The 115,343-nt window shown below is 40.8% G+C and carries 96 protein-coding genes, 2 tRNA genes and 5 pseudogenes (2 of these 103 cut by a window edge); 51 read left to right on the top strand and 52 right to left on the bottom strand.

The genetic code is table 11. The features are described from left to right. The 5 genes and pseudogenes from eboE to HUN01_RS25655 all read left to right on the top strand — a co-directional run. A protein-coding gene (eboE, locus tag HUN01_RS25675; RefSeq protein WP_181928541.1) for a metabolite traffic protein EboE crosses the window boundary here: on the top strand, positions 1-297 show its 3' end. It extends 930 nt beyond the left edge of the window; only the last 297 of its 1,227 coding nucleotides appear in the window; the start codon falls outside the window, past its left edge; the stop codon is at positions 295-297. Positions 298-312: 15 nt separating this feature from the next. Continuing rightward, positions 313-1,686, top strand: coding sequence for an alkaline phosphatase family protein (locus HUN01_RS25670; protein ID WP_181928540.1), 1,374 nt, complete (start codon positions 313-315; stop codon positions 1,684-1,686). A 166-nt stretch (positions 1,687-1,852) separates the two neighbouring features. Continuing rightward, positions 1,853-3,009: pseudogene (locus HUN01_RS25665) on the top strand (transposase). Between the two features lie 348 nt (positions 3,010-3,357). Further along, on the top strand, positions 3,358-4,851 hold the full coding sequence (locus HUN01_RS25660) for a catalase (protein WP_181928539.1): 1,494 nt from the start codon (positions 3,358-3,360) through the stop codon (positions 4,849-4,851). 504 nt (positions 4,852-5,355) lie between these two features. Further along, positions 5,356-5,577 (top strand): hypothetical protein, encoded by a 222-nt coding sequence (locus HUN01_RS25655; protein WP_181928538.1) that lies wholly within the window; start codon positions 5,356-5,358, stop codon positions 5,575-5,577. Between the two features lie 216 nt (positions 5,578-5,793). Here the strand turns inward: HUN01_RS25655 and HUN01_RS25650 are convergent, their stop codons facing one another. From HUN01_RS25650 to HUN01_RS25635, 4 genes are all read right to left on the bottom strand, one after another. Beyond that, positions 5,794-7,338, bottom strand: a complete 1,545-nt coding sequence (locus HUN01_RS25650) for a tetratricopeptide repeat protein (protein ID WP_181928537.1) — start codon at positions 7,336-7,338, stop codon at positions 5,794-5,796. Next, positions 7,332-8,771: a caspase family protein gene (locus HUN01_RS25645; RefSeq protein WP_238845631.1), complete on the bottom strand. Its 1,440-nt coding sequence runs from the start codon at positions 8,769-8,771 to the stop codon at positions 7,332-7,334. Before HUN01_RS25645 ends, HUN01_RS25650 begins: the two co-directional genes overlap by 7 nt. A gap of 302 nt (positions 8,772-9,073) precedes the next feature. Further along, positions 9,074-10,249, bottom strand: coding sequence for an RBBP9/YdeN family alpha/beta hydrolase (locus HUN01_RS25640; RefSeq protein ID WP_181928535.1), 1,176 nt, complete (start codon positions 10,247-10,249; stop codon positions 9,074-9,076). A gap of 218 nt (positions 10,250-10,467) precedes the next feature. Then, positions 10,468-10,896, bottom strand: a complete 429-nt coding sequence (locus HUN01_RS25635; protein ID WP_181928534.1) for a hypothetical protein — start codon at positions 10,894-10,896, stop codon at positions 10,468-10,470. Between the two features lie 688 nt (positions 10,897-11,584). On the opposite strand from HUN01_RS25635, the gene psbQ reads away from it, so the two are divergent. The 4 genes from psbQ to hemJ all read left to right on the top strand — a co-directional run bounded on the left by psbQ (position 11,585) and on the right by hemJ (position 15,004). Next, a complete protein-coding gene (psbQ, locus tag HUN01_RS25630; RefSeq protein ID WP_181928533.1) occupies positions 11,585-12,040 on the top strand; it encodes a photosystem II protein PsbQ in 456 nt (151 codons plus the stop codon). 94 nt (positions 12,041-12,134) lie between these two features. After that, entirely contained in the window at positions 12,135-13,253 is a 1,119-nt protein-coding gene (locus HUN01_RS25625) for an NAD(P)/FAD-dependent oxidoreductase (RefSeq protein WP_181928532.1), read from the top strand. A 59-nt stretch (positions 13,254-13,312) separates the two neighbouring features. Then, positions 13,313-14,164 carry an alpha/beta fold hydrolase gene (locus tag HUN01_RS25620; RefSeq protein ID WP_181928531.1) on the top strand — a complete coding sequence of 284 codons (852 nt, stop codon included), beginning with the start codon at positions 13,313-13,315 and terminating at the stop codon, positions 14,162-14,164. Positions 14,165-14,419: 255 nt separating this feature from the next. Further along, positions 14,420-15,004 (top strand): protoporphyrinogen oxidase HemJ, encoded by a 585-nt coding sequence (gene hemJ, locus HUN01_RS25615; protein ID WP_181928530.1) that lies wholly within the window; start codon positions 14,420-14,422, stop codon positions 15,002-15,004. A gap of 189 nt (positions 15,005-15,193) precedes the next feature. Here hemJ and HUN01_RS25610 read toward each other — a convergent pair whose 3' ends face one another. Next, the gene (locus HUN01_RS25610; protein WP_181928529.1) at positions 15,194-16,102 is read right to left on the bottom strand and encodes a peptidoglycan-binding protein; all 909 of its coding nucleotides are present in this window, start codon (positions 16,100-16,102) and stop codon (positions 15,194-15,196) included. Positions 16,103-16,297: 195 nt separating this feature from the next. On the opposite strand from HUN01_RS25610, the gene HUN01_RS25605 reads away from it, so the two are divergent. Together HUN01_RS25605 and HUN01_RS25600 are read left to right on the top strand one after the other, a co-directional pair. Continuing rightward, positions 16,298-17,131, top strand: coding sequence for a sulfite exporter TauE/SafE family protein (locus HUN01_RS25605; RefSeq protein WP_181928528.1), 834 nt, complete (start codon positions 16,298-16,300; stop codon positions 17,129-17,131). A gap of 1 nt (position 17,132) precedes the next feature. Continuing rightward, positions 17,133-17,687: a DUF1634 domain-containing protein gene (locus HUN01_RS25600; protein WP_181928527.1), complete on the top strand. Its 555-nt coding sequence runs from the start codon at positions 17,133-17,135 to the stop codon at positions 17,685-17,687. Between the two features lie 90 nt (positions 17,688-17,777). Here the strand turns inward: HUN01_RS25600 and HUN01_RS25595 are convergent, their stop codons facing one another. Continuing rightward, complete coding sequence (locus tag HUN01_RS25595) at positions 17,778-18,050, bottom strand: hypothetical protein (protein WP_238845629.1); 273 nt, start codon at positions 18,048-18,050, stop codon at positions 17,778-17,780. Between the two features lie 479 nt (positions 18,051-18,529). Between HUN01_RS25595 and HUN01_RS25590 the strand changes: the two genes are divergently transcribed. Then, the gene (locus HUN01_RS25590) at positions 18,530-18,991 is read left to right on the top strand and encodes a DUF7980 family protein (protein ID WP_181928526.1); all 462 of its coding nucleotides are present in this window, start codon (positions 18,530-18,532) and stop codon (positions 18,989-18,991) included. A 34-nt stretch (positions 18,992-19,025) separates the two neighbouring features. Further along, positions 19,026-19,238 (top strand): hypothetical protein, encoded by a 213-nt coding sequence (locus tag HUN01_RS25585; RefSeq protein WP_181928525.1) that lies wholly within the window; start codon positions 19,026-19,028, stop codon positions 19,236-19,238. Positions 19,239-19,312: 74 nt separating this feature from the next. Here the strand turns inward: HUN01_RS25585 and HUN01_RS25580 are convergent, their stop codons facing one another. The 4 genes from HUN01_RS25580 to folK form a co-directional block, all read right to left on the bottom strand. After that, entirely contained in the window at positions 19,313-20,116 is an 804-nt protein-coding gene (locus HUN01_RS25580; RefSeq protein WP_181928524.1) for a prohibitin family protein, read from the bottom strand. 330 nt (positions 20,117-20,446) lie between these two features. After that, positions 20,447-21,292, bottom strand: coding sequence for an ADP-ribosylglycohydrolase family protein (locus HUN01_RS25575; RefSeq protein WP_181928523.1), 846 nt, complete (start codon positions 21,290-21,292; stop codon positions 20,447-20,449). Between the two features lie 7 nt (positions 21,293-21,299). Further along, positions 21,300-21,848 (bottom strand): NUDIX hydrolase, encoded by a 549-nt coding sequence (locus tag HUN01_RS25570; protein ID WP_181928522.1) that lies wholly within the window; start codon positions 21,846-21,848, stop codon positions 21,300-21,302. Between the two features lie 68 nt (positions 21,849-21,916). Next, positions 21,917-22,432, bottom strand: coding sequence for a 2-amino-4-hydroxy-6-hydroxymethyldihydropteridine diphosphokinase (gene folK / locus HUN01_RS25565; protein ID WP_181928521.1), 516 nt, complete (start codon positions 22,430-22,432; stop codon positions 21,917-21,919). Positions 22,433-22,702: 270 nt separating this feature from the next. On the opposite strand from folK, the gene HUN01_RS25560 reads away from it, so the two are divergent. Next, positions 22,703-25,087 carry a transglycosylase domain-containing protein gene (locus tag HUN01_RS25560; protein WP_181928520.1) on the top strand — a complete coding sequence of 795 codons (2,385 nt, stop codon included), beginning with the start codon at positions 22,703-22,705 and terminating at the stop codon, positions 25,085-25,087. Positions 25,088-25,344: 257 nt separating this feature from the next. Further along, complete coding sequence (gene psb35 / locus HUN01_RS25555; RefSeq protein WP_181928519.1) at positions 25,345-25,572, top strand: photosystem II assembly protein Psb35; 228 nt, start codon at positions 25,345-25,347, stop codon at positions 25,570-25,572. A gap of 76 nt (positions 25,573-25,648) precedes the next feature. On the opposite strand, the gene HUN01_RS25550 is transcribed toward psb35, so the two are convergent. The 11 genes and pseudogenes from HUN01_RS25550 to HUN01_RS25500 form a co-directional block, all read right to left on the bottom strand. Next, positions 25,649-26,071: a tellurite resistance TerB family protein gene (locus HUN01_RS25550; protein ID WP_181928518.1), complete on the bottom strand. Its 423-nt coding sequence runs from the start codon at positions 26,069-26,071 to the stop codon at positions 25,649-25,651. 57 nt (positions 26,072-26,128) lie between these two features. Then, positions 26,129-27,547: a 16S rRNA (cytosine(967)-C(5))-methyltransferase gene (locus HUN01_RS25545; protein WP_181928517.1), complete on the bottom strand. Its 1,419-nt coding sequence runs from the start codon at positions 27,545-27,547 to the stop codon at positions 26,129-26,131. Between the two features lie 79 nt (positions 27,548-27,626). Next, the gene (locus HUN01_RS25540; protein ID WP_181932819.1) at positions 27,627-29,081 is read right to left on the bottom strand and encodes a glycoside hydrolase 100 family protein; all 1,455 of its coding nucleotides are present in this window, start codon (positions 29,079-29,081) and stop codon (positions 27,627-27,629) included. 556 nt (positions 29,082-29,637) lie between these two features. After that, positions 29,638-29,796: a hypothetical protein gene (locus HUN01_RS35665; RefSeq protein ID WP_420832743.1), complete on the bottom strand. Its 159-nt coding sequence runs from the start codon at positions 29,794-29,796 to the stop codon at positions 29,638-29,640. Between the two features lie 269 nt (positions 29,797-30,065). Beyond that, a complete protein-coding gene (locus HUN01_RS25525) occupies positions 30,066-31,229 on the bottom strand; it encodes an NADH:flavin oxidoreductase/NADH oxidase family protein (protein WP_181928516.1) in 1,164 nt (387 codons plus the stop codon). Between the two features lie 224 nt (positions 31,230-31,453). Continuing rightward, positions 31,454-32,308 (bottom strand): annotated as a pseudogene (locus HUN01_RS25520) (hypothetical protein); the annotation flags it as partial. Continuing rightward, positions 32,292-32,840 (bottom strand): PspA/IM30 family protein, encoded by a 549-nt coding sequence (locus HUN01_RS25515; protein ID WP_238845627.1) that lies wholly within the window; start codon positions 32,838-32,840, stop codon positions 32,292-32,294. The pseudogene HUN01_RS25520 and the gene HUN01_RS25515, both read right to left, overlap by 17 nt. 84 nt (positions 32,841-32,924) lie before the next feature. After that, a complete protein-coding gene (locus HUN01_RS35655; protein WP_238845625.1) occupies positions 32,925-33,125 on the bottom strand; it encodes a hypothetical protein in 201 nt (66 codons plus the stop codon). A gap of 205 nt (positions 33,126-33,330) precedes the next feature. Continuing rightward, positions 33,331-33,729 (bottom strand): type II toxin-antitoxin system VapC family toxin, encoded by a 399-nt coding sequence (locus tag HUN01_RS25510; RefSeq protein ID WP_181928514.1) that lies wholly within the window; start codon positions 33,727-33,729, stop codon positions 33,331-33,333. A 6-nt stretch (positions 33,730-33,735) separates the two neighbouring features. Then, positions 33,736-33,969 carry a hypothetical protein gene (locus tag HUN01_RS25505; RefSeq protein WP_181928513.1) on the bottom strand — a complete coding sequence of 78 codons (234 nt, stop codon included), beginning with the start codon at positions 33,967-33,969 and terminating at the stop codon, positions 33,736-33,738. 97 nt (positions 33,970-34,066) lie between these two features. Further along, positions 34,067-34,330, bottom strand: a complete 264-nt coding sequence (locus HUN01_RS25500) for a type II toxin-antitoxin system HicB family antitoxin (RefSeq protein WP_238845617.1) — start codon at positions 34,328-34,330, stop codon at positions 34,067-34,069. Positions 34,331-34,549: 219 nt separating this feature from the next. Here HUN01_RS25500 and HUN01_RS25495 point away from each other — a divergent pair, with 219 nt between their 5' ends. Continuing rightward, complete coding sequence (locus tag HUN01_RS25495) at positions 34,550-36,235, top strand: SulP family inorganic anion transporter (protein ID WP_181928512.1); 1,686 nt, start codon at positions 34,550-34,552, stop codon at positions 36,233-36,235. A 236-nt stretch (positions 36,236-36,471) separates the two neighbouring features. Here HUN01_RS25495 and HUN01_RS25490 read toward each other — a convergent pair whose 3' ends face one another. Both HUN01_RS25490 and HUN01_RS25485 read right to left on the bottom strand, forming a co-directional pair. Continuing rightward, positions 36,472-37,131, bottom strand: coding sequence for a pentapeptide repeat-containing protein (locus HUN01_RS25490; RefSeq protein WP_181932816.1), 660 nt, complete (start codon positions 37,129-37,131; stop codon positions 36,472-36,474). 268 nt (positions 37,132-37,399) lie between these two features. Continuing rightward, positions 37,400-38,071, bottom strand: a complete 672-nt coding sequence (locus tag HUN01_RS25485; RefSeq protein WP_181928511.1) for a cadmium resistance transporter — start codon at positions 38,069-38,071, stop codon at positions 37,400-37,402. A 577-nt stretch (positions 38,072-38,648) separates the two neighbouring features. Here HUN01_RS25485 and HUN01_RS25480 point away from each other — a divergent pair. From HUN01_RS25480 to HUN01_RS25470, 3 genes are all read left to right on the top strand, one after another. Beyond that, positions 38,649-39,089: a Crp/Fnr family transcriptional regulator gene (locus HUN01_RS25480; RefSeq protein ID WP_069074674.1), complete on the top strand. Its 441-nt coding sequence runs from the start codon at positions 38,649-38,651 to the stop codon at positions 39,087-39,089. Positions 39,090-39,514: 425 nt separating this feature from the next. Next, the gene (locus tag HUN01_RS25475; RefSeq protein WP_181928510.1) at positions 39,515-41,608 is read left to right on the top strand and encodes a hydantoinase/oxoprolinase family protein; all 2,094 of its coding nucleotides are present in this window, start codon (positions 39,515-39,517) and stop codon (positions 41,606-41,608) included. A 94-nt stretch (positions 41,609-41,702) separates the two neighbouring features. Next, on the top strand, positions 41,703-43,268 hold the full coding sequence (locus HUN01_RS25470) for a hydantoinase B/oxoprolinase family protein (RefSeq protein WP_181928509.1): 1,566 nt from the start codon (positions 41,703-41,705) through the stop codon (positions 43,266-43,268). A 13-nt stretch (positions 43,269-43,281) separates the two neighbouring features. Here the strand turns inward: HUN01_RS25470 and HUN01_RS25465 are convergent, their stop codons facing one another. From HUN01_RS25465 to HUN01_RS25455, 3 genes are all read right to left on the bottom strand, one after another. Beyond that, complete coding sequence (locus HUN01_RS25465; protein ID WP_181928508.1) at positions 43,282-44,391, bottom strand: 2OG-Fe(II) oxygenase; 1,110 nt, start codon at positions 44,389-44,391, stop codon at positions 43,282-43,284. 193 nt (positions 44,392-44,584) lie between these two features. Next, a complete protein-coding gene (locus HUN01_RS25460; protein WP_181928507.1) occupies positions 44,585-45,406 on the bottom strand; it encodes an alpha/beta fold hydrolase in 822 nt (273 codons plus the stop codon). Positions 45,407-45,461: 55 nt separating this feature from the next. After that, positions 45,462-45,854, bottom strand: a complete 393-nt coding sequence (locus tag HUN01_RS25455) for a carboxymuconolactone decarboxylase family protein (protein WP_181928506.1) — start codon at positions 45,852-45,854, stop codon at positions 45,462-45,464. Between the two features lie 178 nt (positions 45,855-46,032). Here HUN01_RS25455 and HUN01_RS25450 point away from each other — a divergent pair, with 178 nt between their 5' ends. Next, on the top strand, positions 46,033-46,452 hold the full coding sequence (locus HUN01_RS25450; protein WP_181928505.1) for a (2Fe-2S) ferredoxin domain-containing protein: 420 nt from the start codon (positions 46,033-46,035) through the stop codon (positions 46,450-46,452). Positions 46,453-46,633: 181 nt separating this feature from the next. Here HUN01_RS25450 and HUN01_RS25445 read toward each other — a convergent pair whose 3' ends face one another. The 3 genes from HUN01_RS25445 to HUN01_RS25435 form a co-directional block, all read right to left on the bottom strand. Continuing rightward, the gene (locus tag HUN01_RS25445) at positions 46,634-47,296 is read right to left on the bottom strand and encodes a nuclear transport factor 2 family protein (protein ID WP_069072088.1); all 663 of its coding nucleotides are present in this window, start codon (positions 47,294-47,296) and stop codon (positions 46,634-46,636) included. A 427-nt stretch (positions 47,297-47,723) separates the two neighbouring features. Beyond that, positions 47,724-53,183, bottom strand: coding sequence for a trifunctional serine/threonine-protein kinase/ATP-binding protein/sensor histidine kinase (locus tag HUN01_RS25440; protein WP_181928504.1), 5,460 nt, complete (start codon positions 53,181-53,183; stop codon positions 47,724-47,726). 175 nt (positions 53,184-53,358) lie between these two features. Continuing rightward, entirely contained in the window at positions 53,359-53,895 is a 537-nt protein-coding gene (locus HUN01_RS25435) for a nucleotidyltransferase family protein (RefSeq protein WP_181928503.1), read from the bottom strand. Between the two features lie 194 nt (positions 53,896-54,089). Between HUN01_RS25435 and HUN01_RS25430 the strand changes: the two genes are divergently transcribed. Together HUN01_RS25430 and cobO are read left to right on the top strand one after the other, a co-directional pair. After that, positions 54,090-55,358 (top strand): plasmid pRiA4b ORF-3 family protein, encoded by a 1,269-nt coding sequence (locus HUN01_RS25430; RefSeq protein ID WP_181928502.1) that lies wholly within the window; start codon positions 54,090-54,092, stop codon positions 55,356-55,358. A 412-nt stretch (positions 55,359-55,770) separates the two neighbouring features. Continuing rightward, the gene (gene cobO / locus HUN01_RS25425; RefSeq protein WP_181928501.1) at positions 55,771-56,448 is read left to right on the top strand and encodes a cob(I)yrinic acid a,c-diamide adenosyltransferase; all 678 of its coding nucleotides are present in this window, start codon (positions 55,771-55,773) and stop codon (positions 56,446-56,448) included. A 158-nt stretch (positions 56,449-56,606) separates the two neighbouring features. Here cobO and HUN01_RS25420 read toward each other — a convergent pair whose 3' ends face one another. After that, positions 56,607-57,437, bottom strand: coding sequence for a peptidoglycan-binding domain-containing protein (locus tag HUN01_RS25420; RefSeq protein ID WP_181928500.1), 831 nt, complete (start codon positions 57,435-57,437; stop codon positions 56,607-56,609). A 198-nt stretch (positions 57,438-57,635) separates the two neighbouring features. Further along, positions 57,636-58,400: a hypothetical protein gene (locus HUN01_RS25415; RefSeq protein WP_181928499.1), complete on the bottom strand. Its 765-nt coding sequence runs from the start codon at positions 58,398-58,400 to the stop codon at positions 57,636-57,638. A 460-nt stretch (positions 58,401-58,860) separates the two neighbouring features. Between HUN01_RS25415 and HUN01_RS25410 the strand changes: the two genes are divergently transcribed. Beyond that, the gene (locus HUN01_RS25410; protein ID WP_181928498.1) at positions 58,861-60,273 is read left to right on the top strand and encodes an NB-ARC domain-containing protein; all 1,413 of its coding nucleotides are present in this window, start codon (positions 58,861-58,863) and stop codon (positions 60,271-60,273) included. A 435-nt stretch (positions 60,274-60,708) separates the two neighbouring features. Continuing rightward, on the top strand, positions 60,709-66,852 hold the full coding sequence (locus HUN01_RS35650; RefSeq protein ID WP_238845608.1) for a trifunctional serine/threonine-protein kinase/ATP-binding protein/sensor histidine kinase: 6,144 nt from the start codon (positions 60,709-60,711) through the stop codon (positions 66,850-66,852). 21 nt (positions 66,853-66,873) lie between these two features. Here the strand turns inward: HUN01_RS35650 and HUN01_RS25385 are convergent, their stop codons facing one another. Together HUN01_RS25385 and HUN01_RS36330 are read right to left on the bottom strand one after the other, a co-directional pair. Further along, on the bottom strand, positions 66,874-67,416 hold the full coding sequence (locus tag HUN01_RS25385) for a 2'-5' RNA ligase family protein (protein WP_181928497.1): 543 nt from the start codon (positions 67,414-67,416) through the stop codon (positions 66,874-66,876). Between the two features lie 303 nt (positions 67,417-67,719). Further along, a complete protein-coding gene (locus HUN01_RS36330; protein WP_275944577.1) occupies positions 67,720-70,596 on the bottom strand; it encodes a choice-of-anchor D domain-containing protein in 2,877 nt (958 codons plus the stop codon). A 1,200-nt stretch (positions 70,597-71,796) separates the two neighbouring features. On the opposite strand from HUN01_RS36330, the gene thiD reads away from it, so the two are divergent. From thiD to HUN01_RS25365, 3 genes are all read left to right on the top strand, one after another. Further along, positions 71,797-72,675, top strand: coding sequence for a bifunctional hydroxymethylpyrimidine kinase/phosphomethylpyrimidine kinase (gene thiD, locus HUN01_RS25375; RefSeq protein ID WP_181928496.1), 879 nt, complete (start codon positions 71,797-71,799; stop codon positions 72,673-72,675). Positions 72,676-72,852: 177 nt separating this feature from the next. Then, positions 72,853-73,461, top strand: coding sequence for a hypothetical protein (locus HUN01_RS25370; protein WP_181928495.1), 609 nt, complete (start codon positions 72,853-72,855; stop codon positions 73,459-73,461). Positions 73,462-73,945: 484 nt separating this feature from the next. Next, the gene (locus HUN01_RS25365; protein WP_012410794.1) at positions 73,946-74,284 is read left to right on the top strand and encodes a P-II family nitrogen regulator; all 339 of its coding nucleotides are present in this window, start codon (positions 73,946-73,948) and stop codon (positions 74,282-74,284) included. A gap of 125 nt (positions 74,285-74,409) precedes the next feature. On the opposite strand, the gene rdgB is transcribed toward HUN01_RS25365, so the two are convergent. Both rdgB and HUN01_RS25355 read right to left on the bottom strand, forming a co-directional pair. After that, positions 74,410-74,988 (bottom strand): RdgB/HAM1 family non-canonical purine NTP pyrophosphatase, encoded by a 579-nt coding sequence (rdgB, locus tag HUN01_RS25360; RefSeq protein WP_181928494.1) that lies wholly within the window; start codon positions 74,986-74,988, stop codon positions 74,410-74,412. A gap of 239 nt (positions 74,989-75,227) precedes the next feature. Then, positions 75,228-76,664, bottom strand: coding sequence for a phosphoglucomutase/phosphomannomutase family protein (locus HUN01_RS25355; RefSeq protein WP_181928493.1), 1,437 nt, complete (start codon positions 76,662-76,664; stop codon positions 75,228-75,230). Positions 76,665-76,973: 309 nt separating this feature from the next. On the opposite strand from HUN01_RS25355, the gene HUN01_RS25350 reads away from it, so the two are divergent. Next, complete coding sequence (locus HUN01_RS25350; protein ID WP_181928492.1) at positions 76,974-78,146, top strand: DNA cytosine methyltransferase; 1,173 nt, start codon at positions 76,974-76,976, stop codon at positions 78,144-78,146. Positions 78,147-78,179: 33 nt separating this feature from the next. On the opposite strand, the gene HUN01_RS25345 is transcribed toward HUN01_RS25350, so the two are convergent. The 5 genes from HUN01_RS25345 to HUN01_RS25325 form a co-directional block, all read right to left on the bottom strand. Next, a complete protein-coding gene (locus HUN01_RS25345) occupies positions 78,180-78,917 on the bottom strand; it encodes a SinI family restriction endonuclease (RefSeq protein WP_181928491.1) in 738 nt (245 codons plus the stop codon). A gap of 167 nt (positions 78,918-79,084) precedes the next feature. Continuing rightward, the gene (fcmC, locus tag HUN01_RS25340) at positions 79,085-79,564 is read right to left on the bottom strand and encodes a filament morphology membrane protein FcmC (RefSeq protein ID WP_094347280.1); all 480 of its coding nucleotides are present in this window, start codon (positions 79,562-79,564) and stop codon (positions 79,085-79,087) included. Positions 79,565-79,569: 5 nt separating this feature from the next. Continuing rightward, complete coding sequence (fcmB, locus tag HUN01_RS25335; protein WP_181928490.1) at positions 79,570-80,727, bottom strand: filament morphology actin-like protein FcmB; 1,158 nt, start codon at positions 80,725-80,727, stop codon at positions 79,570-79,572. A gap of 240 nt (positions 80,728-80,967) precedes the next feature. Next, positions 80,968-81,591: a DedA family protein gene (locus tag HUN01_RS25330; RefSeq protein ID WP_181928489.1), complete on the bottom strand. Its 624-nt coding sequence runs from the start codon at positions 81,589-81,591 to the stop codon at positions 80,968-80,970. Between the two features lie 374 nt (positions 81,592-81,965). Next, complete coding sequence (locus HUN01_RS25325; protein WP_069068972.1) at positions 81,966-83,048, bottom strand: Gfo/Idh/MocA family protein; 1,083 nt, start codon at positions 83,046-83,048, stop codon at positions 81,966-81,968. A 339-nt stretch (positions 83,049-83,387) separates the two neighbouring features. Between HUN01_RS25325 and queC the strand changes: the two genes are divergently transcribed. Further along, on the top strand, positions 83,388-84,062 hold the full coding sequence (queC, locus tag HUN01_RS25320; protein WP_069068974.1) for a 7-cyano-7-deazaguanine synthase QueC: 675 nt from the start codon (positions 83,388-83,390) through the stop codon (positions 84,060-84,062). A gap of 95 nt (positions 84,063-84,157) precedes the next feature. Here queC and HUN01_RS25315 read toward each other — a convergent pair whose 3' ends face one another. Then, entirely contained in the window at positions 84,158-85,555 is a 1,398-nt protein-coding gene (locus HUN01_RS25315) for a hemolysin family protein (protein ID WP_181928488.1), read from the bottom strand. A gap of 139 nt (positions 85,556-85,694) precedes the next feature. Beyond that, positions 85,695-86,396, bottom strand: coding sequence for a hypothetical protein (locus tag HUN01_RS25310; protein WP_181928487.1), 702 nt, complete (start codon positions 86,394-86,396; stop codon positions 85,695-85,697). A gap of 296 nt (positions 86,397-86,692) precedes the next feature. Between HUN01_RS25310 and HUN01_RS25305 the strand changes: the two genes are divergently transcribed. Then, a tRNA-Ile gene (locus tag HUN01_RS25305) sits at positions 86,693-86,765 on the top strand. Between the two features lie 118 nt (positions 86,766-86,883). On the opposite strand, the gene HUN01_RS25300 is transcribed toward HUN01_RS25305, so the two are convergent. After that, entirely contained in the window at positions 86,884-87,318 is a 435-nt protein-coding gene (locus HUN01_RS25300) for a hypothetical protein (protein ID WP_181928486.1), read from the bottom strand. A gap of 106 nt (positions 87,319-87,424) precedes the next feature. Between HUN01_RS25300 and pyrE the strand changes: the two genes are divergently transcribed. Further along, complete coding sequence (gene pyrE / locus HUN01_RS25295; protein ID WP_181928485.1) at positions 87,425-88,048, top strand: orotate phosphoribosyltransferase; 624 nt, start codon at positions 87,425-87,427, stop codon at positions 88,046-88,048. An 82-nt stretch (positions 88,049-88,130) separates the two neighbouring features. On the opposite strand, the gene HUN01_RS25290 is transcribed toward pyrE, so the two are convergent. The 7 genes and pseudogenes from HUN01_RS25290 to HUN01_RS25255 all read right to left on the bottom strand — a co-directional run bounded on the left by HUN01_RS25290 (position 88,131) and on the right by HUN01_RS25255 (position 93,002). Continuing rightward, positions 88,131-89,201 carry a cysteine desulfurase family protein gene (locus tag HUN01_RS25290; protein WP_238845606.1) on the bottom strand — a complete coding sequence of 357 codons (1,071 nt, stop codon included), beginning with the start codon at positions 89,199-89,201 and terminating at the stop codon, positions 88,131-88,133. A 44-nt stretch (positions 89,202-89,245) separates the two neighbouring features. Continuing rightward, positions 89,246-90,348 (bottom strand): annotated as a pseudogene (locus HUN01_RS35635) (ISAs1 family transposase). 54 nt (positions 90,349-90,402) lie between these two features. Further along, complete coding sequence (locus HUN01_RS25275; protein WP_238845597.1) at positions 90,403-90,738, bottom strand: DUF4007 family protein; 336 nt, start codon at positions 90,736-90,738, stop codon at positions 90,403-90,405. A 60-nt stretch (positions 90,739-90,798) separates the two neighbouring features. Further along, positions 90,799-91,825, bottom strand: a pseudogene (locus tag HUN01_RS25270) (IS701 family transposase). Between the two features lie 51 nt (positions 91,826-91,876). Continuing rightward, a complete protein-coding gene (locus HUN01_RS25265) occupies positions 91,877-92,275 on the bottom strand; it encodes a DUF4007 family protein (protein WP_238845595.1) in 399 nt (132 codons plus the stop codon). A gap of 357 nt (positions 92,276-92,632) precedes the next feature. After that, positions 92,633-92,704 (bottom strand) — tRNA-Thr (locus HUN01_RS25260). A 109-nt stretch (positions 92,705-92,813) separates the two neighbouring features. Beyond that, complete coding sequence (locus tag HUN01_RS25255; protein ID WP_181928484.1) at positions 92,814-93,002, bottom strand: hypothetical protein; 189 nt, start codon at positions 93,000-93,002, stop codon at positions 92,814-92,816. Positions 93,003-93,052: 50 nt separating this feature from the next. Between HUN01_RS25255 and argF the strand changes: the two genes are divergently transcribed. From argF to HUN01_RS25205, 10 genes and pseudogenes are all read left to right on the top strand, one after another. Continuing rightward, positions 93,053-93,973 carry an ornithine carbamoyltransferase gene (gene argF / locus HUN01_RS25250; protein WP_181928483.1) on the top strand — a complete coding sequence of 307 codons (921 nt, stop codon included), beginning with the start codon at positions 93,053-93,055 and terminating at the stop codon, positions 93,971-93,973. Positions 93,974-94,296: 323 nt separating this feature from the next. After that, a complete protein-coding gene (lexA, locus tag HUN01_RS25245; protein ID WP_181928482.1) occupies positions 94,297-94,902 on the top strand; it encodes a transcriptional repressor LexA in 606 nt (201 codons plus the stop codon). Positions 94,903-95,011: 109 nt separating this feature from the next. Then, entirely contained in the window at positions 95,012-96,490 is a 1,479-nt protein-coding gene (locus HUN01_RS25240; RefSeq protein ID WP_181928481.1) for a DNA phosphorothioation system restriction enzyme, read from the top strand. Positions 96,491-96,817: 327 nt separating this feature from the next. Beyond that, positions 96,818-96,991 carry a hypothetical protein gene (locus tag HUN01_RS25235; RefSeq protein ID WP_167306198.1) on the top strand — a complete coding sequence of 58 codons (174 nt, stop codon included), beginning with the start codon at positions 96,818-96,820 and terminating at the stop codon, positions 96,989-96,991. After that, entirely contained in the window at positions 96,988-99,060 is a 2,073-nt protein-coding gene (locus tag HUN01_RS25230; protein ID WP_181928480.1) for an AAA family ATPase, read from the top strand. Before HUN01_RS25235 ends, HUN01_RS25230 begins: the two co-directional genes overlap by 4 nt. 105 nt (positions 99,061-99,165) lie before the next feature. Next, a pseudogene (locus HUN01_RS36665) lies at positions 99,166-101,066 on the top strand (DUF3370 family protein). A gap of 71 nt (positions 101,067-101,137) precedes the next feature. Beyond that, entirely contained in the window at positions 101,138-101,707 is a 570-nt protein-coding gene (locus tag HUN01_RS25220; protein WP_181928479.1) for a Uma2 family endonuclease, read from the top strand. Between the two features lie 59 nt (positions 101,708-101,766). Continuing rightward, positions 101,767-102,003: a hypothetical protein gene (locus HUN01_RS25215; RefSeq protein ID WP_181928478.1), complete on the top strand. Its 237-nt coding sequence runs from the start codon at positions 101,767-101,769 to the stop codon at positions 102,001-102,003. Beyond that, on the top strand, positions 102,000-102,266 hold the full coding sequence (locus HUN01_RS25210; protein ID WP_181928477.1) for a type II toxin-antitoxin system RelE family toxin: 267 nt from the start codon (positions 102,000-102,002) through the stop codon (positions 102,264-102,266). The genes HUN01_RS25215 and HUN01_RS25210 overlap by 4 nt, the downstream gene beginning before the upstream one ends. 216 nt (positions 102,267-102,482) lie before the next feature. After that, the gene (locus HUN01_RS25205; protein ID WP_181928476.1) at positions 102,483-102,956 is read left to right on the top strand and encodes a DNA phosphorothioation-associated protein 4; all 474 of its coding nucleotides are present in this window, start codon (positions 102,483-102,485) and stop codon (positions 102,954-102,956) included. A gap of 12 nt (positions 102,957-102,968) precedes the next feature. On the opposite strand, the gene HUN01_RS25200 is transcribed toward HUN01_RS25205, so the two are convergent. Both HUN01_RS25200 and HUN01_RS25195 read right to left on the bottom strand, forming a co-directional pair. Beyond that, on the bottom strand, positions 102,969-104,174 hold the full coding sequence (locus HUN01_RS25200; RefSeq protein WP_181928475.1) for a DNA sulfur modification protein DndB: 1,206 nt from the start codon (positions 104,172-104,174) through the stop codon (positions 102,969-102,971). Positions 104,175-104,278: 104 nt separating this feature from the next. Further along, entirely contained in the window at positions 104,279-105,880 is a 1,602-nt protein-coding gene (locus HUN01_RS25195; RefSeq protein WP_181928474.1) for a DGQHR domain-containing protein, read from the bottom strand. A 172-nt stretch (positions 105,881-106,052) separates the two neighbouring features. Between HUN01_RS25195 and dndC the strand changes: the two genes are divergently transcribed. From dndC to HUN01_RS25145, 10 genes are all read left to right on the top strand, one after another. Next, entirely contained in the window at positions 106,053-107,675 is a 1,623-nt protein-coding gene (dndC, locus tag HUN01_RS25190) for a DNA phosphorothioation system sulfurtransferase DndC (protein ID WP_181928473.1), read from the top strand. 75 nt (positions 107,676-107,750) lie between these two features. Further along, the gene (locus tag HUN01_RS25185; protein ID WP_181928472.1) at positions 107,751-108,371 is read left to right on the top strand and encodes a Uma2 family endonuclease; all 621 of its coding nucleotides are present in this window, start codon (positions 107,751-107,753) and stop codon (positions 108,369-108,371) included. A 188-nt stretch (positions 108,372-108,559) separates the two neighbouring features. Then, positions 108,560-110,548 carry a DNA sulfur modification protein DndD gene (gene dndD / locus HUN01_RS25180; protein WP_181928471.1) on the top strand — a complete coding sequence of 663 codons (1,989 nt, stop codon included), beginning with the start codon at positions 108,560-108,562 and terminating at the stop codon, positions 110,546-110,548. Positions 110,549-110,613: 65 nt separating this feature from the next. Continuing rightward, positions 110,614-110,853, top strand: coding sequence for a hypothetical protein (locus HUN01_RS25175; protein WP_181928470.1), 240 nt, complete (start codon positions 110,614-110,616; stop codon positions 110,851-110,853). Between the two features lie 192 nt (positions 110,854-111,045). Further along, positions 111,046-111,432, top strand: coding sequence for a DNA sulfur modification protein DndE (dndE, locus tag HUN01_RS25170; RefSeq protein ID WP_012410821.1), 387 nt, complete (start codon positions 111,046-111,048; stop codon positions 111,430-111,432). 51 nt (positions 111,433-111,483) lie between these two features. Further along, positions 111,484-112,941, top strand: coding sequence for a DNA phosphorothioation-associated putative methyltransferase (locus tag HUN01_RS25165; protein ID WP_181928469.1), 1,458 nt, complete (start codon positions 111,484-111,486; stop codon positions 112,939-112,941). Between the two features lie 245 nt (positions 112,942-113,186). Beyond that, positions 113,187-114,479 carry an AmpG family muropeptide MFS transporter gene (locus tag HUN01_RS25160; RefSeq protein WP_181928468.1) on the top strand — a complete coding sequence of 431 codons (1,293 nt, stop codon included), beginning with the start codon at positions 113,187-113,189 and terminating at the stop codon, positions 114,477-114,479. Then, complete coding sequence (locus tag HUN01_RS25155) at positions 114,464-114,886, top strand: ABC transporter permease (protein ID WP_181928467.1); 423 nt, start codon at positions 114,464-114,466, stop codon at positions 114,884-114,886. The genes HUN01_RS25160 and HUN01_RS25155 overlap by 16 nt, the downstream gene beginning before the upstream one ends. A gap of 178 nt (positions 114,887-115,064) precedes the next feature. Then, entirely contained in the window at positions 115,065-115,256 is a 192-nt protein-coding gene (locus tag HUN01_RS25150; protein WP_181928466.1) for a hypothetical protein, read from the top strand. Between the two features lie 17 nt (positions 115,257-115,273). After that, positions 115,274-115,343: the 5' end (the start) of a GNAT family N-acetyltransferase gene (locus tag HUN01_RS25145; RefSeq protein WP_238845593.1), read on the top strand. Its footprint extends 479 nt past the window's final position; 70 of the gene's 549 nt are visible here — the first part of the coding sequence; its start codon is at positions 115,274-115,276; the stop codon falls past the right edge of the window.

Below are 115,343 nucleotides of genomic sequence, written 5' to 3'. Positions count from 1 at the left end.
ACACTCCATCACTATCCTGACTTAATAACTGCATTACCCCATTTAGAGCAATCTCTAGCTGAAGAATGGCGGACTCACTTTCATGTGCCAATTTTTATTCATGATTATCAAATTTTGCAATCTACGCAAGATGATATTTCTACTGTTTTGCATCTACTTCAAACAAACAATGCTTGCTCACATTTAGAAATAGAAACTTACACCTGGGATGTATTGCCATCAGAAATGAAGATAGATTTAGCGACTTCTATTCAGCGTGAGTATGAGTGGGTATTAAAAGAATTTGCCGCCAATTAATAGGAAATTAATTTTATGCAGAAAACAGTTGTTCTAAATGTCGTGGGATTAACGCCCAGTTTACTAGGAGAAAGTACGCCGTTTTTATCTTCTTGGGCTGCTAAAGGACAGGTAGCTTCTATCCAAAAAGTGCTACCTGCTGTAACTTGTTCAGTTCAGGCTACTTATTTAACAGGAAAGTTGCCTGATGAACATGGAATTGTCGCTAATGGTTGGTACTTCCGCGATGAATGTGAAGTGAAGTTTTGGCGACAATCTAATAAACTAGTGCAGGCTCCCAAAGTTTGGGAAATAGCTAAATCAATTGACCCAAACTTTACTTGTGCCAACCTTTTTTGGTGGTACAACATGTACTCTACAGCAGATTATGCCATTACGCCGCGCCCAATGTATCCCGCAGATGGGAGAAAATTACCTGATATTTATACTCATCCTAGTGATGTGCGATCGCAAATTCAATCTGATTTAGGAAATTTCCCTCTGTTCGATTTCTGGGGGCCAAAAACTACCATTAGTTCTAGTCAATGGATTGCCAATTCCGCAAAATGGATTGAGGAACGCTACAGCCCGACATTATCACTGGTTTATCTGCCACATTTAGATTACTGTCTGCAAAAATTTGGTAACAATCAAACGCAGATTCAAGCAGATTTGCGAGAAATTGATGCTGTTTGTGGTGATTTAATTGAATATTTTCAAGCACGTAATACTCAGGTAATTATTCTTTCTGAGTATGGCATTACCCCAGTTTCTAAAGCCGTGGATTTAAACCGCGTATTAAGGGAAAATGGTTTAATTGCTGTGCGAGAAGAATTAGGGCGAGAACTGCTCGATTTTGGTGCTAGCATTGCCTTTGCCGTTGCCGATCACCAAATTGCTCATGTGTATGTGAACGATCCGGCGTATATCCCAAAAGTGCGATCGCTTTTAGAAGCGACTGAAGGCGTAGCGCAGGTATTGGATGAAGAGGGTAAACAAGCCTACCATCTTAATCATCCTAGATCGGGAGAGTTGGTGGCGATCGCTCAATCTGACGCTTGGTTTACCTATTATTATTGGCTTGATGATGCCAAAGCGCCTGATTTTGCTAGAACTGTAGATATCCACCGCAAACCTGGTTACGATCCTGTCGAACTCTTCCTCGATCCGCAGATTACATTTCCTCAAGGGAAAATTGCTCTCAAGTTACTTAAGAAACAACTGGGTTTCCGCTACTTAATGGATGTGATTCCTCTGGATGCTTCCCTAGTTCGTGGTTCTCACGGTAATATCACCACTTCCCCAGATGAAGGGCCTCTATTTATCACCCATCAAACTCATTTAGTTAATGAAAATCGAATTGAGGCGACAGATGTTTGCTCGTTGATTCTCAAACATTTAGATACTTGAAAGGCAGTAGAAACAGAATGTATCGCTTCTCTACATCCTGACTTTTTACGCTTAGTGGTGCAGAAAAGCCTTGAAACGTAGATATAGGTAGGATTTAAAAACAGACAGAGGTGACAGGAAGGGGCATAGCATGAGATGCTCAAGTTTCCACACAAAAAGTCATACCATGCAAGTACCCCATCTATATCGTCAAGTGCAAGCCCAATTAGTCAATGGATAAATCCCGAAGATAAACGCCATCTCCAAGTATTTTGCGAAAACATAGCAGCGATTTTACAAGCTCAAAGCGCCTGTTTAAGCAACTGGTTGCCCTATTTGAGTCATCGAGATTGTGAAGCCCGCAGCCACATGGAAAGATTAAACTACTTTCTCCATAACCCGAAAATTAATGCCGAAACTTTCTATTACCCTCTGGTAGAGCAGTTTCTCAAGGCATGGGAGGGAATGGAAATGACACTAGTTCTTGATACCAGCGTGTTGTGGGATAAATATTGCCTGATAGAGGTGTGTTTAATTTGGGGAGGAAGGTCAATTCCTTTAGGACAGAGCGTTTTGGAACATGGCAGCGCCACAGTCGGCTATGAGGATTATCGTCCAGTCTTGGAAACCACACTGCGAATGTTGCCACCAGGATGCCAAGTGAGATTATTAGCAGATCGAGGGTTTGAACACGGTGCATTCATCCGTTGGTTACGCGACCATCGTTGGTCGTGGGCAATTCGCGCAAAATCAGATTTGAACGTGACCCTTGACAATGGTCGTACAAGTCCGGTGGCACAATTACTGCCGCCCAAAGGAGAAGCCTATCTCCTTCGAGAAGTCACCATTTTACAAGACATTGAGTGCCATCTTGCCACTGCTAATTTAGCGATGGCAGGTGAGCCTTGGGCAGTCCTGACAGATACGACCCCCTCGTTGCAAACATTTGAAGTCTACGGTCAGCGATTTGGTGGAATCGAACCGCATTTTAAGGATTATAAGTCAGCAGCCTTTGACTTGACCCGTTCTAACTTGCGGGATGAAATGGCACTCAGTTGTTTATTGATGTTACTAGCTGCTGCTACGCTGATTGCCATTTCCATTGCCGTCGTTGTCACCGATGAAGGTCGCACTAAGATGCTTGATTGGCATTTCCACAGGGGTTTGAGCTTTTTACAATTGGGTTTACGTGAGATTAAACGACTGTGTTATCAATGTCTGCCGATTCCCACCTTTGCTTCTTTACCTCGAAGGAGTCCTATACCGGGCTGTGCCTCACTTAAAAAACGGGAGCATTTACTGACCAGGGTCGAGTTCTCTAAAGTCACTGTTTTCTCTACTTAAAACTCAAAAAAGTTTTCTGCACCACTAAGCTTTTTACGTTATGTGGAAAAGTCCACGAAAAACCTAACCCCCTAACCCCCTTCCCGATGCGGGAAGGGGGAAATTCAAAGTCTCTCTCCTTTTAGGAGAGAGATTTAGAGAGAGGTTTTGCAGATGCCGTGAAAAGTCAGCTCTGCATATTACCAAAATACAAAAAAATTTATATTAATTCATAATCATATCGAGTATGATTTATATATAAACTCGTTATGACTATGAATTAGATTGTTCTATCAGTAGGTATCCATCTACTGACTAAAATGTACTGTGGGCAATCTGAGTAACTTACATGGAGAGCTTCTTTAACCCATGACTGAACCCCAAAATTTGACAACTGCTGACGGTATTCCAGTTGCCGATAATCAGAACTCACTCACGGCTGGATCGCGTGGCCCTGTATTAATGCAGGATTTCCACCTTATAGAAAAGCTGGCTCATTTCAACAGAGAACGTATTCCTGAAAGAGTTGTCCACGCCAAAGGTGCGGCTGCTCACGGCACTTTGACTATTACCAATGACATTACCCGCTACAGTAAAGCCAAACTTTTTTCTGAAATTGGCAAGAAAACGGAACTTCTCTTGCGCTTTTCGACAGTTGGCGGAGAAAAAGGTTCAGCAGATGCCGAGCGTGACCCTAGAGGTTTTTCCCTCAAGTTTTATACTGAGGAGGGTAACTGGGATCTTGTAGGTAACAATACCCCTATTTTCTTTATCCGCGACCCCCTCAAGTTTCCTGATTTTATCCATACCCAAAAGCGCAATCCCCAAACCAATTGCAAAGACCAGAATGCAAAGTGGGATTTTTGGTCACTCAGTCCAGAATCGCTTCACCAGGTGACGATCCTCTTTTCAGATCGGGGAATTCCCAAAACCCATCGACACATGGACGGTTTTGGTAGCCACACCTTCAGTTTAATTAATGCTGAAGGCGATCGCGTTTGGTGTAAATTTCACTTTAAGACTCTGCAAGGGCATCAAACTTTGACAGAGGAAGAATCCGCTAAGATTAAGGGCGAAGATCCCGATCATGCGACTCATGATTTGTTTGAAGCGATCGCTAAAAAAGACTATCCTAAGTGGCGGATGTGTATTCAGGTGATGACCGAGGAGCAAGCGGAAAAACATCCAGATAATCCTTTTGACTTAACCAAAGTTTGGAAACAAGGAGAATATCCTTTAATTGAAGTCGGGATATTAGAGCTAAATCGGAACCCAGAGAATTATTTCGCCGAAGTTGAGCAAGCCGCTTTTAGCCCTAGTGCGGTGGTTCCTGGCGTTAGTTTCTCTCCAGACAAAATGCTTCAAGCTCGAATTTTTTCTTACCCAGATGCTCAACGGTATCGCTTGGGTGGTAACTATCAGCAACTACCCGTCAACCAGCCCAAATGTCCAGTCATGCATTATCAGCGAGATGGCTTTATGGCATCGGGGAACAACGGCGGTAGCGTTCCTAACTATGAACCGAATAGTGCTGAGGGTACGCCTAAAGAAAATCCAGCTTATGCAGAACCACCTAGTCATTTGGGCGATGTCACAGTCGATCGTTACAGTCATCGTGAAGGAAACGACGATTATACTCAAGCAGGTAATTTGTATCGGTTACTAACTCCTGAGCAGCAGGAGCGTCTTGCTAAAAATATTGTCGGCAGTCTGAGTCAAGCAAGGGAAGACATCCAAATGCGCCAACTTTGCCACTTCTTCCGGGCAGATATTTCTTATGGTCGTCGTGTAGCTGAAGGATTGGGCATTTCAATCGATCCCTCAATGTTTTCTCATGATGCTCAACCTGTAGGTAACTGGTAGCCTTATCCAATTTTGTGAGGTGGGCAGCGTTCGACTGAGCGCTCACGCCGAAGTCTTGCCCGCCTTAGAGGATGTTTGAAAAGTTCTTTTCTTGGTAGCAAAACGTTTTAGATCCCCCTAAATCCCCCTTAGAAAGGGGGACTTTGATTCCGGTTCCCCCCTTTTTAAGGGGGGTTAGGGGGGATCAATAAGTGCCTAAAATCACAGCCAACCACTTTTCAAACAACCTCTTAAAGCAAATTACTTTGATTAGCTTACAAAATCAATCGAGGTAATTAAACATGAAATTAACAGCAACAGAAAAAGGCTAATCCTTAAAGAACTATTAGGAGAAAACCAAGAGTTTGAGATTATTCAAGAAAATGGAAAAATTATTATTACTAGTATCAAACAAACATTTTCTATTTGGGATTTAGGTTCAAATCCTGTGGAATGTGATGTAAAAGATGGTGCAATTAACCACGATCGCTATCTCTATAACCCGTTAACGGAGATAAAAGCCTCGTGAACGGAGCTAAAATACTCGTCAACGGAGATAAAAGCCTCGTTGACGGAGCTAAAAGACTCGTTGACAGAGATAAAAGCCTCGTGAACGGAGCTAAAAGACTCGTTGACGGAGATAAAAGCCTCGTGAACGGAGCTAAAAGACTCATTAACGGAGATAAAATACTCGTTGACGGAGTTCAGAGGCTCATTAACGGAGATAAACAAAAATATTTACAGTAATTGCGATCGCACCCTTCGCAAAGCATATCCTAGAGAAGTAGTTTTAGGTTGTGCGATCGCTTTATTTTGCTTCACTGCCTTTGCGATCACATTGTGTAATTAATTATCTTGCCTACTTATTAGACTGGGATTTGAATCCCAGGCGGGTAAGACACCCGGTGCAGATTACCTAAATTACTGAAACCAACGCCAGACAAAAGCAACCATTCTCCTGAATCAAGGCTGACGATTCCGCCGCAAGTTTTCCAGATTTTTACGAAAGGTTATTGTATTGGGATGATTTGCCCCTAAGCGTTTTTCAGCGATCGCCAAAGCTTCGATATACAAAGGTTCGGCATCGCTATACCTTCCCTGTGATTTGTAGAGTTCTGCTAAATTGTTCAGGCTACTTGCCACAATGGGGTGTTCATCCCCCAGCAGGCCTTTTCTCATCTCTAAGGCTTGGATGTACAAAGGTTCGGCATCGCTGTACCTTCCCTGTGATTTGTAGAGTTCTGCTAAATTGTTCAAGCTAGTTGCCACAAAGAGGTGTTCATCCCCCAGCAGGCGTTTTCTCATCTCTAAGGCTTGGATGTACAAAGGTTCGGCATCGCTGTACCTTCCCTGTGATTTGTAGAGTTCTGCTAAATTGTTCAAGCTAGTTGCCACAAAGAGGTGTTCATCCCCCAGCAGGCGTTTTCTCATCTTTAAAGCTTGGATGTACAAAGGTTCGGCATCGCTGTACCTTCCCTGTGATTTGTAGAGTCCTGCTAAATTATTCAGGCTAGTTGCCACAATGGGGTGTTCATCCCCCAGCAGGCGTTCTCTCATCTTTAAAGCTTCGATGAACAAATTTTCGGCATCGCTGTACCTTCCCAGGGAATCGTAGAGTAATGCCAAATTGTTCAGGCTAGTTGCCACATAGGGGTGTTCATCCCCCAGCAGGCGTTTTCTCATCGCCAAAGCTTCGATATACAAATTTTCGGCATCGCTGTACCTTCCCAGAGAATCGTAGAGTCCTGCTAAATTGTTCAGGCTAGTTGCCACAAAGAGGTGTTCATCCCCCAGTAGGCGTTTTCTCATCTCTAAGGCTTGGATGAACAAAGGTTCGGCTTCGCTGTACCTTGCCTGATAACGATAGATAAATGCCAAATTGTTCAGGCTACCTGCCACATCCGGGTGTTCATCCCCAAAACGTTTTCTAGCAGCCGATAAACTTTGTTTGTACCAAGGTAAAGCTTGCTCATAGGCTCCTTGACCTTCGTAAAATCTACCCAAGCCCAGAAAAGGCGAGATTAAATGCTCATCGCTTAACCAAGCTTGGTAAACTGTGGCAGCTTCCCCAAGGTGAGGGATGGCAAGAGTTGCTTGAGTAATGTCTATCAATGTGGGTGTCTGAGGAATATCTTTTGCTACGGCTACCATTGCTTGACAATAGCCGCGCTTAAGTTCGTTTACTTCAGCCAACTTTTCTAACTTCTGCTGCAATAATTCCCGAATGCGATCATGGGTTTGGTAGGTATCCTCTGCCAATTCTTGCAGCAAATAACGCTCAACTAAAATAGTGCAGTTAGCTTTGAGGTCAAATTCCAAATGGCTAGCACTTGCTGCTGATTCTACCAAAGACCAAGGGATAGGAGCCAAAGCAAACAAACTCAACAGACAAGCCAATTTTTGCGCCTCTGGTTCCAAGCTTTGCCAATTTAACTCAAAAGCTGCTGCTACACCAGACTCATCTGTTGATGCTTGCTTCTGTAGCCGGGCGAAGATGTCTGCTAGCATAATACTCTCCCTGGCTCTCGGCACTGTGCTGCTATTTGGTAAAGTCCAATTGGTACATAATTCACAAATCTGCAAAGTCCCTTTGCAAATTCTAATTCCTTCTCAACCCTCTCTTTTCCCAGCAGAGTTGTTAATAATTCTAAGGCTCCATCTTCTGACAATCCACCTAACGGCAGTGATGGATATACTAACCCTGTATTTAGACGAGTGGTAATTAACACCTTAAACCGAGAACCTTTAGGTGGTAGATAGGGTTGAATTTGCTTCCAGTCTTTGACATCATCAAATATTAATAAAACTTTGCCAGCTTGCCACTTCTTCCAGCAATAAGCAACTTGACCTGCTAGGCTTAATCCATCCGGCAGATTAAAGTTAGGTAAATTCACAACTCCAAACTCTACTACCTGGGTTCCCAAATCAATACCTTGGGGATTTAACCAACAACACCCGCCAGAATAATCTTCTAAATATTGCCATGAGTATTGAATAGCTAACTCTGTTTTACCTACCCCACCTTGCCCAGTCACATCGCTAATAGCCACAACATCATTTGCTTGCAATAGCTGATGCAATTGCTCTATTTGCTCATCCCTGCCAACAAACTTACGAGCTTGACTCTGTTGGATATTATGCGGGATATCAAACGGGTTGAAATGAGATTTTTCAATATCTCCATCCCAACTACGGGAATAAAAATAAGTCGGCAGTTGTTTTTTATCTAAACTAATAAATCGCTGCTTAACTGCCTCAGTAACTTCCTTCATATTCGGGGGAAAAGTTCCGTTAGCTGCGGCAAAAGCCTCCCGCACTGCTTGAGAAAAGTATCCTGTTTTAGTTTCAGAATTTACCTTAGCTTGCTCTCCTTCCCGCGTAGCCAGTAACACAAATTGTTGACTATCTTGCTTTGGCTGCCCACTCAAAAAAGCTTTGCCACCTAAATTAGTTGGTCTTCCCTTCGACTCTAAAACATAATTGGCACAGGCATCAATAATACAAATATGATTACGAATCTGAAATTTATCGGAACCCAACAAAACTAATAAAGAATTCAAATCTAAATTCTGCCAATTCTGTTTATTTGCATCAGCACAAAGCAACCGACGCTCTCGTTCTGAGGTAATCAAACCATGTCCCGCCCAAAAAATGTAGAGTAAATCCCCCGATTTTGGGGATAAAAAGTTAGTCACAATGTCGGAAATATTTTGCTCTGTTGCTAACTCTACAGTTAACCCACATTCCCCAATTAACTGATGATTTTCTTCCAGTGCTGATAAACATAACCGGATATTCTCCTTCGGTACACCGTGCAGATGCAGCCAATGAGCAAATTTCAGCGCGTCATCGGCTGGCCCCCCACCTGGCACGTTCCAAGCGGTTTCGTGGTACTTTTCAATACCCACAATTAACCCAAATGTCCGCTCAGGTTTAGCCATCAACTGCATGATGACTTAGCCTCTCACGTTATGGGGAATTACACATAAGCGATCGCCCAACCCACTTAAAAAGGGGGCTTTTAGCGTTCCTCCTACGGTGTACACACAAGTCTGAAGTAGTTTAAGAAGCTGGTTTTTACCCCACCCTAACCCTCCCCTTGTAAAGGGGAGGGAACTGGATTTCCGGCTTCCCCCCTTTCCAAGGGGGGATTGAGGGGGGTAATTTGACTTCTCTGTACACCGTAGCCTTGTATGGGAGAGGTTTGGAGAGGGGTTTTCTAAATACCGTAAAAAGTAAACCATTATGGCAACCTCGAAATAATCGCCTCCCAGGTTTTGGCATTTGTCCAATAAGCGCCGTGAGAACGGGGAAATGGTTGTTTACTATCCACTACTACATCCTGCACTCTATCAGGGAAAATTCTATTACCCACGTAACTGAGAAAATCGCGTAAATCGTAGATATTCAACCATTCCGGGAAATGCTCTGGCAATAACTGCCCATATTCTAAGCTGTAGAGGGCGTTAATCTCATATAAAAATGGTGCTTGGGAACCAACTGTTACCAATAATTCCACCTGAGACAACTGCTGCTGCACTAGCAAATCTACACAAGCGATACCTCCCAAACTATGGGCGATTAAAACCACTGGCGGTTCTGCTTGTTCTATTTGTTGCTGGATAAACGCCCTGATTTTTTCACCCCGCGTTTGATACAACAAAATATCACCAGGCATAGGCGAAATTTTATCAGTTAACTCAAGGCGGTTTCCTCTGACATAATTTGTTCCGCCGTGCTGCGCTAGTTCAACAAATGGCTTTAATAACCAACCACCCAATCCTAACTCCGCCTCTCCCAAAGCCAGAGTCAGCAATTCCACAACTTTGTCGCGCAATTGGGCATCGGTGAGTATGGGGGGAAATTTTTCTTGCTGTTCGCTAATAAACATTGCTTGAGCCACAACCGCTCTAGCTATTGGTGCATAATATTCACTCAAATCAGATTCGGAAACTGTGAGCAACGCCCGTTGATATGGTTCACTGTGGATAACTGCCTCTCGTGCTGGCTCAAATACCTCTGCAATTCCCGCCTCTTGCAACTTAGCTTGCAGTTGAGATCCCGGAGTGAGACTGGCTACACGAGATTGTAAAACATCCCCTGGTTCTTCCCCAAAGGGATTTCCTGACTCAATCGGTTTCAAAGACAACAGCCGTAATTCATACAGAGGGTCGCGGTATAATTGCCCCCACAATACAATCTCTGCGTCTTCTTCTCGTTGAGATAAAGCCAGTGTCGCATCTTCCAAGGGTACTGATGCCCGATTATCATTGAACTTTGCACCTAATACACCCCAAAGGCAGGGAGAAACTTTGATATCAGGACGTTGGGCGTGAATCTTTTGCTCAATTATCTGAAAGGTTTCGTTGTATTCTCGTTCTCTAATGCCTGTGCCATGTACAAATATTACAGTAGTCATTGTGATAAGGCTGGCTAGCGATCGCAATCCTCTGTATTATTCCTCACTACTTTCTCTGACACAAGTTGATTTTAGGGACTTCTAATTATCTAAATAAACGAACCACAGAGACAAGGCAGCGCAGTCTTGGGGGTTTCCCCCATGAGCGACTGCCGCGCAGAGAACACAGAGAGGAGAAATGAGAGTCTGTTTTGGGATATTTTTTATTTGGAAGTACCTTATTCGCTTGGTTTATTAAATACTTCTAAAATCTGTCGGCAAATCTGTTTGAGCTTATCCTCGATTTCACCAGAAGGCGAAGATGCGCCGACAACACTCCAGTTTTCTACCGTCGAAAGTCGCCACGCTTCACCGCGATGATCGAATCCAGCTACCTCTACACCGATCGCACGCCGGGAATTATTGATGGGATCTTGATAAAATCGGATTTGAATTAAAATACTACGACTTCGCCAAGATTTGCTGATACCAGGAAAGTGAAAGCCAATATCTATAGAATCTGGATCGACTAACTCCCTGGTTTCTGGGTCATTTTTCCAGGGTTTGAGATCGGATTTGGCATCAGGAAACTCGAATTTGAACAAATTAACTACCGTGGCAATGTTGCTGGCGAGTTCAAGGTTCGTTGCCTGTTCAGCTGCGTTCACTAAAAAACACTCCTATATTGCGTCGGCATCTTCGGGGATGTGAAGAGAGAAAAACCGCCAGAAGGCTTATATATATTGGTGTTTCAGCTTATCAAGACCTTTAAGATTTAGCAACTCTAAATCATATTTCCCTAACAATATCAGTTAACGTGAGTTCTACAAGTTTTATTTGACCTCTCCCCCAGCCCCTCTCCGTGTCGGAGAGCTACGGTGTACACACAAGTCTGATAACCTTATCCCGTATCGTTCTGATCCCCCCTAACCCCCCTTAAAAAAGGGGGAACTAGAATAAAAGTCCCCCAATTTATCGGGGGATTTAGGGGGATCAAACCACATTTTGCACTCAGCATAGAGATGTGTGTACACCGTAGGTGTCGGAGAGGGGAGCAAAAAGCTGAATTTTTCCTTGCTCCTCCCTTTCCGTTTCGGAGAGGGAGGCTGGGAGGGAGAGGTTCATCGAACTCACGTTTAGTTACTAACAGAAACCAAAAATCGCTTCTTGTTGGGACTGCCTAACACCTATTAAGTAATTGTACTTAAAAATTACTCAAAAGCAGATGGAACTCTGCTCTTTGGAAAAAATATCGAGATTTTCTGCAAAATCCTTGGCTGACAAGAACGATTGACTGCGCTAGCGATCTAAAATGACACTGTGAATCGGTAAACCAAAAGCAATTAAGTTGAATATATGGTGCGTCAACGCTCGATTTTTTCATTTTTCCTAGTACTATTGGCCACATTCCTGATTAGTTGTGGTGGCCCTGGTGTTGCGATCGCACCCCCGACTTACACAGCAGTACAACTTGAAAAAATTCAGGCTTATGTTCCTGAAATTCAGGCTGTGCGCGATCGCTCAGAAGAATTGACAACCCTGATTAAACAAGGTGATTGGATCAATGTGCGTAACTTTATACATGGGCCCATAACAGAAGCAAAGCTGAATCTGACTTATGTCACTCCCAACCTTCTACCCAAAGACCAACCCACAGCACGTCAAATAACGCGAGATTTTTTTAAAGACCTGGTTAAACTCGATAAAGCTACTAGTGCTGGCAATCCTCTAGTTGCCTTGAACCAATCCCAAGCTGCTTTCGCAGAGATTGACAAATTCCTCGATCTACTTCCGAAAACAGAAGAAAGTTAGGAGACGCGATTAATCACGTCTGTACAGGAGTTAAGAGTTAGGAGTTAGGAATTTTTAACTCCTAACTTCTCACTCCTCACTTGAAACACAAGTTATGAATGTAGTTATTATCGGTTGTGGTGTGGTTGGGGCTGCGATCGCATACCAACTGAGTCAAGAAAAAGGGCTAAAAATTACAGTTTGCGATCGCCAACCACCAGCACAAGCTTCTACGGGCGCTGCACTTGGCGTTTTAATGGGCGTAATCAGCCAAAAAATCAAGGGTAAAGCTTGGCAGATGCGACAAACTAGCATCCAGCGCTATGAAACCTTGATTCCTGAATTAGAAGCTTTAACAGGTCGCAAAATCCCTTTTAATCGCCAGGGAATTCTCAGTCTGGGTTTGCAAGAGGAGAATTTAGCAGCATGGGAAAAGCTTGTAGAAATTCGCCACTCTCAAGGCTGGAATTTAGAAATTTGGGACGCCGCTAAACTCCAAAATATCTGTCCTCAAGTCGATAACGAAAAAATTACTGGTGCTGTCTATTCTCCGCAAGACCGCCAGCTTGATCCAACTGCCCTCACCTTAGCTTTAGTTGAGGCTGCCCAGCAAAATGGTGTAACTTTCAAATTTGGCGTGACTGTTTTGGATGCCCCAAACTCAACATCTGAATTTTGCCATTGCCTTGAGACTACAGAAGGAAAAATAGCCGCTGATTGGTTTGTAATTGCAGCAGGATTAGGTTCAACACCGCTGACGGCAAAATTAAATCAGATAATTGATATCCGCCCCGTACTTGGGCAAGCCTTGCAAATGCGTGTGGGGCATCCATTAGGTAATCCTGATTTCCAGCCAGCAATAACGGGTAACGATGTCCATATTGTTCCTGTGGGTGGTGGAGATTATTGGGTAGGCGCAACTGTGGAATTTCCCAGCAATAGCGATGAGATACCGCCAAATCAAGAATTGTTGGAATCTGTTAGAGAACAAGCGATCGCATTTTGCCCAGAATTAGTCACAGCAAATATTCTTCGCACTTGGTCGGGCTTACGTCCCCGTCCTGAAGGACGCCCAGCCCCAGTTATTGGTAAGTTGCCAGGGTTTAGTAACGTCCTCCTAGCCACAGGACACTATCGCAACGGCGTTTTACTAGCACCCGCCACAGCTTATGCGATTCGTGAGATGATTATTTCTCAGGGAATGGGGAATGAGGGACTGGGGACTAGGGACTGAATTCTTCTTAATCAATGCCCAATGCCCAATTCCCAATGCCCAATCCATAGGAATATAACGTGTCAATAACAGAACATAAAATCAATGTAGATTCACTGGAATGGTTTTATCGGGAATCTTTACCAATCGGCAGAAGTGACTTAGCGCCTGTGTTGTTGCTACATGGCTTAGTTTCACAAAGTTACAGTTGGCGTCATATTATACCTGCTTTGGCGAATCAGGGTACAAGAGCGATCGCTCCCGATTGGATTGGTTACGGCTTTTCTGCCAAACCAGAAAAACGAGATTTTGCTTACACTCCCGATGCTTTTATCACAGCTTTAGAAGGATTTATTAAAGCTTTAGAACTGGAAAATTTTTCCTTAGTTGTCCAAGGTTTTTTAGGTTCTGTAGGACTACAATATGCCTTACGTCATCCAGAACAAATTGCCAATTTAGTTATCTTAAATACACCAATTTCAACTACTGCTAAATTACCCTGGAAAATTAAACAAATGGGTTTACCTTTGGCAGGTGAAGTAATGACCCAAGACCCCCTATTAGTTGACCGAACGCTAGAAGGTGGAAGTCGTTATCGCATAGGAGATAAGGATTTAGATATTTATCGAAAACCATTTTTGAAAACTTCTGCATCTGGTCGAAGTCTCTTAGCAAGTATTCGCAATTTACAGCTTGACTCAGCCATGACAGAAATACAATCTGGCTTTAAAGAATGGCAACAGCCAATTCTGATTCAATGGGGTATGATTGACCCTTGGCTACCTGTAGACATTGCTCAAAATTTTGCAAATTCTGCACCAAATACCGAATTAATAAAACTTAATAACGTCGGACATTATCCTCAAGAACACTACCACGAGACGATTTTAGAAGACCTTTTACCCTTTGTGCGTCGTAAAGATGCTCATTGATAATATAGCTTTGGCAAAAATCGATATTATAAAAATGAATGTCAGAATATCAGGAGTCAGAATCCAGGAGTCAGAATTCAGAATCAATTAGTCGAGGATTCCCAATCACTACTAAATGGAAGATGATGTGGCTAAATTGAAATATTCTTTACTATTAAGACTCCATCCTTTGACGGTTGGAGAATTCTGAATTCTGACTCATTTTTATTGCCATTAAAAATGGAGTGCAACCACAAGTAAAGGAGATTAGAGTTCATGGCTTATTCATGGTTTAAAGCCTTTCATATTGTTGGATTTGTAGTTTGGTTTGCTGGTTTGTTCTACTTAGTACGTCTTTTTATCTATCACGTTGAAGCGAACCTTGAACCTGAGCCAGCGCGAACGATATTGAAAAATCAGTATCAAATTATGGAAAAGCGTCTCTATTACATCATCACTAACCCAGGAATGTATGTGACGATCGCAATGGCCATTGGTTTAGTAAGCACTGAACCGGATATTTTAAAAGAAGGTTGGTTGCATATCAAACTGCTGTTTGTGGCTATTTTAATTGGCTACCATCATTACTGCGCTAGGCTGATGAAGAAATTAGCAGTAGATGAATGTGGCTGGAGTGGTCAGCAATTACGTGCTTTAAATGAAGCGCCTACAGTTATGTTAGTAGCGATCGTCCTGCTGGCTGTGTTTAAAAATAATCTACCTACAGATATCGCTGCTTGGGCTATTTTTGCCATGATTATTTTGATGGCAGTCACTATTCAACTTTACGCCAAAAAACGCAGGCAGGATAAAGAGAAGCTGACGGCGCAGATAGGGCAAGTTCCACAGGAACAAAGTTAAAAGGGCGATTAGAAACCGCAACTACACAAGGCAAAACCCACTGAGGTGGGTTTCAAACTCTCAATTTTTTTCAGTCCGGTTGCGCGGACTACCCTGTGGGAAGACGCAAAGCGTCTATGTTTGTATAGCCGTGAATTCTATTTCGCCCTAGCTCTAAATAATAACTGTGCGCCCCTACCACTAATTACTTCATCCTGGAAATGTTTTCAGTAAATCATCCCCAGGAATCACGGTAGTGTAGAAAGCATATTTGCGATTAGCAACATAACGGCGATCTTGTTTAATAATCGCCATAAACTCTCTATGTCCTTCACGGGTACGTCCCACTAAACAACCCGCACTGGCAAGGCGAATATCATTCCGTGGATAATCAAAGCCGTAGTGCTGATTCACATAAAAATTATCACCTGTATCAAGTTTGTCACCAGTCCGTTTAAAATCTTTGTTGAAATCTCTACAAACAGTTATATCTCCAACTTGCACTAATGCTTCGTGAGGCTCTGCTGTACCGTGGGTGCCAACAGCCCAAGCTTTGTATTGCCCAAACTGAATCCTCGCTGCTCCTTTGGAATTCATCGGTGTATAAGTGTAGTACTTCCCTGGTTCTGTAGTAGCTTCCCAGTGATCTACGATTTTAGGAACACCATTTACGACTTCAATGAGAATCCGTCGATCATTAAATTCGTTGGGTGCATCATTGTTGAGAGTCCAGTCTGCATTTATACCCTCTACATAGACAATGTTGTATTCTTTTGGATTAGTGAATACCTCATAATTCTTGGAGAGCATATATTTTACAATTTTGCTGGCAATGTCATTACCAAGCTTTAAAGGGGGTTTAGGAAGATCATCTGGTTTGGTTTCAATCAGTTTCTTGGCTGTGACTGCTCCTAAAAAGCCACTCTCTTCAGTCTTTACTAATTCTTGAAATTTTTTGAGAGAGATCACAGAAACAGGGCCAAATTTCCCATCGGCTGGGGGTTCTAGCAAACCTAAGCCAATTAACAATATCTGAATCTGACGAGCTAAGTCTGCGTCATCAGCGATCGCCTCAAATCCCCATTTCTCCTCTTTTCCCAAAAAATCTTGTAGTTTCATATTGCACCTGCTTCATTGACCTATAGCTAAGTATAAACATCATGACAAAAATTGACGATGTTTGAAACTATACGCTTATCCAAAAAGCTCTACCGCTATATCTGTAGTCAGTAGCAAACCTATAAATTAAGTTTTAAAGAATACAAAAAATATCCTTACATCTTGATATACATGTAAAAAAAAGAGGAATTAAATTTGACTATTTTAGAATTTTCATTACTAATTTGGATTGGTTCATTTAGCGCTGGCTTGTTAGGGGCGCTCACTGGGCTAGGAGGTGGAGTAGTAATTGTTCCCTTATTAACTTCAGTATTTGGTGTTGATATTCGATATGCCGTTGGTGCTTCACTTGTATCTGTAATCGCTACCTCTTTGGGTACAGCGTCTACCTTTATTAAAAAAGGCTATACCAATTTGCGATTGGGAATGTTTTTAGAAGTAGCGACAACCATCGGTGCGATCGCAGGAGCAATGATAGCTACTCTTGTCTCTGTGAAAGCCCTAACTATCGTGCTAGCGATCGCTCTCATTTATTCAGCATACCTTTCACAACGACCCAGAGTAGAACATCCTGAAGTTGAAGTAGCAGATCCCATTGCAAGTTATCTGAAACTGAATAGCAGTTATCCAACTCCTGATGGAATGATGTCTTACCAAGTTCATGCAGTACCAATGGGATTTGGTGTGATGTTAATAGCTGGAATGCTTTCTGGGTTGCTTGGTATTGGTTCCGGGGGATTCAAGGTATTGGCGATGGATCAAGCTATGGGTCTACCCTTCAAAGTTTCTACCACCACTAGCAATTTTATGATCGGTGTCACAGCAGCATCAGCCGGAGTTTACCTAGCACGAGGCTACATTGATCCGGGACTATCTATGCAAGTAATGTTGGGGGTATTACCTGGTGCTTTCTTGGGCGCACGAATCCTGACAGGCGCTAAAACGCAAATTTTGAGAACTATCTTCAGTCTTGTGCTAGTGGTAATGGCTTTGAAGATGGTCTACAACAGTTTAATAGGGGGGTTGTAAAATGTATAAATTTAATAGTAGCTTTCGCTGGACATTTCTGGCACAGCCTGATAAAGGAGTGGTTACACTAACCTTACCGCAGGAAGTTAAAGACTCTAATATCGAACAATTAGAACAGCGCACTAGCACAGTAACACAATTGCCTAATAGCTGTGAGATTGATGCTAACAAGAACGTGACGAAAACATTAAGTGAACAGCAATTAGAGAATTTGCTCAGTAACCTCATGAAATATGGCGTTTTGATAGCTAGTGCTGTGGTTTTGCTAGGCGGTATACTCTATTTAATTCATCACGGTAATGAACCTGCGGGATATCACTTTTTTCAGGGAGAACCATTGGAATTTTGCTCACCAGCAGGTGTAGTAAAAGCAGTGATATCAGGTAGCTATCGCGGCATTATTCAACTTGGACTTTTACTACTAATTGCTACTCCGATTGTTCGCGTTTTTATTTCCCTATTGGCTTTCCTACTACAGCGAGAATTTATCTATGTAATTGTGACTTTATTAGTAATGGCTAGTCTGATTTACAGTCTTGTAGGAGCATATTATTAGTAATATTTCCAATATTAAGGTATAATATTAAGCTTTTACCCCTAAACCACGAATATTGAAATTCACCTAAAAGTAAAATTTTTAACCTTATTATGATCCTTGTAAAAGATCATTTATTGAACTTATACTTTGTTTAATTTGTTCTGTCAGAGAAGTTCTTAATAAGTCAAGAGTTCCGGTTGAAATATTGAGTAATCCTAAAGCATATAATAGGCTCGAAATCCCAATAAACAGAGCCAATAATCTCCCAAAACAACCGGGATTAATTTCAATAAAACCTAATTTAGATTGCCCAATTACAGCAATTGTTATAAAAACAATTCCTGTTATTAAAAATGTGTTATTTGGAATAAAATCTGTCATGTCTTTATTAAGATGACTCAGCACTTTTATTGTAGCTATTATTAGTTCAATTTTTGGCTTCGTCTATATTAAAAAACATAAACTTTTGACTAATCAACACCCAACCTATAAGGATGCTTTGGGTATTCTAATATCAGTGTTGGATCTCATGGTGTGCTAAAATTCTTGAAGATATATTTTTATTTTCAAATCTATTGAGCTAAAAATAGTGTTGATTGTCTCAATGGTATATAAATACTTTTATTTTGCTCAAGTGGCGAAGGACTAACCACGATTAGGCACGAAGGGAACTTACTTATCCAACTCTGGTAGAAATCAGATATTGTTAATTTGTAGCTGATTTAAACTTCTATTTTGCTGAAACTATGCAGTGGTAAAACTTTCAGCATCAAAAAGCCAAAATGTTATCACTCTTGTACTAGACTTTGATTTCGTTTATATACTAAACTACACTAAGACGATAGGAATAGTGGGTTTTTATGGAAAGCGTCCAAAACGTTAGTCAAGAGTTGAATGTAACAGGAGATACAGCGCCAGAGCAATTACAACAATCTACTCCAAAAGAGTTCAAAAAAGACATTTTCAAAAAACTTAGAGGTGGATTTTTCTTGGTACTGGGATATTTGTTGTCACCACTATGTTGGTGGAATGACTTACTATTCAATCTGCCAATAGCTTATGGTTTTGGGTATGCATGTAGTTTACTTTCCCCAAAATTACTTCTACCTTGTTCAATTATAGGGTACTGGCTCTCTAATATCGTGGGAATTCTCTTGATGCAATTCGGTTCTAAGGACATTTTTCAAAAAGAACCTCAAGAGCATAATCTCAAAAAAGAATTATTCACTGGTCTAATTTCCTCAACAGTTTATACCCTGTTGATTATGCTCTTAATCCAGTTGAAAATTCTCGATTCTCCCATTTTATTCTCTAAGAGTTAATTTAGTTTATCACCTTTCTACAAAGGAATTGACTATGGGGGTTCACAGATGTCATTGGTGTCAACTTAACCCGAAAGCCTGTCTAGAAAAAGCTTTTAGATATTGTCTCGTGTCTCGTTCCCAGTCTCCGGCGGGGAATGCCATCTTAGAGGCTCCGCCCCGCCTCCCTTGCTGGCGGCAGAGCCGCCAAGAGCAGCATTTCCAGCCCAGAGGCTGGAAACGAGATTGGAAAAGGCTTTTAGCTTAAGTTGACACCAATGCACATCTGTGAACCCCTACTATGTATATCTAGCAGATATTTCGTAAAAAGCAATATCAACTTTAATCAAATTTTAAAATTTCACTTAAGTTCAACAATTTGGGAGCCTCCTTACTTACAATTAATGGCAACTTACCATTCCATTTCTCTATTGCTTGCCTTTGTAATATTTCTGGAGTTAAACCATCGCGTAATAATCTGTGGGCTTCAGCTTCTCCTTTGGCTAAATTAACTTTTGCCTCAGCCTCTTTTGTTGCTTTCAGGGCGATAAACTCTGCTTGTTTTGCTTCCTGTTCAGCAATCTGCTTTGCCTCCACCGCCTCACCAAATCGTTCTGAAAAATGGACATGAACTAGAGAAATATCATCAACTGCAACGTGATAGCTACCCAGTCGTGTAGACAATGCATCATCTACTCCACTTTTGACTTCTCCTCGTTTAGTAATAATTTCTTCAGCAGTATACTTTGCCATTACGGCTTTTAGAACTTCTTCAACTGCTGGGTTAATAATCCGAATAACTACATCTTGTTCATCTCCAATTTGTTGAAAAATGGCATTTACTTCCTGGGGAATAACATGCCAATTGAGAGCTACATCGGTGAAAACATTTTGTAAATCTTTGGAAGAAGCTTCAGCCGAGATTTCCTGTTTTTGGACTCGAATACTCAACTTTTTCACAGTATTTACTACAGGAATAATCAAGTGAAGTCCTTCTCCTAATATCTGGTTTTGGACTTCGCCAAATTTCATCAATACACCACGTTCTCCGGCATTTACAATCACACAAGGCGTCAGGAAAAGAGTTATCAGGAACAAAAGAGCAGTCAGTTTACCAGCACTATTAAAAGTTGTATTTTTTTTCATCGGTGTGAAACATATATGCGTCTTGTATGGAGACACATATTTAGGAGTTGTAAGCTTCTTCCTGTCATGCTCTTATAACTTTGACTCGAAGTCAATTTTCATATCACTCTAGCTAAGTAACAAAACATTATTACTAATAAGTAAGTCCCTGACTGAGCAGTTATGTATTGAATATACAGGTATATAGTTAAGCCGCCAATGTGTACTTTACTACCCCAACTTGGAGCTAATGAAGATTAGGCTAGCTTTATTTTTACCTAAATTACTGTAATCATATCGAAAAATCGTAGTATTGAAAAGGCAAGTTTGCCCTTAACCCATGTATTACATTTAGCTCGTCTTTTTGTTTACCAAACTCATTAGCTGTTTATCCAACCCAATGAGGTAATCTCTACCGTAAGCTCCATTCTCTAAGCCTGTAACGAGATTATGGGGAATGTCTTGTGTAATTTCTTCGCTACAAGAACCAGCAGCCAGTGCGATCGCAGCTACTGTATCTACATCCCCGGTAAAAGCGATACAATCTTGTAAAAGTTCGCTCATGCTGTCATTTCGCATCACCGCAGTAATCGCAGCCCTGACACTCATCCAGCCTTTGGACTTGACTTTACCTTCCCAAGGTTTAGACCACTCTCCAGATACATAACCTTTGAGAAACTGTCCTAATTTGCGTTTTGCTCCCAGTCGATAGATAAAATAATGTGACATTAGGGCAGCCGCAACGGCAGCATTGATTCCATCAGGTGTATTGTGGGTAATTGCTGCTTGAATTGTTGCCGCCTCAATGACTTTTTCTGGTGTGGGATAGATGCCAATGGGTGCTGCACGCATTGCCCCTCCGCTTTTGTCACTATCAGGGTTAATTTTGCTTAAAAACTCTTCCCCATCCTGAATTTCTCCCAGAAAATGGTAGAAGCTTCGAGAATAACCTTCCCTCTCATCGCGCTTGAAGGCTCTAACAAAACTATCGGCTAAAACTTCTGGCGTCCACGGTGCTTGAGCAACAATTACTTCGGCAATGGCAATGCTCATCTGGGTATCGTCAGTATAGCTGCCAGGAATGAGTCGAAAACGCGGATGCTCGACGTATCGACTCAAATCGTTGTTAACGATCATCTCATCAGCATATTCAAAGCCTGCACCGTAGGCATCTGCGATCGCTAACTCTAGCAGCATATTGGTATTAAATTAAAAACGGACGCGCCAGAAAAAAGCTAGAAACTGATTTAGCATCTACCGGTTCTCCTTCCAGAATCGCTTTCTCTAATTCTTCGGGAGTCAAAAATACAGTTTCGATATCCTCGTCTCCATCTTGTGGTGGTGGTGTCTTCAGCTTTTCCAAATCTCGCGCCAGAAAAGCATAGATAATTTCATCAGAATAGCCGGGAGCTAAGAAAAATTCGCCTAGTTTGTCCCATTTTTTGGCACTATAACCAGTTTCTTCTTCAATCTCACGCTGTATTGTCTCTAAAGGTTCTTCATTTACTTCCACAGTTCCCGCCGGAAATTCTAATATTCGTCCCTGAATTGCAAAACGATACTGGCGCACCAGCACAAGTTTACCCTCTGGTGTCACTGGTACAGCTAAAGCACCACCAGGGTGACGAATACATTCCCATTCTCCTTCCGATTTATTAGGTAAACGCAAGCGATTAACTTCAAAATCAAACTTACGTCCTTTATAAAACAGGCGTTGTTTTAGTAGTTGTGGTAATTCTCTACCTAATGGCATAATAAAATCTGATTATCTGTGAATACAGAGGCGAAATCAGCGTTCTTCTGCGTTTAAGGATGGTGATTTTAATTGCCCATCCATAAATGTACATCTGAACAGTCTACCTCTTTCAGCAGTTCTTTAATAACACACCCAGAAACTGGTTCTACCCAATCTGGGGCAATTTCTGCCAGTGGTACTAACACAAAGGCCCGATCCCGCATTCGGGGATGGGGAATCTGGAGATTTGGTGTATTTACAATAAAGTCATCAAATAATAACAAATCCAAATCCAGGGTTCGCGGCCCCCAGCGTTCCTGTCGCACCCGCCCAAATTGTTGTTCAATTCCTAACAAAATTTCTAATAACTGCTGAGGTAGCATCTCTACCTGCAACGTGACGCAGCCATTTAGGTAATCTGGCTGTGGTGGCCCGACGGCTTTAGTTTGATACCAATTGGATTTGGCTTCTAAGAGAATCCCTGGTGTTTGGGCTAAAATCTCTATAGCTGCTTCTAAAATCGTCTGTGAATCGCCGATATTACTACCAAGGGCAAGAGCGCTTCGTCTGGGTTTGGTGTAGGCGTTGCTCGCCGTTGGCATCCTACTCTCCTTAATTGAGCCGTTTTCTGGCTGTTTTTGCGGATACTTTCCTGCGCTTGTTCCAGAAAATGCCAATAGCTTTTGTATTCAGAATAGTTATCAAAATTGCAGCATTTTTACAAAACTAAACTAACCAAATCTAAAAAACATTATTTTATGGTGAATTTAGTTAATTATTTATAGGATATTATACTAACACAATGGTGGTGCGCTAACCCCAAAGTTGATTAATGGTGGTTATATAGTTACTACTTTGAGCGAGGAACTGACGTGGGGAAGCTTACCTCCTGGTTCAAGCGAAGACCAACCAATTTGAGTGACTCTGGACAAGGAGGAACAAATGAGAGCTTACCACCAGCACATCTGGCGCAGGCGAGGCAGTTACTGAGCAAAATGAAAATTTTACCATCTAGGATGAAGGCCAATCAGGCAACTGGCGGGAAACCACTCTATCGTCGCTTATGGTTTTGGGCAGGCTTGGGTATAGGTGGTGGGATATTTGCCTTGATCTACGGCATTAATTCAATAGACCAGACTTTGCCAAATCAGGCCGAGTTGAATGCTGTACTCAGAGAGCAAACACTCACTATCAAAGCTGCCGATGGCACCATATTACAACAACAAGGTGAAGCGACCAGAGAACAGCTAAAGCTAGAACAAATACCAGATAATTTAAAAAAAGCTTTCATCGCTTCAGAAGATAAAAGATTTAAAGAACACAACGGAGTTGATCCGCAAGGGATTGTCAGAGCAGGTTTGAATAATTTGCGATCGCAAGGTGTGGTTGAAGGTGGTAGCACCATCACCCAACAGCTAACGCGGATTCTCTTTTTGAAACAAGAGCAGACAATCTGGCGCAAACTCAAAGAAGTCCGCCTTGCCCAAAAAATGGAGCAAGAATTAACCAAAGATCAGATTCTAGAGCGTTACCTGAATCTGGTTTATTTGGGGGCTGGAGCTTACGGTGTGGCAGATGCATCTTGGGTATACTTTAGTAAATCGCCAGACCAACTTTCTTTATCGGAAATGGCAACGATTGCTGGATTAGCTCCTGCTCCTAGCTTGTACGCCCCAGACAAGAATCCAGAAGCGGCAAAACGGCGGCGCGACTTGGTATTGCTACGGATGCAAGAAGATGGAATTATTACAGCAGAGCAAAGGCAGGCAGCTGTTCAGGAGTCGTTAACCCTCAAAAGTAGTTTACCTAAGCGAGTGCAAGTAGAATCGCCCTACTTTACCACCTACATCCAAAAAGAATTACCGAAGTATGTTTCTTCTGATGTCCTAGCGAGTGGGGGTTTAGTAGTAGAAACCACCCTGAACCCGACTTGGCAAAAAGTGGCAGAAGAGGCGGTTGCCAAAACACTACGAAATCAAGGACGCTGGGAGAACTTTAAGCAAGCATCAATGGTGGCCATTGACCCCCGTAATGGTGAAATTAAGGCGATGGTTGGGGGAAAAGACTTTGGTAAAAACCAGTTTAATCGGGTTACTCAGGCACAACGGCAGCCAGGATCGACATTTAAAGGGTTTGTATATGCTACTGCGATCGCTAGCGGTAAAAGCCCCTACGATAGCTACCAGGATGCGCCCTTTGTGGTAGATGGTTATGAACCAAAAAACTATAGCGAAAGGTTTCGAGGTTCCATGAATATCCGAGACGCTCTCACCAGTTCTATTAATGTGATTGCGGTGAAGGTGTTGATTGATATGGGATTTACGCCAACGATTAAACTTGCCCATGATATGGGGATAAAATCTGAACTTAAGCCCACCTACTCCTTAGCTCTTGGCTCAAATGAAGTCAATTTGTTAGAGTTGACTAGCGCTTATGGCAGTTTTGCAACTCAAGGCTTGCATACAGAACCTCATGGCATTACCCGCATCCTCAACCGCCAAGGTAAAGTGATTTGGTCAGCTAATTTCAAGCCTAAACGGGCCCTTGATGCCGACAGTGCTGCCATCATGACTTGGATGCTACGCAACGTCGTAGAAGCGGGAACTGGTGCTGCTGCTCAATTAGGTAATAGACAGGTTGCTGGAAAAACCGGCACCTCCGACGAAGCCCGCGATTTATGGTTTATTGGCTACATTCCCCAGATGGTGACAGGGGTTTGGCTAGGTAACGATGACAACCGCCCCACTTATGGCAGTAGTGGTAGTGCCGCTTACACCTGGCGCGAATTTATGAAACAAGCGGTAGAGGAGATGCCAGTAGAAAAGTTTCCCAAACGACCCAAATTAGAAGGTCGCAAAGGTACTATCAAAGCCCAGTCTATTAAGCCCAAACAAATCCTAAATCGTTCTATCTCCTCTAATGATGACTCAGGAGAAAGTACTGACAGCAGCAGATCATCTAGGAGACGTAGAAGCAGGAGGAGCTATTCTCAAGAAGATCAGCAACCAAGTAACTATACCCCAAGACGGAGAAGGCGCGATGCCTACGGCGGGCTACGCCTACGCAGCGAAGAATCCAGTTCTAGTAACTCTTCCTCAGAATCATCTACTCCACGGCGGCGCTCTAGAAGAGTAGAATCTGATTCTCCCCCGCCTCGAAGAACTCGGCGATCTTCCTCTCCTGCAAATAGTTCTGGTTCTTCAGGTTCTTCATCATCACAGCCATCCTGGCGGGATAGACTTAGACCTTCTAACTAATTAATTAAAGGTGGGCATGGGGCATTGAAAAGAGGCAGAGGGGCGGGGGGCGGGGTGCTGAGGAGAGGATTTTTCACCCTGCTATCTGCTCCCTGCTCCCTGCTCCCTTCTCCCTGCTCTCTGCTCCCCACTCTCTCTCCCTCACCCCTTTTCTCTGCAATATGAAGTTGCTCAAACTAAACTACAGGGGGATGTTAGGTGATACGCTCATTTTATAGTGTGTTAAGTACTGTTACCTAACCTTGGAGAATATACTCATGCATGTATTTATGCAAACGGCAGCACCAGCGATAGATGCTGCCCCTCACTTTCCCTTGGCTTTTACCTTGGTGTATGTCGTTGGTTTTATTGCCGCTGTAACCATTGGTTCAATAGCTTGGTACAACTCAAAACGCCCCGCAGGCTGGGAAAGCAAAGAGCGTCCTGATTTTGTGCCTAAAGTCGATAAAGAAGAAACTCCGGGTGTGGGTAAACCGAAGTCATAATTTAGTCATTAGTTATTAGTCATTAGTCATTAGTCATTAATCATTAATTATTAGACTATGGACTTTTGACTATTATTTAGTTTTGCACTTCAACCCAACGGCGGTAAAGCTTTTGAATTTGTTTGAGAAGTGTAGTGTGAGCCGGTTGAGTAGACTCATTCGGCTTCGCTATATCTTGCAGTTCCGTTAGGAGTCTGGCTTCTTCAACGGCTACTTCGCCATCGCTATAAATTAAGCCACTGATAGCTTCAATCAGATTTTCGCAATCTTCAAGGCTGGGGCGATCGCCTAAATACTCCCGCACCCATTCATAGCATTCTTTTGGCTGTACAGGAACTAATTCGTACAGCCAAGGCTTAATTTCTGGGTCGTTAGCCAAACCTTTTGCTTGAGCTATTTCGCGGAGATATTGCCGTTCTTCTGGCTGGATTCTGCCATCAATCCAGGCTGCTCCAATCAGGATTTTAACTAAGTTTTTCACATTGGAAGGGGTAACCATTGCTGCCTCCTCTGGTAGATTCAGGCCTCCACCAAATGGTACAATCCCAAACAGTATTCACTCGGAATTATTGGTTTTTCTTAAGCGCACCATAAAAAAGCCATCCATGTCCTGTCGATGGGGCCAGACTTTAAACCAACCTTGAGGCGTGCTATGAGCAGAATCAGGTAACTCAACGCCGCTGGGAGACTCAATTTGCCAATCAGGTGACTTAGCTAAAAATGCCGAAATTACTTCTTCATTTTCTGCTGGATGTAATGTACAGGTGGCATAAACTAGTACACCACCAGGTTTGACAAAAGTTGATGTATGTGTTAATAATTCTTTTTGCAGCACAGAAAGTTCTCGGACCGATTCTGGTGTCTGTCGCCAACGCGCATCAGCATGACGGTGCATAGTTCCCAAACCAGAACATGGGGCATCGAGTAATACGCGGTCTGCGGTGTTTTGAAATTGGTTGAAGTGGCGACTGTCGCCAGTGTAAATTTGAATAGATTGTAAATTCAGCCGTTGAGAATTTTCTTGGAGTTTGCGAAGACGAGAAGAAGTGCGATCGCAAGCCCAAATTTTTCCCTTATCTGCCATTAACTCAGCGATGTGGGTTGTTTTCCCCCCTGGTGCAGCACAAACATCAATTACCACTTCACCTGGTTGCGGGTCGAGTAAATGACTTACCAATTGGGCGCTACTATCTTGTACAGTCCACCAACCCTCTGTAAAACCAGGTAGTTTTTGAATTGACCCTGCACTACCAATCAATCGTAAAGCTTGGGGTAAATGAGGAATCCGTCTGACCAAAACGCCAGCAGATTGCAACGCCGCCTCAACTTCCTCGATGGAAGTACAAAGCGGGTTGATACGCAAATCAATTGTTGGTGATTGGTTCATCCATTCACACAGTTGTTCTGTCTCGGAAAAATCCAATTGTTCTAACCAAACTTGAATCATCCAGTCAGGAAAGCTGTGTAAAATACCCAAGCGTTCTACTGGGTTTTCTGGAAGTTGTAACGGATCAGTATGGAGAGATGAGGGGGATAAGGGAGATGAGGAAGTATTTTCTCCCCCTACTCCCCTATCTCCCCCTGCTCCCCCTGCTTTTCTCAAATACTGGCGTAATAGACCGTTGACAAAACCAGTTAGTCCAGAAAAACCGTTTTCTTTAGCGAGTTGGACGGTGGTGTTAACAGCAGCTGAGGCGGGAATACGCTGTTGATAGCGCAGCTGGTATAAGCCCAGATGTAAGATGGTGCGGAGGTCTGGCGGTTGTTGATGAGATTTCTTTTTGGCGAGTTGATCGATTACAGTATCAAGAGTGCGCTGCCTTCTGACACTCCCATAAACCAATTCTGTCAACAAGCGGCGATCGTTATCAGGCAAATTAACTTTTTGCAGTACTCTATCTAGGGCAACATCAGCATAAGCCCCCTTGTGAACATCTCGCAGAGCGATAAAAGCTAGTTGACGGGGGTTTGTCATGGAAATATGATTCAGGAGTCAGAAGGCTTTTGTATTCTAACTCCTAACTCTTGTACAGACGCGATTAATCGCGTCTCTCCTATCGAGGAATATATGGGTCTACGCTGGCAATTTCAAACTCACACGCTCTAGAAACCTGTTCTGCTGGTAATTTACCAAAGCTGATTAATGGTAAATATGTGGGGTTTGCCATCAGTTCTTTTGCCAATAAGAACCCAGTAATTGTCCAAGTTTGATATTTCCGAGCTTGTTTGCCAATCAGTCGCCCTTTCTTCCCATCGTAATATTCTGGCCATTCATCTGTACTGAGGCGTCCTTGGGCAATTTCAATCGCCTTTTGTGCAAGACTTGTTCTATTAGTTTTCACCGCCGCCGCTGCCAACATCCACATTAAAACTGGCCAACTACCAGCATTATGATACGACCAGGGGATATTTTTGGGGTCACATCCAGTTACAATTCTGTATTCTTCATGTTCCAAAGCTGGGAAACAGATTTTCATTGGCATATCTCCCACCAAATCATCCCATCGTTCCTCAATGAGAGTCATAATCGCTTGTGACTGTTCTTCGGTGGCTAAGTCGGAAATAATTGCCATTAAGTTTCCGAGTGAAAAGAAGCGAGTATCTAGCTGCGACGGGCCAACATTACCTGCTAGATAACCACCTTTTTTCGGCAGCCATTTATCTAATTCATAATAGGGAACAGAATCTACATATATATTGAACAGATTAACAGCAGCCTTACCATATTCTTCACTTTTGAAGCGATAAATTGCATTCAGGCGATTAATATCTATCCAATAATGCTGGCGAATATGAGCGCATAAAAGAGGTAAACGGTTATCAATGGCTTCAACAATATCAGAATTACCTTGACAAATTAGTAGTTCACGAGATGCACGCAATGCCGTGTAAAAGAGAACTTGTAGTTCTAAAGGATGACCATAAATGCCCATACGACGGTCAATCATACAAGCACCATCTGGAACCAACAGCGTTGGGTACATATCAAAACGATTTGCCAAGCAGATTTCCATGATTAACCTGATACCATTTTGGAATTCAGGTTGATAGGCTAGAGAAAAATCATCTGTGGCGACAATATAAGCACGCAATAAAATAATCCACCATAGGCAAGAATCTACGGGAGTAACTCTAGCGATCGCATGTTCACCAAAGTCTGCTTCTAAATATTCTTGTCCATTTTCTGATACAACTTTAAAGCTAGCTGGGATTAATCCTCGTCCTGGCTTATAGGCATCTAATGCCTTTTCTTTAGGCTGTAACTTTAAGGTTTCTTCTAAGAAATTACGAACAATATCTGTTCTACCTTTGATTAGAAAAATTAGAGCGGAAGAAACAAAATCCCGGACAAAGCACTGATCGTAATTGAGGGCCTCTACAGAGGCATCATAAGCTGCTACTGTCCCAACGGGGCGTCCCTGATAGTAGAGAATTGATTTTTCTAGTGCTAGCCAAGCTTCTTCCACTTCTTGTAAATTTTCAGTAGTTTCTAATTCGTTTAGGTGCATCGCCAGAATAACTCCATTGGGATTGTGAATTTGTGGTAGATGCGTCTTCATTTATTATTTTGCTATTCTCAGCATAACAAAAACAATTCTTTGAATAGCAAATATAATTTGGCAAAATAATCATCAACTAATAACGAATAAATATGCTGAGATTTATGCAACTTTATTGTTAGTTAGTTTGCAGATAATCTATTACTTTTTTGGTGCATTATAGTTGTTGTTCTCCACCACAAGTAGTAACATGATTCCTAAAAACAGTCACACAAGATATATTTTTAGATTATTTATTGTTCCGTTGTATGCCCGGAATCTTTGCTTTACCAAACAAAAACATATCTTCAGTGCTGTTTAGGGTTTGTGTGAAGTTAAAACTGGTTGCAGTATATTTACCTGAGCAAGATTAGTTTTTGACACGAAGAAGTCATATTATTCCCCTATAACCTAATAATTTATAACCTTTTGTCAAAATATGCAATATGAATGCTCAAAAAATTTAATATGTCAATACTTCTCAAGAGTTAAATATATTACCCTACTGATAGATGACATGGGGTATTCATGGGAGTACACTCAAAAAAATCCAGCCAACAGAACGATCGCCAATGCTAAGAAAGCGATCGATAATCCGAGTTAGATTCTGTTGCGGAATACCAGTACCAGTATTTTGAATCTGAATCACAGCATAATGGTCACTACGGTATAAGCAATCAGTCACCTTTCCTGTTTGTGGTGTGTATTGAATTGCATTGATAATTAAGTTAACAGAGAAGCGATGCTCATTACTGTTCTCCCAAAGCAGCTTTAAAAACTTGTTCAGCAGTCAGATTTAGCTCTCTGAAAGTTGGCGATTGAATTTGGTCATTACCACGAAACTGAGTTTTCAAGACGCGATAAATCGCCGTCTCTACAAGTGTTTTGGTCTTATCTGAACTGTATTAATCTATAAACTGATATTGTTGGTTGTTTATTTAACTGTATATACTTTTATGCTGACTTGTCTTCTGCTGCTAATTGATGAATTTGTTGTGTATACCAAATAATCTCAAGCATTCCTTGTTGATCTAGATCATTAGTCTGTGCTATTTGGGGTTGTAGCGTAATACCGCTAGTTCGATTTGTCAGAAGTTCAATCGGCAAGTTTGGTGCAATTGCAAGCGGTCGTGCTAAACCGATAACATCTACGCTTCCTTCCTCAATTGCTTGTGCCATAGCATCGGCTGAACGAAAACCACCAGTTAACATAATTGGTAGAGAAATTGAGGAGCGAACTTTCCGGACATATTCTAAAAAATAAGCTTCGCGTTGGCGTGTACTTTCTTTTTGAGCAATATCTGTCTGTCCCATCATCGCCAGCTTTTCATAAGTTCCACCGGAGATTTCTATCAAGTCAACACCAACTTGTTCTAAAACTTGGACAACATTAATAGATTCTTCTTCAGTAAAACCACCTCGTTGAAAATCAGCGGAGTTGAGTTTGACACTAATCGGAAAATCTTGACCAAGAGAATTACGTATTCCTTGATATACTTCTAAGAGGAAACGCATTCGCTTTTCAGGTGTTCCTCCCCAGTCATCATGACGTTGATTAGAAAGCGGCGATAAAAATTGGTTAATTAGATATCCATGAGCAGCATGGATTTGTACACCAGTAAAACCAGCTTTTTTTGCAATTTTTGCTGTATAGATGTGACGTTCGATTAGATGTTTAATTTCTGCTTCAGTTAATGCTCTGGGTTGAGCGAATTCTTTTTCAGAAAGTTGTAGTGGAATTGATGATGGTGCTACAGGCTGTGGTGATAAATAAATTGGTGATTGCCGTCCTGGATGATTAATCTGCATCCATATATGACCACCTTGTGCAATGCTTGCAACTGCCCATTCTTGGAGAAGTGGCAGATCCCGTTCATCTTCAATTACAACATCGCGTGGTAAAACCAAAGCTGTCCGAGCAATCATGACATTACCGGTAATCATCAAACCGGCTCCTCCTAATGCCCACCGCTTATACAAGCGGATAATTTCTTTTGTGGGGCTGTTTTGATCGTCAGCTAACTGTTCGTTCATGGCAGCTTTAGCTATCCGATTTGGCAATTCTGCCCCACAGGCTAGTTTTAAAGGTCGGTTAAGGATGGTAATATTGTTATTCATATTTTGACTAGTATCAATAAACCGCTAACATAAACGACTGCAATTGAGGGCGCTTGTTTAAGTCTCGCGCGATCGCAATTCTCACACCACTATATCGGCTAGTCGTAACAAAGGATGTAAGGCAACTTATTTATCAAAATTAATATATTTGTGAGCATTTAAATGCTCCTGGAATTCTTTATAAGCTCGATTAATTGCTTGCATCGAAGTTTTTGCGATCGCAGCTTTCCATCAGGGCTGATAGCAACAGATAAAACTGCTTCTGCTTGTCCAGAGAAGGTGTAAAGCCATTTTCCGGTTTTCAAGTTCCACAAATTAACTTGTCTGTCATCACTGCCACTGATTAAGGTAGTACCATCAGGACTGATTGCGATCGCATTCACTGCCGCTAAGTGACTCTTGAGTGTGCGTACACATCTCCAAGTTTCAGGTAGCTGGGTTGTCGGAGATATTTTTTCCGGTTCAATATTGGGAGTAGAAGGTTTAGGTGTAGCAAATTCTGATTTTTTCTTGAATTTAGCTTTAAGCGTTTGTAACTCATCCTCGACTTCCAAACCAGCAAATTTTTGGTTGAGATCGTCACCAGATAAAAATGCTTCTAATTCCATCACTGCTTCGGAATAGTAGCCCATCTGCAAAACTTTCTCTTCCATCCGCTCAAAAAGCTGTGCTGGAGTTTCGCTAATTCCCGATTCGTCTAACAGTTTGGCAATACCATAGGCGGCGAGTCCGACTACTGCACCAATTCCTGCCATTGGTACTGCACCAATCCCAAATGCCAGCCCTACTTTAGGTGCGACTAAACCCATACCACCGACGACGCTATAAATACCAGCACCGCCAACTGCACCAATTCCCATTGTAGCGATCGCAGCAGCATCTCCTTCTGCTATGGCTTTAAAAGCGCCATAAGTAGCAGCACCAGCCACAGCGCTAGCAGACACTACAGGAGTTGCACCAATTCCAACAGCGCCAAATCCGCCGGCTAGCCCCATACCGCCTACTGTTGCGGAAACACCAACACCTGTTATGGTTCCACCTGCAATAAATGCTGCACCTGTTTTAGAGCTTTGTATCATTGCCTAATGTTTTCTTGAAATTTTCTAGAGTCATCAGATTTTGTTTGAGTACAGCTACTATTGCTTCCTGCTGTTGAAGCTGAGTTTGAAGAGTCAGCGCAATTTTGTTTTGAACTTTTTTCTTGAGTACAGCTTTAATAGCTAAATTGTCATCATTATTTTTCAGAGCTATATGAGCATATTTATTCCACAATTTAACTTCTTCTTGAGCTTGTTCATAATTTTTATGAATGCATTCTTTATTTATAACAGCAGTCTTAAGAGCTTCTTGTGTCTCATGAATCGCCTCTAGTAAAAGCACGTTACTGTCTTTTTGGGCTTTAGTTTGCTCTTGAGGTTTAGGTGGTAGCATTAATGCTTTAAGTTGCTCTAATTCATCATCAATAGATACATCAACATTTTTATATTCAACCGATATATCAACATCTTTATATTCAAAGCTGATGAATGTTGGTGAAACCTCACTGGTGTTAGGCTTACTGCATAATACTTCATTCTGTGCTTCTGAAACCTTTTGCTCCCAAGATTTCAAACTACTTTTAATTGCGTCTACTTGTGGTTGTTGCTCCCCTACAAGTTTTTTTAGTCTACTAGCAATTACTTGGTATCGTTCCTTTTAAAATTTTGCTTGACGAATTAAATCCTGATTACTTCCTTTCAAAGCAAGTTGATATTCTTGTTCCCATTTATCAGCTTCGGCTTGAGCTTTCGCATAGTCTCGTTGAGCAATTTCTTGGGCTACTCTGGAGTGGCTTGCTCCTTCGCGTAACTTTCGTAGCGCATCCTGTGGTGATTGATTTTGGTCATAAAGTCCCATAAATTTATCTGAGTAGGCTTATTACCCAGAGCCTAGACTAATTAATACTGTTGCGTCCTCGTAAAAATTACTTAAGCCTTGACTTTTGCTTTTAATGTTAATTCAGGAAAGTCTCAGTACAATATTTCATTAATTCCTAGCAAAATAAATTAGACAAAGCTCCGCGTTACTCTGCGTTTAAAAACATAACGATTTTACGCACTCATTACCAAATAATCGAAACTAGTCCTGATGCAGTTATATTTGAATCACAAGTTAATAGTTGTACTTCATTACCTTTACTTGCTAAAACTAGTGCAGTCGCAGTAATTTGCCTATCGTGCATTTCATTAATAGCAGATAAGCTCATAGTTATTTTAATTACATCTTTGTCAAGTGGATAAATTACCACACGCGGATCAGTTTCAACTACTGAAAGTAAATTCTTGGCAGAAGGGATAGATGTTCTTTCTCTCTCAACAATCCAAACAGCTTCGGCTAATGTTGTAGCTGGTATAACTAACTGGGAATCAGGATTAGAAAGAATAGCATTGGCATTCGCACCTAATCGCGAATTTCCTTCAATAAACCAGATAAGAGCATGAGTATCAATCACGTACTTCATAATTACCTATGACCAGTCTAAGCCGTCTTCGGTATCTCCATGAAATTCAGTAATTTTGAAATCGTTTTCTGTTGATTGTTTATTTCCAGAAAACATACCAAACCGCATTATCTGCTTTTGGATTGGAGCCTGTTTGGGTTCTAAAAAAGTTACAATGACACGGCTTTCTGATACATCAGATGGTAATTCTGAAAGTTGTATATTACCGTTCCTATACACTCCTTCAATGGATTGCAACATTGGTATTTACCAAATTTGTACTCATATAAATTATAAAGTTAATACTAAAAATAGGCTTATTTGTTTAAAAACATCAAATTTTTGGGCTGTACTGGCGCTAGCTGCTGTGCGTTACTTCCTCATATTCGAGCTTATCTGCCAAAACACGCAGTGCTAATGCTTGAACTCTAGCAACTGCTTCTTCTTTTGTCTGCCCATAAGCTAGTACACCAGGAAAATCAATCACTTCAGCCAGAAAGCGTCCATCCTCTTCTTGTTCAATCTCTATCGTGAAGTTCATAGCCAGCGAAGATAATGAAGATATTCTAGTACAAGCAATTCCTGGATAAAACAAAAAAGCCAGAGCTATCAAATCTACCATCTGTCGGCCTGCTAAAGAACTCTGTAGCGATCGCCAACTTTTATATACACGCCATGTCTAGTATGTCAAGCAAGCCTCCACTTTTATCAAATAGGCGAACTTGAACAAAACGCACACGCCATCACGCAATCTCGACAATCCCAATGAACTCTACCGAAAATATGGAATAACATTTGGGTGTGCTTCAAGAAATTGTGTACAAGAGTTGAAAATGACGATATGGCAACATCTAATATCCTCAAAGAACCATTGCTTTTGCGCTTGAGTCGCTTGTTTGGTGGACTGCGTGGCGATTTCACGGGAGGACTAACAGCAGCAGTGGTGGCATTACCTTTGGCTTTAGCCTTTGCGGTAGCCAGTGGTGTAGAACCAAAAGCGGGACTTTACACCGCGATTGTGGCGGGAATTGTCGCAGCAATTTTTGGTGGTTCCTCAGTACAGATTACAGGGCCAACAGGTGCAATGGCTGTGGTTTTGGTGGGAATTGTCGCCAAGTACGGGCTTGAGAAAGTTTGGATTGCTGGGGTGATGGCTGGAATTATCCAAATTGCCTTGGGGGTTGCCAAACTTGGACAGTTAGTAAAGTTTATTCCTTATCCGGTGACGGCAGGTTTTACTAATGGTATTGCCGTGATTATTTTTTGTGGTCAGTTAAATAATTTCTTTGGTTTAAAATTACCACGTAGCGAACATTTTTTGCCGGGACTTTGGCAAAGTCTAAGTCATGTAGAAGCTTTAAACTGGGCGGCTGTTGGCTTGGCAGTTGTGGTGATTGCAACCAATCTTTTGTGGCCCAGGATTAATACGACAATACCAGGTTCTTTGGTAGGGCTGGTGTTAGCAACTGCGATCGCATCTTCTTTCCATTTGAATGTACCAACAATTGGCACCATTCCTCAATCTTTACCGATGCCTCAAGGTATTCCCCACTGGAATGATTTTAGTGTGATTCGGGAACTAATTAATCCGGCTTTGGCTTTAGCTGCACTGGGAAGTATTGAATCGTTGCTATCGGCGGTAGTAGCTGATGGTATGACTGTCAGCGAGAAACATAATAGCGATCGCGAATTAATTGGTCAAGGTTTAGCTAATATGATTGTGCCATTTTTTGGGGGCATACCCGCTACAGGTGCGATCGCTCGGACTGCTGTCAATGTCCGTTCTGGCGGTAAAACCCGACTATCTGGGGTAATTCACGGTCTTGCCTTAGCCATCATCGTTTTAACTTTAGCACCCCTAGCAGCACAGATTCCTTTAGCAGCGCTTGCTGGGATTCTGATGGTGGTTAGCTTGCGGATGATTGAGTGGGAAGCCATTGGTTTATTGATGCGTGCTACCTACTCCGACTTTGCTGTGATGATTCTTACCTGGCTAGTGACAATCTTGTTTGACTTAGTTCTCGCTGTCGAAGTGGGATTGATTGCAGCTGGAGCGTTATTCATCAAACGGATGAGCGATTTAAGCTTAGTTAAAATACCTGAAACCGAAGTATTTCCTCCTGGTACTCCTCTGGAATTAGGTAAGGAAATTGCCGTTTATCGGGTAGATGGCCCCGTATTTTTTGGTGCTGCTGAACGATTTGCTACCTTCCTCCGCGATGAACCGGAAGTAAAGTATTTAATTCTCCGATTGCGATTTGTGCCAAATATGGACACAACTGGGTTAGTAGCCTTAGAGGATATTTATCATGACTTGGAACGGCACAATTGCCGCTTAATTCTCACAGGGTTACAACCCGAAGTCCAACAATTACTAGAACGTACAGGATTGTTAAAAACAATTGGGTTATCAAATTGTTTTGAAACAACCACAGATGCGATTTGCTCTATCTCTCCTCAGATTGCATGTTCTCAACCTGTAGCAACTGATTTGAAAACAAAAGAATTGATGGAATTAAATGACTGATACAGTTCAGATAAGACCAAAACACTTGTAGAGACGGCGATTTATCGCGTCTTGAAAACCCGCAATTTTGTACTATTAGCCCTTAACTGAACCGTATTGCTCTCAAGACACGATAAATCGCGTCTCTACATGAGCGATCGCCGCGAGCCTTTAAATATTAAAATAAAGCCTGTATTCATTATTGAATCAGGCTTTTGAGGGCTTTTATTCAATTTGTACGGACAACTTCTGTTTAATTACTGAATAGCAAATCCTTCTGGTCTGATAGCATCTTCCAAATCAACGCCCATCAGATTAGCTCCCTGGATGTTTGCATTTGTCAGATTTGTATTTTCCAAGTCTGCGTTTTGTAGGTTAGCGGTTTGCAGGTTAGCTCCCAGGAGGTTGGCTTTCTCTAGGTCTGCATCAAATAGGTTCGCTCCCACTAAGTTTGCTCCCAAAAGGTTTACCTTGCCTAAATCTGCTCCTTGAAAGTTAGCCCCTTGTAAGTTTGTTTGCTGTAAGTTAGCTCTTTCTAAGTCTGCATTTTGTAAGTTAGCACCTTCTAAGTTTGCCGCTTGCAGGTTTGCATCCTTTAACATTGCTCCAGTCAGATTACAGCCGACACATTCATTGGTTTGTAATAAATGTCTAACGTTATCTGCTACAGAGACTATTGGGGATAGGACTGGTGCTGTCACAGGCTCCATTGGCGATACAACCGGAGATATGACTGGTGCTGTTACAGGCTCCATTAGTGATTCAACTGGAGCTAGTTCAGATTCCGTAGGTATGGATGGTGTTAGTGTTTGCGCTCTAGCGCTGGGCTGGATAAGCAGAGTAAATCCCGCGACAACTACCAGAAACACTGCTTTTACGAGCCACTGAGTTAATTTTTTAGAGTTTGATTGATTCATCATTAGTTCCTTCATAATCTGATTCCTATTGGTGGGCTTGCTTTTATAAGAGCCATCGATAATGTGCTTTATTCTCACTTTAGATAACTTGATTGATAAGAGCAAATATTATTGTTATTCATATTGATAAATTCAAGTGATTAATAAATTTTTTTGGATGGGAAGCGATCGCTGAATTTTTTTGCTGATATCAGGGACATAGCACCCATCAAGAATTGCGCGTGGAGCATCCACTAGAGGCATAGTTTACCGCCGCATCGCCTCATACTTAGTTGCCAAGCATTGCCAAACTAGGTAAAAGTCGATATGTTTCACTTTTAATCAAGATAGAGAGTCCCAAGTAAATCAAGACAAAGGGGAAGATTTTCCGACCATAACGAGTTAAAACGGGTGTCATCAGAGGATTACGAGTCAGGTTGTAAGAGAGTAAGCACCACGTACCAACAGTGAAATAGCAAACACAGACAATTACACCCAAACTTGGAAGATTGCTGCTAGCAAACAACGGTACATAGATTCCAATGTTGTTTCCTCCATTGGCAATGGTGACAGCCGAAACGCGGTAGGTTTGAGGATCGCGGATGGTTGCGAATAGTGATTTCTTCTGGCGTTCAGATTTGCTAGGAGTTAAGTCAACTGACACAGCTTGCACTGTCTCTTCTTCGTCTTCTCGACTGATGAAATTACTGATACCGATGGCAATAGGAAGCAAACCTAGCAAACCAATCCAGGTGCTAGGAATAATTAGACCGCCGAAGAAACCAGGGAGACTAGCACATACTAAGGTAGTGAATCCCAGAAATTCACCGAGAACAATATGCTTAGGACGAAAGCTGCGATTGACTTTTCCGAAGAAGGCCGTTAAGTATAAATTGTCGTCAAAAGTGGTTGCAAAGGCGACAGAGATTCCAATAATTAATGTACTAATTAGCCAACTCATAATTGTTGCTCACGATAATTCAATGCTGTTTGTCTTACTCTGCTTCTCAATGTGAATGCAGTTCAGGAGATTTTCTGACTGTTTTACCTAACGACAACCAATCGAGGTTCGCTAGTAATCAGTCAATTTTCCAACTTGTAGGATTTTTGGAGGCGATGCCTATAGCGCTAAACTATGCCTCTAATCAAATTGGTGATTTTTTTCTCAGCAAGGTACCTTGGGAGCTAATGAACTCAATATTATGGCTTTTAGCCAAATAAGAGCAAATACTCTTGTTTTTTAAAACGATAAATAAAAGTGATTAACAAATTGACTATATGTTTTGGGCTTTCTACATGACAACTAAACCGCATAGGAGAGAGTAGCAGTTCGTCATACCTAATACTGAGTTAGTATCTGAGAAGTTTAAGAGCGTAGTTTACCGCCGTAGGCATCGCTCCTATTGAAGAGAACTCTTTTCAGATGCTAAAGCCTGGGATATTCTTGGCAGCTAGCATTCAACATCGGTTAATATGACTAATCGCCCTCTAACTTCAGTTTTAAGATGTTCAGTAATGTTGGATTTTAACTTGTAATTATGTTAACCAGTGTTGACCGTTTATTATTTGTCCGGCGAGTCCCCATTTTTAAGGAATTGCGGGATGATTTTATTGTGCGGCTCACTTCAGTGATGAACGAATTGTCATTTCCAGCTAATTACACCATCTTTCGACAGGGAGAAGAAGGGCGATCGCTCTATATTGTCGTGTCAGGTCGGGTTAAAGTTCACATTGGGAATAAACAATTGGCAGAGGTGGAACAGGGAAAATACTTCGGGGAGATGGCAGTATTTGATACTCAACCTCGTTCCGCCACCGCAACGACTCTGGAACCTTGTGAATTTTTAGAACTGACGCAAGAGCAGCTGTATGATGCGATCGAAGAAACTCCCGAAATTGCAGTGAATATCATTCGTGAATTATCCCGTCTGATTCGCAGATTAAATGATGATATGAATGTGACCTCTTTGCGGAGTTAATAATCAACGAAAATCGGCGGTAATCCCATCATTTCAAGGGGTAGAAGGTATAGCAACCCGCCCATTTAGTCATTAGTCATTTGGTACTAATGATATAGCGGTTCCCAATTGCATGAAATACAGACCTAACCCCCAGCTCCTTTCCTTCAAGGAAAGGGGAGTAAGATTCAAAGCCTCTCTCCTAAAAGGAGAGAGGTTTGGAGAGAGGTCAAAACTGTACTGCACCCAAGCGAAATTAAAAATTAAAAATTAAAACAGCGTAAGGGTTTTGTTGATTGGGAATGGGTGGTTTATTTACGCTGTGCTGTACTAGAGATTGTAGACTGGGAAGATAATTCTGAACTCTGTATTTTTCTTTAACAAACTTTCAAGCAATATTGCTGGCTATTGTTATGCTACCTCTATAGTGTCGAGTAAACATAGTAATGTTGAAAGTTTTTGCTGACCGTGGTGGAACATTCACAGATATTGTTGCTGTTACTAATAATCAAGCAATTATAGATGGACTCTCAAAACATCCTAAACGTTTTTTAATTGTCCCTTTGTCTAATCATCAATGGATAATAGTCTACAAACTACTTTCAGAAAATCCTGAACAATACCAAGATGCAGCCATCCAAGGTATTCGGGATATCATAGGTATTACGAACAACGAACCCATTCCTACAGAAGCGATAGAAGTGCTAAAAATGGGGACAACTGTAGCAACAAATGCGCTATTAGAAAGGAAAGGCGATCGCGTCGTTCTTCTCATCACTAAAGGGTTTAAAGATGCGCTGCGAATTGGCTACCAAAATCGTCCTAATATCTTTGCTCGCCATATCGTTTTACCAACCATGCTTTATGAGCAGGTGATTGAGATAGATGAACGCTATGATGCCAAAGGAAATGAATTAATACCGATAAATATTGAACAAGTCAAAAGTGACTTACAAGCAGTTTACCACACAGGAATTCGGAGTGGTGCGATTGTTTTTATGCACAGCGATCGCTATCCCAATCATGAACAACAAATAGCCCAGCTTGCCCAAGAAATTGGCTTTACGCAGATATCCGTATCCCATCAAGTTAGTCCCTTAATGAAGTTGGTTAGCCGAGGAGATACAACAGTAGTCGATGCTTATTTAACTCCTATTCTGCGGCGCTACGTCAACCAAGTAGCGAGTCAGTTACCCGAAGTCAAATTAATGTTCATGAAATCTGATGGCGGTTTAGTTGCAGCCGAACAATTTCAAGGTAAAGATAGTATTTTAAGTGGCCCGGCTGGCGGTATTGTTGGCGCAGTCCAAACTAGTAAAAGAGCAGGTTTCGAGTTAGTTATTACCTTTGATATGGGTGGAACCAGTACAGATGTTGCCCACTTTAAAGGAGAGTATGAACGACAACTAGATTCGGAAATTGCTGGGGCGCGGATGCGAGTTCCTGTATTAGCAATTAATACTATTGCTGCTGGCGGTGGTTCAGTTCTCTTTTTTGATGGTTCTAGTTATCGTGTTGGGCCTAAATCTGCTGGATCAAATCCTGGGCCTGCTTGTTATCGGCGTGGTGGGCCATTAGCGGTTACTGATGCCAATGTGATGTTAGGTAAAATCCACCCACAATATTTTCCCTCAGTTTTTGGAATTGATGGAAATTCACCTTTAGATAAAGATACTGTCATTCAGCAATTTACACAATTAGCCCAAGATATTCAAGCCATTACATTAAATCATTCTACTCCCGAAGAAGTAGCCGCTGGATTTATTGCGATCGCAGTGGAAAATATGGCGAATGCAATAAAAAAAATCAGTCTGCAACGGGGTTATGATGTTACCCAATATGTGCTTTGTTGTTTTGGCGGTGCAGGTGGGCAGGTTGCTTGTTTAATTGCCGATACCTTGGGAATGAAAACAATATTTTTACATCCTTATGCTGGCGTTCTCTCTGCTTATGGCATGGGATTAGCGGATGTGCGGGCAATTAGAGAAGGAGGAGTTGAACAACCTTTAAGCCAAGGATTAATACCTCAGTTACAGCAGTTAATGGAATATTTAGAAACTCAAGCTAGAAGTGAAATAGATGAGGCACTGAGTCAAGTAGAAATAGTCAGAAAAATTAACTTAAAATATGAGGGAACTAACTCTCCCATGAGCGTTAATTTTGCCGATAATGTGGTAATGATGCGACAAGAGTTTGAAACTGAACATCAATCTCGCTATGGTTTTATTCAATTAGAGAAAAGCTTAATTGTCGAATCTGCTTCAGTGGAAGTAATTCAGAAAATGGATACCCCCGAAGAAGCATTAATTACTCGTACCCGTTTTCTAGATGAAGCCCCCGTATGTGTTGAGACAGTTAGAATGTTTAGTCATAACAAATGGCATGATACACCTATTTATCGACGGGAAGATTTGCAACCAGAAGATAGTATTAATGGCCCTGCGATCATCGTTGAAAAAATTGGCACAATTGTAGTTGAACCTAACTGGAACGCCAGATTAACTGAACGTAATCATCTGATTTTAAAGCGTAAAGGTTGATGAATCTATCAGGTTTAATCTGTATTTGCAGGAGAATCAATATTAGTTATCTTTGTTACACATTTGCACTTTTTTTTAGAAAAAGGAATCAAAAATGCACATAAAATCTCAACCAGATCCAATCCGTTTAGAAATATTCAAAAATCTCTATCAATTTATCGCCGAACAAATGGGAATTGTGTTACAAAATACAGCCACATCAGTGAATATCAAAGAAAGGCTAGATTTCTCCTGCGCTATTTTTGACTCATCAGGATTATTAGTAGCAAATGCCCCTCATATTCCTGTACATTTAGGCTCAATGAGTGAAAGTGTCCGTAGTTTAATTAATGATAAAGGCGACACAATAAAACCGGGAAATGTCTATCTATCTAATAACCCCTATAACGGCGGAACCCACCTTCCTGATGTCACTACAATTACCCCAGTTTTTTTGGAAAGTAGTGAAAATAATCCATGCTTCACTCCCCTCTTTTTTGTCGCTTCTCGTGGACACCAAGCCGATATTGGTGGAATTGCTCCTGGTTCAATGCCTCCCAACAGTACCACAGTAGAAGAAGAAGGAATTCTCTTTGATAATTTCCTTTTGGTTGAAGAGGGAAATTTTCGAGAAAATGCAGTAAAACAGCACCTCTCAAATCATACTTATCCGGCTCGTAACCCTGACCAAAATATAGCTGATTTCAAAGCACAAATTGCCGCAAATGAAAGAGGAGTTCAAGAACTTCGTAAAATGGTTTCACAATATGAGCTTGATACTGTTCAGGCTTATATGAAATTTGTGCAAGCTAATGCTGAGGAGTCTGTTAGACGTGCGATCGCAGTTCTCAAGGATGGCTCATTTACTTATAAAATGGATGATGGAGCGCAAATTCAAGTTAAAGTAACGATTTACCCAGAAAATCGCAGTGCTACCATTGATTTTACTGGAACTTCTCTACAACTAAATAGTAATTTTAATGCTCCTAAAGCTGTAACTCAAGCAGCAGTCTTATATGTCTTCCGTACTTTAGTTGATGATAATATTCCTCTCAATGCTGGGTGTCTTAATCCTCTAGAAATTATTATCCCGGTTGGCTGTATGCTCAACCCAACCTATCCCGCAGCAGTAGTAGCAGGTAATGTAGAAACTTCTCAAACCATTGTCGATGCTTTATATGGTGCTTTGGGTGTCATGGCTGCTTCTCAAGGAACGATGAATAATTTTACTTTTGGTAATGAGCAATATCAATATTATGAAACTATCTGCGGCGGCTCTGGAGCGGGGATTAATTTTGACGGAACTGATGGTGTTCATTCCCACATGACGAACTCCCGCTTGACCGATCCAGAAGTCTTAGAAACCCGTTATCCTGTTCTTTTAGAAAGCTTTAGTCTTCGTCCTGATAGCGGTGGTAAAGGAAAATATTCGGGTGGTAATGGAGTTGTTCGCCGCATTCGATTTCTAGAACAGATTACAGCTAATATTCTCTCTGGGCATCGGCTGATTCCTCCCTTTGGATTAAATGGTGGGGAAGCAGGAAAAGTAGGATGCAACTGGATACAACGTCAGAATGGAATCGAAGAAAATTTAGACAGCACAGCAACAGTAGAGATGAAAACTGGAGATGTTTTTATAATAGAAACTCCTGGCGGCGGTGGATTTGGTCAAATCTCTTAATTAGAAAGTTTAGCTAATCACTATTAGTATTATCGAGTACAACATACTTGCTATTTTCTTCCCTTAATCGGGCATCTTGGTCATTGTAAAAGAACGACAGAAGAACAAAACGCCGTCCACTTGTTACAGGAGTAGCTTCATGCAGTAGAGAGCAAGAAAAAATCACTGCTTCTCCCGCATTGGGACTATAAAGCTGGAGTCCATACTCTGGAAATCGTAGTTCTCCGCCTTCGTAAGCGCCAGTATTGAGATTCAGTGACATAGCAAATCTTCGGTGTACCGTACCTGTGGTAGTATTATCGCGATGACGATTAAAGAAGCCTTTATCAGTTGCTTCGTAGCAGGATACCAAGTACCGTTCAAAGCGAGTGATACTAAACTGGAACGCTTTCTCTATTTCTGGTTTAACCCGTCGCATCATCAGTTCATTGATTTGCTTCAATAGTTGAGGATCAGAAATTAAATAATCTCGGCGTTTTTTAAATTCATAGTCATAAACTCCAACTGTTTTACCGTCGATTTGTCGCATGAAGCCAGAATCTTCACCACCATCTGCCTCGTACAAATCAATTAAATGTTGGCAAAAGCTTTGATTCAGCACATTTGGTATGAATAAAACAGGTGCTTGTCTTGCGGCTGGAATATTTTGTGAGATTGCCGGTAAGCTTTTGATAAACTCAAATACTTGCTCACAAGGTTGAGTAGTAGCTAAGATTGGCAAAACCTGTATAACTCGTAGATTTTCATCCAAAACAAAAATTGTTGGTCTGTATTGTAGTTCGTTATTTGCCTGCTTATTTGGTTGACAAACACCGTATTGGAAACTAACTTTCCGTTCAAAATCCCAAAGAAATTTAAAATAAGTTTTATTCTGTATTAACTCTGCCAGAAAAGTGTCATCTGTGTCTATGCTCACACCAAAGAATGGCACTTGATACGTAGCTAACTGCTGCTGCTGGTTAGAAAAATCATCAATAATCTTCCGAATATAGTTGTTTTTAGAACTTCCGAAAAAAAACAAAATACTACGGTATCCGCCAACAGAATTAAAGTGAAAGGTTGGATTTGAGGTTGAGGGAAGAATGAACCACGGAATCGGATCGCCAACAGTAAGAGGTATCATCAGACATTAAATTATATTTATACTAACATTAAGTCTGGTAAATATTTTATTTAAAAAATTACGTCAGCTAGTTAAATAGTAATAATCTGTAAAGTTAAAATCGACGAATTGAGCAGAATATCAAATTTAAGATAGTTAATATTATTTGGGATTCTCGAAACAGGGTTTTAGCAAGTAATCTAAAATCCAAAATCTAAAATCCAAAATTGCTATAAGCGGGCTTCAACTTCCCCAGAAAGTTGAGCATGGCTGAAACCACAGCATCCGGCGACTCAATCAAGAAGCCATGACCACCACGTTCGATGACTACAAGTTCAGCATTGGGAATTCCTTGAGCAAGTTGCTGAGAAAACTTTAGTGGAGTGAGAATATCTTGTTTCCCAACTAGAACTAAGGTAGGACAATGAATTTGTTGGAGAAGATTTGTTGTGTCACTACCAAGGATGGCTTGGCTGTGATGATAGAGTGAATGAGTTGCAGGTGGAAAAGGATATCTGATGGCAAATTCAATCAGACCTTCGATCATTCCAGGAATCGAGTAAAACGCATCTGTAAATATCCAGGGCAATACGACTTTTTCATAAAGTTTTAAGTCTACATTATTAGGAAGATCGCCCCAAGTCTCGATGATGCTGTTGAATAATGCATCACCTTTTGCCAAAGATGAAAGTAGCATCAGACTTTTTACCTTTTCAGGGTGCGCTAACACTAGTTCTTGGGCTATCTGACTACCCATTGAATGACCAGCTAGATGCACCTGATTAATTCCGATGTGGTCAAGCAATGTTGCAACGTCACCAGCCATCTGTTTCAAACTATAGGGACTTTCGGGAGCAGAACTTCTCCCCATACCTCGGTTATCCAAGCGAATGACTTGATACTGCGAAACCAGCGATGGCATAATCAGCGACCAATAAGCATGATCACAAAGAAAGCCAGCTATTAATAGCAAAGGCTCACCTGTTCCCTTAATGTCGTAGAACAAATCAATCCCGTTAATCTGAACCTTGGGCATAGTGAATAATTCTGCTAAACCTTATTTTGAAGCAGGGATAGACAAGGCGGTACTGCTACGTCTTGAATTTCTCGTCTATTGGAATCTGATAGCCGTTGGCGAGGCGATTGGTCATGTTGGCTGTGGCTGCGATCGCCATTAGTTCCCCAAACATAGTATCATTCATACCCTTGGCACGCGCCGCCGCTGTGTGCGAGGCGATGCAGTACTCACAGCCATTGGTTGCACTCACGGCGATATAAATCAGTTCGCGCATTAGTGGATCAATCTCACCAGGACTGCTCATCACTTCCTTTAGCGTTTGCCACGTTCGTTGTAAAGTGGGGGGATGGTTGGCTATGGCTTTCCAGAAGTTATTGATGTAGTCATTTTGACGTGTAACGCGGATGTCATCATACACTGCACGTACTTCGTCGCTGGCTTCTTCGTATTCGATCAGCTTAGTCATGTTTTGATTCCATATAGTTTCCCCAGCGAGTGGGAACCCCTAGATTGTAATACTGAGTTGCAATTAAAGATAGTAATATCATGTCTGCTTGGCATAGGTTAGCATTTTTTGGACGATCTACTAGAACAGACTAAACAGGAAATTTACACTATCCTGTCAGAGAAATAGGTGGTCGTACATGAAAAAATTGATCCAGCGTATTAAAGTATTACTCCGACGTATCTTCAAGGAGTTTTCATCTAATTCTCAGCAACCATCGCCTGTAATAAACTCTCGCCCATTAGAAACTTCCATTCCAACTGTTTCTCCCCGATGGGAGTCTGGTTTGGTGCTTGTATGTTCACAATGTGCAAACGAGCAGTCAGGCTCAACGGCTTCCGAAGACTTAGAGAATTGGTTGAAGTCTCGTTTAAAATTTGAGGGCTTATGGGGTGATTTTCGGGTGGTTAGCACCAGTTGCTTAGGGGTTTGCCCCCGGATAGGTATTACTGTTGTTCTTGTAAGTAATGGAAATCACGGGAATAGTCCATGCTTAATTGTAAATCCGCAGAGCGATCGCGAACTTCTCTATTCATACATTAAACAGAATCAAGGCTAACTGCAAAAGTTTGTCAAAGCTTCCAATTATTGAAATCAAACTGAATTTGACCTTGCACTATGTTTCAATCAAGTAGCAAAGAAAAAAGGGGTGAATTTAAATATTCACCCCTTTTTCTATGTTATTAAGGAGGTAAAGAAGACTTATGCAACCCGTATTAATCCCATTCTGTCCTGAAGAATTATTCTTTTAAACGAGGTATATTTGGTCTGACAAAGGTAGCAGAAGAATTAGTGCTTCGGGCATTAGTGCTTGAGGAAGCAGTAGTTGGGGAACTGAGATTCAAGAAATCGATAAGTTTGAGAGTACGATTACGAATTTTCCAACGCCCATTTGTTTTGATGAGTTTATCTTCATAAGTGCCATTAGCGACATCAATGCTGGTTTCTGAACGTTTATGAGTCGCATGGAGATAAGAGGTAGCTGTTGCTTTATTATTCTCAATTGAAATGTTTATCGTACCTATTAAGTGTTGGGTAGCTTGATATCCATTTCCTTGAAATACTGAATAGACAAAATCTGCCCAAGAATCTGTCCCATAACGTGTTTCACTTGCGCCATCAGGAAAAATAGCAGTGAGGACTGAATCTTGAGTAAAACAATCCCGATAAATATTTTTTCCTTCTAGTAGATTTCCTCTACCAATAGCGTCAGTTCCCAGGGCGTAACAGGATGTTAATTTTTGAATTTCTAATTCTGCGTTAGGTTGATTTGCGCTTGCTATTTCAAACCTACCTCCAATAAACAGCACAAGAGCAACTGCAATCACAACCAGAGTTATTCGATTTAAAAGAAACGAGATAGCATTTGTAACTATTCGCCCATTGTCTCTTCTTTTTTCCACAGTATATCCACCTTAATTTTTACTATTTCCGCATCTTGCACTTTACCATAAACTAAAACTTTGGCTAATATTTTTAGCTCATTGAAAACGGCTAAAATATTTGCATACTTTGCTAGCAATTACATTTTGTGTAAGCCAGAAAATCTGTTTTATAGTAAATGATAAAACTAGGACACGATTTGATGTATACAACTAGTTATAGCAGGTGTTTTACCAATTTTAAGTGTTAATTATAACTAAGTTTGTGTTGATTTGATTAAGTAATAGACTTACTACTTACATAGTTTTATGAATCGCCAGATAAATTTTATTTTACCAAGCGCCAGAAATCAAATATAATCACTATATCAATCCTAAATAATTCTTGATAAGTTCCCCGAAATCTTAAAAAAATCGGGGTTCTGCGGCTACAACTATCAGAAGTTACCTATTCTCCTAAAATGGGAATAGAAATTATAAATTGTGTTCCTTCTCCTAAGACTGATTCACAAGTCAAACTTCCACCATGATTTTCTACTATAATTTGCCGACTAATAGATAATCCTAATCCCGTACCTTTTCCTACAGACTTGGTAGTAAATAAATTCTCAAAAATAGATTTTTTCACTTCTTCCGTCATGCCTTTGGCATTATCTTTAATATTAATTACTACGTTTTCATTATCTACTTGTAGATAAGTTTCTATAGTAATAACATTGGGATGTGTTTCTTGAATTTCTAAAAAGCTACGACCTATATTTGCTTCTTCTAAAGCGTCAACTGCATTGGCAATAATATTCATAAACACCTGATTTAATTGTCCTAAATAACATTTTACTGATGGAATATATGCATAATTTTTAATTATTTGAATGGCGGGACGATTATGATCAGCTTTCAGACGATGCTGTAAAATCATTAAAGTACTATCAATACCTTCATGGATATTCGCTAATACTTTAGATGTAGTATCAGCACGAGAAAAAGTACGGAGAGATGTACTAATATTCCGAATGCGCTGTGTCCCTACTGTCATACCATCAATCATTTTTGGTAAATCTTTTAGTAGAAAATCTATATCTATTTCTTCGGCTTTTTCTTCAATTTCAGCGCCAGGATTTGGGAATTTTTCTCGGTATAATTGCAGATAGTCGATTAAATCTTTAACAATATCTTTTGCTTGAGCAATACTACCTGTAATAAAACCAATGGGGTTGTTGATTTCGTGTGCGACACCTGCAACTAAATTTCCCAGAGAAGACATTTTTTCACTTTGGATAATTTGTAGTTGTGCCTCTTGTAAATCTTTGATTGACTGTTCTAATTCCCTAGATTTTTCTTGTGCTCTTGTGTATAAGCTGGCATTTTCTATAGCAATAGCCATTTGAGAAACTAAGACTTTTAATACTTCTACCCTTTCTGGAACAAAAGCTCCTGATGATAACTGGTTTTCTAAATAAATAATCCCAGTAAGCTGTGATTGGTACATAATTGGCAAACAAAAGATTGATTTTATTTGCAATTTCTGAATATAGATATCAAGGTTAAAAGGTTCTGCAAGGATAGCATCATTTAATACAAGATATTGCTGAGTTCGGAAAACATAATTAATTACAGATAACGGTAAATCTTGATAGCTTTCAACAGGAATAGAGCGTAAAACTGTCACCACATTATCAGTAGCATTTCCAGAAGCTTCGATATACAGATGATTGTCTTTAATTAGGAGTAGTACTGCTTTTTGCGCGGCAGCATTTTCTAGTAAAATTTTGATCAGCTTGCTTAATAAATTTTCTAAAACAATTTCGTTAGTAATCGCTTGTGAAAATTTGATGAATGCATTAAAGTCTAAAAAATCGCTCAAGCTACTATTAGTAGTGGTGCTAGTGGTAAGATGAATTGTATCTATTTTTGCAGTAGTATTTTCTAGAGTAGTAGTTTGCCCTACGAGGAAAGTATATTTTGATTCTAAGTGTTTAACTTTAGCGATCGCACCCCAACGAATATAGGCATAATAGGCTTTAGTTATATACGTTTGATGAATTAATTCTTTACCTAGAGATTTATAAAACTTTCCAGCTAACTCATAAGCTAAAGCTTCTTCTTGGAGAAAACCGTTTTCTTGAGATTTGGCAATAGAGTGTTCATAGTAGTCCATTGCTTCCAGTTTTTGACCTAAAATCTGATACCGTTCTGCCTCCACGAGGTAAAATCTGTGTAAGTGATTCGTGGGAGCATGAGTAGCCCAGAGTTCCATCTTTTGCTGATTAGCTCGGACTTTTTCTAGAATAGCTTGCTTCTCAGACTCTTTAGCAGTATGATATATTGCCAAGTGGGCTAAAGAATCGTAAAAATAAAACAGTGGAACAACAAATAACCCTGTAACACCACCTAAAGAATTTTCTGCGATCGCAGCATTTTCTACAGCTTTAAAATACTCCCCAAATATGTAAGAGAGCATCATCTTATTAACAAATAAATGGTTAATTGTGTAAAGATCATTTACTTGCTGATGAATTGGCAGCATACTTTGCTCGTCGTAGGCTTCTCCAATTAAACAGTCCACATTTTCAAAATTTCCTTTCAAGTTCAGAACTGTTTGCAAATATACTGAGTTCCAAGTAAAAGCTACTTGTTGCTTAATTCTTTTCAGAGAATCACAATAAGCTATTAGTTCTTTTTCTAGAACCCAAAGTTCTTTACCTAACCAAAATGAATGATAGGGATAAATGTAACCACAATAACCAGCATATTCTAAATCTCCAGTTTCCAGACCACTAGAATATCCTGACATTGATGATGTTAATGTCTCACGAACATGTTCTTTCCAATGCATAACATGAGCGCTAACAACCGTCAGAATTTTAGCCTTGAGTTCTTCAGCATTAAATTGTGATACTAGACGTGAAGCTAATTTTCCAAATTCATAGCCAGAATCAATTTCTCCTTGAATTCCACAAAGAATTAATCCATAAAGACTATAACCATAAGCAGATACAGCAGTATTCCCATAAATTAAGGACAAATTGACCATTTTACAGACAATAATTGGCATCATTGCAGGAGCAGTTTGAAAAGCCGCCGGGAGAACTCCCATTAAGATTCTCATAGCTGCAATCTTGTTAGGATCAGTCATTAATGGTAAGTTAATTAAATCTGCAATGGCTTTACCTTTCAAAGAAGCCGCGATTTCATCCATCCCCTGCTGAATATCAGTTGATGTCGGCTCGTCTGGAAAACTTGTTCCTAACAATTGCAGAATTGATACAGCTATCTGAATGGCTTCCAGTTGCTTGCTTTGAATGATAGAAGCGATAATCTGTACTTCATAGACTTTCACTTTATCTAGAAGGACTTTGGCTTCTTGCTGCACCACCTCAGCCCATTGTTGCATCTGCTCAAAATCACCGCCAAGATAAGCTACCTCTGCGGCTCCTTCATATAAACCGATAGTTAAGGTATATTCAGTTTCCCAAGCGTCTATATTTAAAAGTTTTATCCCATTTGTGAAGTATTTAAGAGCCGCTTCGTAAGCTGTAGAAGCTTTAGCTTTTCGTCCTGCAATTAAATTTAATCGTGCCAATTCAGTTTTTTCAGATTGCTCTATCAGGTTAAGAATACCTACATTCAACTGATTGACGATATCAAAAATATTAGCTTCTATTTCCTCTTTAGGTATATTTTGGAGCAGCAATTGCCCAATTTTCAGGTGAGTAGATTTTTTCAGTTCTTCTGGAATCAATGAATATGCTGCTTGCTGCACTCTGTCATGTAAGAACTTATAACCTACCCGTGAAGTGTCGAAATTGAAATTAACCGCTTCTTCTTGATTAAAAACTAAAGGAATACGGTAAGCTTCACTTAAAGGTAGAATTAATCCCGCTTGCAAAGCCGAGTGTAAATCATTAGCCGTCAAAGAAGGTGATTTTTCATTGACTATCGATAAAACATCCAGACTAAATCTATCGCCCACACAAGCTGCTAATTTTAAAACATCTTGGGTGAGGGTTGGTAGTTTTTCAACTCTACTGGCAACTAACTCAACTACATTTTTATCGGTAATTCCAATTGCTTGTATATCCTCTAGACTCCACTGCCATCTAGCATTAGCAAAGTCAAACTTTAGTAAATTTTCTTGATAAAGTGCCTGAATTAGTTGTGTTATAAAAAATGGGTTTCCACCTGTCTTATTACAAATTAATTCGGCTAATTGAATAATTTTATTACTAAATACTCTAATTTCCTCATCCTGTTTAGCTTCTCCTTCTTGGAGAGTTTCGGCAACTAGCTTAGTTACATTTTCTAAATTTAAAGGTTGTAATACAAGATTATTAACTACCGTGCCACTATTTTTAATTTCTTCTATTTTTTGAATTAAAGGATGTGCCGAATTAACTTCATTATCTCTATATGCTCCGATAAATAGAAAATATTTGCTGTCTGTATCAGTTATAAGCAGTTGGATTAAATTTAATGTAGCTGAATCTGCCCATTGCAAATCATCTAAAAATATGACTAAGGGATGTTCTTTTTGGGTAAAAACTTGGATAAATTCTTTAAAAACATGATTGAAGCGATTTTGTGATTCTGTTGCCCCAATTTCGGCAACTTCTGGCTGTGTACCAATGATTAATTCTACTTCTGGAATTACGTCAGTAATAACTTTTCCATTTGTTCCTAAAGCTGATAGTATTTTATTCCGCCATATTTCTATTTGCTCATTATTTTCTGTCAGCAAATACCGCATCAAATAAGCAAAAGCTTGAATTAAAGAAGCATAAGGTATATTTCGCTTTAATTGGTCAAATTTACCAGAAATAAAGTACCCTTGTCTGCGAGTAATGGGTTTATTAACCTCATTCACTAGAACTGATTTGCCAATACCAGAATAACCAGAAACTAGCATCATTTCTACCCCCCTTAGTCCCCCCTTGCTAAGGGGGGATTCAGGGGGGTTAGCAACGCGCTCAAATGCAGCTAGCAGTTCATTAACTTGTTCTTCACGACCATATAATTTTTGAGGGATTAATAACTGACTCAAGATATCTAAACGCCCTGGAACAAAATCAGTAATTATTCCCTTGCTTTCTAACTGGTTGAGACATGATTCTAAATCTGCTAATAATCCTGTAGCACTTTGATATCTGTCTTCCGCATTTTTTGCCATCAGCTTCATCACAATTTCAGAGACGGCGGTAGGAATTTGTGAATTTAATGATTGGGGGTTTATCGCTTGAACTGCAATGTGACTATAAACTACTTCTAGGGGGTCTTGGCTAAAAAATGGTGTTTTATCAGTTAACATTTCATATAAAGTCACACCAAGGGAATAAAAGTCAGTGCGATAATCAAGAATGCGATTCATTCTCCCAGTTTGTTCAGGAGACATATAGGCAAGTGTGCCTTCAACGCAGTTAGGGTTATTAAATTGGGGATTTTCTTTATTGAGACGGGAGGCTATACCAAAGTCAGTGAGTTTAACAATACCTGTATGGGAGTTAATTATGATGTTACTGGGTTTAATATCTTTATGAATAATCTGATGTTTATGCAAATAATCTAAGGCTTTAGTCAGTTGAATAGCAATGTTTAAATGCTTAAGTAGATCAAGTTTTTCTATTTGTAGTATTTGAGCTAAAGACTGACCACCAAAATCTTCCAACAACAGACCCACACGATTTTCAAAGGTTTCTAGACTGATAGCTTTAACTATATTGGGATGGTCTAAACCTTGCTGAATTTGATATTCATTTTTAATACGAGTAAAGGCTTCAAGAGTCGGATATTCATTTTTAAGCAGCTTGAGGATAACTCGCTGTTGCGTCTTTGGCGTTTGTGCTTGATAAATAATTGTTTGGATTCCTTCGTGGAGAGTCGAGTTGATTTGGTATCCAGTACGATTTGGCATTGATTTTCGACTATAAAGTTACAAAATTAGCATCAACCCCGTTCAGGGTTCTAGTTTAATTATTCCCAATACGTAGAAAATTATTAACATTGCGCTTCTGTATCCAAGGGTTATAAATTAAAAAGCGATTATTTCCTTGTGACAAAAACTAGTGGCTATAAGCCGACTGTAACTTTTACGCCAACCGCAGATAAGGACACTTTTGCAAAAATCCAGAGGCCTTATTGTGGGCATCTAAGTTATGAGTATGCGTTGGCGTAGGTCGAATAATGCCACCAAATAAGTCATCCAACCCGTAAGGTGTGAAAAATTGCCATTGACCTTGGGTATCTAGTCGAACTCCCACAGATGTAGCGGTGTGTAGCCAATCTGTAATGCCATCCTCTGTACTAGTGTAGGGTCTGCTACCAAGACGCCAACGAGCAAAACTGGCTTGATTTTTGACATCAAACTCGTCATCAGGAAATTGTTCTGTGAGAGTCGCTTTTGCTGCTAGTTCTTGAGAACGGTTCCCCTCTATATCAAAGAAGGCAATATCAAAATCTTTAATCCCCAACCCACAGTCATTGCCAAAAATTGAAGACCAAACGGTGTTTCGGACTGCACCACCTGCTAACCACCAGTTGGGTAGATTTAGTTGAGCGATCGCAGGTAATACTGTATTAATACGTGTATCAGCTAAAATCATCTGTAGGCGAGTGTTACTATTCATATCAAATTCCTGGGATTGTCAAGTAGAAGGTGAAAATATTATCATTCACATTTCATTAAACTTACGGTATTGATAGTCCTGTTGTGATACTTGGTTTGTCAATGTTTATCAGGAGAACTTCTGTAGTCTTAGTATAAATAAAACAGGTTACACAGAAGGTTAAATTGTGAATTTAGAATTTAGAATTTTTATTTATGGAAGATTTATTTGCGCGACTAGAACGCACACTCAATCCTGAACTGCCTTCTATAACAGAGTCACAACAACAACTCCTACAAGAACTCAGTATTGATGAAAATCAACCCAGTACAATTCTGCATGACTTTCAAACTCTGATAGATTTCTTAGAACCAAATGGAGTAGAAGTTAGTAGTGTTAATAACCTTCTACCGCTAAAAGTACTATCAGAAGTTAACTCTCGGTTAAGTCACCCAATTGAAATTAAACTCAAACGCCCCGTACAAAAATCATACCCCTACATTAATGGACTATATCTGCTACTACGCAGTTCTGGAATAGCCCAAATTAGATCCCAAGGGAAGAAGCAGTTTTTAGTTTTAGACGCAGCAACTTTACAATCCTGGTCAAGCCTGAATCCAACAGAACGCTATTTCAACTTATTAGAAGCCTGGTTGATTTGGGGAAATAACGAAGTTTTGGGTGAACATCAAGATTCATTAGGGAATTTATTTAGATGTATTCAACTTTGGCCTCGCGTCCCAGATAAAGGTTTAAAATTTTCTAAATATGAAGACCAACACAATATTAGTTATTACCCAGGTCTGCATAATGTTGCTCTGTTAGAGTTGTTTGGATTGTTATCTATCAAACATGGGAAACCACAAGAAGGCAAGGGATGGCGTATTACTAGTTTACAACGTTTGCCTTTTGGTGATGCTCTGTTGCAATTACTATTTCCGCTAGGTATACGAGGAGAATTACAGGATGATGTAAATGTGAATTTTGGAAAATTACAGTCACATTTACAACCATTTTTTCCAGAATGGGAGCATAATTTAATTGTTCCAAAACAAGGCTTCACCGATGGGATTTATATTTTCAAAGTATCTCTTTTTAAGGCTTGGCGACGCATTGCCATCCCAGCAAAAAAACCATTAAGCTGGCTAGCAGAGATAATTCTCGATGCTTTTGACTTTGACTACGATCACCTGTACGAGTTTAGTTATAAAGACCGTTTTGGTCGCATAATAAAAATTGGTCATGCCTATATGGAAACACCCCCATTTGCAGACCAAGTGCAGATTGGTGATTTATCTCTCGAACCAGGTGGTAAAATGACCTATCTTTATGATTTTGGCGACAACTGGAAATTTGATGTGCAGTTAGAAGCAATTAATCCACCTGACAACAAAATCAAAAAACCAAAGATTTTAGAAGTTCACGGAAATGCACCTCAACAGTATTGGAGTGAGGATGATGAATTGGATGAAGACGAAGAATGAGGGACATAAAAAAGTTTGGGTGATAATTTCATACCAAAGCATTCATAAATCTATAACTACCGATATCAGATATCGTAACCCCTGATAGTTAAGCTAATGCCCTCAGTTTGTAGTTTAACTAATGACTGTATCAAAAGAGAAAATAACAAAGTTTTCTTGACAAAGTGCTTTAATTAACATATTAAAATATTTAAAACAGTAATATTAAACTCAAATTATAAGTTCAGTTTGTATATCATATAGTTTTACACACTTGTATGCAAATCATCTTAAAAATACTAAGGCATGATCAATATTTTCCTATAAAATATTAGTGGAGATATCCAACTTATATGATTTAGCTAAAATAAAATTATAAGCATAATTTCGCTTACTTCTCAACACTTTTAACAGTTATTTGCATACTAGCTTGATGAAAAACGATACACCACCCGAATTGAACCAAGACCAAGAGATTGGGCGCTTGATTGATGAGGTAATGTCTTCATCTTTGACTGATGAACAGTACCGCAAAAAGATGCAGCGACGCAAAGAAGTGCAAGACAAGCGCATAGCAGAAGCGGTACCAGAAAAAGGGTTAATTATTGTAAATACTGGTAACGGTAAGGGTAAAACTACTGCGGCTTTGGGGATGGTGTTGCGATCGCTCGGTCATGGGTATAAAGTAGCGATCATCCAATTTATCAAAGGTAGCTGGGAACCTTCCGAAAAAAGGGTTTTTAGCTATTGGGAAGACCAGATAGAATTTCACGCAATGGGCGAAGGCTTTACCTGGGAAACTCAAGACCGCGATCGCGATCTTGACAAAGCTAGCGCCGCATGGGAGAAATCATTAGAATATATTCGCAACCCAGACTTTCATCTAGTGTTGTTAGACGAAATCAATATCGCCCTTAAAATGGCTTACTTACCAGTAGAAGACGTTTTAGCAGGTTTGGCACAAAAACCAGCTAATAAACACGTTATTCTTACAGGTAGAGGCGCACCACCTGCTTTAATTGAGTGTGCTGACTTAGTAACCGAAATGACCCTAGTTAAGCACCCTTTCCGCGATCAAGGTGTGAAAGCGCAACCGGGAATTGAGTATTAAACCAGAATTCAGAATTCAGAACTCAGAATTCAGAATTGTTAAAAAACCAGGTTTCCGACTCAGCAGAGATCAGAAACCTGGTTTTTAATTTTCGGATGTCAAGCTAGTTTTGAGGGTTTGTAGTCAGCACCTAGAATTTTACTTTACATCCTATTTGTTTACTTCCTATTCCAGAGACTTAAAAATGCTTGAGAGATGGCTGGAGTAATCTGACTTTGTAAGTGATTTAGTGCATCACGATGATTTTGATTGTTGTCATCATAATAAGTGAATAGATTCGTCAGCTTGACAATCTCAGGATTTTGATCATTTGTTCCCCTCCATTTGTTAGTAACTTTGTGTAAAACGTCCTTGGGTAGATTTTGTTGTAAGTTCTTTAATGCTTCGATGTAAGAAGTATTTTGAGGATTCTTTTTGAATTGAAACAACAAATCTATCAGTCTGAGTTGTGTCTGGGGCTGAGGTTGGGGCTTATTTGTGAGAGTAGGCTGCTGTAGAATTTGACGCTGTTCAATAGTAGCAATGCCATTTTCAGTTAAACCCTGAGATTTCTGAAATTTCCTGACTGCTGTATAAGTCGCTGGCCCATAAAAAGGCCTGTCTGGAGGAATTTCAGCATTGGTTGCAAAACCGTGAAACTTCAATCTATTCTGAAGCCCTTTGACTGTATCTTCCATTACAGTTCGAGTTTCGGAATCAGCGTTACCATTAACCACAAGTTTTTGTGAGTACTGTTTCTGAAACTTTTTAATTGCCTCTTCAGTAGGATCATCTGTCAAGGAGTTGTTATTCCGCTTCCAGGGAGCAAATTTAGTCAGATCCGGCTTAGGATCAATTTCAGGAGCTAAATATCCCAGTCCAATCAATATATGACGGATGACTTCAGGGCTACTAACGGCCATGCTTTTTGGTTCCTTTGCTACTAAACTACCATTTAATGTATCTTGTCTTACAAAAACTAAGTAAGTAGAAATAACTAAATCTAACATTTCTTGTTTGCAAGGCTTTCCAAAAGTTAAGCAATGTGTGATAACAAGCTGCAACTCTTTGAGACGTTCGGGGTAGGCGAGTACACACCGGAAATTAAAGAAAGTGCGATCGCTTATTCTTAACCATTGATGATGATACTACGCAGCAAGGCAGCACAGCTAGCTGTGCTGCCCTATCAAAATTAATCTGGTGGAATACTAGCTAGATAATTGTCTCGCGTTAACAACGTATAAAAACTCACTTCCACTCTTAGGTAAGAAAACGAGTGGTTTGTTCTTCCCTGGCGACTGCAATTGAGGAGGAAGTAAAGGGTAAATATCTGGATCTTGGAAATCAACTGTAATCTTCTGAGTAGTACCGTTAACCAAGAAACAAGATGGATTATTACTTCCACTATATTGCTCATACAGAGCATCAAGAACTTTCTTGCGTAATTCCTTAACAGGAGAAACGTAGATAAAGTAACCTTGCTCATCTAGTTCTTTAGCTCTTTCAACTGCTTTGTCTGAATCTAGAAAGAAATCAATCTGAGTATCTTGAATTTTTAGAGGACATTGTTGTAAAGGCTTTCCAGCTACTACACTATATATTTTCTGCCCCAAAGGAGCATCAATACTAAACAATTCTTTGGTAGCAATTTGAGCTTCTCCAGCCTGAAAGTCAAACCAAGCTTTAGTAACTGAACCATCTCCAAGTACTTTGATTAGTCCTGGTACTACTTTTTGATCAAACTCTGCTTTAGTAGCAGGAATCTGAAAATCTGGAGGTAGAGAAAAAGGGGTAGCAATTCCGTATCGGAGTATATCCTTATAGACTTTAACTCCTTGTTCTTGTTGCTCTGAAGTACTGTAAAGGCTGGTTACACCTAATACTGTTTTATCATCTGCGAAAGCCGGACTCAGCCCACCTAGCCAGAGAATAAAAGTGAGGAGAACTATAAAAATGCGACTTAAATTTTTCACTGGATTTTTGAATTGGAAAACTTTTTGTATTTTGCACGTGTAACCCTGCCCTAACAACCGAAGTTAAGGAACTTAAGAACGAAACTTAAACTTTTTTGGTCGTCAATATCCCAAAGCTTTAACCAGAAAGGATTTCATCTACCGATAACTTAAGTAAAACTTCCGCGTTCTCTCTGGTTGCTCTGCAAAAAAGCTATTTTTAATCAAAATATTCATAATATTTAACATACCTAATTTCAGGAAAAGCATATCTCATCTTTGTAGCACCCTCTTGAGTGGAGTAAATTTTTGGCGGCATATTATAGGCGCTAACTACTGACTATTACTTTATGAGGACTTACGCAAAACTATACGCGCTCTGGGGTAATTCAGGAATTATCCCTATCTGAGAATTAGGGTTTCGGCTGTTGTCTGCGTAAGTCCTGTTTATGAATGTATATACAAAACTGAAGAGACAGTAATGAATCCATTACAACGCAGGCGCAAACGGGGTGTTATTTTGACACCTCAAGGATTTCAGAAACTTCAAACCGCGAAATGTCAGGCACAAAGTTGGGAAAACTTAGATAAACGTTACACTTTGGAAGATTTAAGCGATCGCACCGGCTTAGATCCAGATACACTGATGAAGGTATTTCACTGCCAAGTGGGAGTTGACAAGCAAACTCTAAACACCTGTTTCCGGGCTTTTAATTTATTACTTGAACCCAGTGATTATCAACTACCTCGCACTCATGAAGTAATTAGTAATCAGCATTCAATCCAAAATTTAACTGATTGGGGCGAAGCACCCGATATCTCTGCATTCTTAGGACGCACAGCAGAACTAACGACCCTAAAACACTGGATTCTCAAAGAACACTGCCGAGTAGTGACTTTGTTTGGTATGGATGGGATGGGTAAAACTAGCTTATCAGTAAAGCTAGCAGAGCAAATTCAAGATAAGTTTGAGTTTGTGATTTGGCGCAGTCTTCGCAATGCTCCATCAGTCAAAGACATGTTAGCTGATCTAATTCAAATTTTATCAGAAGGGCAGGAAAATAATTTACCAAAAACTTTAGACGGCAGAATTTCGCAGTTAATTCATTATTTAAAAAACGCTCGTTGTTTATTGATATTAGATAATCTAGAGACAATTTTACCAGATGCTTCAGGTAAATATAATATTGGATATTATCGTCAACGTTATGATGGTTATAGCGAACTTATAAGGCGAGTGGCAGAAACGTTTCATCAAAGCTGCTTAGTGCTTACAATTCAGGAAACGCCGAGAGAGATTAGGCATCTGACAGGAGAAAAATTACCTGTTAGAACATTGCAATTAAAAGGTTTAAAAGTAATAGAAGTAGAAGAAATATTTAAAGCAAAAGGTGCTTTTTGTGGTTCAAGCAGTGATTGGCATCAACTCACTGAGAGCTATGCAGGTAATCCATTGTTATTAAATATGGTTTCTAGCAAAATTCACAAGTTATTTGATGGAAATATTTCGGAGTTTTTGAACCAAAGAATATTAGTGTTTGGTGAGATTAGCCAGCTTTTAAAAGACTATTTTAACCACCTATCAGATCCAGAAAATCTCATTATTAACTGGTTAGCAAGTAATTATCAGCCAGCTTCATTTTCAGAACTGCGATCGCAAATATCATCTGCCATATCACCACAACAATTACTAGATGCTTTAGAATCTTTGCAAGAACGCTGTTTAGTAGATAAAAATGCTGCTCTTTTCTCTGTAGCCCCGATGGTGAGAGAATATATAAATCATCAATTAATCCAAAACAAAATTAGCTCCAATATCAAATATCGCTCAATTGTGACTAGAAAGAAAAACAAACTCTCTTTTCATATTCCAGAGCTTATCCTTATAAAGTAGCAGGGTTCTTCATTAGTCATTAGTCATTAGTCATTAGTCATTAGTCATTAGTCATTAGTCATTAGTCATTAGTCATTAGTCAGTGGTCATGGGTAGCAATAACCACTGACTTCGATTTTCTCACGGCAATTACAGAAAACTAGCGATCGCAAGAGCATGTTGTCAGACAAGCGATTTTTTCCTAGCTGTGGGATGAGTTAATTTTAATTAAGAAACTGATGAATTTATCACAATTTATCCGTGTAGTAATTTTTACTTATTTATTTTAATAGCTCTATTACTAAAAAAATATAATAGATAATTAATTTTAATCAAAAAAACATCATAAAAAAAATGACCAGATAAATACATTATGATGTTACAAAAAACTGAATATTGGGAATACTTAATTATTATAGCCATTGAGAATAGATTGTTGGAATGAGGTCAGCATATATGACAATAGAACTAGATTGGACAGTTGTAATCGAAGGATATCAAGTTGTTGAGCAACTTTACTTCAGTTCTAAGACTATTGTCTATCGGGGTATTCGAGATATAGACCTGCGACCTGTGATCATCAAATACCTGAAACGTGATTACCCATCCTTTAGTGAACTATTGCAGTTCCGCAATCAGTATACAATCACCAAAAATCTTGACTTACCTGGTGTTGTTCAACCCTACAGTCTAGAAACCTATCGCAATAGCTATGCACTAGTGATGCAAGATTTTGGAGGCATTTCACTTGGGCAATATACTAAGATACAGCCACTAAAATTAAGTGAATTTCTGACGATCGCTATTCGTCTAGCTGACATTCTCAATGGACTCTATCAGCACCGGGTAATCCACAAAGATATCAAGCCGGCCAATATCGTCATTCATCCAGAGACAAAACAAGTTAAGCTGATTGACTTTAGCATCGCTTCTCTTCTGCCCAAAGAAACCCAGGAAATTAAAAATCTTCAGGTTTTGGAGGGTACTCTTGCTTATCTTTCTCCCGAACAAACTGGACGAATGAATCGGGGTATCGACTATCGCAGTGATTTTTACTCCTTGGGAGTGACTTTTTTTGAATTACTCACGGGTCAATTGCCCTTCCAGTCTAATGATCCGATGGAACTGATTCATTGTCACATTGCTAAACAACCAGAAAAATTAGGAGGCAGGAGGCAGGGGGCAGGGGGCAGGGGGGAAAAGGAGATTCCCGAAGTTCTTTGTGACATTGTAATGAAATTGATGGCGAAAAATGCTGAAGACCGCTATCAGAGTGCATTAGGGCTGAAATATGATTTAGAAATTTGTTTGGCTCAACTCAAGGAAACGGGTAGAATTGAAAGTTTCCCAATTGCCCAACGCGATGTGTGCGATCGCTTCCTCATTCCAGAAAAACTTTATGGTCGTGAAACCGAAGTAGCTACACTACTGCAAGCCTTTGACCGCATTAGTAGTGGTACTAGAGAAATCATGTTAGTAGTGGGTTTCTCTGGTATCGGCAAAACAGCGATCGTTAATGAAGTCCATAAGCCGATTGTCCGGCAGAGAGGTTACTTTATCAAAGGTAAATTCGACCAGTTTGGGCGGAATATTCCTTTTTCGGCCTTTGTCCTAGCATTACGGGACTTGATGGCGCAACTACTTACCGAAACAGATGCCCAACTAGAACAATGGCAGACGAAAATTCTCTCTGCTTTGGGTGAAAACGGGCAGGTGATTATTGAGGTCATTCCTGAACTCGAACGGATTATTGGTAAGCAACCTCCTACACCTGAACTCTCAGGGAGTGCAGCTCAAAATCGCTTCAATCTGCTGTTCCAAAAGTTTATTCAGGTACTCACAACCCCAGAGCATCCCTTGGTGATTTTTCTGGATGATTTGCAATGGGCTGATTCGGCATCACTGGATCTGATGCAACTGCTGATGAGTGAGGCAGAAACGGGCTATCTATTACTCATTGGTGCTTACCGAGATAATGAAGTCTCCCCTGCTCATCCCCTAATGTTGGTATTGAACGATATTGGCAAAACTGGAGCGGTAATTAATACTATCAATCTAACTCCCCTTAAGCCATCCGACCTTAATCATTTAATTGCCGATACCCTTAGTTGTCCCCCAACACTAGCAGCACCCTTGACGGAATTGGTATATCGGAAAACCAAGGGTAATCCCTTTTTCGTCACCCAGTTACTCAAGGCATTGTATGAAGAAAGATTGATTACCTTTGATATTGAGAAGGGTTACTGGCAAGGGGATATTGCTCAAATTCAAGAATTGACGCTCACCGATGATGTTGTCGAGTTTATGGGGCATCAAATCCAAAAGTTGCCTACTTCTACCCAATGTGTCTTAAAACTAGCTGCCTGTATTGGTAACTCTTTTGACCTGGCAACCCTGGCTATTGTCTATGAAAAATCCCCAGATGAAACCGCCGTAGACTTGTGGAGAGTACTGCAAGAGGGATTGATTTTACCAACCAGTGAAATTTATAAGTTTTTCCAGAAGTCGGGGAATGGGGATTGGGGACTAGGGACTGGGGACTGGGAGAATTTGATGGCGGGTCTAAATCCTGCACCAAATTTTGAGGAATTTGTACCCAGTACCCAGTACCCAGTACCTAGTCCCGGAGCGTCTTGTCGCCAGACATCGCCTAGATCAGGTGAATCATGCCAATTACCCAATTACAAATTTCTGCACGATCGCGTCCAACAAGCCGCCTATTCTCTTATCCCAGAGGAGCAAAAACAAGCAACTCACCTAAAAATTGGGCAACTATTGCTGAAGAATACAACCCTGGCACAGCAAGACGAAAAACTTTTTGAAATTGTCAACCAATTTAATATTGGCAAAAATCTGATTAGTGAGCGATCGCAGCAGGCTGAACTTGCTCAACTAAATCTGCAAGCTGGAAAGAAAGCAAGAGCCGCAACTGCATACACAGCAGCATTTGAGTATGTCACCACCGGCATTGCCTTACTGACACAGGAACGGTGGCAAACACAATATCAGCTAACTCTGGCTCTTTATGAAACTGCTGCCGAAACTGCTTATTTGAGTGGCAATCTAGAGCAAATGCCACAATTTGCGGCAGTTATTTTGGAAAATGCCAGCACTCTGTTAGATACAGTCCAAGTCTATGAAATCAAAATTCAAGCGGCTCAAGCCCAACATCAATTTCTAGAAGCAGTGCAAATTGCCCTGGAGATTTTGGAGTGTCTCGGAGTCAGTTTTCCCCAGCAACCGAGTGAATCGGATATTGCCCAAGCGTGTGCGGCGACTAACTCAATCTTGGCAGGTAGGCAGCCGTTAGATTTAATTACTTTACCCCAGATGACGGAGCCGGAAAAGATAGCCGCCATCAGGATTCTTGCAAATGTCTCTTCTTCTGCTTATGTTGTCGCGCCATCTCTTTTACCATTTATTATTCTTGAGCAGGTGAATTTATCGGTTCAATATGGCAATATCTCATACTCAGCAAATGGCTATGCCTACTACGGACTGATGCTATGTGGGGTGATCGGAGACATTGAGTGTGGCTATGAGTTTGCACAACTAGCGCACTTGTTGCTTGAACAGTTGAATGCCAAAGAAATGAAAGCCAGAACCTATGTCGGAGTTCAGTGTAGTGTATGGCATTGGAAGCAGCCGCTCCAAAACACCTTAGCATTTCTCAGAGAAGGCTATCAAAGTGGGCTGGAAACGGGAGATTTAGAATCGGCTACTATCTGTGCATTCGTTTACGTCATGCACTCTTGGTTTGTTGGCAAAGAACTTGGTGATCTCAGCCGGGAAAGTTTTGCCTTCCGCGATCAACTGACTCACCTCAAACAGGAAGGTCTTCTCAGTCATTTAACTATTTTTCAGCAAGGGATTTTGAATTTAATCGGCGATGCTCCCCAAGCATGGGAACTGATTGGTAATGCCTTCGATCAAGAGCAAATGTTGCCAATCCTCCAGCGCTCAGGCGATCAAACCGCGCTGTGCTATTTTTATGTCAGCAAACTAGTCCTCTGCTATATATTTGGTAAGTTTGAGCTAGCGGTTGAAGCTGCGATCGCGATCAAAAATTACTTGGGTGGTGCTACAGGATTATTCCTAGTTCCAGTTTTCCACACCTATGACTCTCTGGCACATTTGGCTATCTATGCTGAAGTTTCTCAAGCAGAACAACAATCCATTCAGCAACAGGTAATTGCCAACCAGGAAAAGATCAAAAAATGGGCTGACCATATTCCAGCAAATCACCTGCACAAGTATTATTTAGTGGAAGCGGAATGTCATCGCGTTTTGGGCAATAAAATTGAAGCGGTTGAATATTATGATTTTGCTATTGCTTTAGCTCAGGAAAATCAATACCTCAATGAAGAAGCTCTAGCCAACGAACTTGCAGCGCGATTTTACTTGGGATGGGGCAAAGAGCGAATTGCTCAGGATTATTTACTCAATGCCTACTATGCATACTCTCGTTGGGGAGCAAAAGCCAAGGTTGAGGATTTAGAACGAAATTATCCGCATCTTTTAGCTCCCATTCTGCAACAAGAGAAAATACAGATGATGGCTGATGTCACAATTAGCCCAGATGATAACGGCACTCTCAACTTAAATTATGTCACCTCCACGACATCTGCCAGTAGTGGTGTGTCAGTTGCACTGGATTTAGCAACACTCCTCAAAGCTTCCCACACACTCTCTAGTGAAATTCAGCTAGAAAAACTGCTTTCGACATTGCTGAATGTAGTAATTGAAAATGCTGGAGCAGATAAATGTGTATTGCTATTACTCGAAAAGCAAAGGTTGCTGGTTGAGGCAATTACTACAGTTGGCCAGTCATCAACAGTAATGCAATCGCTGCCTCTAGAAGACTCACAGGATCTACCTATTTCACTGATTAATAACGTTAAACGCACTTGGCAACCCTCGACTATTACCAATGCAACTACCCATCCTTTATTAATGGGTGATGCCTACATTATTCGTGAACAACCCAAGAGTTTGTTGTGTACACCGATTATTCATCAAGGCAAACTGTTGGGAATTTTGTATTTAGAGAATAGACTAACCACTGGGGTATTTACAAGCGATCGCGTCGAAATCCTGAATCTGCTCTGTACTCAAGCTGCGATCGCTCTGGAAAATGCCCGCCTTTATCAGAAGGCGCAGACTTATGCTCAACAATTGGAGCGATCGCTTGCCCAACAGAAGACTTTGTTTAATGTTGTTACCCAGATGCGAGAATCTTTAGACATGGATGCAATTTTCTGTGCTGTCACCCAGAATATTCGTCCCATTCTGAACGCCGATCGGGTGGGAATCTATCAGTTTCATTTTGAATCGGGGTACGAATACGGCGAGTTTATTGCCGAAGATGTACTACCTGCATTTCCTTCTGCCTTGGCTATCAAAATTCAAGATCATTGCTTCGGCGAAAACTACGCAACTCTATATAAGGAGGGACGTTTCTGTGCAATGGCAGACATCCAAGCAGATGAAGTGCTAGAGTGCCATCGGGGAATTTTGGAGCAATTCAGTATTAGAGCCTTGCTGGTTGTGCCAATTATGCAAGACAACGAACTTTGGGGACTGCTTTGTATTCACCAATGCGATCAACCCCGTCACTGGCAAACCTCCGAAATTCAATTTGCCCAACAAATTGCTGCCCAAATGGGGGTTGCACTCCAACAGACAGATTTACTAATCAAAACTCGCCAACAGGCAACCCAACTAGAACAGACACTCCAGCATCTCCAAGAAACCCAACTTCAGCTAGTTCAAAATGAAAAGATGTCAGCACTGGGAAACCTCGTTGCCGGAGTTGCCCATGAAATTAATAATCCCGTTGGCTTTATTGCTGGGAACTTGAAACCCGCCCAAGATTATGTGCAAGACTTATTTGGGCTAATTAACTTATATCAAGAAAAGTTACCCAATCCAGGACAGGATTTGGAAGACGAAATCGAGGCAATTGATTTGGAGTATATACGGGAAGACTTGCCGAAATTAATCGACTCGATGCAGCTAGGAGTTAATCGCATCCATGAGATTAGTACTAGCCTCCGCACCTTCTCCAGGTCTGATAAGGATTACAAAGTTCCTTTCAACTTACATGATGGCATAGACAGCACCATCTTAATTCTCAAACATCGCCTAAAACCTCATGAACATTACCCCGCAATTGAGGTGGTGAGGGACTATGGCAATTTACCTCAAGTGGAATGCTTTGCAGGCCAGCTAAACCAGGTATTTATGAATCTGCTAGCCAATGCGATCGATGCATTAGAAGAGTCTCATCGGCAGCGCCATTTAGCAAATATTCAAGCAACACCCCATCAGATTTTAATTCAAACTCGTCTGGCTGAAGATGGAGAACAAGTTTCGATTCGGATTGCCGATAATGGTATCGGCATGACTGAAGAAGTGAAGCAACGGGTATTTGATTACCTGTTCACCACTAAATCTGTGGGTAAAGGAACAGGGTTAGGATTAGCGATCGCTCAACAAATTGTCGTAGAGCGACACGGCGGAAGGCTCAAGGTGGATTCTGTTCTAGGACAAGGAACAGAGTTTACAATAATCCTTCCTGTTACGGATGAAACTCACTGAGAGTTAAACCCTAAATTATCATCAAGTCAAAAAAGCAAACTCCGATTTAATATTCCAGCGCTTACCGTCGTGAAGCAACAGTGTTAATTTGTCGGCAGTAAACTCAAAATGCAATTGACGCTTTTCAAATTCTGGCCAAGCAGCTTTAAAGTTCTGCTTTGTTAAATCCCGAAACGCAACTGTTATATGGGGCGTAAAAGGGCGCGTTTTAGAAACCTGGTCAACAATTCCCAAGTTGCTTTCTGTATAAGCCATTAAATTAGCTTGCAAAGTCAAAAGTTCTTGACTTCTGACGACATTAATGTATATGACGCGAGGCACAAAGGCATCAAACCCCCTGAGTGTAATTGCTAGTGGCTGTTGTCCACGAGCAAACTCCTTCAAGGATGCTTCTAGTAGTGGTAAGTTAGCATCTGCCCATTCAAAGGGCGGTTGCAGAGTAATATGAGGCGGAGACTTTAGCGCCCCACTACTAGCGTAGCGATCGGCAAAGTCCTGCTTAATCTGGTTGGCGTAGTCTTGAATGTCTTGGGATGGTAGGAGGGCAATGAAAAAACGGCTCATTCAATTTTAGATTTTTGATTATGAGAGGATGCAAGTATATGCTTCTCTTTGTCAAGAAGCAAGCCACGTAAAAACGCCACTTCTATCAAATTCAGCGCGTTTGTTACTTATTTGCTACTCAAAAGTACCATCTTTAATCAGATTTTTAGCGATCGCACTACTCAAATGCGACTCATTTAGTATTATCCAAATTGTAGGGGCACAATATATTGTGCCCCTATAGGTGCAGTCTATTGAATTGAAAACTATCTTGAAAGTGGGTTCATATTTGGATTACGCTTCCACTTAGTTGACCGGGCCCAACTATGCTTGAACGATGAAATCGGAAGCAGTCAGAGTAGGCGCACCAGTAAGTTTTGCAAATTGACCCCCACTGCCTAAACCAGCAGCGCTGCCATTTTGATTGTATAGTAAATTCCCAGTCAGAGGATCGTAGACAATCACAGCATTACTAGCCGCCCCTAGACTGGTGACTTGAAAATCATTGGCGTTACTAAAACCTGTTCCGACAACAGAAGTAATGGCACCAAAGGTAGTCTTATCCAGAATAATCTTATCACCTTGAGAGCGGTTGAAGTCAGTAATGGTATCAATACCCACAGCAGTGCTAGTAAAGGCAGCATTGGTGTTGTAAAGGAAAGAATCAGCACCTAAACCACCCACAAGAGTATCATTGCCTTGTCCACCAATAAGAAGATCATTGCCATTACCACCCCGTAGCAGGTCATCACCACTTTTTCCGTCGATGGTGTCATTACCTCCTTGACCATTAATCACATCGTTAGAGTTGTCAAAACCGACAATGTTATTGTTCAAATCATTGAGGAAAGTGACAGTGTTTCTGTTGAAAATGCTAGTTTGAGTGGAGTCGGCATTAATCACATCAAAGTTGTCAGTAAAGTTAGCCTGTCCATCAAATAGGATATTACCGATGGCGGGTCTTGTTGGTAATGCAACCAAGTTCTCCAGGTTTTCTAACTTAAAGTTTTGCAGAGTTACTTTGGTATTAGCCACATCTTCAAAGGTGACTTCTAAATTGGTGCCGTTTTGAGTTAATTGCAGATTTCTCGCAGTCAAACCAGCCCCAATAAATTGCAAGGTGTCTATTTTCGCAATCACCGCAGCTGAAGGATTTGAGTTAGTACCTACACCACCAAAGTCCGTGATGATGTCATTGCCATTGTTTAATCGGGTAATAAAGGTATCATTGCCCGCCGTGCCATTGATAACTTGAGTTTTGGGTTTAACTACGCCACTAATCGCAAAGTCAAAGGGGCTTTCATCACTATCGTTGTTATTTAAACTGAGGCTACCACTATAAGTACCTGGTGTAGTGGTGTTGAGTGCCACCGATATTGTAGTGGAAGCATTAGCAGCCACACTCGTCGGAAGAGTACCGACCAAACTAAATCCGTCAGGAAGTTTGAGGTTACTCAGGCTGAGTGCAGATGTACCGGTGTTCTTAATGGTAAAGGTTTTGGTCAGGGTGTTACCAACAGTGGTGTCGCCAAAATTAATAGCGGTAGTAGTGCCATCTGCAATGTCAACCGTGCCATTGAGAACTTGAATTTCTGGGGCAGGAGCGGGTTTAACTACGCCACTAATCGCAAAGTCAAAGGGGCTTTCATCACTATCGTTGTTATTTAAACTGAGGCTACCACTATAAGTACCTGGTGTAGTGGTGTTGAGTGCCACCGAAATGGTAGTGGAAGCATTAGCAGCCACACTCGTCGGAAGAGTACCGATCAAACTAAATCCGTCGGGAAGTTTGAGGTTACTCAGGCTAAGTGCAGAGGTACCGGTGTTCTTAATAGTAAAGGTTTTGGTCAGGGTGTTACCAACAGTGGTGTCGCCAAAATTAATGGCGGTAGTGGTGCCATCTGCAATATCAACCGTGCCATTGAGAACTTGAATTTCCGGGGCAGTAATAGTGATGCGGGGAGCTTCGTATGCGCCAATGTCAATCAATGCAGTGCCATTACCATCACCATCCAGAGGAATGTTCCCAGTTCTGGCATTGAAGGCATTGGAACCAGCATCGATCGCAGGACTTTCAGCTTTGAGCGCAAAATTCTTTTTGGCTGCATCAACAAATTGAGGATCTTTACCCAAAATGTTCTGCAATCCTGTAGCTTTTAGATTATCTGAAGCTTGGAATAAATTCGAGTTATAAACAAGGTTGCGATCAAAGGTTATATTTTTGGCGAACTTAATGCTGTTCGCTTTTTGATTTTTGGTTGCGTACAAGATGTTGTTGTAGACACCTACTTTGTCTGAATAAGAAACATTAATCTCTCCATGCTCTTTAAGAACAAGACCATTTTGGTAAACTGTGTTGTTGACAACATCGACATTTGTAGCTTTAAAAATTTCAATGCCTCCACCTCCATTGTTGTAGCTTGTGTTATTTGCAATTAGTGCTTTACCGGTATAGGGTGAGCCGTCTTTAGTCTCCATAGTGGTATCAAGCATAATACCGTGCCCTTCAGTGATTCTGCCTACCACTACCCAGGGAACCAGACTTTTATTATCATAAGAAATGTTGTCTCTAAAAATTATCCTGTAGTCAGTAGTATTGTTATCAAAGTTAAAACTGTTAAGTGCGGTGATTCCCTGATTACCAAAAGGCGAATACCAAGCGTTTCCAGACACAACATTTTTCTCAACAGTAATGTAATCGGCATCACGAAATGCAATGCCTCCACCTGCAAAGTTACGGACTGTATTCTCAGCAATGACAATGTGATGAGGATTAGTACCGCCCGCTCCCTGGCTATCTTTCCATGCTGATACATAAATTCCATTAGCATAAGTCAAGGGGTTGTTAACGTTATCCTTCTGACTTAAGGCATATTCTAGAGTGATGTTTTCCCGATTGCCCTCTAGCTCAAGTCCTTCAATCCGCACGTAAGATGAACTAAATATATTAATGCCAGTTATAGTTGTTTTTATCTTAGGCGTATGTCCTGGATAGGCTTTGACGGTTGTCCAGTTGTCTGGCGAGCCATTCATGTTAAAAATATTTCCTCCTTTCTCATAAGTGCCATTCATGACGTAGACTGTATCGCCTGTTTTCATCTCATAGAAAGCTTTACCCAAACTGCGAAATGCAGCATCTTCTTTCAATCCATTATTTTTATCATTGCCTGTTCCAGAAACGTAGTATGTTTTGCCAGCCATTATCTTTTCTCCGAATATTTTGTAAGGTGAATTGGCAATAAATTCTCAGCCACTTTCATCAGTTGCTAAGTAGTTATTTGAATGGGTTATCTGTCTGGACTTGTCTGGACTTTTCAAGACAGTCACAGTTATCCAATCGCGACTTGAAATCGCGTTGGTTCTAGAAACGCTGTTGTAAAATTGAAAAATTTTCTCCTATCAACCGTTGATGGTTAAAACAGGGATATCGATACCATCAATCGTCAGGGTTTTGTTGAGGGTGATCGGACGATTAGCGGGTAGACGCTTCGCCTCTTTTGCTTGTTGTCAGACATAAGCTAATCAGCATTTAAGTTGTATACAAGTAGGGCTAAAGCCCTTACTACAAGCGAATCATTCTGGAAAAATGAATGACGATTAGCTTAGTCTGATTAGCAAGGCTGGATGGAGTCGAATTGAATCGTATCTTCATCTGGAGCAGATGCAATCGCTGCTCTTTGCGAGCCAGCTTTAGCATCTGCCATATTCGATACAGCGATCATAATTTTGCATGGTAATTCCTCTGGACTTTATCCGTTGTCTTAGGTCAGGAGATTGCCAAATCGGCATGGTAAAATACACCCCTGACTGATAACTTGGGACTTAAAGTTACAGTGGTCAAAGTTAAATTTTGCTTGAAACTTTAGTAGGTTGACCCCTTAACTTAAGGGGATTAATGTAACAACTGAGTCGAACCTGTTTTTAAGCGGTGTAACTGCTGATATCTTGTTGTGAACTTAGTTAAAAGTAACCTTTACAAACAGCACTTGATATCAGTGAATGCCCGGAATGTGGTAAGTTTTTTTACAACAAAAGACAAAATACTATGGAAGTGTCCTGGTGAGTCCTGTTAATTTCCTGAGTGATATGGGAATAGAGAGCGCTTTGTGCGAGGATTTGATGAAGTTTCTCTAAAAATTTGGGGACTGTGGATTGGGGACTGGAGACTAGTACCGCAAGGCGGAATTAAAAATTAAAAATTAAAAATTAAAAATGAAGACAGCGTAAGGGTTTTATTGATTGGGAATGGGTGGTTTATTTCCGCCGTGCTGTACTAGTATTTTTTACTCAGCACTGTCAAGTCAGATTGCCGTAAATGTTTATCGTTGCGGGTTTTAGCCTAGAGAGCCAATCTTTGAGATAGTTTGGTTTGATGGCGTCAACTTACTTAATCTTCATAATATGAATACTGCAATAAACTCCAGAATACCTGTTGCTTTAACCATTGCTGGTTCAGATAGCGGTGGCGGTGCAGGAATTCAAGCCGATTTACGCACCTTTGCTTTTCACTGTGTCCACGGTACTAGCGCTATAACCTGTGTCACGGCACAAAACACTCTAGGAGTGAGGAGGGTTGATGCTATGCCAATGGAGGCTGTTGTAGCGCAAATTCAGGCAGTAGTTGAGGACATTGGCGTACAAGCTGCCAAAACGGGAATGTTGCTCAATCAGGAAATTATCTTTGCTGTTGCCCAGCAAGTGGAAGCTTTACAAATCAATAATCTAGTAGTTGATCCAGTAATGGTGTCACGTACAGGAGCACAATTGATTGATGATGATGCTGTGAAGACTCTGTGCCATACCCTGATTCCCAAGGCGGTTATAATCACGCCCAATCGCTATGAAGCCCAGATTTTGAGCGGGTTACAAATTAATTCCTTGGAGGATATGCAAGCTGCTGCTGAAATTATTCACAAAACTTTAAGGACGAAGGCTGTTTTAGTCAAGGGCGGAGGTATGCAAGGAGATTTACGTGGCGTTGATATCTGGTTTGATGGCGATAAGTTGGAAGTTTTGACGACAAAGCAAGTAGAGACAAAAAATACCCACGGTACTGGTTGTACACTATCGGCTGCGATCGCTGCTAATCTGGCTAAGGGAAAAGACTTGTGGCAGGCGGTGCAACAAGCAAAGGAGTATGTAACTACTGCACTCACTTACGCCCTAGATATTGGTGAAGGGCAAGGCCCTGTAGGACACTTCTTCCCATTGTGGGGACTAGGGACTGGGGACTGGGAACTGGGGAAGAAGCAGGGGAGCAGGGAGCAGGGAGCAGGGTGAAAATTCCTCTCCTTTGCACCTCTTCCTCTTTTCAATACCCAATACCCAATGCCCCAATAAAAAATCTTTGCCCTTTCGATATTTTTCTATTATTCTTGGGCATAGTTTCAGGGGTGACTATCTCTGTTAGCATCTCTGTACGATCTAATTACCTTGATTTTTAATACCAAGCCCCCGATGCGAACAACCATAGGTTCTGTTCACAGAAATTCGCCAACACCGACTACTCAAGCCTACCCTCCCTCTGTACCACTATCTGTATACAGGGAATTGTCAACAGAGTTGCAAGCAGCACAGGCGAGGCTAAATGCACTCACCACCCAAAATCAGCAACTAGCACAAGAAAATCAACTATTACGCCAAGAAATTACCAAAGTCGTTGAGTCTTTTTCTCGCTTGCAAAATTTTGTGGATTCCCATGCTACACCTAGTTATCATCAAGCTGCCCAAGCTGTTGGCGACGTTAAAAATGCCGCCAAACAGCCTGTAACACAAGGGCGTCCACGTCAGCAGGTTTCTCGTTCACGTCCACCCGTTGTGCCCAAAGCCGCACCCGAAAAAAGTCGCCGCCAAGACTTTTCTACACCTGTAATGGAAATGAATTTCCCGATAGCAGAACCAGTTTTTATAGAAGAACAACAAGTAAGTTATTATTCCACTACTGAGCCAGATGCCAAAGGACTTAATGGCTGGTGGTTAATTATTACCATTTTGTTAATCATGCTTACTGCCTTTAGTGCTGGATATTTTGTTGTGCGTCCCTTGTTTGAACATCAGAAACGTTAGTCTACACTCCCACATTCAGCAGCAGCAGTCTTTCGGGCTACTATGCAATTTGTCTACAATCACTCTCTAAATATCCAAACAAATCTGCTAAATAGTGGAGTTGATTTATTTTTAGGTTATAAAAGCTACATAAAATGCTAAATTGACAGAAACTTCTTTATGTTAGAACCTCAAAGATTATCCAAGTTATTGGCACTCTCAGGTCTAAAAATCATGGTGGTTAAAACCATACGAGGCTTTGGCGAATGCTCAGTCGAGCCGTCGCTTATATCTCATCCCTAAAGGGACTGAGTTTTACGCTTACCCAGTGTTTCTATAAATCTTTGCTGGTTCTCATGTCCCAATTCCTCAAGCAAAGCATCTACATTTTAAAAAAGTGGCAATTATTACATATCTTTTAGGAAAAGCACTGCTAGTTACAGCTTCAGACAGCGGATCTGGTTAGATATATAAACGAAGCTAGTAGAAGTCAGGAGTCAAGAAGATGAAAAAAGTAGAAGCTATTATCCGCCCATTTAAGCTAGATGAGGTAAAAATTGCCTTGGTTAACGCTGGTATTGTTGGTATGACTGTTTCTGAAGTCCGGGGGTTCGGACGGCAGAAAGGCCAAACTGAACGGTATCGCGGTTCTGAGTACACCGTTGAGTTTCTGCAAAAACTCAAAGTGGAAATCGTAGTTGACGATAATCAAGTTGATATGGTGGTGGACAAAATTATTGCTGCTGCCCGCACTGGTGAAATTGGCGATGGTAAAATTTTCATCTCGCCTGTTGAGCAAGTGATTCGGATTCGCACCGGCGAAAAGAACACAGAAGCAGTTTAAAAAAGTTATGAGTAGAGACGCGATTAATCGCGTCTCTACAAGAGTTATGAGTTGTGAGTCAGGACTAATGAATGAAGATTTAGCATAATTCATAAATCCTAACTCCTAACTCTAACTTCTAGCTCCTAACTCCTAATTCTCTCCAGTTGCGGAAGCAAAGCTGTAAAAGCCTTCCCTCGATGGCTAATTGACCTTTTTAACTCTTTTGTCATTTCAGCAAAGGTCAATTGCAACTCTTGTACATAAAAAATTGGGTCGTAACCGAAACCACTATCACCACGAGGTGCGTGGAGAATTTCGCCACGACAAACACCTTCAGATTGTAATACGATCGCACCATCGGGACGAGCGATCGCTACTGCACAAACAAATTGAGCTTGCCGATTTACCTCGTTGCCTAATTCGCTCAATATCCTAGCAATGCGTTCTGAGTCGGTTTTGGCGTAACGTGCAGAATACACCCCTGGTGAGCCATTTAGGGCATCTACTTGCAAGCCCGAATCATCAGCAATTGCCCAGTTTCCCGTAGCTTTAGCAATTTGTGACGCTTTCAGACAAGCGTTGGCGGCAAAAGTTTCGCCCGTCTCTTCAATTTCCAATTCTTCAGGTTTGAGGGTTAATTCCCAACCAGAATTTTCCAGATAAGCTTGCATTTCCCGCAACTTACCTGGATTTCCTGTGGCTACTACAAGTAATTTGGTCATTAGTCATTGGTCATTAGTCATTTGTCATTGGTATATCAATACGGTTCGGTTAAGGCAAGAGACGCGATGAATCGCCGTCTCTACAAAGGACTGATTATTGTAAAAACGGCGATTTATCGCGTTTTTGCAATCTAGGGCGTGTTATCAAAAAACCTTATCCGAACCGTATTGATTGGTATATTAGTCATTGGTCATTTACCAAGGACAGAGGACAAATGACTAATGACTAATAATGAATTTTACTCTGCCCACTGTTTCGCCCAAGCAAGAGTTTGATGCACTTGCTCAATTGTCGAGGCTTCGCAGTACAGGCGTAAAACTGGTTCAGTCCCGCTAAACCGAATCATTAACCAGCTTTTATCAGCTAAACGATACTTGTAGCCGTCAATTGTTTGGCAATCAATTACTGCTAACCCTGCAATTTCCGTTAAGGGTTGGGTTTGCAGTTGTTGCAAAAGACGCGATCGCACTTCCATACTTGCTAAGGGTAAATCAATGCGATCGTAAGCTGAAGTAAATCCTGTTTGTTTCTGCAAGTGGCGATAATACTCACCTAAATCCAAACCAGATTCTACAATCGCCTCTAACACGTACAATGCTGACAGCAGCGCATCGCGTTCGGGAATATGGCTACCATAGCCAATTCCTCCCGACTCTTCGCCACCCAGTAACACTTTTGCTGCTAACATTCTGTCAGCGATGTATTTATAACCAACTGCTGTTTCAAAGACTGAGAGGTTATGTAGTGCCGCTACAAGCGGCATCAAGTCGGAACCACTAACAGTTTTGACTATTTCTCCAGTAAAACCGCGCCGCAGGGTTAAATGGTCGATTAATATCGGGATTAATACTTGGGAACTTAGGAAGTTTGCTTCCCCATCTACTGCTGCAATGCGATCGCAGTCTCCATCAAATACCAACCCCACCGTTAAACCTGATTTATCGGTTTCTCGGTGAGTCTTGATGACTTCAAATAGCTTTGAAAGGTATTTAGGCAAGGGTTCCGGCGCACCACCACCAAATAGGGGATCGCGATCGCTGTTGATTTCTTTGACTTGATTGCCTAGTAGTCTCGCCAATCCAGTAGCAGCAGCGCCATGCATCACATCGGCAAATAATGTCAATTTACCAGATGCGATCGCTTCTCGAAGTTTGGCAATATCAACTTTACGTTCTAACGCTTGGGTATAACTAGGCCAAGGATCGAATTTCTCTTGCTTACCTGGGGTAGCTGCTAGTGGTACTCCCACCGCCAACTGATCTTCTATCTCTTTTGTGACTTCTGGCGGTACTGATCCACCAAAATAACCCTTGACTTTTAAACCTAAATATTTACCAGGATTGTGGCTGGCCGTAATTACCAGCGCCCCTAAAGCATTGAGTTCTTTTGCTGCCCAACTATAAGCTGGGGTTGGGGCATAAGTTTCGCTCAGTAGCACATCAAAGCCGACAGCAGTGACAGTATCGGCGACAGCACGAGCAAAGTCTTCAGCCATGAATCGGCGATCGTAACCGACAATTATTGTCCGGCTACCCACTGTAGAAAAATATGTATCATATAATACTTTTGCGGCAACTGGCGCGACCAGGGCTAGGCGTTCAAAGGTGAACTCGTCACCAATAATGCCCCGCCAGCCGTCTGTACCAAACTTGATTGAGTTAGCTACAACTGGCATCTAGGTATCCTAACTGTCTACTTGAGGATTCTAGCATTTATACAGTGTGCAGAGTAAAAAAAGAATCTAGTAAAAATATGTACTAATAATATTCAACACAAAAGTGAGCCAATTTGTATATTGTACAAATGCAATGTCTAACGATAAGCCCGTCTACGCCTGCCATATTTAAAAGAGAATAGCGCATTTGTAACATACTGTTTCAAAAGGCTTACACTATTAGAATTGCAGGTATCTATCGTTAGCATGAAGCAGACTTGAGGGTTCCAGCAAATCGTATATTTGATTAAGGCTGTAAGGATAAAAGCAGTGATAGACAATCGGGCAATATCAATCAGTTTATTTACAGGAGCAGGTGGACTAGATATTGGGATAGAACAGGCAGGTTTTCGGGTAGTAAGTGTTGTTGAGAAAGATCCTGATGCTGCGAAGACTATAGCTTTTAACCGACCTCACCTAAATAGTGCCTTAGCAAGAGATATACAGAAAATCACTGCTCAAAATCTTTTGGAAGAAGGGGGATATGTTATTAACCTTGGTAGACCCCTACGTATTGGAGAAGTAGATTTAGTAACTGGCGGTCCCCCTTGTCAACCCTTCAGCACAGCAGGAAAACGTGGTTCAGTTATGGACCCACGTGGCAGCTTGTTTATGGACTTTATACGTATTGTCGAACAAGTGCAGCCACGCTTTTTTGTCATGGAGAATGTTAAAGGTTTACTCTCGGCTCCTATTCGTCATAGACCTCATCTGGAAAGAGGAACGGGTTATGCTCCTTTGGAGCTAGATGAAATGCAAGGGAGCGCTCTTGAGATTGTTTTAGAAGAAATGAAGCGCATTGGTTATCAAGTTATTTATAAAGTAATGGAAGCAGCAGATTACGGTGTTCCGCAAAACAGAGCGCGAGTAATCTTTATTGGCTCAAGAGATGGTGAATCGGCTACATTCCCTTTGCCTACTCATAGTAAAGAAGGCTCTTTATTACCTCAATGGCGCACTCTTAAAGATGCTCTGATCAACTTAGAAGATCCACAACCGGAGTATACTTCCTACTCAAAAAACCGTCTTCAATATTTAAAGCTTTTAAAAAGTGGTCAAAACTGGAGAGATTTACCTAACGACTTGATAAAAGAAGCAATGGGAGGCGCTTATAAATCTGGAGGTGGTAAAGTAGGGTTTTACAGAAGATTATGTTGGGATAAGCCGTCTCCTACTGTTACTACAAGTCCTTACCAAAAGGCTACAGATATGTGTCATCCAGAGGAACTGCGTCCTCTCAGTGTTCGAGAGTGCGCCAGGATTCAAACCTTTCCAGACTCATGGATTTTCTATGGTTCGACAGCCTCTAAATACCGACAGATAGGTAATGCTGTACCTGTACTCTTAGCTCAAGCTATTGGTGACTATTTACATAGTTTAATTAGACAGGAAAAACCTAAAGGGATACCAGTTTTTGAACAGCTTTCACTATTTAATCACTAAATCCTTAGCCTTTTGATTATTTTAAGACTTTTACTACTGAATTTGTTGCCAGTACTTACTATCTTCTACATATAATGCTGCATGATTTTCAGCGATAGTTTGTCTAACAAAGGCAGTAAAGTCTTCTTCAGACAGATTAGAGCATCCTATTAATTGATTCAGTTCTTTCCAATAGTAAGCTCCATTTTGAGCATTGACTCTATGCCATTTACGAATGATAGTTCCTTTACGGACACTACTGCTCGAACTATTTTCAGAATTACTACGATTTTTAACTTGTAATAGCTCACCTTGCTTGGTACAAAAATCAACCTTGTTTATAGTTTCACCCCAAGCACAGTACCAACCATAAAATGACAATTTTTCGGCAAGATATTCTTCTAAAAGAAGACCTAATATGTTTTCTGCCGACATGGAAAGACGATGGGCATACTTTATGTAATTAATGCCATCAGTGCTGAGAGTAGGTAAACGAGCAGAAATAATCGTGTCAATAATTTTGTCAGAGATAGTGCCTATCTTCTTACTAGTTCGCTTTGAGGCTCGATTATTATAACCGCCAAAATACTTATTTAACCACTTACTAATGTAATCTAAGCGAGAATTGCATACTTTTAGGTATGGAAATAATTCAGGCGAATTACAACAGATGGATAAAACTGTTTTTACAGAATCATTCCAGAACATCCCAGCATGAAGTTTGGCAATATTTTCAGCTTCGGACACGATCAGATTGGCATCAAAATCCGGTATTTTTAGGTTATTGCTCACAGTTACTATTGGGTAAAATCTGCTGTTTCAGTTATGAGCGATCGCCCCATCTATACAAATCTCAATAATCCCAATATTTCCATATATAAACATTAATAATCCTTAATAGTATTAACTATTAAGGATTGTTAATATGAGCATAAACTGCTCACAAACCTGATTTTTCCTTAAAAATCATCGAGAAACTGACTAAGGCGACTGATTACGGGGTCAACCTCTTGAGGAGGGGTAGCAACAGTATAAGAAGTATTATTTACTACTTCTAATTGAGTTGGAGACGGAATGAATGATCGATCATTGACTATGAGCGCCAGTTGTGCAACTTGTTGAGAAAGTTGCAGTAGATGATGTTCCATCGCCTCCAAACGATTAGATCCCTTGGCAAAAAAACGTTCCTCAAGTCCAGCCACTTGACGTTGCAGTTCACCGATTTGTTGATCAATCGGTGTTGTTACTGCCGTTTGTGGAGCAGGTTGTACAGGTTCCGGTACACATAAAGATTGCCATAAGGCTTCTTTACAGAGGTCGCTGAAAGTCTTGTCTGGTTGTTTTTCCAAATAACTTTCTACTTGCGCTAACAAGCTTTCATCAGCAAGCTCTGGGTTGAACGTGACGGATTTAACTACCTTTTTTGACCATTGGAACATCAGCTTTATGCCCTAGCAGCGCGATTGGAGGATAATTGTGCCTCTCCATAAATATACTGCCCCAAAGCATTCGCCTGACGGGAAGGTGCTGCTAAATGAGCATTAATCTTTGCTTCCTTAAGTAGACGTTGAACGTCATCCCAGAAGAACTCACCACCGCCACCAGTGAGAATCACATCGGTGACGCGTTCTGGCAACCAGGCTAGCACACGGCTACAGATTTCACGCGAAAACATCTCTGTAAGGTTGGGAAGAAAATCGTCTAGGTTGGTGGGCTTACTAGCGCCTTTAGGACGGTAATAGCGTTCGCCTCTGGGTTTGTTCACAGCAGAAATCAGTGCTAGAGATTGACTATCTGCTCCCTCGATTTCGGCAGACACCAATTCATAAAACTTATTCATCCCGAAGTCTTCGCTCTTAGAAGCACCTCTGGCAAAACGGAAGTTATCTACCATCAAAAGATCGACGGTTTGATGACCAATATCGACGATCGCCACCGATATTTTTGTAAAATCGGGGCTACCAGGACTTTTCTTCGGTTGAGCTTCAGACCACAGCAGGCTGCCGTAACCTTCTGGCATGACCCATACCTTATTGACGTTAAGCGACACAGATTCGCCTCGGAAGTTCAACACATGAGGGCCACCTACTTGGCTAATCAACTGTGCTTTTTCCTTTTCAAATTGCTCCAAGGAAAGAAAAGGCAGACCCAGTACTACTGAGATATCGTCTCTGAGTTTAAAGTAGCCAGCACTTGCTAACACTTTTACCAGTGCAGCTTCTACCTTAGATTGTCCGACTCCTAGATTCGCCCCAAAATCGGCTGCTAGTTGACCAACAGCATATCCATTTCCTTGATATTCCAGCCACAAATCCATTAAGGGGTCAGTAGCTCTGGCTTCAAAAACACCACCGCGTACTTGTTCTATTGACATCTGCTTGACGTTGGCAGGTACGAACACCACATTACCGGGTTCGCGACTCACACAAGTTTTTGTGGAAGTTCTGCCTAAATCAACACTGAGAATGGTTTTTCCCGGAACACCGCCTGTTTTGGGAGGATTATTATTAACAGCATTGATGGGAGTCGATGCTAACGGCTGCCTATTCATCGGTATAGCAGCGGCATTGATTGGGGTAGCGGCGGAAGGTTGGTCTGTCATGAAAGCTCCTAGTTCAAACTTAACTGTAAAAAGTTGTCATGCTCATCTTACAAAAATGCGAGCAACCAGAAATTCTAGGTTGCGTCAAGTGTAGCTAGAAATACGTCAAAAATGAATTCCGGCGATATCTCCGATAAGCTCATGCCTTCGCACATCTAGTATTATTTGGCATAGTGTAGGCGAATTTTGGCCAGATGTAACCCCTGCTTTCACTGCTTTCAAACCAAAAGCGTCCGTGTTTTATCTTCTAGTACGTCTTAACTGGCGCTTGAATATCCAGAAAACAAATGCTAGAACCAAACCCCCAAGTACGATTTTGGATACAGGAGCAAGGTACTTGTCCACAAGTTCATACTGACTACCCAATATGTATCCTGAGTATGTTAGCAAACCCACCCAAGCAGCGCTACCGAATGTTGTGTAAACCAAAAATGGTAGCAAGGGCATATTGCTCATCCCTGCGGGAACAGAAATCAAGGTGCGGATTCCCGGTACAAGACGACCAATTAATACTGCTGTTCTACCTTGTCGATTAAACCACTCTTTGGCCTTGGTGATATCTTTACTAGATATACCCAACCATTTGCCATACTTGTCAGCCCAACGCTTTAAACGGGTTTCACCCAAAAACTTACCTGGATAGTACCAAATAAGTGCGCCCAATACAGAACCCAAAAGTCCTGCGAAAAATACACCAATGATATTTAGCTTTGCCCCTCCTGGTTGATATGGACTTGCTGTAAATCCAGCTAGTGGCATGATCAATTCTGAAGGAATGGGGGGAAACAGGTTCTCTAGGAACATCAGTAGGGCGATTCCCCAATAGCCAAAATAGTTGATAGTATTAGTTATCCATTCAAGCATTTAGTCAATTCCTGAAATTGCTGCATTATTAAAGTTGGCATCGCAACGGAGAAACAAAGCAAGACGAATGGAAGGTAGGGGTATGTTTCATTAATTTCGAGGGTTATTAAAAGTTCGGAAGTAGCTCTAACCCTTGAAATTGAGCGATAAATCGCTCACTACGAACCTTACAAAATTAATGAAACCAACCACTAGGTTTTGTTTTCTAATTTTTTAGATCCCCCTTAGTCGCTTTTCTAATCAGGACTTGGGAGGATCTAAAGATTTGATGGCAAATTTAAAAACATATTTTAGATTTTTTTTGAGGTTGTGGCTGTGGGAGAGCAGGGAGAAAATTTTACCTTGTCCCCCTCATCCCCTCATCCCCTCTTGGTCTAGGCTGTCGGTGTCAATGATTGTACCCTTGGTTCCGATTGCCAGTCTAGTGGATTCCAAACTCGATCTTCCAGCGCCATCTGTTCAATTAAACTTGCCAGTCTTAGGGCTTTGAGAGCTTGTTCACCACCTACTGATGGTTGATTGCCACCATGCACACAGTTGACAAAATGTTCTAATTCTGCACTTAAGGGTTGAATGTTGCTGGTGTAGACTTTTTCAATCACACCATCTTGCCTATAAAGTACTTGTCGGTGGTCGGTGAGAGAATTGGCAGCCGTTTGTCGGTGAATCAAAATTTCATTCTTGAGAAAATCTGCCTCAGTAAATGAATTTTTGCAATGGGCGACAATCCGGCGAATTTTTCGGTGGGTGACTTTACTGGCAGTCAGAGTAGCAACAATACCATTGGCAAACCCCAAGGTGGCGGTTACATAATCTAAATAACCAGAGTCTAGGGAGCGAGTACCGCTAGCAGTCAATTTTGTTACTGGGGAAGCAGCTAATTCCAGAAGCAGGTCGATGTCATGGATCATTAAATCCAGCACAACTGAAACATCGTTTGCCCGGTCTGAGTAGGGACTCATTCTGTGGGCTTCTAGCGCCAGCAATTCCTCTGTTTTCAGCACTTGGCTCAGTTCTTTAAAAGCTGGGTTGAAACGCTCAATATGACCTACTTGCAGGATACACCCAGACTCAGCTGCGGCATTTACTAAAGACTCTGCCTCAGAAATGCTGGCTGCGATCGGTTTTTCAATCAAAACATGAATTCCCGCTAACAGACAGTTGATACCCACGGCATAGTGCAGACGGGTGGGAACAGCTACACAAACTGCTTCCACAAGGGGTAGCAGGTCACAGTAATCTTCAAAAAAACGCACCTTGTACTTGCTGGCAGTTTCTAATCCTCGCTCGACGTTAATATCTGCCACTCCGACTAGTTCAACATCTTTCATTGAACTCAGCACGCGAGTGTGGTGTTGTCCCATGTTACCCACTCCAATCACGCCTATGCGGATTGGTCGTGGCTGGTTGCGCTGTGTATATGGATTCGGTTCTGCCACTGACATGCTATTTTGCACTATTATTCTCTCCTCAACCACCAAATTTAGAGACGCTACGGCCGTTGGCGTTTATACTCGAAAGCCGGTTACGATCCGTCTAAAACCATCCAGATGGTAACATAGAGCCTATGTTTATGAAGAATTTCAAAGTTTGTGATCGGTTCCCGTAATCCAAATATCTTTTGTATAGATATTTCGGCTTTGCTTGGGATTTTGCACTTTCTACAAAAAATATATGTCTTTTTATTAGTTTTAAAAAATTCAGTAAGACCTAAGTGTAAATTATCCTTAGTATTGCTTCCTGGGATCTTGTTAAGGTTTGATTTGGTGATTTGAAATCCAAAAGTTGCAATCGAGATGAAAGCTGTAATTCTGTTATCTGGGGGATTGGACTCTTCCACAATTCTGTATAAAGCTAAGGCCGATGGCTGTGAATGTCATGCTATTTCCTTTGATTACCAGCAGCGACACCGACGAGAGTTGCAGTCAGCTCTTACCGTTGGTCAAAAGGCTGCGATCGCAAAACATCAAGTAGTTAATTTTGATTTACGACAATGGGGTGGTTCAGCACTTACCGATGACGCCATTGATTTACCCCAGGAGCGATCGCTGGATGAAATGTCTCAAAATATTCCTGTCACTTATGTTCCGGCTCGTAATACCATCTTTTTAAGCTTTGCTCTGGGTTACGCCGAAGCGATCGCAGCAGAGCGTGTCTATATTGGTGTCAACGCCTTAGATTACTCAGGATATCCTGACTGTCGCCCCGATTATATTCAGGCAATGCAGGAAGTTTTTCGCCTGGGAACCAAACAGGGGCGTGAGGGGCAACCAATTAATATTGTTGCACCCCTAATAAATTTGAAAAAAACTGAAATCATCCAACTGGGGAACCAATTGGGAGTTCCTTGGGAACTAACTTGGTCTTGCTATGCCGGTGGTGATGTCGCCTGCGGCGTGTGTGATTCTTGTCGCTTGCGGCTAGCAGCTTTTGCCGAATTGGGACTTGTTGATCCAGTGGCCTATGCTTAATGTGGGCATTGGGCATTGGGCATTGGGCATTGGGCATTGGTTATTTCCCCTCTGCTCCCCCTGCTCCCCCTGCTCCCCCTGCTCCCCCTGCTTCCTCATCCCTCTCCTCCCCCCTCCTCCTCCAGGCGTCGCAGTTGAATTTGATGCAGGCGTGGGCCAACAATTGATACCACAGTGAATTCAAGATTTTCATAACAGAAGGTTTCGCCTTTAACAGGAATTTTCTGTAGCTGATACAGCAAAAAGCCTCCCAGTGTCTGATATTCTCTTGTCACGGGTAAATTGAGATGCAAAACTTCGTTGAGGTCTTCGAGGTTAATTTGTGCCTGCACCAAAAATTTCTGCTCATCTAACATCTGAATCAGTAAGTCGTCGCTGCTTTCAGGTTCGCCGGCGTCGCCAATGATTTCGGCAATGACATCTTTGATTGTCACTAGTCCCACAGTACCGCCAAATTCATTCACTACCATGACCATAGCGGGTTTCTCTTGCTGCATCATGGGCAAGAGTTCACTCAAGGGCGTGTGTTCTGGAACAAACCGGGCGGGACGCATCCAAGGTTGGATCTGTGTCTCTAAACTTAGGTTTCCTACAGCCAAAGGTTGTGCCAAATCTTTAAAATAAACAATGCCGCGAACATCGTCCAAAGATTCACCAATCACGGGATAGCGAGAGTAACCAGTGGAAGCCATTTCCTTGAGTAATGTCTGGAAGGTAGCATCTTTTGGCAGCGTGATAATACTGGTGCGGGGGATCATCACATCTTGGGCCATGACATCCCCAAACTCAAAGACATTATTGAGAAGTTCTCGCTCCGCACGCTGTAAACCAGTAGATCCCCATTCTGTAGAAATAATTAGTTGCAATTCTTCAGGGGTTACAGGTGGTCGCCAGCCTTGACCTGTGTATTGGATGCCAAAAATCCGTAATAAAAAACGAGTTGATTGGTTGAGAATCCAAATGAAGGGGCCAAAAAAACGCACGATCGCTTTTACCGAAGGCCCCAAAAACCTCGCTAGCTGTTCTGAGTACAGCATAGCTAAGGATTTGGGACATAATTCTCCGATCACTATTTGCAAATAGGCAATTAAGAAAAAGGCAATGGGAATTGATAGGGAATGCGCCAGGAAGGTAGTCATCCCACTAGGTAAAGGCCAGGATTTAAACCATGCATTCACCAGCACGACAATCGTACTTTCGCCAATCCATCCCAGTGCCAAACTAGAGAGGGTAATGCCTAACTGGGTGGTAGATAGCAGTCGGTCAATACTGCGTTGTAGCATTTCAACTGCGATCGCTGGAATATCCCCAGCCTTAACTAGCTGGTGAATACGCGATCGCCGCACGCTCACCATCGAAAATTCCGCTGTCACAAAAAAGGCATTTATGGCAATCAGTAGTAGCACTGACAATAACCGTAGCGCCACATCTGTCCAAATTAAATTAGGAAAACCAATCACCACCAAAGCTCGTGTAAAACTCACGCCCTCCATTTAGGGGGAATAGGGAGTGGGGAGTGGGAAGATGAAGGGGATGAGGGGGATGAGGGAGCAGTAAGTTTTTCCCCTCTGCCCCATGCCCCATGCCCCATGCCCCATGCCCAATTCCCAATTCCCAATTCCCAATGCCAATCTACCTTTCTACAGGAATATCCAATGCCTCTAGCTTCAATTGTTGAGCGGGATAATCAGTAAGAGCAAGTGATATTTTCTTGACATCATCAAGTAAAGCTGTGGGAATGCTCACTGTACCTGAAAATGCTGGCCCATTTACAGGTAATTCTGTTGGTAAACCCTCTGTACTGGCACTCAGGGTTCGTCCTTTATCATCGCTAACATCTAGAAAACTATAAAGGAAGCGCACAGAATCCTTACCTTTGTTCTGCATTTTCACTTTCAGAAGCAAATCACCACCAGAGTAGCGGAAAGATTCTACAGTCATGGTTACACCCTCACTTTGGGCAGTAACCGGAAAACCTGGCTGGGGTTTTTCTTCAACCACTACTGGGGGTTTTTCCTCTGGCTTTTGCTTGCTGCTATTGGTTTCTTCATCATCTTCCTCTAGCTTTTCCGATTTAGCAGCCTTGGTCTTACCCTCAACTCGCGCCTTGACAATTTTCAGAATCTCTTCCTCTTTTAATAGCACTAGCCCTCCCTGTTGAGAGCTATTTGCCTTATTGCTGGCAAATTTGGTTGTGGGACGCCCATCTGGTGTGGTAACGCCTTTAAGTGCTGAACTCCCCAGTTCAAACCCCAAAAATGCGCTTACAGAACCTGCTCCCATCATCAGGATTAACAAAATCAAAGTAAGAAGTACAGTAGAATTTATTTTCATCGCTGACAAGCTATCACAATAGAATGCTGGTCTATTTAAGAATAGTGAAGCTTTTGACCTCAATCCTTAAAGGAACTTAATCAATATTAGTTTGCACTATATCTATGATCAAATTATGTAGTATAAAAATCTGGTGAACTATTGTCCAGTATTCGCACATGATAAATTTGTGCTATATTCATGGAATTGGCTAAACTCAGTGCATGAGGTATTTTCCTCATTCTAAAATTAGCAAATAAGGTTGACCTAAGAGTTAAAATAATTTACTCATAGCAACCCATAACCAAACAAAACAAGCGCCTTTGGCCGATTGGGGAGGCAACGAACTCATAATTCGTCTTCAGGCTGGTTCGATTCCAGCAGGGCGCACTAACATCATCAAAAACTAGTAATAGACGGAATTAGGGGAGAGGTGACAGGTGACAGGTGATAGGGAATAATCTGTACCCTATAAGCTGTACCCTATTCCCTTCTTCACTCCCCAATATTACCGGGATGGTAAGGTTTCAAACCTGAATTCAGTTCCTACTCTGAGTTTGTTGCTATTCAAACGAGGAGACATCATCAGTGATGTGTCATAAGGATTTGGTAAATCAGGGGTGCGAATATAAGGATCGTTGCCAACTTGCTGAGTCAGGACATCATGATATAAAGTGTTAACCAGCTCTGCATCGCGGGCAATTTCATTTTCTGGGAAGGAACCACCGAAACCGGCACCAGATCCTAGAAATGAGTCTAGCTGGCGTTTGAGGCTGCTATTTTCGTAGAAATTGCGATCGTGACGAAAATAAGCTCGTTCAAACACATCACTCGTAGTTTCAGTTTTAGGTGTTTCCGTTTGGGCAGATGCAACTGAGGGAAAAGCAATACCAGCAGCAAGTAGCACTAATAAACCACCAAGGGTTTGGAATTTTATACGCACGTTTCTGACTCCTCAATTTTTGTTTTGGGCGAATCTTAATTTATGCTTAAGTTCAGAACTCTGATGAGTTCAACCTTTGGTGTAGCACAACTTTTAATGTTTTGTAATGACGTATCCTACTGAAACTCTTACCCACTCAGATATTTGGGCAACCACTCCTGATTTGACTACCTTGCGCCACAAGCTACTAGATTTATTTTGCCAACTTGCTTATCAAGAGGGTGATTTTCTCCTTTCTTCTGGGCTACGTAGTTCTTATTATGTCAACAAGACACAGGTGACACTGCATCCTCAAGGTGCTTTAGCAGTTGGACGGTTAGTGTTCCCTTTGTTACCTGTAGATACACAGGCTGTAGGTGGTTTAACAATGGGGGCTGACCCAATTGTGACAGCAGTGAGTATAGTTTCTGTTTATGAAAACCGACCAATACCAGCGCTGATTATTCGCAAGGAAGCCAAGGGTTATGGGACGAGAGCTTATATAGAAGGCCCTAGTTTACCAGAAGGTGCAAATGTTGTAGTTTTGGAAGACGTGGTGACAACTGGACAATCTGCTCTGAAAGCGGTTGAGCGTCTTAAAGATGCAGGTTATACCGTAAATCAAATAATTTCCCTGGTAGACCGACAACAAGGTGGAGGTGAGTTGTATCAGTCAGCTGGGTTAAAGTTTGAAACTTTGTTTTCGATTCAGGAAGTTCAGGAACGCTACCGACAACTTGCGAATTTATAAGTGTCGCCTGCCAAATTGTTTGACAATTTGACAGATTTGTGTATTTGAAAATATTACTCTTAAAACCCTAATAAGGGTTTTATTATTTTAGGCTCAAAATAGCCTTTACTGTACTGACGATCGCAGAAGATGCTTTTTCGATTTCTTCTTTGGTTGTAAATTTCCCAATACCAATTCTTAACGCTCCCTCAATTATATTTTCTGCAAGATTCATCGCTTGCAGAACGTGAGATGGCGCGACAATACCTGATGAACAAGCCGCACCTGTAGAAATAGCTAATTTATGGCGAACTCTAGCAATAATGGCACTATTAGGGATGTCAGGGATAGAAATATGTAAGTTACCTGATAAACGGTTGTTTAAGTCTCCATTCACCAGTAAATTAGGAATTTCAGCTTGAAGTAAGCTTTGCAGATGATTTCGTAAAAGTGCGATCGCATTTTCATCTGCTTGCATCTCCAATTCTCTCAATTTACAAGCTTCCCCCAAGCCAACGATTCCAGGGACATTCAGCGTACCCGATCTGAGTCCCTGTTCATGTCCACCACCGTAAATGAGTGGTTCAAGGTAATGACCTTTTCTCACTACTAATGCACCAACGCCTTTGGGTGCATAAAGTTTATGCCCAGAAATAGCTAGATAGGTAATCCCCCAGTCTTGGAAGTTGAGGGGAATTTTACCGGCTGCTTGGGAAGCATCACATAGAAAAGGGATATGGTATTGTTGAGCGATCGCTCCAATTTTTTCTACTGGGTAAATTGTCCCTACTTCATTATTAGCAGCCATCACACAGAGTAAGGAAGCACCGCCAGAGCAGACTTTTTCTAGATGTTCTAAATCAATTTGGGCTTGTCGATTGACTTTTAGCCAAATTATTTCAGCAAGCCCTTTTTTGGCTAATACTTTACAGGTATCTAAAACTGCTTTGTGTTCAACTGGGGAAACAATTATTTTGGGGGGAGTATTTCGTTGATAAATATGTCCTTGAATTGCTAAATTAATACTTTCTGTTGCACCAGACGTAAAGATAATTTCCTTGACAGAAGCATTGATTAATTCACCTATGTGTTGACGAGCTTGTTTAACTGCTTGTGCGGCTTGATTGCCATAACCATGATCTACACTATTTGCATTACCAAAAGCAGTAGTCATATAGTACATGAGTTTTTCTGCTACTCTAGGGTCTACAGGCAGGGCTATTTCATTCTAAAAAATTGCTTAAGTGTGTCTAACCCAAATGAACATAATCGTTGAGCTTGTGCCATATTTTCAAACATTTGACTTCGATATAAATTCAGAGTGAAATTACGAGCGATAGCAAAAATCTGGGGTAAAGGTTTAGTACGAATTCTAGAAGCGTCTTCTCCTTGAGTTACATCTCGAACATAATGAACTTTATTTTCAACACCCCAATATCCCCGGATGCGCTCGCTAAACTCTTGGGCTGTCGTACTTAAGGAAGATATGTAATAACGTGTTTCATTTTGGACTTCAATATGATTGTGTCTGATAGTCTGACGTTCTGATTGGACTCGGATGATAGTTTTCAGACCAGGCCAGAATCTGATATCATTTGGCGACTGACAAATACTAACTCTACGTTTTTCGATTCGACCATGACCTTTATTAATTAGTGAAACCGTAGAGTCTGGTATAAAATTTGTTTTAACATCTTTAAACAGACCTGGTTGGTTGCCTTTAAGGGCAGCAATGTAATCATTGCCAGTTTCGATTATCAATTCACAAGTTTTTTTTGGGTATTAATCGCATCAAAAGCGAAAACTACCCCTTGAAGAGCTAATTTTTGAATCAAAATTGGTAGAGCTTTAATTTCATTGGTTTTAGCATCTACTTCCCACGGCTCTAAAATCAAACCACGCTCGACAATATAGGTGCTAACTAACATTATTGCCGGATGAGAATCGGAATTTGGATTATCTTCTTCGATTTGATACGAACCTTTGATGACTTTGCCATCTAACCCTATGGTTTCTCCGCAGACTGGTTGTATATTAAAGAACTTAGCAAGACACGCTCCATATTCCTCGTAATTAACCTGTAACAAGGCACGACGTAAGGTGCTATATGAGGGTAATCTATTTTTCGCAGGTTTTAATAGTTCTATCAATTCTTCGTGGTAGCTTGCAATCCAATCTCCGATTGCTAAAAATCCTTTATTCCCCGCTGCGATCGCAAGGGTAAATAATGCTAGACACAATGGCAACGTATGACGTTGCCCAGCCCGGCGGCGGGGGTCTTGAAGCTCAAGAAAAGCTTCAATTATTGCTGGTTGGCTCACGGTACTAGATGTATTTCATTTTTAGTGCTGCATTTTACCATACAGCCTTTATGTTTAGAATGAAATAGCCCTGGTAATTGTATTGCTATCTTTATTTGCCCAACTAGCATATTCTAAACAAGCGGCGACTATAACTGATGCAGGTAAATTCGCTTTTGCACCCATTTTAAACTGATAATTTTTCCCAAAATGACGAATTAAACCTAGTTCGTTAAAAGGACAGTCAATAGAATCTTCGACTGGGCTATTGTCTCTCATTAAATCTTGTGTTGCATACATTCTTAAAATGCAATTTACATCTTTTATAAAAGAAGATTCAGCAATAGTCTTATTGAAATTATTTATATAATCTTTCAGACCAGCCAAAATATCTTCTTTCGTAAAATCCAAATCTCGAAAAACATTAAAGATTAGGACTTACGCATTGACAAAAAGAATCATCTATGGAGTCTAGATAATGCCATCACTGTTAAGGTTTGCAAAAATATGCTCACGTACAACTAATGTGAACATATTCCGTTGTACTTCGTACCAATTGCTAATTATTTTTTCAGACCGCATAAACTCCAATCTAATAAAAGCTTGAAGTGAACAAAATATGTGAGTCTTGATTGCATAGGTATCCCTAACCATGAACCGACAAATTCCACATACTTGTTTGATGGCTCGATGAAAGGTTTCGATTCCCCAATGGGTATCATGAATTGTGATAAATTCATTTCTGGTTATATCCTTGATTCTTTCCTCATCTGGAACATACAAAATATAGTGTCTAGAGTCTTCTTTCTTGAAGTCTTTCCTAAACAACTTTATAAATCCAAATTCTTTCAGATGAGTTCTTAATCCTGACTCTGGAATCACTAAAGTACTTACCTGGCAATACTTATGCGGCTCATTTGAGACAGTTCTATTTTTTTCAATCCCGAATAGAAAACCCAATTTCTGGTTTTTTAGAAATTTTAAATTTTCTACTCCTGAATACCAACTATCTCCTGTTACTATTCTTGGCTTGACTCCCCAGCTTATTATTTCACTCACCATTTCTCGAAAATAATCGTTTTTTTGTTTTCTCCTCCTTTTTGTCATATATTCTGTAATTTATTGGGACTGAATTACCGTTAGTATCGCTGTAATATAAAGTTATTAAATTTAAGCCAATAATAGCTTTATGGGCTTTTCCTGACCAAAAATAACTGATTAATTCGGCATTTTTTGGGTCACTGTAAATTTTTTCTATAACTGTATCGTCTACACTTAGTATCCCTCCTACCAAGTTAATGATTTTCTCTACTATGTTGAATAAATCTTTCGGTTCGTATCTCTCTCTCAACAAAAACCGATTCACACTATCATGTGAAACGTCTCCCAATATCTCTGCCAACCTACTGCACCCCCCAAACTTTGGCTCTGACAGCAGAAATAAGGTGTAGAGGTCTAGATTGCATTGTCCTGTCGATGGTTTAGTAATTTCTCTAATTGTCCGATACCTGTAAAGTAGACGACCCTTATTTATGAATTCACTATTTTGTTATTCTGTCAATGCGTAAGTCCTAAAGATATAATACCAAGCAGCCGCGTCGCATCTGGGTTTTAATAAATTCCAATGTAATAACCATAGTGATGCCGGATCTTCTAAATAAGTATCCCATCCATTATCTCCTAAAAGTTTTTCTCCAAATACTGTTGGTAAATTATTTTTATCAATAATTTTGAAAGCGCTACACCAATAGCGAATAGCACGTACCATATTTTTACCAACACCTAAACGTACAGGAGCATCATCCTGTGAGAAGATATCTGGATTTTTCTTAGCTGTATCAAATCCTTTTTTCAACCAACCAAAACGAGGGTGAAAAGTTTCATGGTTAGCAAATATAGGATTTACTGCATTTTCAAAATATTTAAGGTTTAGACTAGTTTGGATCATGGGAAAATAGAGATAAAATAACAATCATTTTCTTGTTAGTAGAAGTGTTTATACCACAAAGCAAGCTTACAATACTTAATGATATAAAAATGCAGTGATGCTAGTATAGGCTCCATCTACACAAAAGAAAGATTTATTATTTTAATCTGTTTGACTGTATATGTATAAAAATTAGGTTAATTTTACATAAAAGGTTTAAATTGTGTCATTTGAACTTGAAGATATTCTGGAGGATGGTTGTTCAATTTGTCCTTTCCTTTACTTCCACAAGTTTTAGGACATGATGCACTCCAGTAGATCGCCAATGGGCTGAATTACCGTACACAATCGACAACTTAAATACTTATGTATACTTAAAGCCAGCAGCGGGATTTGAACTCGCGACCTTCCGATTACAAGTCGGATGCACTACCACTGTGCTATGCTGGCAATTTTTTTGATTACTCTCAATTAGCAACCACAATTTCTTATTGTACCATAATCGATTTATTTGTCTAGCTGTAATTGCTAAAAAATATCTCCCTCTTCAGAAATAAGGCTAGAAGACTAGAGATTTTGGCAATATCGCTGCTTTTGTATGGCTAGATGGTTGAGTTGGCGTTGCAATTGTAGTGATTGCGATCGCTAATAAAGTTGATAAATTAATATGCACGGCAAAAGCTAACTCAAATCCTGGGTTGGGCGCAAAAATATCTAGTGCAGTTCTAAAACTATATTTTCTTAGCACGGCTGAATAAAGGAACAGAAATATATAATTATTTTTTACAGATTACAAGCATGGCAGCATTGCTCGGACGAGATTTATTAAGTCTGGCGGACATCAGTCCAACGGAACTTCAAGAACTCCTGCAATTGGCAACTCAACTTAAATCACAGCAGTTGAAGTTGCAGTGTAATAAAGTTTTGGGTTTGTTGTTCTCCAAAGCTTCAACTCGCACGCGGGTAAGTTTTACTGTGGCGATGTACCAACTGGGTGGACAGGTAATCGATCTCAACCCTAATGTCACTCAAGTTAGTCGCGGGGAACCTTTACAGGATACGGCGCGGGTATTGGATCGATATCTGGATATTTTAGCAATTCGCACTTTTGCACAGCAGGATTTAGAAAGTTTTGCTCACTATGCCAAGATTCCGGTGATTAATGCGCTGACTGATGCAGAACATCCTTGTCAGGTATTAGCTGATTTATTGACGATTCAAGAAACCTTTAACACTCTTGCTGGCTTAACTTTGACCTACGTGGGTGATGGGAATAATATGGCTAATTCTCTGATGTTGGGCTGTGCTTTGGTGGGGATGAATGTCAGAATTGCTACCCCTAGCGGATATGAGCCAGATTCTCAGATTGTAGAACAAGCAAGAGCGATCGCTAATAACAAAACGGAAGTCCTTGTCACTCACGATCCAGAATTAGCAGCTAAGGGTTCTACTGTACTTTATACTGATGTTTGGGCAAGTATGGGGCAAGAATCTGAAGCTGATAATCGGATGCCAATTTTCCAGCCTTACCAAATTTCGGAACAGCTATTGAGTCTTGCTGATCCAGAGGCAATTGTTTTACACTGCTTACCAGCCCATCGTGGTGAAGAAATTACTGAGGCAGTTATTGAAGGTTCTCAATCAAAAGTTTGGGAACAGGCAGAAAATCGCCTCCACGCTCAAAAAGCTTTGCTTGCGAGTATCTTAGGGGCGGAATGAAAGGAGTTAGCCCGGATTTCTCACGCATAATGTGGGGAGTGTGGGGAGTGTGGGGAGTGTGGGGGGTAAGACTTTTTCCCCATCCTCCCACACCTCCCACACTCCTGGATTTCTCACTTGTGAGAAATCCAGGTTAGGAGTCAGAATAGCTAGTGTGCAATTGGCTCCTAACTACTTGCTGGTAAAAAATCCGAAATAAATGGGTAAAAGAAAAGAGAATATTCTTGCTTTTACCTTTCATAATTTTTACTTTTCTCTTGTTATGGGGAGTTTTTTGTAGTACTAATGTTCTAGAGACATTAATAATTACTTCCCACAAATTTATGGAACGTCTAACGGAAGCTCAACAAGAACTTTACGAATGGTTATCAGAATACATCCGATCGCACCAGCATTCGCCTTCTATTCGGCAAATGATGCAAGCGATGAACTTGAAGTCACCAGCACCAATTCAAAGTCGTTTAGAGCATTTACGCACTAAGGGATATATAGAATGGACTGAAGGACAAGCGCGAACGATTCGGATTTTGCGTCCTGTTAAGCAAGGTGTACCAATTTTGGGCACGATCGCTGCTGGTGGTTTAATAGAACCGTTTACTGATGCTGTAGATCATTTAGACTTTTCTAATTTCGATTTACCTCCCCAAACTTACGCTTTGCGCGTAGCTGGCGATAGCATGATTGAAGATTTAATTACTGATGGTGATGTGGTATTTCTGCGTCCAGTAGCAGAACCAAATCATTTAAAAAATGGTACTATCGTCGCCGCTAGAGTTGATGGATTTGGTACAACATTAAAACGTTTTTATCGCCAAGGCGATCGCGTTACTCTCAAACCAGCAAATCCTAAGTACAATCCCATAGAAGTCAGCGCTATGCAAGTGCAGGTACAAGGTTCACTCATTGGTGTTTGGCGTGGTTACAACTGAGTAATGGGGAGTGGGGAGAAATCAATTCAAAATTCAAAATTCAAAATTGAAGAACTCCTGTCTCCTCTTTCCCAATGACCAATGACTAATGACTAATGACTAAATAAATATGTACCTGACGCAAAATCCAGTGCAACAACTGCCCACTTTCCGGTTGAAATTACCTTATGCAAGGGAAAGTAAGGGCAGTTATTATACGCAACCATTCCCAGGATGCCCAAGAATGCCTCCATCTCTGCAATTGCGGCAATATCAGCGCCAAGCGATCGCTAGCTGGTTTACCAACAATGGCAGAGGGACGCTAAAAATGGCTACTGGTAGTGGTAAAACTATTACTGCATTAGCGATCGCTTGTGAATTATATCAGCAGATTAATTTACAAGTTTTGGTGGTGGTATGTCCCTACCGCCATCTCGTCACCCAATGGGCGCGAGAATGTGAAAAATTTAATTTGCAACCCATTTTAGCTTTCGAGAATTTACGCACTTGGCAAAGTCAACTTTCTACGCAAATTTATAATCTGCGTTCTGGTTCTCAACGGTTTGTCACGGTGATTACTACGAACTCCACTTTAATTGGAGATGGGTTTCAGTCTCAACTCAAATATTTTCCCGCCAAAACTTTAATTATTGGGGATGAGGCGCATAATTTAGGCGCACCCAAGTTAGAAGAAAGTTTACCGCGCAGTGTTGGGTTGAGACTGGCTTTATCTGCCACACCGGAAAGATATTTTGATGATTTTGGGACGCAATCTTTATTTGAGTATTTTGGCCCAGTTCTGCAACCAGAGTTTACTTTGAGGGATGCGATCGCTCAAGGTGCTTTGGTACATTATCTGTATTATCCGGTGCTGGTAGAGTTAACTGAAGCCGAAAGTATTGCCTATTTAAAGTTAACCAAAAGAATTGGGCGATCGCTACTTTATCGAGATAGAGAAAATGGACAAGCAGGAAGTTTTGAAGACAATGAAGATTTAAAGCCGTTGTTGATGCAAAGAGCAAGGTTAATTGGGGCGGCGGAAAATAAATTAAATGCTTTGCGGGATTTAATGGCAACTCGCCGCGAAACTAGTCACACTCTTTTTTATTGTAGTGATGGTTCCCAAGATGCGGGACAACGTTCATCTCTACGTCAACTCAAAGCTGTTGCTAAAATTCTGGGTGTGGATTTAGGGTACAAGGTAAGCACCTATACGGCTCAAACAACTTTACAAGAAAGGGAAATATTGCGCCATCAATTTGAAAGTGGAGAGTTGCAAGGTTTAGTCGCAATTCGTTGTTTAGATGAAGGTGTAGATATTCCAGCAATTAAAACTGCGGTGATTTTATCAAGTTCTGGTAATCCTCGCCAGTTTATTCAGCGACGGGGGCGAGTTTTACGTCCTCATCCAGCTAAAGAACGCGCGACAATATTTGACATGATTGTTTTGCCACCAGATTTAGATAGAGAAACTATCGAAGTTGAGCGTAATTTGTTGAAAAAAGAATTGCGTCGCTTTGTGGAATTTGCCGATTTAGCTGATAATGCAGGCGTTGCAAGAATGAAGTTACTTGATTTACAAAAGCGATATGGTTTATTAGATATTTGATGATGAACTATATAGTTGTATTATTTTGTAAAATTTTTCGAGTTTTGAAAAAAGAAGCATTAAGTATGAAATAATAAAATTATGAGTTAGATCATAATGGGATGTAAGTTGCTTTAAAAATTTCACTTACATCCCATTATGATCTAGATTGTTAATATTAATAATAACAGAAGACAATTCAATAATAAAGTCTTTTTTCAAAGAAAATTATAAATTTGAAAAAATAGTTTTGGCTAAATTAAAGATAACGCTAACAGTGGCTTTACGGAGGTAAATACAGTACTAGAGAAAGTTAAAATATAGAAAAACTATTGCTCCAAACCGAAGATGTCACAAGATGCGAATATCGATGATGTGCAAGAGCCAATAAACAGCGCTCCGCCAGAGGTACGGCGAATTATTGAGCGGGTATGGAAGCTGGAAAAAGGCAGGCTAGATAAAAAGATTAACAGCCATATAAATGATAATATTTTGGACATTATTAAGGAAGAGGTGCGATGAAGCTGACTTCAATCAAGCTATGCAACTTTCGCTCCTTTTATGGTACGACACCAGAGATGCTTCTGGCTGGTGGAGATGTTCAGAATACAACGATTATTCATGGCAATAATGGCTCTGGTAAAACTAGTTTACTAAATGCCTTTACGTGGGTATTGTATGATAAGTTTAGTGCGGCGTTTGCATCAATAGAACAGTTAGTTAATAAGCGTGCGATCGCAGAAGCTCAAAAAGGTCAAGCTGTAGAATGTTGGGTAGAAATTGGCTGGGAACATGAAGGTAAACGCTATCGCGTTAAACGCGCCTGTCGGGGTTATAAAAACGAAGGTGATTTTGACGCTGGCAAAACTCAATTAACCATGTGGGTTGGTGCAGATGATGGCAAATGGAATATACCAAATCAGCAACCAGACGATATAATTAATCAAATTTTACCTGCTACTTTACATCAATATTTTTTCTTCGACGGCGAACGAATTGAAGAAATAGTCCGTTCTGATAAAAAGGCTGAAATTGCCGAAGCTACAAAAATTTTCTTGGGTGTAGAGGTAATCAATCGTTCTATCAGACATTTGGGAGATGCTAAAAAAGCTCTAGAAAATGAATTAAAAGCGATTGGTGATTCTGAAACAAAACAACTATTACGACAGCAAGAAAAAATAGAACGGGAACGCGAACGCATTACCAAACGGCAAACAGAAATTAAAGAAGAGTTAGAATATCAACAAACTTTTAAAAAAGAGACAAGTAACCGTTTACGAGAACTGAGTGCTGCTAAAGAATTGCAAGAAAGATGGCAGGATTTAGAATCACAGAAGACGGCGAATCAAGAAGAATATAAAAAAACAAAGGAAGCGCTGAAAAAAGTTATTTCTGCGCGGGGTTATACCGTTTTATTGTCAGAAACTACAGCACAGTTTCGAGGAATTATCAATGATTTAAAGCAGAGAGGCGAGTTAACATCAGGAATATCGCGGGAGTTTGTGAATGATTTACTCAATTCTCAGCGCTGTATTTGTGGCGCAGAATTACACGAGGGTAATCATTCTCATACTCATGTGAGTAACTGGCTAAATAAAGCAGGTTCTTCGGTGGTGGAAGAAACTGCAATTCGGATGATAGCTCAAGTAGATGAAATTGATAAACAAGCCGTAAGTTTTTGGGAAGAGGTTGATAGAGAACAAAGTAGAATTAATCAATTAAGGCAAAGCATATCTCAAATTGAAGGTGATTTAGACAATATTCAAGAACGGTTGCGAAAAGATGCTAATGAAGAAATTAGCAGCTTACAAAAACGCTTAGATGAAATTGAAAGTAAAATTGATGAATTGAATCGAGAACAGGGTGCAAATCAGCAACAAATTGCTCAACTCACAACTGAGATTGAAAGTTTAAATAAACAAATTGCCAAGCAAAAGCTGAATGAAGACAAGCAAACTCTAGCACAGCGACGAATTAACGCTACTCAAGATGCAATCGAACGGTTAACGGAAGTTAGAAATCGTCAAGAGCAACAATTTCGCCTGCAACTAGAAAAGCGAGTACAAGAGATATTTATGGAGATTTCTGTGACTCCATACATTCCTAGAATTAGTGAAAAATATGAACTGACATTAGTAGAAAATACCACAGGTATAGAAGCACCAGTTGCAGCATCAACGGGCGAGAATCAAATTCTCAGTTTATCCTTTATTGCCAGCATCATTGACAAAGTAAGGGAATGGAGTGAGAAACGAAAAATGATGATGATTCCCGATAGTAGCACTTTCCCAATTGTGATGGATTCACCCTTCGGTAGTTTAGATGAGAATTCGCGGCGACACATTGCGAAGACAATTCCCCAATTAGCGAATCAGTTGATAGTTTTAGTAACTAAAACTCAGTGGCGGGGTGAAGTAGAAGCAGAAATTACAAACAGAATTGGTAGAGAATATGTGCTTACATATTATTCATCCAAGCCGGATTGTGAACAAGATTATATTGAGTTGGGTGGAGAAAGATATCCTTTGGTGAAACAAAGTCCGAATGAGTTTGAGTATACGGAAATTATGGAAGTTGAACGAGATAGGTAATTACAGCTTGTCAACTTAGAAGCAGGGCGATTACAAACCGTCCTTTTAACTTCTCAAGTCCCCGTGAAATGCTTTAATGGCTTTAGTTTATACTAAAGTTTACGAATGCTTCTCCGAAAAACTACAGCAGTTGTTGTCTCACTCTTAACTCTATCAACCTCTAACGCCCTAGCCTTTTCTGACACCCAAAGCTATTGGGCAAAAAATTGTGTGCAGCAACTAGGGGAGCGTAAACTGATTACAGGCTACCCTGATGGTAGTTTTCGCCCAGAAGCAACGGTGACACGCTCTGAAGCAGCAGTGTTGATGCTAAATGCTTTTCCTAATTCACCAGTGAAACGCACTGCTACGTTATTTAAAGATGTACCTAATAATTATTGGGCAAATAAAGCAATCTCTACCGCTTACCAAAAAGGATTTTTTTCTGGTTATCCCGGTGGAATTTTCCAACCCAACCAGCCAATTCCTCGCGCCCAAATCATTGGTGTCATAGCTGGTGGAAAAAATTACAGCCCTATATCCAACCCAACGCAGATATTACAACAATATTTTGACGATGCGGGACAAATTCCTAACTATGCCCAAAATGCGATCGCATCTGCGACTATTAATAGTATTGTTGTCAATTATCCCAATGTCAAACAGCTAAAACCACTGCAAAGCGCTACTAGAGGCGAAGTTGCAGCTTTGATATGTCGGGCGTTAAATATTTACACGGTTCCCCCACAATATATTGCCGGAGTTAAAGTACATCCGCAAGAAGTACGCCCTTTACCAGGAAAACTCGATATTATTCCCACCTTTAACAGCAATAGTCCCGAATTGGTAACAACTGAAGGAATTTTACTATCAACTTTCCCCCCAGATGGGAAACAAGTACAGTCAGCACATTTAAATTATCCCTTTGAAGGCAGATTTGATATATTTGCTCATCATATCGTCAGGGCGGAAACATCAGCCCAAAGCCGCACTGTTTACCAAGGGATAATTGTACATAATCCAGGGAATGAACCTGTTACACTGCAAGTTTTACAAGCAGCTAGTTACCTCACCAAAGAAGCGCCATTTATCGCTTTACCTGATATGGTGGAAAATCCCCAAGGTACAGTTTACTCTGGGCCAGGCGATCGCACAATGAATGATGTATTGCGGGGAGTTCGCCAAGGGATTTTTCCCCGAAAAGCTGGTGATAGAACCAAAAGAAACGCAAATTCTAGCGAATTTAGCCATTCCCGTACAGGCTCCTGCTTCTAACGGTCGCACTACGATGATGCGCTTGACAAGTAGTAGCCCAGTTTATCTCGCAAATTTAGTCAAAAATAGTAATATTCCACCCACCTTAGCCGAGTGGCAAAAGCTTCTGGATACAGCCAGTTTAGCAGGAAAGCGTGACCCCATTCCCACACCTCTCGACCCTCCCAGAGAACCAACAGTATTTAGTCGCGTCGCTGGTGTCTCCCAAGGAACGCAATGGCAAACACAGCTTACGGATAATTCCAATGTGTCTGAATTAACGATACCCCCAATCAGGAAAGGCGTTTTCTTATCCTTTGGGAACTGTACATTTAATTACTCTCAGCACTGAACAAATTCAAAGCGCACCAATGTTAAAACGCTATCCTGATACAGCGTACTTTGCTCACAGTAACTATGGTGTTGAATACAATCTGACTTTACCCCTCAGAAATATTACTAATCAAACCCAGACTGTAACTGTATCAATCCAGACTCCTGTGAAGGATGAAGGGGGAACAGATAGACTTTTGTTTTTAAAGCCAGGTGTAGAACAAATATTCTTTCGGGGAACGGTGCGGGTGCGTTACATCGATGATAATGGTGTGGAAAAAACGCGCTATGTCCATTTGGTACAGCGTCGAGGACAAAGGGGTGAACCGTTGGTGACGCTGAAAATGTTGGCGGGTGGGAAGCGAGAAGTACAAGTAGACTTTTTGTATCCTCCAGATTCTACGCCGCCGCAGGTTTTGACGGTGAGAACGGAGGGGTAATTTTTTCAAGCAGAGGCGCAGAGGCGCAGAGGTTTTTTAGTTACAGTTGAGAAAAAGGGAGGAATGAAATTATGGTTGCTAGTCCAGACAGAAATTATATGTCTCCACAGGAATATCTGGAATGGGAAGAACGCCAAGAAATTAAATACGAATATATTGATGGTGAAGTTTTCGCCATGACTGGGGGTACTCTTCCCCATAATGATATTGCTTTAAACTTAGCTTCAGCGTTAAAAAGTCACCTGCGAGGAAGTGGGTGTCGTGTGAATATGGCGGATGGGAAAGTAGGTGTATCTGAGAAGGGGCCTTTTCATTATCCCGATGTTGTGGTGAGTTGCGATGAACGAGATAAACAAGCTATTCAATTTCTCCAATATCCTTGTTTAATTGTTGAAGTTCTGTCCCCAAGTACGGAAGCTTACGATAGAGGTACAAAATTTACGCGGTATCGTCGCATTCAGACTTTACAAGAATATGTCCTCATTGATGCTGAAAAAATTGGTTTAGATTGCTTCCGGTTAAATGATAGAGGACTCTGGGAGTTACATCCTTATGAAGAAGGGGATGAAGTTCATTTAACTAGTGTTGATTTTCACTTTCCTATTTCTTCGGTTTATGAGGATGTTCAGTTTCCAACTTGAGTTTAGGGAAAACTACAGATGGTGGCAGAAAAAGTAAAACCACATTCGGATGATTAAAAATGACAGCACACGAAAGAGAACAGTTAATTAAAGATATCAACGTACTGCTACATCAAGCTTATGACAGTACTTTAGATGAAATTTATGCACTCTTAAAAAGAATCGATGATGTAGATGATGAAGAAGACTTAAAAGATATTAAAGAAGCTAGGGAAGATATACGCATTAATGGCACTGTATCTTGGGATGAAATTCAAAACGAAATAAGAAACGAAATAAACAAGGATATTGCGTGAGTTACGAAGTTAAATTTTCAAGGGGTGCGAAAAAGCAGTTTAGGAAACTACCTATAGACGTACAACAGCGCATACAAACTAAAATCAACGACTTGGCAATAGAACCGCGTCCAAATGGGGTAAAAAAATTACAAGGTGATGATAATTCATATCGTGTTCGAGTAGGAGATTATCGAGTGGTTTATGAAATAGGTGATGATGTTTTGATAGTAACTGTAATTAAAGTAGGACATCGTAGCGAGATTTATAAAGATGAAAGTTAGCAGAGTGGGGAATATGGTGCTACTAATACTGATGAACCGCAAGTGTATCGACGTGGTGAGGTGGCTGAAGCTGAACCCGCAGTGCCAGGATGGACTATGTTAGTGGATAATTTGTTTGTTTAGCGATCGCCCACATACTAGTATAAAATAATGCGCTAATAATTACTATCACTTCCAACTTTCGGTTAAAATAGCAACAATGTAGATATTAAAACAATGGCTGAAACTGGCAGAATCAGGGTTGCTAAAGATAAAGCTGAGTTGGTGAAAGATTTAACATCTTCAGATGGTGGAACCGGGCCTTTTAATACTTTTGCTGATGTCATTGTATTTGCAGCAGCTTTGGGTGCAAAGCATAAAAGGCGGGTGGCTTTGGGAGAGATTTCTAAAAGGGAACCATCGCCAATTAGGATAGAGTATTTTGCCTCAATGGGAAATGATATTTTAATAAAATTATTAGCAATTAATGAAACTAAAGATATAAAAACACTATCTATTAATGAAGAGGAATATGAAAGACAACGCAATCATATATTTGAAGAGTATGCTAATGGTGGATTGGAAATATTGCAAAATGAATTGCGTGGGTCAGTAGATTATGCAGAGCGAATTTTATTATTCCTCAGTTATGAGCGAACGAATATAGAGCAACAAGACGAGGAATTTGATCTCACCAAATTCCTCTCTTGAATCAGGGTATCTTCAATAGGAAGAGTTTTCCATCCATCCTAGTTTATCTTTAAGCGCCTTGACTGCACCACTTACTGCATTGGCATTAGTGTATAGTTTATAACGCTTATCCGGTTTTTTAGGATTAGGATCTATCCTAATTAAATTATTTTCCCAAATTGGATTACTTCTTGTCCAATCTATCTGTGCAAGTTGGGAAACTTTTGCATCATCAAAATAATTGCTGTCTTTGTTGTAAGTGAAGTATAGCAATCGTCCTAAAACTTCCAGACCAGCACTCACTCCCAGTATACATTCATCTTTAAATTTTCTTAGTTCAGCAATAGTCAAATCAGCTACCTTTGTCTCAGAAATATATCTTGTGTTACTGCATTCAAAGAAAAACTTATTGAGACAACTAGCTAGAGCATTAGATGAACTCTCTACATCATAGTCTTGAAGTTCAGAATCAGGATTCTTTGTAAAAGCACAACTCACAGACCTTGTTATGTAGTTATTTGTGTAAATAAATTTCTTTTGAATACGTGGAGAATCTTGAATTTTATCTGTTTTGTCACAAAAAATTTTCACTTGTTTTACTAAATTTTTAGTAATACCAACACGACCTTCAAATTCACCAAATGATAATAGCAATGCTTTACCTAGTGGTTTAGTTTGAGCCATATCTCCAAAATCTTTTCTACACTGGTCAATATCGTCTTCTAAGACCAGCGTAATGGGAAAATCATTATCACTAATTAAGGAACTTTCCTCACTTTCAATTAACTTTTGAATAGCAGTCTTACGATGTTGTCCATCTGTAATCTCTAATTTAACATCACGAGGAATTACAACTATACACATACCTCTGCCTAATTCGAGAATTGTTATTTTATCTGCGGGTACATTTGCTGTCAGCGTCCCCAAAATCCAGGGTTTTCCTTTTCGGGCTTGTTCGATAATATAATTTTTGATCTCTTCAGCATGACCGGGGACTTCTGGGCGTTGTTTACCTAATTCAGGATCATCGTCCTTAGCAGGTTTTGCTACTAAAAGTGCTGGAAAGTCCTTAGCTGGTATATTAATTTGTAGCATTTTCCGCTTTCCCTGGCGAAAAATCAGCCCTGGATAGCAGGAATCTCGATAATGGTCTTCAAAGAACGGCGCAACCAAAGTACTAAACTTAGCTTTGATCTCTGGCGAAACACTATTATTACTATCTTCGTTTGTTTGAGCCATATAAATATTTATACCAATTGGTAGATGTTAGCAAACATGATACGCAACCCTTGTAGGCTATAGCATCGGTAAAAACCACACTGAAAAATCCATACTTAACTTTGCTAGCTCAGAAGATTTGGAAGTCCTACTGCTTTCGGTTCAACAAACTCAGCATCAAAACCTATTGTTTTATTTTCAACAGTCCTAGCATCCGCCAAAGCCTTACGAAGTTCAGCACGTTCCATCTGTTCCTGAACTCCACCCAGAATGTAAACCAATAACTTCGCCGCTAAATCTCGTCCAGCAACCTGTACCCGCTTTTTATTTGGGTCATACAAAATCCCATACCAAAGAGATTGAGGATATTCCATACCACTAAAACCACCTTGCTGGTCAAACTTTCGCAGTTTCTTAAAAATATCTGCTAAGGAAAAACCTTTTTTAAAAACCAAAATTCCCAAAGCTTGTGCTAATGCAACTTGAGCAACTGGACGGAAAAGCATATTTCCTTCACCTCCATCTTTCTCAAAGCTGAAGCGCCGTAAAGCTGGTGTATCCTCGTGTTCTAAAATCTTATAACTGGAAAGACTAGCCAAAGAATCAAATAGCTTTTTAAATTCCTCAATTCCCTGCTCAATTTCTTCATCCTCTGGACGCATGGGAATTAGACCTTTTTCTAAAGGTTTCCAGTGAGGGAACTTATGAATTAAATATCGCTCAGACATATCTTGTAGAGCTTGCAAAGTCGTCAAAACTGTAGAATTGGAAGCGACTGTTGCACTATTCCAATTAACGCGAGGATTGCGCTCTTGTCGTTGTTCTAATAGTGGATGTGTAACTGCAATTTTTCTAGCAACGATCGCAAAACCATCGTCTTCATTCAACTGTGTTAGTTGCCCTTTAGTCAAGGGTGCAGCCATCAGGTTGACATGAACAAAAATCGATCTCACCCTCCGCCTCGCCTCGGTGCGAGTTTCCCCAGCCGCTACCGCACAGATGAACTCAATACCAATTTTTTCTTTGGGTAAATTTTGCAAGTAAGCAAGGTCTACTTGGTACTTTTCTATCAAATCATTGACTGTAATAAAACTGTCATCAGCACCTTTATCTTTTTTATAGCGCTGGAGTTTGCGAGTTTTGATTAACTCCATCAACCCCTGTACACCCATTAATCGGTGTTGACCATCTAGTGCATAAATGGTTACATCATCCTCAGAAATATTTAGCAGGCCTACTTTAGCGTCTTTATCTAAGGGTATAAAATCAGTAGTAGACTTGGTGGCGCGTCCTTCGCTATCCCACTCAGCAGCTTTGGGATTATCCACCCACGGTTGATTAATTACTACTAGCACTGGCGGAAACTTGTGATTTTGTCTAGCCGCTAAATACTGCACTAGCGGTGCTTGACGTGACCAATCAAGGGGACGCTGCTGAATTTCATCAATACTATCCGCGTCAATCTCGACATTATCAGTTTCAGGATTATACTTTTTTTGAAACAGAGGTAAGCCAGAGGCGAAGTGAACCCGACCTGCAAACCATTCCAAGGTAACAGAGCTAACATAAGCCTCCGTACCACCCATCTCGGTTTTTTGAACGAGAATCTGATCTTTTCTCCCTAAAAACTTCTCCAGGAGTAAAGCTAGTACCTGTTTTTCCTTGTTTTCTCGTTCCAGGTACTCTTTAGCAATGTCAGCAGTCGGGTCAGATGCACTATCTTTCATGTTAAATTTTAAAAACAGAATAGGATTATGTTGTTTAATTATCCAAAAATTTGGATATTAGTAGTAAAGTTTTTAAAAACTTTTATTCAACCCAGGTCGCTGGGTTTTGTCTATCTAGACGTGAATTCTATTTGCCCAGATATTACGCCAGTGTTTCCAGAGAGAAGGAGAAATGACTACAGCACAACAAGCAGAAAATAAAAACCAGCAAACACGTACTGTAGCAGAGTTAGTGGACTACATCCAAGTTCTCACCACTGAAATTCAAGAATTGTATTGTTTGGATGAGATACCTTGGGTGGTGGGCTATTCGGGCGGAAAAGATAGTACTGCTACTTTACAGCTTATCTGGAATGCGATCGCAGCACTCCCACCTGAAAAACGAACTAAAACAATATACGTTATTACTACAGACACGCTGGTAGAGAATCCTATAGTTGCTGCTTGGGTACGCAGTTCTCTAAAACAGATGAAATCTGAAGCCGAAGCGCAAGGATTACCATTTGCTCCCCATTTGTTACAGCCAGATTTTAAAGAGACATTCTGGGTGGGTTTGATTGGTAAAGGTTATCCAGCACCGCGAGGGAAATTTCGCTGGTGTACAGAACGCCTCAAAATTAATCCCTCTAACCGCTTTATTCGTGATGTGATCCGAGCGAGTGGAGAAGCGATCGTTGTGTTGGGGACTCGCAAAGCTGAAAGTACAAAACGTGCTAACCGAATGAAAAAATTGGAAGCCCAACGGGTACGCGATCGCCTCAGTCCTAATATGAACTTGCCAAATTCTTTAGTTTACAGCCCTATTGAAGACTGGGAAAACGATGAAGTCTGGATTTATTTAATGCAGTGGGAAAACCCTTGGGGGTACAGCAATAAAGATTTATTCACCATGTATCGAGGTGCTTCTGCTGATAATGAATGTCCTTTAGTTGTTGATACATCTACCCCTAGTTGTGGTAGCTCTCGTTTTGGTTGCTGGGTTTGTACGCTGGTTAGTCAAGATAAATCACTCGCGGCGATGATCCAGAATGACGAAGAGAAAGAGTGGATGCAACCTCTACTTGATTTCCGTAAAGAATTGGACGCTGAAGAAACCCGTGATAAAAGAGATTTCCGACGTAGAAATGGTGGTGTCCAACTTTATGAGCGTAACTTAGACGAGGGGATATCTATTGAACCTATTCCTGGCCCCTTTATTAAAGAAGCGCGAGAGGATTGGTTAAGAAAGTTGCTTACAGTTGAAAAAGAAATTCGTCAAACAGCGCCAGAAAATATGCGCGACATCACCTTAATTACTCTAGAAGAAATGAGCGAAATCCGCCGCATTTGGCTAGAAGAAAGACACGAATTTGATGATAGCTTACCCCGGATTTATCAAGAAGTGACAGGCGAAGAATTTCAAGACCCCCGTCCTGGTGCAGACTATAGCCTACTAGGTCGTGATGAATGGATAGTATTAGAAGAAATCTGTGAAGGTGACGCGATGCACTTGGAACTCATGGCGAAATTGTTAGATACAGAACGCCAGTATCGCAAAAAGACTCGTCGCGTGGGAATATACGAAACCCTAGAAAAATGTTTTAATACGAGTTCCCGTTCTCCAGAAGATGCGATTAAAAATGCTCGTTTAAAACGCGAATTAAGCGAAGCAGTTAGTCAAGGTGATGTTGCAAAAGTCAAGCAGATGACTTTGGGAGATGTTGCAGCAATCAATGAAGTCGATGAAGGTAAAAATGAGAGTGATGAAGAGGTAACTTGGGCAAGTATGAAATTTAAAAAGGAAAACTCAGAATAATAGAAGACGGGAGTCAACCAAACTACTTAAAAAACGCTTGACAGAGCTAGGTTATCTTAAAACAAGCGAGGTTCTATGATTCAAGCCATACACAAATTAGTAACTTTTGAACATTTTGCAGCTTGGCGGCCTGAGGGTGGGAGATACGAATTACATGATGGCGTGATTGTTGAAATGGCACAACCAGTTGGAGATCATGAGGATGTTGTTGGTTTTTTAGCGCTAAATATATCTATCGAAATTGGGCGACAAAAACTTCCTTACTTCATTCCAAAAACTGTATTAGTCAAGCCATCTGAAGGTGAATCAGCTTATTCCCCAGACATTTTAATAATCAATCGACCAAATTTAGTGAATGAGCCTTTATGGAAAAAAGAATCAACTGTATCTCAAGCTACGTCTATTCCCTTAGTTATTGAAGTTGTTAGTACTAATTGGCGAGATGATTACTACAAAAAATTAGCTGATTATGAAGCTATAGGTATTCCCGAATATTGGATTATAGATTATGCGGCTATAGGTGCTAGGAAGTTTATTGGCAATCCTAAGCTGCCTACTATATCAATTTATCAATTCATTGATGGTGAGTACCAAGTTACTCAATTTAAAGGCGATACCCATATTGTCTCGCCTACTTTCCCAGAATTGAATTTAACCGCCGAACAGATTTTTCAAGCTGGAGGTGTGCAAATCTAGCTACGCTTACCAACACCGAGACAGATACAATCGCATTTCTTAACAGTTAGTGATGGTATTATCTATATTTCATAGACAATATTTTTTCTCAATGCGTCAGACAAAACCATCTAATTAATTTTATCTGATTCCTTACAAACTTTTTGCTTCTGCGATCGCTGTCGAACTCATGTTAATCTTAAAAATCAATGATATTTCTTGAACTCGTATTACAAAACTTTGGCCCTTACAGTGGCAAACAGGTAATCAATCTTAACCCAAAAACTGATGAAGACAACTCGCGTCCAATTATCCTATTAGGTGGTATGAATGGTGGTGGAAAAACTACCCTTATGGATGCCATTCGTCTAGCGCTCTATGGCGCTCGTGCCCAATGTTCTACCCGTGGTAATTTAAGTTATAGTGATTTTCTCAATCAATGCGTTAACAATAAAATTGATCCAGTTGCAGACACCCGGATTGAATTACTTTTTGAACATATTGAAAACGATAAACCAATAAAATACCGTGTTGTCCGTAGTTGGACAAAAAATCCTAAAGATGGCAAAGATACGTTAGGTATTTTAGGTGACAGTGATACATGGCCTGATGCTTTAGTTAATATCTGGGATGAATATATTGAAAATCTCCTGCCATTAGGTATTTCTAACTTATTTCTCTTTGATGGTGAACAGGTTAAAGAACTTGCAGAACAGGAAACACCACCACCAGTTGTAGTAGATGCAATTCGCGGACTTTTAGGTTTAGAGTTAGCAGATCGTTTAGCAGTTGATTTAGATATCTTAGTTAACCGTAAACTTAAAGAAGTTGGTAATAGTAAGGATTTAGCAAATCTAGAGGAAATTGAAACTAGGTTAACCCAACAGCAAGAAGATTATCAAACAACAGAAGAGAAAGTAGAAATTCTCAAAAATCAGGTAGAAGAGTTAGAACAAAAACAGCAAGAAGCCTTTGATAAATTTATTTCTGAAGGTGGGAAGATTGCAGCCGAACGCAATCAACTAGAACTACAACAAAATACAAAAACTGCGGAAATTGAACAAGTACGTCAGTCGATGTGTGAATTAGCGGCTGATGTTTTACCTCTGGCATTAATTCCCAATTTGCTTAATCAGGCACAAGCACAGGGGGAAAAAGAATTTCGCCATCAACAGGTACAGATTTCTAAAGATTTGTTAATTGAGCGAGATCAGCGCTTACTTACTTGGCTCAATCAAGTCGAAATTTCTCCGATACAAGTTGAAAAAATCCAATCATTTTTAATCCAAGATGTAGATAGTCTATACGCAAAGACTCTCCAGACAGAAGCACCTTGGTTATTAGCTGATGATGAAACTTTAAGTCAGCTAGATAATCTCATATATCACTTACAAAATTCTAAACTTTCTGCAAAAGAGAAATTAGCTATTCTCAAAAATAAAGAAGAAGAAATTCATACTTTAGAAAGACAAGTGCAAACAGCAGCAGCACCAGAAGATTATACAAAGCTGCGTCAAGCATTAGAATCAGCACAAAATCAAGTCGTTGAAGCCAAAGCAAATTACGAAACAATCCGCCGCCGTTTAGCTGAATTAGAAACTATTATTGCCAAGTCAAAAAGAGAATTAAGTGATTATACTGTAGAAAACATTAAACATAAAAATAGCGAACATATTATTACTTCTGCGGCTAAAGTTCAAAACACACTCAAGATTTTTCGTGAAAAATTAACTCTGCGAAAACTCAATAAATTAGAAGAGGAAGTTAAAAATTGCTTCCTTTATCTTCTCCATAAATCAGACTTAGTACATCGCATCACTATTGATACTAAGACTTTCAGCCTTTTGCTTTACGATTTAAATGGTAAACGTGTGCCTAAACATCGTTTATCAGCAGGTGAAAAACAATTACTTGCGATCGCATTTCTCTGGGGTTTAGCCAAAGTCTCTGGACACCGCCTACCAGTAGCCATCGATACGCCACTAGGTAGACTAGACTCCTCACACCGCAACAACTTAGTTGAACGTTACTTTCCATCCGCCAGCCACCAAGTAATTTTGTTATCTACGGATACTGAGATTGGAAAGAAAGAAGTAGAAACACTGCGAGAAAATGAAGCGATCGCACGCGAATATCTCCTCAAATACGACTCCTCCACCCGCCAAACAACAGTGGTAGAAAATCAATATTTTTGGTAGTAGATATCGTCTAAAAAAGATATTTACAATATATATCACGGTCTTTGAAAAGTAGAGAAGCAATTATGAACTCGGCCCATGTATTAAAAATAGCGAAAGACCTACGTGTTCTGTCATTAGAAGAATTAGAACGGATCGCAAAACAAGTGCAAGAAAGAAAGCAAATAGTAAATGAATTCACTGATGTCAAATATATGAAGGAACAACTAGTTGCAATGGCTATTGATTTAGATATACAAACAGAAATTACCACCATTAATAATGAATTTAGTATTACAGAAATGGATGGTTTGGAAAAACTGTGAGCATCAAGAGAGGACAAATCTGTTTAATTAATTTGAGTTTATAGCAATCCTAAATCATTCGTGAACAACAAGATCCCCGACTTCTCCAAGAAGTCGGGGATCTGAGCTTAACGATTTTCACAAATCAAATAGGATTGCTATATGAGCGAAAACTACTTCAATTTTTAGTAAAACTCGTTATTGACAAAGATTATGGAATCCCCAATCGAAAGAATAAAACTCTCCCAAACAGCCAAAGACCAACTTACCAAACTTAAACGCAGTACAAAAATCGACCAATGGAATATCCTATGCCGTTGGGCGTTTTGCCGTTCCCTCGCAGAAGCAACCACACCCTCCCCCGTCCCAATTCCCCAAGATAGCAACGTCGAAATGAGTTGGCGCGTCTTTGGTGGTGAAATGTCCGATATTCTCCTCCTCGCCCTCAAACAACGCTGTCATAATGACGGTTATCCCACCGACAAAGAAACCCTCGCCACCCAATTCCGCTTACATTTACATCGCGGTATTGGCTACTTAGCAGGCGATCCAAATATCAAGAAAATTGAAGATTTAATTGAACTAGCGGTTAAAAATTGAAAGGATATTAGTTGACTGTTAACTGTTCACCGTTAACTGACAATTAATATTATGCCTGAAGCGCTAGAAATTGAGCGTCATCGAGCTGCGATCGCTCGCATTGATATATCTCGCCCTGTACGATTGGCTATAGAAGGGTCAATCCTCAATCAAGACACCACTTTTTTTGACTACGGTTGCGGCTACGGTGGTGATGTCCAGCGAGTAAAAAACTTAGGCTACACCAGTGCAGGTTGGGACCCTTACTACTATCCCGATGTACCACGCATCCCCGCCGATGTGGTTAACCTGGGCTATGTCCTCAATGTTATTGAAGACTCAGAAGAACGCCGTCAAAGCCTGATCAAAGCTTGGGAACTCACCGGGAAAGTTTTAATTGTTGCGGCTCAAATCCTGATTAACGCACCCAGCAAAACCCAACTTGCTTACAATGATGGCATTGTGACGCGCCGCAATACTTTTCAGAAATATTACGAACAACAAGAACTCAAAACTTATATTGATGAAGTCTTAAATGTCGATGCAGTACCGATCGCACTAGGTGTTTACTTTGTTTTTCGAGATGAGGCTGAAAAAGAAAGCTACAAAGCCATCCGCTTCTTTTCTGCGACTTCTACACCGCGAGTCCGTATCCCCATCAAGCGGTTTGAAGACTATCAAGAACAGCTGCAACCACTCATGGCTTTTTTTACCAAACGCGGTAGATTACCTGTGAAAGGCGAATTGGAAAATGAACAGGAATTACTGAGCGAATTTGGTAACTTTCGCCGCGCCTTTGGTGTAGTTTTGCAAGCTACTGATGAGGCTGAATGGGATGCGATCGCTTATCGTCGCTCTCTGGATATCCAAGTTTATCTCGCCCTGACTCACTTTGATAAACGTCCGGCATGGCAAAAGCTAGCCCCAGAAATGCGTCACGATATCAAAGCCTTTTTTAGTAGCTATGAGGAAGCTTGTCAAGTAGCCGACCAAAAGCTTTTCAGTTTAGGTAAACCTGGGGTGATTCAAACTGCTTGCGAAAAAAGCAAAATTGGTAAACATACACGCGGTGCGCTTTATGTCCATGTTTCGGCACTAGCAGCACTTGATCCCGTACTACGAATTTGTGAAGGTTGCGCTAGTCGGACCATTGGGCGTGTAGATGAAGCCACATTAATTAAATATCACACTGATAAGCCGCAAATATCCTATCTGTCTTATCCTGAATTCGACACTGATCCCCACCCGGCGTTAAAAGCCAGCATCGGTATTGATTTAAAAACCCTCTTTGTAACTCACCGAGATTATGAAAATAGGGCAAACCCGCCAATTTTGCACCGGAAGGAAACATTTGTTACCAGCAACTACTCTGGTTACGAAGAATTTGCTAAACTCACCCAACAAGAACAGGAATTAGGGCTGCTTAACCAAAAAAGCGACATTGGTACGCGTGAAGGTTGGGAAAAATGCCTCGCCGCATACAGAGTAGAAATCAGAGGGCATCAGGTTTATCCAATTCAGGAAAGTTAATAAAACGCTGACGCTATAAGGTTATCCTGAATTTGTATTTAACCCAAGTAAATCTTGGTAGTTTGTCATGTTTGCGGAAAATCACACAGCAGCTGTCGCAAGTTTCAATCCCTGATCGGGATTAATAGGAATTGCTGCCACTCCGATAATTCAAACCCTTATAGGTACTACTTACATGATATACTTCTGCATTTCCTCGTTGGATTTTATTGATATTTCCTCAAAAGAGGCAAAAAGTTGAAAATATGAGGAAAATTAAATCGCTGCTGGGAGTTTTCGGTAGTCGCAAAATGGCGGCTTTATTATTTTTAGGTTTTTCATCGGGTTTACCATTATTGTTAATCGGTAATACCTTAAAAGCTTGGATGACCGTAGAAAAGGTAGATTTAGCCGCTATTGGTTGGTTTAGCCTAGCGAGTTTGCCTTATTCGTTAAAGTTTTTGTGGTCGCCACTGCTGGACAGGTTCGCCTTACCAGTCTTGGGACGACGGCGGGGTTGGTTAATTTTGACGCAGATTGCTTTGATTGTAGCGATCGCATTCATGGCTTTTCAACAACCCAAACAAGCATTACAGTTACTAGCAATCAATGCCATAGTCATTGCCTTTATCAGTGCAACTCAAGATATTGCTGTTGATGCCTACCGTACCGACGTTTTGGAAAAACTAGAAATGGGGGCTGGTGCAGCAGTTTTTATCTTAGGCTATCGAATTGCTCTATTAGTCGCGGGTGCTTTAGCCTTAATACTTGCTGACCAACTGCCTTGGTCATCGGTTTACTTGTTTATGGCAGGGACGATGATAATTGGTATTCTTGCCACCTTGTTTGCACCAGAACCCAAGGAAATTAGCCCTCCAGGATCTCTGGCCGATGCTGTCATCTTGCCCTTTCAGGAATTTTTTCAGCGCCAAGGGATTATTAAAGCTATTCTAATGCTGGCATTCATTACCCTATACAAGCTAGGTGATGCTTTGTTGAGCAATATGACCACGCCTTTTTTGCTGCAAACTGGTTTTACCAAAACCGATATTGGGGCAATTCAAGTGGGGATGGGGTTAATTGCTACAATTGTTGGCGCTTTAGCAGGTGGTTCTATTTTGAGTGCTATTGGCATCAATAGATCGCTTTGGGTTTTTGGTATTCTACAAGCAGTAAGTAATTTAGCTTACTTTTTCCTAGCATACATCGGTCAAAACTACCAAGCTATGGTACTTGCCATCAACGTAGAACAATTTTGTGGTGGATTGGGGACAGCAGCCTTTGTTGCCTTTTTGATGAGTCTTTGTAACCAGCGGTTTTCCGCAACCCAATATGCTTTGTTATCCAGCTTAATGGCTGTTAGTCGCGATATTCTGGCGGCCCCTGGAGGCGCGATCGCCCAAAGTACGGGTTGGCCTATATTTTTCTTAATTACCATCGCCGCCGCTGTACCAGGACTACTCTTATTACCAGTATTTGCCCCCTGGAACCCTCAGCCAGTGGCAGTATCCAGACCAGGACTTGAGGACAAAGAAGAGGATATATGGGGAATCAAGTAGTTATTGCTGTCGGCACATTCATCCTCTTACTCACTGGTTTATTACTTGGCTATGTTCTCTCGCAGTTAGTTCTGGGATTTCTAGCATTTAACCTCCTAACTTTTTTCGGAACACTCAGCCTAATTTTAATTTTTGGTACACTTTATTACGTTTTATTTTGGCAATTGCGAAGAGATCAGTCCCGGCCATCAACTCCATCAACCATCAATCAAGGGATACCAACCCAGGTAGAGGAGGGTTTATCTGATAGCTATCTCAAAAATAGGCTAATCGCTAAATTATCTGGTGATACTGCCGCAGCCGAACGGTTAATTGAACAGGCAAAGGAAACTTATCCTGGGATGCCGGAAAATTGGTATTGCGAAAGGGTGCTTGATGACTTAGAGCGCGATCGCCAGAGGGAGTAGGGAAGCAGGGGAAGCAGGGGAAGCAGGGGGAGAGAAGTATTGCCCAATGCCCAATGCCCCATTCCCAATTCCCAATTCCCAATTTCCATGCACAGAAAATTGCTAAAATAAATCAAGAATACTTCACAAATCTTTAGCTAGGTTCTCATGAAAGTTCCTAGCTTCTTGCAATTAAAATATGGCTATTTTTCGTCAATACATCGCTCCACTGCTTGTAGTACTGGTATTTGTTTTTGCCCTAGTGGCAGTCAGCGCCCGGATATTTTTACCGTCTGATATGGCAGCACCCGCACCAATTGAAGAGGTAGAGGTAACTTCTCAACCTACTCCCACTGATTTACCACCAGCAGCACATAACTTAGCTAGCTAAGTCTATAAACGTTAGAAGTGTCTGAGCAACTACTACCTGGATATATTATTCGCCGTGGCTCACTTTTGGAGCGATCGCTGCTACTTA

It is taken from the genome of Nostoc edaphicum CCNP1411, assembly GCF_014023275.1.
In the GTDB taxonomy this organism is placed as follows: Bacteria; Cyanobacteriota; Cyanobacteriia; order Cyanobacteriales; family Nostocaceae; genus Nostoc; species Nostoc edaphicum_A.
Note: the sequence above shows the minus strand (reverse complement) of the source record. Positions and strands in the feature narration are given on the sequence as shown.

What these genes read in the sequence shown, in the direction of transcription:
- HUN01_RS25670 (WP_181928540.1), top strand. Translation starts at nt 313, where the DNA reads ATGCAGAAAACAGTTGTTCTAAATGTCGTGGGATTAACGCCCAGTTTA.
- HUN01_RS25660 (WP_181928539.1), top strand. Translation starts at nt 3,358, where the DNA reads ATGACTGAACCCCAAAATTTGACAACTGCTGACGGTATTCCAGTTGCC.
- HUN01_RS25650 (WP_181928537.1), bottom strand. Translation starts at nt 7,338, where the DNA reads ATGCTAGCAGACATCTTCGCCCGGCTACAGAAGCAAGCATCAACAGAT.
- HUN01_RS25645 (WP_238845631.1), bottom strand. Translation starts at nt 8,771, where the DNA reads ATGGCTAAACCTGAGCGGACATTTGGGTTAATTGTGGGTATTGAAAAG.
- HUN01_RS25640 (WP_181928535.1), bottom strand. Translation starts at nt 10,249, where the DNA reads ATGACTACTGTAATATTTGTACATGGCACAGGCATTAGAGAACGAGAA.
- psbQ (WP_181928533.1), top strand. Translation starts at nt 11,585, where the DNA reads ATGGTGCGTCAACGCTCGATTTTTTCATTTTTCCTAGTACTATTGGCC.
- HUN01_RS25625 (WP_181928532.1), top strand. Translation starts at nt 12,135, where the DNA reads ATGAATGTAGTTATTATCGGTTGTGGTGTGGTTGGGGCTGCGATCGCA.
- hemJ (WP_181928530.1), top strand. Translation starts at nt 14,420, where the DNA reads ATGGCTTATTCATGGTTTAAAGCCTTTCATATTGTTGGATTTGTAGTT.
- HUN01_RS25610 (WP_181928529.1), bottom strand. Translation starts at nt 16,102, where the DNA reads ATGAAACTACAAGATTTTTTGGGAAAAGAGGAGAAATGGGGATTTGAG.
- HUN01_RS25600 (WP_181928527.1), top strand. Translation starts at nt 17,133, where the DNA reads ATGTATAAATTTAATAGTAGCTTTCGCTGGACATTTCTGGCACAGCCT.
- HUN01_RS25595 (WP_238845629.1), bottom strand. Translation starts at nt 18,050, where the DNA reads ATGACAGATTTTATTCCAAATAACACATTTTTAATAACAGGAATTGTT.
- HUN01_RS25590 (WP_181928526.1), top strand. Translation starts at nt 18,530, where the DNA reads ATGGAAAGCGTCCAAAACGTTAGTCAAGAGTTGAATGTAACAGGAGAT.
- HUN01_RS25585 (WP_181928525.1), top strand. Translation starts at nt 19,026, where the DNA reads ATGGGGGTTCACAGATGTCATTGGTGTCAACTTAACCCGAAAGCCTGT.
- HUN01_RS25580 (WP_181928524.1), bottom strand. Translation starts at nt 20,116, where the DNA reads ATGAAAAAAAATACAACTTTTAATAGTGCTGGTAAACTGACTGCTCTT.
- HUN01_RS25575 (WP_181928523.1), bottom strand. Translation starts at nt 21,292, where the DNA reads ATGCTGCTAGAGTTAGCGATCGCAGATGCCTACGGTGCAGGCTTTGAA.
- HUN01_RS25570 (WP_181928522.1), bottom strand. Translation starts at nt 21,848, where the DNA reads ATGCCATTAGGTAGAGAATTACCACAACTACTAAAACAACGCCTGTTT.
- folK (WP_181928521.1), bottom strand. Translation starts at nt 22,432, where the DNA reads ATGCCAACGGCGAGCAACGCCTACACCAAACCCAGACGAAGCGCTCTT.
- psb35 (WP_181928519.1), top strand. Translation starts at nt 25,345, where the DNA reads ATGCATGTATTTATGCAAACGGCAGCACCAGCGATAGATGCTGCCCCT.
- HUN01_RS25550 (WP_181928518.1), bottom strand. Translation starts at nt 26,071, where the DNA reads ATGGTTACCCCTTCCAATGTGAAAAACTTAGTTAAAATCCTGATTGGA.
- HUN01_RS25545 (WP_181928517.1), bottom strand. Translation starts at nt 27,547, where the DNA reads ATGACAAACCCCCGTCAACTAGCTTTTATCGCTCTGCGAGATGTTCAC.
- HUN01_RS25540 (WP_181932819.1), bottom strand. Translation starts at nt 29,081, where the DNA reads ATGCACCTAAACGAATTAGAAACTACTGAAAATTTACAAGAAGTGGAA.
- HUN01_RS25525 (WP_181928516.1), bottom strand. Translation starts at nt 31,229, where the DNA reads ATGAATAACAATATTACCATCCTTAACCGACCTTTAAAACTAGCCTGT.
- HUN01_RS35655 (WP_238845625.1), bottom strand. Translation starts at nt 33,125, where the DNA reads ATGGGACTTTATGACCAAAATCAATCACCACAGGATGCGCTACGAAAG.
- HUN01_RS25510 (WP_181928514.1), bottom strand. Translation starts at nt 33,729, where the DNA reads ATGAAGTACGTGATTGATACTCATGCTCTTATCTGGTTTATTGAAGGA.
- HUN01_RS25505 (WP_181928513.1), bottom strand. Translation starts at nt 33,969, where the DNA reads ATGTTGCAATCCATTGAAGGAGTGTATAGGAACGGTAATATACAACTT.
- HUN01_RS25500 (WP_238845617.1), bottom strand. Translation starts at nt 34,330, where the DNA reads ATGGTAGATTTGATAGCTCTGGCTTTTTTGTTTTATCCAGGAATTGCT.
- HUN01_RS25495 (WP_181928512.1), top strand. Translation starts at nt 34,550, where the DNA reads ATGGCAACATCTAATATCCTCAAAGAACCATTGCTTTTGCGCTTGAGT.
- HUN01_RS25490 (WP_181932816.1), bottom strand. Translation starts at nt 37,131, where the DNA reads ATGAATCAATCAAACTCTAAAAAATTAACTCAGTGGCTCGTAAAAGCA.
- HUN01_RS25485 (WP_181928511.1), bottom strand. Translation starts at nt 38,071, where the DNA reads ATGAGTTGGCTAATTAGTACATTAATTATTGGAATCTCTGTCGCCTTT.
- HUN01_RS25480 (WP_069074674.1), top strand. Translation starts at nt 38,649, where the DNA reads ATGTTAACCAGTGTTGACCGTTTATTATTTGTCCGGCGAGTCCCCATT.
- HUN01_RS25475 (WP_181928510.1), top strand. Translation starts at nt 39,515, where the DNA reads ATGTTGAAAGTTTTTGCTGACCGTGGTGGAACATTCACAGATATTGTT.
- HUN01_RS25470 (WP_181928509.1), top strand. Translation starts at nt 41,703, where the DNA reads ATGCACATAAAATCTCAACCAGATCCAATCCGTTTAGAAATATTCAAA.
- HUN01_RS25465 (WP_181928508.1), bottom strand. Translation starts at nt 44,391, where the DNA reads ATGATACCTCTTACTGTTGGCGATCCGATTCCGTGGTTCATTCTTCCC.
- HUN01_RS25460 (WP_181928507.1), bottom strand. Translation starts at nt 45,406, where the DNA reads ATGCCCAAGGTTCAGATTAACGGGATTGATTTGTTCTACGACATTAAG.
- HUN01_RS25455 (WP_181928506.1), bottom strand. Translation starts at nt 45,854, where the DNA reads ATGACTAAGCTGATCGAATACGAAGAAGCCAGCGACGAAGTACGTGCA.
- HUN01_RS25450 (WP_181928505.1), top strand. Translation starts at nt 46,033, where the DNA reads ATGAAAAAATTGATCCAGCGTATTAAAGTATTACTCCGACGTATCTTC.
- HUN01_RS25440 (WP_181928504.1), bottom strand. Translation starts at nt 53,183, where the DNA reads ATGCCAAATCGTACTGGATACCAAATCAACTCGACTCTCCACGAAGGA.
- HUN01_RS25435 (WP_181928503.1), bottom strand. Translation starts at nt 53,895, where the DNA reads ATGAATAGTAACACTCGCCTACAGATGATTTTAGCTGATACACGTATT.
- HUN01_RS25430 (WP_181928502.1), top strand. Translation starts at nt 54,090, where the DNA reads ATGGAAGATTTATTTGCGCGACTAGAACGCACACTCAATCCTGAACTG.
- cobO (WP_181928501.1), top strand. Translation starts at nt 55,771, where the DNA reads ATGAAAAACGATACACCACCCGAATTGAACCAAGACCAAGAGATTGGG.
- HUN01_RS25420 (WP_181928500.1), bottom strand. Translation starts at nt 57,437, where the DNA reads ATGTTAGATTTAGTTATTTCTACTTACTTAGTTTTTGTAAGACAAGAT.
- HUN01_RS25410 (WP_181928498.1), top strand. Translation starts at nt 58,861, where the DNA reads ATGAATCCATTACAACGCAGGCGCAAACGGGGTGTTATTTTGACACCT.
- HUN01_RS35650 (WP_238845608.1), top strand. Translation starts at nt 60,709, where the DNA reads ATGACAATAGAACTAGATTGGACAGTTGTAATCGAAGGATATCAAGTT.
- HUN01_RS25385 (WP_181928497.1), bottom strand. Translation starts at nt 67,416, where the DNA reads ATGAGCCGTTTTTTCATTGCCCTCCTACCATCCCAAGACATTCAAGAC.
- HUN01_RS36330 (WP_275944577.1), bottom strand. Translation starts at nt 70,596, where the DNA reads ATGGCTGGCAAAACATACTACGTTTCTGGAACAGGCAATGATAAAAAT.
- thiD (WP_181928496.1), top strand. Translation starts at nt 71,797, where the DNA reads ATGAATACTGCAATAAACTCCAGAATACCTGTTGCTTTAACCATTGCT.
- HUN01_RS25370 (WP_181928495.1), top strand. Translation starts at nt 72,853, where the DNA reads ATGCGAACAACCATAGGTTCTGTTCACAGAAATTCGCCAACACCGACT.
- HUN01_RS25365 (WP_012410794.1), top strand. Translation starts at nt 73,946, where the DNA reads ATGAAAAAAGTAGAAGCTATTATCCGCCCATTTAAGCTAGATGAGGTA.
- rdgB (WP_181928494.1), bottom strand. Translation starts at nt 74,988, where the DNA reads ATGACCAAATTACTTGTAGTAGCCACAGGAAATCCAGGTAAGTTGCGG.
- HUN01_RS25355 (WP_181928493.1), bottom strand. Translation starts at nt 76,664, where the DNA reads ATGCCAGTTGTAGCTAACTCAATCAAGTTTGGTACAGACGGCTGGCGG.
- fcmC (WP_094347280.1), bottom strand. Translation starts at nt 79,564, where the DNA reads ATGTTCCAATGGTCAAAAAAGGTAGTTAAATCCGTCACGTTCAACCCA.
- fcmB (WP_181928490.1), bottom strand. Translation starts at nt 80,727, where the DNA reads ATGACAGACCAACCTTCCGCCGCTACCCCAATCAATGCCGCTGCTATA.
- HUN01_RS25330 (WP_181928489.1), bottom strand. Translation starts at nt 81,591, where the DNA reads ATGCTTGAATGGATAACTAATACTATCAACTATTTTGGCTATTGGGGA.
- queC (WP_069068974.1), top strand. Translation starts at nt 83,388, where the DNA reads ATGAAAGCTGTAATTCTGTTATCTGGGGGATTGGACTCTTCCACAATT.
- HUN01_RS25315 (WP_181928488.1), bottom strand. Translation starts at nt 85,555, where the DNA reads ATGGAGGGCGTGAGTTTTACACGAGCTTTGGTGGTGATTGGTTTTCCT.
- HUN01_RS25310 (WP_181928487.1), bottom strand. Translation starts at nt 86,396, where the DNA reads ATGAAAATAAATTCTACTGTACTTCTTACTTTGATTTTGTTAATCCTG.
- pyrE (WP_181928485.1), top strand. Translation starts at nt 87,425, where the DNA reads ATGACGTATCCTACTGAAACTCTTACCCACTCAGATATTTGGGCAACC.
- HUN01_RS25290 (WP_238845606.1), bottom strand. Translation starts at nt 89,201, where the DNA reads ATGACTACTGCTTTTGGTAATGCAAATAGTGTAGATCATGGTTATGGC.
- HUN01_RS25265 (WP_238845595.1), bottom strand. Translation starts at nt 92,275, where the DNA reads ATGATCCAAACTAGTCTAAACCTTAAATATTTTGAAAATGCAGTAAAT.
- argF (WP_181928483.1), top strand. Translation starts at nt 93,053, where the DNA reads ATGGCAGCATTGCTCGGACGAGATTTATTAAGTCTGGCGGACATCAGT.
- lexA (WP_181928482.1), top strand. Translation starts at nt 94,297, where the DNA reads ATGGAACGTCTAACGGAAGCTCAACAAGAACTTTACGAATGGTTATCA.
- HUN01_RS25240 (WP_181928481.1), top strand. Translation starts at nt 95,012, where the DNA reads ATGTACCTGACGCAAAATCCAGTGCAACAACTGCCCACTTTCCGGTTG.
- HUN01_RS25235 (WP_167306198.1), top strand. Translation starts at nt 96,818, where the DNA reads ATGTCACAAGATGCGAATATCGATGATGTGCAAGAGCCAATAAACAGC.
- HUN01_RS25230 (WP_181928480.1), top strand. Translation starts at nt 96,988, where the DNA reads ATGAAGCTGACTTCAATCAAGCTATGCAACTTTCGCTCCTTTTATGGT.
- HUN01_RS25220 (WP_181928479.1), top strand. Translation starts at nt 101,138, where the DNA reads ATGGTTGCTAGTCCAGACAGAAATTATATGTCTCCACAGGAATATCTG.
- HUN01_RS25215 (WP_181928478.1), top strand. Translation starts at nt 101,767, where the DNA reads ATGACAGCACACGAAAGAGAACAGTTAATTAAAGATATCAACGTACTG.
- HUN01_RS25205 (WP_181928476.1), top strand. Translation starts at nt 102,483, where the DNA reads ATGGCTGAAACTGGCAGAATCAGGGTTGCTAAAGATAAAGCTGAGTTG.
- HUN01_RS25200 (WP_181928475.1), bottom strand. Translation starts at nt 104,174, where the DNA reads ATGGCTCAAACAAACGAAGATAGTAATAATAGTGTTTCGCCAGAGATC.
- HUN01_RS25195 (WP_181928474.1), bottom strand. Translation starts at nt 105,880, where the DNA reads ATGAAAGATAGTGCATCTGACCCGACTGCTGACATTGCTAAAGAGTAC.
- dndC (WP_181928473.1), top strand. Translation starts at nt 106,053, where the DNA reads ATGACTACAGCACAACAAGCAGAAAATAAAAACCAGCAAACACGTACT.
- HUN01_RS25185 (WP_181928472.1), top strand. Translation starts at nt 107,751, where the DNA reads ATGATTCAAGCCATACACAAATTAGTAACTTTTGAACATTTTGCAGCT.
- dndD (WP_181928471.1), top strand. Translation starts at nt 108,560, where the DNA reads ATGATATTTCTTGAACTCGTATTACAAAACTTTGGCCCTTACAGTGGC.
- HUN01_RS25175 (WP_181928470.1), top strand. Translation starts at nt 110,614, where the DNA reads ATGAACTCGGCCCATGTATTAAAAATAGCGAAAGACCTACGTGTTCTG.
- dndE (WP_012410821.1), top strand. Translation starts at nt 111,046, where the DNA reads ATGGAATCCCCAATCGAAAGAATAAAACTCTCCCAAACAGCCAAAGAC.
- HUN01_RS25165 (WP_181928469.1), top strand. Translation starts at nt 111,484, where the DNA reads ATGCCTGAAGCGCTAGAAATTGAGCGTCATCGAGCTGCGATCGCTCGC.
- HUN01_RS25160 (WP_181928468.1), top strand. Translation starts at nt 113,187, where the DNA reads ATGAGGAAAATTAAATCGCTGCTGGGAGTTTTCGGTAGTCGCAAAATG.
- HUN01_RS25155 (WP_181928467.1), top strand. Translation starts at nt 114,464, where the DNA reads ATGGGGAATCAAGTAGTTATTGCTGTCGGCACATTCATCCTCTTACTC.
- HUN01_RS25150 (WP_181928466.1), top strand. Translation starts at nt 115,065, where the DNA reads ATGGCTATTTTTCGTCAATACATCGCTCCACTGCTTGTAGTACTGGTA.